Origin of the sequence: Rosistilla carotiformis (assembly GCF_007753095.1) — a bacterium.
GTDB classification, from domain to species: Bacteria; Planctomycetota; Planctomycetia; order Pirellulales; family Pirellulaceae; genus Rosistilla; species Rosistilla carotiformis.
In genome coordinates this window covers 346,029-461,371 of the sequence record NZ_CP036348.1, presented here as the reverse complement: position 1 = coordinate 461,371, position 115,343 = coordinate 346,029, and the positions used below count along the sequence as shown (strand labels likewise).

The 115,343-nt window shown below is 57.9% G+C and carries 85 protein-coding genes (2 of these 85 cut by a window edge); 41 read left to right on the top strand and 44 right to left on the bottom strand.

Annotated elements, in window-relative coordinates:
- The 3 genes from Poly24_RS01730 to Poly24_RS01720 form a co-directional block, all read left to right on the top strand.
- Positions 1 to 366: the end of a PSD1 and planctomycete cytochrome C domain-containing protein gene (locus Poly24_RS01730; RefSeq protein ID WP_145089592.1), read on the top strand. 3,108 nt of this gene lie to the left of the window's left edge; 366 of the gene's 3,474 nt are visible here — the last part of the coding sequence; its start codon lies beyond the left edge, outside the window; its stop codon occupies positions 364 to 366.
- 6 nt (positions 367 to 372) lie between these two features.
- Positions 373 to 1,800, top strand: coding sequence for a DUF1501 domain-containing protein (locus tag Poly24_RS01725; RefSeq protein ID WP_145089589.1), 1,428 nt, complete (start codon positions 373 to 375; stop codon positions 1,798 to 1,800).
- A 243-nt stretch (positions 1,801 to 2,043) separates the two neighbouring features.
- Positions 2,044 to 3,951 (top strand): dockerin type I domain-containing protein, encoded by a 1,908-nt coding sequence (locus tag Poly24_RS01720; protein ID WP_145089586.1) that lies wholly within the window; start codon positions 2,044 to 2,046, stop codon positions 3,949 to 3,951.
- A 213-nt stretch (positions 3,952 to 4,164) separates the two neighbouring features.
- On the opposite strand, the gene Poly24_RS01715 is transcribed toward Poly24_RS01720, so the two are convergent.
- Complete coding sequence (locus Poly24_RS01715; protein WP_145089583.1) at positions 4,165 to 5,496, bottom strand: carboxypeptidase-like regulatory domain-containing protein; 1,332 nt, start codon at positions 5,494 to 5,496, stop codon at positions 4,165 to 4,167.
- A gap of 226 nt (positions 5,497 to 5,722) precedes the next feature.
- Here Poly24_RS01715 and Poly24_RS01710 point away from each other — a divergent pair, with 226 nt between their 5' ends.
- The gene (locus Poly24_RS01710) at positions 5,723 to 6,571 is read left to right on the top strand and encodes a dienelactone hydrolase family protein (RefSeq protein ID WP_145089580.1); all 849 of its coding nucleotides are present in this window, start codon (positions 5,723 to 5,725) and stop codon (positions 6,569 to 6,571) included.
- A gap of 154 nt (positions 6,572 to 6,725) precedes the next feature.
- Here the strand turns inward: Poly24_RS01710 and Poly24_RS01705 are convergent, their stop codons facing one another.
- A complete protein-coding gene (locus Poly24_RS01705; protein ID WP_231753408.1) occupies positions 6,726 to 7,658 on the bottom strand; it encodes a ThuA domain-containing protein in 933 nt (310 codons plus the stop codon).
- Between the two features lie 351 nt (positions 7,659 to 8,009).
- Between Poly24_RS01705 and Poly24_RS01700 the strand changes: the two genes are divergently transcribed.
- From Poly24_RS01700 to Poly24_RS01690, 3 genes are all read left to right on the top strand, one after another.
- Positions 8,010 to 9,647, top strand: a complete 1,638-nt coding sequence (locus tag Poly24_RS01700; protein WP_197452244.1) for a DUF1254 domain-containing protein — start codon at positions 8,010 to 8,012, stop codon at positions 9,645 to 9,647.
- An 826-nt stretch (positions 9,648 to 10,473) separates the two neighbouring features.
- Positions 10,474 to 11,151, top strand: a complete 678-nt coding sequence (locus tag Poly24_RS01695; protein WP_231753407.1) for an LssY C-terminal domain-containing protein — start codon at positions 10,474 to 10,476, stop codon at positions 11,149 to 11,151.
- Positions 11,152 to 11,225: 74 nt separating this feature from the next.
- Positions 11,226 to 12,791, top strand: coding sequence for a hypothetical protein (locus Poly24_RS01690; RefSeq protein ID WP_145089574.1), 1,566 nt, complete (start codon positions 11,226 to 11,228; stop codon positions 12,789 to 12,791).
- A 74-nt stretch (positions 12,792 to 12,865) separates the two neighbouring features.
- Here the strand turns inward: Poly24_RS01690 and Poly24_RS01685 are convergent, their stop codons facing one another.
- Positions 12,866 to 13,870, bottom strand: a complete 1,005-nt coding sequence (locus Poly24_RS01685; protein WP_145089571.1) for a potassium channel family protein — start codon at positions 13,868 to 13,870, stop codon at positions 12,866 to 12,868.
- Between the two features lie 400 nt (positions 13,871 to 14,270).
- Between Poly24_RS01685 and Poly24_RS01680 the strand changes: the two genes are divergently transcribed.
- The 3 genes from Poly24_RS01680 (at position 14,271) to Poly24_RS01670 (ending at position 19,329) form a co-directional block, all read left to right on the top strand.
- Positions 14,271 to 16,643, top strand: a complete 2,373-nt coding sequence (locus tag Poly24_RS01680) for a DUF1592 domain-containing protein (protein ID WP_145089567.1) — start codon at positions 14,271 to 14,273, stop codon at positions 16,641 to 16,643.
- 20 nt (positions 16,644 to 16,663) lie between these two features.
- A complete protein-coding gene (locus Poly24_RS01675) occupies positions 16,664 to 18,040 on the top strand; it encodes a DUF1552 domain-containing protein (RefSeq protein WP_145089564.1) in 1,377 nt (458 codons plus the stop codon).
- Positions 18,041 to 18,105: 65 nt separating this feature from the next.
- Positions 18,106 to 19,329, top strand: a complete 1,224-nt coding sequence (locus tag Poly24_RS01670) for a hypothetical protein (protein WP_145089561.1) — start codon at positions 18,106 to 18,108, stop codon at positions 19,327 to 19,329.
- 193 nt (positions 19,330 to 19,522) lie between these two features.
- Here the strand turns inward: Poly24_RS01670 and Poly24_RS01665 are convergent, their stop codons facing one another.
- Positions 19,523 to 22,642: an efflux RND transporter permease subunit gene (locus Poly24_RS01665; protein ID WP_145089558.1), complete on the bottom strand. Its 3,120-nt coding sequence runs from the start codon at positions 22,640 to 22,642 to the stop codon at positions 19,523 to 19,525.
- Between the two features lie 3 nt (positions 22,643 to 22,645).
- Complete coding sequence (locus Poly24_RS01660; protein WP_197452242.1) at positions 22,646 to 24,217, bottom strand: efflux RND transporter periplasmic adaptor subunit; 1,572 nt, start codon at positions 24,215 to 24,217, stop codon at positions 22,646 to 22,648.
- Positions 24,218 to 25,563: 1,346 nt separating this feature from the next.
- On the opposite strand from Poly24_RS01660, the gene Poly24_RS01655 reads away from it, so the two are divergent.
- Positions 25,564 to 26,445, top strand: coding sequence for a DUF1559 domain-containing protein (locus tag Poly24_RS01655; protein ID WP_145089551.1), 882 nt, complete (start codon positions 25,564 to 25,566; stop codon positions 26,443 to 26,445).
- A 38-nt stretch (positions 26,446 to 26,483) separates the two neighbouring features.
- Entirely contained in the window at positions 26,484 to 26,666 is a 183-nt protein-coding gene (locus Poly24_RS01650) for a hypothetical protein (RefSeq protein ID WP_145089548.1), read from the top strand.
- Positions 26,667 to 26,860: 194 nt separating this feature from the next.
- Here the strand turns inward: Poly24_RS01650 and Poly24_RS01645 are convergent, their stop codons facing one another.
- The 4 genes from Poly24_RS01645 to Poly24_RS01630 form a co-directional block, all read right to left on the bottom strand.
- Positions 26,861 to 28,270 carry a DUF1501 domain-containing protein gene (locus Poly24_RS01645; protein WP_145089545.1) on the bottom strand — a complete coding sequence of 470 codons (1,410 nt, stop codon included), beginning with the start codon at positions 28,268 to 28,270 and terminating at the stop codon, positions 26,861 to 26,863.
- A 176-nt stretch (positions 28,271 to 28,446) separates the two neighbouring features.
- The gene (locus tag Poly24_RS01640) at positions 28,447 to 31,341 is read right to left on the bottom strand and encodes a PSD1 and planctomycete cytochrome C domain-containing protein (RefSeq protein WP_145089542.1); all 2,895 of its coding nucleotides are present in this window, start codon (positions 31,339 to 31,341) and stop codon (positions 28,447 to 28,449) included.
- 5 nt (positions 31,342 to 31,346) lie between these two features.
- On the bottom strand, positions 31,347 to 33,002 hold the full coding sequence (locus tag Poly24_RS01635; protein WP_145089539.1) for a LamG-like jellyroll fold domain-containing protein: 1,656 nt from the start codon (positions 33,000 to 33,002) through the stop codon (positions 31,347 to 31,349).
- Positions 32,999 to 33,541 (bottom strand): sigma-70 family RNA polymerase sigma factor, encoded by a 543-nt coding sequence (locus Poly24_RS01630; protein ID WP_145089536.1) that lies wholly within the window; start codon positions 33,539 to 33,541, stop codon positions 32,999 to 33,001. The genes Poly24_RS01635 and Poly24_RS01630 overlap by 4 nt, the downstream gene beginning before the upstream one ends.
- Positions 33,542 to 34,277: 736 nt before the next feature.
- Here Poly24_RS01630 and hisB point away from each other — a divergent pair.
- The 5 genes from hisB (at position 34,278) to Poly24_RS01605 (ending at position 39,520) form a co-directional block, all read left to right on the top strand.
- The gene (hisB, locus tag Poly24_RS01625; RefSeq protein WP_145089533.1) at positions 34,278 to 34,868 is read left to right on the top strand and encodes an imidazoleglycerol-phosphate dehydratase HisB; all 591 of its coding nucleotides are present in this window, start codon (positions 34,278 to 34,280) and stop codon (positions 34,866 to 34,868) included.
- A gap of 119 nt (positions 34,869 to 34,987) precedes the next feature.
- The gene (gene ruvB / locus Poly24_RS01620; protein ID WP_145089530.1) at positions 34,988 to 36,010 is read left to right on the top strand and encodes a Holliday junction branch migration DNA helicase RuvB; all 1,023 of its coding nucleotides are present in this window, start codon (positions 34,988 to 34,990) and stop codon (positions 36,008 to 36,010) included.
- A gap of 925 nt (positions 36,011 to 36,935) precedes the next feature.
- Complete coding sequence (locus tag Poly24_RS01615) at positions 36,936 to 37,916, top strand: DUF1559 domain-containing protein (protein WP_145089527.1); 981 nt, start codon at positions 36,936 to 36,938, stop codon at positions 37,914 to 37,916.
- Positions 37,913 to 38,356, top strand: coding sequence for a hypothetical protein (locus Poly24_RS01610; protein WP_145089524.1), 444 nt, complete (start codon positions 37,913 to 37,915; stop codon positions 38,354 to 38,356). The genes Poly24_RS01615 and Poly24_RS01610 overlap by 4 nt, the downstream gene beginning before the upstream one ends.
- 84 nt (positions 38,357 to 38,440) lie before the next feature.
- A complete protein-coding gene (locus Poly24_RS01605) occupies positions 38,441 to 39,520 on the top strand; it encodes a metallophosphoesterase (protein ID WP_231753406.1) in 1,080 nt (359 codons plus the stop codon).
- 242 nt (positions 39,521 to 39,762) lie between these two features.
- Here the strand turns inward: Poly24_RS01605 and Poly24_RS01600 are convergent, their stop codons facing one another.
- Entirely contained in the window at positions 39,763 to 41,127 is a 1,365-nt protein-coding gene (locus tag Poly24_RS01600; RefSeq protein ID WP_145089521.1) for a DUF1552 domain-containing protein, read from the bottom strand.
- The gene (locus tag Poly24_RS01595; protein WP_145089518.1) at positions 41,124 to 44,129 is read right to left on the bottom strand and encodes a DUF1592 domain-containing protein; all 3,006 of its coding nucleotides are present in this window, start codon (positions 44,127 to 44,129) and stop codon (positions 41,124 to 41,126) included. The genes Poly24_RS01600 and Poly24_RS01595 overlap by 4 nt, the downstream gene beginning before the upstream one ends.
- A gap of 382 nt (positions 44,130 to 44,511) precedes the next feature.
- On the opposite strand from Poly24_RS01595, the gene Poly24_RS01590 reads away from it, so the two are divergent.
- Positions 44,512 to 45,576, top strand: a complete 1,065-nt coding sequence (locus Poly24_RS01590; protein ID WP_145089515.1) for an alkaline phosphatase D family protein — start codon at positions 44,512 to 44,514, stop codon at positions 45,574 to 45,576.
- Positions 45,577 to 45,697: 121 nt separating this feature from the next.
- On the opposite strand, the gene Poly24_RS01585 is transcribed toward Poly24_RS01590, so the two are convergent.
- The 5 genes from Poly24_RS01585 to Poly24_RS01565 all read right to left on the bottom strand — a co-directional run bounded on the left by Poly24_RS01585 (position 45,698) and on the right by Poly24_RS01565 (position 50,457).
- A complete protein-coding gene (locus Poly24_RS01585) occupies positions 45,698 to 46,948 on the bottom strand; it encodes a PQQ-binding-like beta-propeller repeat protein (RefSeq protein WP_145089512.1) in 1,251 nt (416 codons plus the stop codon).
- Between the two features lie 119 nt (positions 46,949 to 47,067).
- Positions 47,068 to 48,315 (bottom strand): aldo/keto reductase, encoded by a 1,248-nt coding sequence (locus Poly24_RS01580; protein ID WP_197452241.1) that lies wholly within the window; start codon positions 48,313 to 48,315, stop codon positions 47,068 to 47,070.
- Between the two features lie 385 nt (positions 48,316 to 48,700).
- Entirely contained in the window at positions 48,701 to 49,300 is a 600-nt protein-coding gene (locus tag Poly24_RS01575) for a TetR/AcrR family transcriptional regulator (RefSeq protein WP_231753688.1), read from the bottom strand.
- Complete coding sequence (locus Poly24_RS01570) at positions 49,297 to 49,605, bottom strand: hypothetical protein (RefSeq protein WP_197452240.1); 309 nt, start codon at positions 49,603 to 49,605, stop codon at positions 49,297 to 49,299. Before Poly24_RS01570 ends, Poly24_RS01575 begins: the two co-directional genes overlap by 4 nt.
- 444 nt (positions 49,606 to 50,049) lie before the next feature.
- Complete coding sequence (locus Poly24_RS01565) at positions 50,050 to 50,457, bottom strand: hypothetical protein (protein WP_145089503.1); 408 nt, start codon at positions 50,455 to 50,457, stop codon at positions 50,050 to 50,052.
- Between the two features lie 906 nt (positions 50,458 to 51,363).
- On the opposite strand from Poly24_RS01565, the gene Poly24_RS01560 reads away from it, so the two are divergent.
- Positions 51,364 to 52,290 carry a LamG domain-containing protein gene (locus tag Poly24_RS01560; protein ID WP_145089500.1) on the top strand — a complete coding sequence of 309 codons (927 nt, stop codon included), beginning with the start codon at positions 51,364 to 51,366 and terminating at the stop codon, positions 52,288 to 52,290.
- Between the two features lie 313 nt (positions 52,291 to 52,603).
- Here the strand turns inward: Poly24_RS01560 and Poly24_RS01555 are convergent, their stop codons facing one another.
- Together Poly24_RS01555 and Poly24_RS01550 are read right to left on the bottom strand one after the other, a co-directional pair.
- On the bottom strand, positions 52,604 to 54,523 hold the full coding sequence (locus Poly24_RS01555) for an SGNH/GDSL hydrolase family protein (protein ID WP_197452239.1): 1,920 nt from the start codon (positions 54,521 to 54,523) through the stop codon (positions 52,604 to 52,606).
- A 1,043-nt stretch (positions 54,524 to 55,566) separates the two neighbouring features.
- Positions 55,567 to 57,171 (bottom strand): serine/threonine-protein kinase, encoded by a 1,605-nt coding sequence (locus tag Poly24_RS01550; protein WP_197452238.1) that lies wholly within the window; start codon positions 57,169 to 57,171, stop codon positions 55,567 to 55,569.
- A 206-nt stretch (positions 57,172 to 57,377) separates the two neighbouring features.
- Here Poly24_RS01550 and Poly24_RS01545 point away from each other — a divergent pair, with 206 nt between their 5' ends.
- The 4 genes from Poly24_RS01545 (at position 57,378) to Poly24_RS01530 (ending at position 69,777) form a co-directional block, all read left to right on the top strand.
- Positions 57,378 to 63,287 (top strand): hypothetical protein, encoded by a 5,910-nt coding sequence (locus tag Poly24_RS01545; protein ID WP_145089494.1) that lies wholly within the window; start codon positions 57,378 to 57,380, stop codon positions 63,285 to 63,287.
- A 281-nt stretch (positions 63,288 to 63,568) separates the two neighbouring features.
- Positions 63,569 to 65,206, top strand: coding sequence for an ABC transporter permease (locus tag Poly24_RS01540; RefSeq protein WP_145089491.1), 1,638 nt, complete (start codon positions 63,569 to 63,571; stop codon positions 65,204 to 65,206).
- A gap of 399 nt (positions 65,207 to 65,605) precedes the next feature.
- Positions 65,606 to 68,329: a DUF1592 domain-containing protein gene (locus tag Poly24_RS01535; protein ID WP_231753405.1), complete on the top strand. Its 2,724-nt coding sequence runs from the start codon at positions 65,606 to 65,608 to the stop codon at positions 68,327 to 68,329.
- A gap of 44 nt (positions 68,330 to 68,373) precedes the next feature.
- Complete coding sequence (locus tag Poly24_RS01530) at positions 68,374 to 69,777, top strand: DUF1552 domain-containing protein (protein ID WP_145089488.1); 1,404 nt, start codon at positions 68,374 to 68,376, stop codon at positions 69,775 to 69,777.
- A 122-nt stretch (positions 69,778 to 69,899) separates the two neighbouring features.
- On the opposite strand, the gene Poly24_RS01525 is transcribed toward Poly24_RS01530, so the two are convergent.
- The gene (locus Poly24_RS01525; RefSeq protein WP_145089485.1) at positions 69,900 to 70,412 is read right to left on the bottom strand and encodes a hypothetical protein; all 513 of its coding nucleotides are present in this window, start codon (positions 70,410 to 70,412) and stop codon (positions 69,900 to 69,902) included.
- Between the two features lie 297 nt (positions 70,413 to 70,709).
- Here Poly24_RS01525 and Poly24_RS01520 point away from each other — a divergent pair, with 297 nt between their 5' ends.
- The 3 genes from Poly24_RS01520 to Poly24_RS01510 all read left to right on the top strand — a co-directional run bounded on the left by Poly24_RS01520 (position 70,710) and on the right by Poly24_RS01510 (position 74,422).
- Positions 70,710 to 71,690: an aspartate carbamoyltransferase catalytic subunit gene (locus Poly24_RS01520; protein ID WP_145089482.1), complete on the top strand. Its 981-nt coding sequence runs from the start codon at positions 70,710 to 70,712 to the stop codon at positions 71,688 to 71,690.
- Positions 71,691 to 71,692: 2 nt separating this feature from the next.
- Positions 71,693 to 72,985, top strand: coding sequence for a dihydroorotase (locus Poly24_RS01515; RefSeq protein ID WP_145089479.1), 1,293 nt, complete (start codon positions 71,693 to 71,695; stop codon positions 72,983 to 72,985).
- A gap of 384 nt (positions 72,986 to 73,369) precedes the next feature.
- A complete protein-coding gene (locus Poly24_RS01510; RefSeq protein WP_145089476.1) occupies positions 73,370 to 74,422 on the top strand; it encodes a lipid-binding SYLF domain-containing protein in 1,053 nt (350 codons plus the stop codon).
- A gap of 46 nt (positions 74,423 to 74,468) precedes the next feature.
- Here Poly24_RS01510 and Poly24_RS01505 read toward each other — a convergent pair whose 3' ends face one another.
- Positions 74,469 to 75,428, bottom strand: a complete 960-nt coding sequence (locus Poly24_RS01505; protein WP_145089473.1) for an Rpn family recombination-promoting nuclease/putative transposase — start codon at positions 75,426 to 75,428, stop codon at positions 74,469 to 74,471.
- A 427-nt stretch (positions 75,429 to 75,855) separates the two neighbouring features.
- Here Poly24_RS01505 and Poly24_RS01495 point away from each other — a divergent pair, with 427 nt between their 5' ends.
- Positions 75,856 to 76,404, top strand: coding sequence for a hypothetical protein (locus Poly24_RS01495; protein WP_145089467.1), 549 nt, complete (start codon positions 75,856 to 75,858; stop codon positions 76,402 to 76,404).
- Positions 76,405 to 76,503: 99 nt separating this feature from the next.
- Here Poly24_RS01495 and Poly24_RS01490 read toward each other — a convergent pair whose 3' ends face one another.
- Both Poly24_RS01490 and Poly24_RS01485 read right to left on the bottom strand, forming a co-directional pair.
- Positions 76,504 to 78,183: a glycosyltransferase family 39 protein gene (locus Poly24_RS01490; RefSeq protein WP_145089464.1), complete on the bottom strand. Its 1,680-nt coding sequence runs from the start codon at positions 78,181 to 78,183 to the stop codon at positions 76,504 to 76,506.
- A complete protein-coding gene (locus tag Poly24_RS01485; RefSeq protein WP_145089463.1) occupies positions 78,180 to 79,229 on the bottom strand; it encodes a threonine aldolase family protein in 1,050 nt (349 codons plus the stop codon). Before Poly24_RS01485 ends, Poly24_RS01490 begins: the two co-directional genes overlap by 4 nt.
- Positions 79,230 to 79,483: 254 nt before the next feature.
- Between Poly24_RS01485 and Poly24_RS01480 the strand changes: the two genes are divergently transcribed.
- Positions 79,484 to 79,942: a superoxide dismutase [Ni] gene (locus tag Poly24_RS01480; protein WP_145089460.1), complete on the top strand. Its 459-nt coding sequence runs from the start codon at positions 79,484 to 79,486 to the stop codon at positions 79,940 to 79,942.
- A 54-nt stretch (positions 79,943 to 79,996) separates the two neighbouring features.
- Here the strand turns inward: Poly24_RS01480 and Poly24_RS01475 are convergent, their stop codons facing one another.
- The 8 genes from Poly24_RS01475 to Poly24_RS01440 all read right to left on the bottom strand — a co-directional run bounded on the left by Poly24_RS01475 (position 79,997) and on the right by Poly24_RS01440 (position 86,070).
- Positions 79,997 to 80,191, bottom strand: a complete 195-nt coding sequence (locus Poly24_RS01475) for a hypothetical protein (protein WP_145089458.1) — start codon at positions 80,189 to 80,191, stop codon at positions 79,997 to 79,999.
- The gene (locus Poly24_RS01470) at positions 80,188 to 80,988 is read right to left on the bottom strand and encodes an SAM hydrolase/SAM-dependent halogenase family protein (protein ID WP_145089455.1); all 801 of its coding nucleotides are present in this window, start codon (positions 80,986 to 80,988) and stop codon (positions 80,188 to 80,190) included. The genes Poly24_RS01475 and Poly24_RS01470 overlap by 4 nt, the downstream gene beginning before the upstream one ends.
- 109 nt (positions 80,989 to 81,097) lie before the next feature.
- Positions 81,098 to 82,579: an Asp-tRNA(Asn)/Glu-tRNA(Gln) amidotransferase subunit GatB gene (gene gatB, locus Poly24_RS01465; RefSeq protein WP_391556931.1), complete on the bottom strand. Its 1,482-nt coding sequence runs from the start codon at positions 82,577 to 82,579 to the stop codon at positions 81,098 to 81,100.
- 67 nt (positions 82,580 to 82,646) lie between these two features.
- Positions 82,647 to 84,128: an Asp-tRNA(Asn)/Glu-tRNA(Gln) amidotransferase subunit GatA gene (gene gatA / locus Poly24_RS01460; RefSeq protein ID WP_145089449.1), complete on the bottom strand. Its 1,482-nt coding sequence runs from the start codon at positions 84,126 to 84,128 to the stop codon at positions 82,647 to 82,649.
- Between the two features lie 130 nt (positions 84,129 to 84,258).
- On the bottom strand, positions 84,259 to 84,546 hold the full coding sequence (gatC, locus tag Poly24_RS01455) for an Asp-tRNA(Asn)/Glu-tRNA(Gln) amidotransferase subunit GatC (protein WP_145089446.1): 288 nt from the start codon (positions 84,544 to 84,546) through the stop codon (positions 84,259 to 84,261).
- An 11-nt stretch (positions 84,547 to 84,557) separates the two neighbouring features.
- Positions 84,558 to 84,830, bottom strand: a complete 273-nt coding sequence (gene rpmB / locus Poly24_RS01450) for a 50S ribosomal protein L28 (RefSeq protein WP_145089443.1) — start codon at positions 84,828 to 84,830, stop codon at positions 84,558 to 84,560.
- Positions 84,831 to 85,107: 277 nt separating this feature from the next.
- Entirely contained in the window at positions 85,108 to 85,527 is a 420-nt protein-coding gene (locus Poly24_RS01445) for a hypothetical protein (protein WP_145089440.1), read from the bottom strand.
- Positions 85,528 to 85,668: 141 nt separating this feature from the next.
- On the bottom strand, positions 85,669 to 86,070 hold the full coding sequence (locus tag Poly24_RS01440) for a hypothetical protein (RefSeq protein WP_145089437.1): 402 nt from the start codon (positions 86,068 to 86,070) through the stop codon (positions 85,669 to 85,671).
- 286 nt (positions 86,071 to 86,356) lie between these two features.
- Between Poly24_RS01440 and Poly24_RS01435 the strand changes: the two genes are divergently transcribed.
- Both Poly24_RS01435 and Poly24_RS01430 read left to right on the top strand, forming a co-directional pair.
- The gene (locus Poly24_RS01435; protein WP_145089434.1) at positions 86,357 to 86,761 is read left to right on the top strand and encodes a response regulator transcription factor; all 405 of its coding nucleotides are present in this window, start codon (positions 86,357 to 86,359) and stop codon (positions 86,759 to 86,761) included.
- 11 nt (positions 86,762 to 86,772) lie between these two features.
- Positions 86,773 to 87,189 carry a DUF423 domain-containing protein gene (locus Poly24_RS01430; protein WP_145089431.1) on the top strand — a complete coding sequence of 139 codons (417 nt, stop codon included), beginning with the start codon at positions 86,773 to 86,775 and terminating at the stop codon, positions 87,187 to 87,189.
- A 65-nt stretch (positions 87,190 to 87,254) separates the two neighbouring features.
- On the opposite strand, the gene Poly24_RS01425 is transcribed toward Poly24_RS01430, so the two are convergent.
- From Poly24_RS01425 to Poly24_RS01400, 6 genes are all read right to left on the bottom strand, one after another.
- Positions 87,255 to 87,770 carry a hypothetical protein gene (locus Poly24_RS01425; protein ID WP_145089428.1) on the bottom strand — a complete coding sequence of 172 codons (516 nt, stop codon included), beginning with the start codon at positions 87,768 to 87,770 and terminating at the stop codon, positions 87,255 to 87,257.
- Positions 87,771 to 87,847: 77 nt separating this feature from the next.
- Entirely contained in the window at positions 87,848 to 88,705 is an 858-nt protein-coding gene (locus Poly24_RS01420; protein ID WP_145089425.1) for a DUF1559 domain-containing protein, read from the bottom strand.
- 867 nt (positions 88,706 to 89,572) lie between these two features.
- Positions 89,573 to 90,949 carry an alginate O-acetyltransferase AlgX-related protein gene (locus Poly24_RS01415; RefSeq protein ID WP_231753403.1) on the bottom strand — a complete coding sequence of 459 codons (1,377 nt, stop codon included), beginning with the start codon at positions 90,947 to 90,949 and terminating at the stop codon, positions 89,573 to 89,575.
- A gap of 245 nt (positions 90,950 to 91,194) precedes the next feature.
- Positions 91,195 to 91,770, bottom strand: coding sequence for an RNA polymerase sigma factor (locus Poly24_RS01410; RefSeq protein WP_145089419.1), 576 nt, complete (start codon positions 91,768 to 91,770; stop codon positions 91,195 to 91,197).
- A 334-nt stretch (positions 91,771 to 92,104) separates the two neighbouring features.
- Entirely contained in the window at positions 92,105 to 92,407 is a 303-nt protein-coding gene (locus Poly24_RS01405) for a hypothetical protein (protein ID WP_145089415.1), read from the bottom strand.
- 437 nt (positions 92,408 to 92,844) lie between these two features.
- Complete coding sequence (locus Poly24_RS01400; RefSeq protein WP_145089412.1) at positions 92,845 to 94,155, bottom strand: M48 family metalloprotease; 1,311 nt, start codon at positions 94,153 to 94,155, stop codon at positions 92,845 to 92,847.
- A gap of 389 nt (positions 94,156 to 94,544) precedes the next feature.
- Here Poly24_RS01400 and Poly24_RS01395 point away from each other — a divergent pair, with 389 nt between their 5' ends.
- The 5 genes from Poly24_RS01395 (at position 94,545) to Poly24_RS01375 (ending at position 100,100) form a co-directional block, all read left to right on the top strand.
- Positions 94,545 to 94,784 (top strand): BON domain-containing protein, encoded by a 240-nt coding sequence (locus Poly24_RS01395; protein ID WP_145089409.1) that lies wholly within the window; start codon positions 94,545 to 94,547, stop codon positions 94,782 to 94,784.
- 186 nt (positions 94,785 to 94,970) lie between these two features.
- Positions 94,971 to 95,486, top strand: coding sequence for a thiol peroxidase (tpx, locus tag Poly24_RS01390; RefSeq protein WP_145089406.1), 516 nt, complete (start codon positions 94,971 to 94,973; stop codon positions 95,484 to 95,486).
- Between the two features lie 172 nt (positions 95,487 to 95,658).
- Entirely contained in the window at positions 95,659 to 96,420 is a 762-nt protein-coding gene (locus Poly24_RS01385; protein ID WP_231753402.1) for an FKBP-type peptidyl-prolyl cis-trans isomerase, read from the top strand.
- A gap of 327 nt (positions 96,421 to 96,747) precedes the next feature.
- Entirely contained in the window at positions 96,748 to 98,511 is a 1,764-nt protein-coding gene (locus Poly24_RS01380; RefSeq protein WP_145089403.1) for a potassium/proton antiporter, read from the top strand.
- A gap of 590 nt (positions 98,512 to 99,101) precedes the next feature.
- Entirely contained in the window at positions 99,102 to 100,100 is a 999-nt protein-coding gene (locus tag Poly24_RS01375; protein WP_145089400.1) for a hypothetical protein, read from the top strand.
- A gap of 466 nt (positions 100,101 to 100,566) precedes the next feature.
- Here Poly24_RS01375 and Poly24_RS01370 read toward each other — a convergent pair whose 3' ends face one another.
- Both Poly24_RS01370 and Poly24_RS01365 read right to left on the bottom strand, forming a co-directional pair.
- Positions 100,567 to 101,460, bottom strand: coding sequence for a hypothetical protein (locus Poly24_RS01370; protein ID WP_231753401.1), 894 nt, complete (start codon positions 101,458 to 101,460; stop codon positions 100,567 to 100,569).
- Between the two features lie 48 nt (positions 101,461 to 101,508).
- Entirely contained in the window at positions 101,509 to 102,906 is a 1,398-nt protein-coding gene (locus Poly24_RS01365; protein ID WP_145089398.1) for a glutamate decarboxylase, read from the bottom strand.
- On the opposite strand from Poly24_RS01365, the gene Poly24_RS01360 reads away from it, so the two are divergent.
- The 3 genes from Poly24_RS01360 to Poly24_RS01350 all read left to right on the top strand — a co-directional run bounded on the left by Poly24_RS01360 (position 102,900) and on the right by Poly24_RS01350 (position 104,986).
- Positions 102,900 to 103,235, top strand: a complete 336-nt coding sequence (locus tag Poly24_RS01360) for a hypothetical protein (RefSeq protein WP_145089395.1) — start codon at positions 102,900 to 102,902, stop codon at positions 103,233 to 103,235. The genes Poly24_RS01365 and Poly24_RS01360 overlap by 7 nt on opposite strands.
- A 49-nt stretch (positions 103,236 to 103,284) precedes the next feature.
- The gene (locus Poly24_RS01355; protein WP_145089391.1) at positions 103,285 to 104,040 is read left to right on the top strand and encodes a sulfite exporter TauE/SafE family protein; all 756 of its coding nucleotides are present in this window, start codon (positions 103,285 to 103,287) and stop codon (positions 104,038 to 104,040) included.
- Positions 104,041 to 104,200: 160 nt separating this feature from the next.
- Positions 104,201 to 104,986, top strand: a complete 786-nt coding sequence (locus Poly24_RS01350; RefSeq protein WP_145089388.1) for a 3-keto-disaccharide hydrolase — start codon at positions 104,201 to 104,203, stop codon at positions 104,984 to 104,986.
- 6 nt (positions 104,987 to 104,992) lie between these two features.
- Here the strand turns inward: Poly24_RS01350 and Poly24_RS01345 are convergent, their stop codons facing one another.
- The 3 genes from Poly24_RS01345 to Poly24_RS01335 form a co-directional block, all read right to left on the bottom strand.
- Positions 104,993 to 105,193, bottom strand: a complete 201-nt coding sequence (locus Poly24_RS01345; RefSeq protein WP_145089385.1) for a DUF5989 family protein — start codon at positions 105,191 to 105,193, stop codon at positions 104,993 to 104,995.
- Positions 105,194 to 105,263: 70 nt separating this feature from the next.
- The gene (locus Poly24_RS01340) at positions 105,264 to 105,674 is read right to left on the bottom strand and encodes an SxtJ family membrane protein (protein WP_145089382.1); all 411 of its coding nucleotides are present in this window, start codon (positions 105,672 to 105,674) and stop codon (positions 105,264 to 105,266) included.
- Positions 105,675 to 105,714: 40 nt separating this feature from the next.
- Entirely contained in the window at positions 105,715 to 107,541 is a 1,827-nt protein-coding gene (locus Poly24_RS01335; protein ID WP_145089379.1) for a carbamoyltransferase family protein, read from the bottom strand.
- A gap of 162 nt (positions 107,542 to 107,703) precedes the next feature.
- On the opposite strand from Poly24_RS01335, the gene Poly24_RS01330 reads away from it, so the two are divergent.
- The 3 genes from Poly24_RS01330 to Poly24_RS01320 are packed head-to-tail and all read left to right on the top strand — an operon-like array spanning position 107,704 to position 112,902.
- Complete coding sequence (locus tag Poly24_RS01330) at positions 107,704 to 108,846, top strand: endonuclease domain-containing protein (protein WP_145089376.1); 1,143 nt, start codon at positions 107,704 to 107,706, stop codon at positions 108,844 to 108,846.
- A 37-nt stretch (positions 108,847 to 108,883) separates the two neighbouring features.
- Positions 108,884 to 109,579 carry a hypothetical protein gene (locus Poly24_RS01325; protein ID WP_197452237.1) on the top strand — a complete coding sequence of 232 codons (696 nt, stop codon included), beginning with the start codon at positions 108,884 to 108,886 and terminating at the stop codon, positions 109,577 to 109,579.
- Positions 109,558 to 112,902 (top strand): ATP-binding protein, encoded by a 3,345-nt coding sequence (locus tag Poly24_RS01320; RefSeq protein ID WP_145089370.1) that lies wholly within the window; start codon positions 109,558 to 109,560, stop codon positions 112,900 to 112,902. The genes Poly24_RS01325 and Poly24_RS01320 overlap by 22 nt, the downstream gene beginning before the upstream one ends.
- A gap of 59 nt (positions 112,903 to 112,961) precedes the next feature.
- Here the strand turns inward: Poly24_RS01320 and Poly24_RS01315 are convergent, their stop codons facing one another.
- From Poly24_RS01315 to mnmG, 3 genes are all read right to left on the bottom strand, one after another.
- Entirely contained in the window at positions 112,962 to 114,179 is a 1,218-nt protein-coding gene (locus Poly24_RS01315; RefSeq protein ID WP_197452236.1) for a sensor histidine kinase, read from the bottom strand.
- 89 nt (positions 114,180 to 114,268) lie between these two features.
- Positions 114,269 to 114,856: a response regulator gene (locus Poly24_RS01310; RefSeq protein ID WP_145089364.1), complete on the bottom strand. Its 588-nt coding sequence runs from the start codon at positions 114,854 to 114,856 to the stop codon at positions 114,269 to 114,271.
- A gap of 287 nt (positions 114,857 to 115,143) precedes the next feature.
- Positions 115,144 to 115,343, bottom strand: partial view of a tRNA uridine-5-carboxymethylaminomethyl(34) synthesis enzyme MnmG gene (gene mnmG / locus Poly24_RS01305; RefSeq protein ID WP_145089361.1) — the 3' portion only. The gene runs 1,729 nt beyond the window's last position; the window shows 200 of its 1,929 coding nt (coding positions 1,730-1,929); the start codon falls outside the window, past its right edge — the gene reads right to left on this strand; its stop codon occupies positions 115,144 to 115,146.

Here is a 115,343-nt window from a genome sequence, read left to right as displayed (position 1 = left end):
ACGATCGATCATGCGGAAACTCCTGGCGACGGAATCCGATGCTGGGTGCTCGCGGGCGACAAGGTGTTGCGCCGTGAGGTCGTTCACAACACGGCGATGAACGTGGACATCCTTTCGGTCGATGTCGAGCAGGGAGAGACGATCGATTTTGTCGTCGACATCTACAAGGTCTTGCATAGCGATCAACATCAATGGTCCCAGAAGATCACGCGGATTCCGCCAGCGGAAGATGCCTCGGAGACCGCTGGCAACCCCGACTGGGCCAGCCAACGCGACTTTACTGGCCTGCACACGCGGCAACTCAACCGCTGGGAACAGCTCGCCCAAACGCTGCTCCTCTCCAACGAATTCATGTTTGTGGACTAATCCCCTATGCCATTCTCACCATCGCATCGCATCGACCGTCGGTCCCTGCTGCAGCGTTCCGGCATCGGCCTGGGAATGCTGGGGCTGAACAGCTTGTTAGCCGACCAAGAGGGGACGACGCCCAGTGCAAACGACAACCGGACCGCGTCACCGCTGGCGACCAAACAACCTCACTTTCCCGGCCGCGTGAAACGCGTGGTCCACTTCTTTCTCAACGGCGGACCATCGCATGTCGACACGTTCGATCCGAAGCCGACGCTTGAAAAGCATGCCGGACAGGCGCCGCCGATGTCGCTGGCGACCGAACGAAAAACGGGAGCCTGCATGCCGTCGCCGTTTGCGTTCAAGAAGTACGGCAAAAGCGGGATCGAAGTCAGCGAACTGTTTTCGCGAACAGCCGAACATATCGACGACATCGCCGTCATCCGTTCGATGTACGCACAGGTTCCCAACCACGAACCATCGCTGATGTTAATGAATTGTGGCGATTCGGTTTTGCCACGCCCGAGCGTCGGCGCGTGGGCTCTGTATGGCCTCGGCAGCGAAAACCAGAACCTTCCCGGTTTCATCTCGATGTGTCCCAGCGGCCTACCGGTCAAAGGAGCCGAGAACTGGCAGTCGGGTTTTCTACCGGGCAGCTACCAAGGAACCTACGTCGATCCAAAGCACAGCCGGATCGACAAACTGATCGAGAACATCCACAGCCCCCACGCCACGACGAAAGTCCAACAACGGCAACTGGATCTGCTGCGACAACTGAACGCCGAACACAAATCAACCCGCCACGATCCGCGACTGGAAACGCGGATCCAATCGTACGAACTGGCCTTTCGAATGCAGATGGAAGCTGCCGACGCATTTGATGTCGCCGACGAAACCAAAGAGACCCATGAACTGTACGGCTCGGGAGTTCACGCCCGGCAAACGATGATCGCCCGGCGGCTGTTGGAACGCGGCGTCCGCTACGTCCAATTGTGGCACGGCGCCGGCAACGTCTGGGACCACCACGCGAAGCTCGAAGAGGGGCACCGAAAGTTAGCGGGCGAAATCGATCAACCGATCTCCGCACTGCTGACCGATCTGAAACGACGTGGCATGTTCCACGACACGCTGGTGATCTGGGGGGGCGAGTTTGGCCGCACGCCCACCGTGGAACTAACCGGTGGCGGAGCCGAGACGCTCGGCCGCGACCACAACCACTACGGCTTCAGCGTCTGGATGGCGGGCGGCGGCGTCCGCGGCGGCACTGTGCATGGTGCGACCGACGAATTTGGTTTCAAAGCGACGGAGAATCCTTGCAGCGTCCACGACCTGCACGCCACGATCCTGCACTTGCTGGGATTCGACCACACCAAATTGACCTACCGCTACGCCGGCCGCGACTTCCGCCTGACCGATGTCCACGGCAACGTGATCAAAAACATCTTGGCCTGATCGCGAGGCGGCCCGACGCAAACTGCAATTCCGCTGGGAACGCCGGACGCGCGAGCCCGCTCACCGCGCGACCTCGTCTCTGCGTCGCGCTGGCGCCGCGATTTATTCGCCTAAAAACTTCAACGATCCGTGGCGCAGCGCGCTCCGATCTGCACCTATAGAGAGCACTCCCAAGCGGAATGCGAAACGGTGCTCCCAGTGCGGGCACCTCTCTTCTCGCCCTCCTCTCGATTGGTGAAAATCATGGCGCGTATCTGGGATCAATGGTTCGGTCGTCGCAAGTCCGCGGAACAAGCCAATCGCCGACGCTACAAGACGCGTCGACGATGCCGCGTCGAGATGCTGGACAAACGGCAATTGCTAGCCGCAAATATTTTTCACAACGAACTGATCCCCGAGGATGTCAACGAGGACGGAATCGTGACGGCAGTCGATGCGTTGACGATCCTCAACCAGATGAACCGCCAATCCTCCAGCGACGGCGATGGCCAAACCGCATCGGGTCCGGGCAGGAAGACCGATGTCAACAACGATGGTCAACAGAGCCCGATCGATGCGTTGATGGTGATCAATAGGTTGAACCGACGCGATGACGGCGGTAACACGTTCGATCGCCCCGACAATTCGGTCGATCAGCCGACCGATGAGACAACGACGGAGGAGGAGGAAGAAGAGGAGAGCACGCCGACATCGGATGAAAGCGGCGATGTTGTGCTGCAGTGGAACGACCTCTTCGGCGAACTGCTGGCCGACAGCGTGGAAAACCAAAATCCCGGATACGCCTCGCGCTCGATGGCGATGTTGAACCTCGGGATCTACGATGCCGTTGCGATCGGCGAAAACGGCTCCGATGCCGAGACCTTCTACGAGTACGATCTCTCGGTGGCAACGGACGCCATCACCACGGAAGTGGCGGCATCGCAAGCCGCCTACACCGTGCTCAGTTCGCTCTATCCAGACCAACAAGCGACGTTGGACGCGTTCTTGGAAACGAGCCTCGCCGGCTACAAGAACGATGCCAACTTCAGCGACAGCTTGACGGTAGGGACGGAGATCGGAAACCAGATCCTTGCCAACCGTGCCGACGACGGTTCCGACGCCGTGGTCGACTACACCTATTCGGACGAAGTCGGTTCGTTCCAAGCCGATCCGCTGAACCCCGATGTTCCCGTCTGGGGACCGGGCTGGGGCGAGGTCGACACGTTTGCCATCGATTCGACCGATGCGTTCCTCCCCGACACGACACCGGCCCTGACCAGCCAAGAGTACGCGGCCTCTTACAACGAAGTCCAAGAACTGGGCGCGTTTGACAGCACCACACGGACCGCGGAACAGACCGAGATCGGCATCTTCTGGGCTTACGACCGGGAAGGGCTGGGGACACCGCTGGCGATTTACAACGATGTGCTGCTGACAGTCGCCGCGCAAGAGGGGAACACCCTGGAGGAGAACGCAGCCCTCTTTGCACAAGCTTCGGTCGCGATGGCCGACGCAGCGATCGTCGCCTGGGACACGAAGTTCACCGAAGAGTTCTGGCGACCGGTCACCGCGATCCAAAGTGGTGATCTCGACGGCAACGCGCTCACCGAAGGAGATCCCGACTGGACCGCCCTGGGAGCTCCCGACGGTGGTGATGACGAGATCGGCTTCACGCCTCAATTCCCCACCTACATCTCCGGCCACGCCACGTTTGGCGGTGCCCTGTTCGGCACGCTACAAGATTTCTACGGAACCGATGACATCGCCTTTGAACTGACCTCCGAAGAACTTGAGATCTTGCTGGAAGATCCCGAACTGCAGGAGGCTTACGGCTTGGATCTCGACGACGCGACGCGATCGTTCAGTTCGTTCAGCGAAGCGATGGCTGAAAATGGTCGCAGCCGCGTCTACCTGGGGATCCACTTCGACTTCGACGACCTCGTCGGCCAGGACGTCGGCCAAGCGGTTGCGGCGAGCGTCGCATCCGCCTTCGACACCGACTCGGATGACGACGACGATTCGAAATGGGTCGACTACGACAAAGATTCGAGAAACAACAACCAAGGAGGTGGAAACAACAACGGTCTGTCGCGCGACGAGCAGGAACGGCAACAGTCGCGCAACAGCCGACTCGCCGCCGTCGATTCGATCTTCGCGAATAATCTGCTGTAGCAGAAGTCCTACCCCGAAAACAATGCAAAGCCCCGGAAGGGGGCGACAGCATGTAGCCCACGGCGTCAGCCGTGGGACGGGTTAAGAAACGGAACTTACACGAGCCCCGAAAGGGGCGACAGATCGCGGTCCACCTGTCGCCCCTTCCGGGGCTTTGCGTTGTTTGCTTATTGCGATCCCATGGCTGACGCCGTGGGCTACTCACGATCGCCGCTACCGCGGCTGGTCGCCACCGATAGAAAGACGTTCCCCATAACTCTGCCACGCCTTGGCGAACGCCTGATCGGGCAACCAATTGGCCGTACTCCGATCGCCTTGAAAATCGGCGTAGCTGGCGATCGTCAGTTTCTGCATCCCGCCGACGCTGCGATCGTAACGATCCCCGAGCCAGCCCGACTCGATAACCGCGGGTTGCAACGGGGCCTTGGGCCATGGCTTGCCGTCTGCGATCCTTTCGCTGTCGGCCAATCGGATGCGGAGGCATGCTTCGCAAAAGGCCAACACCACCGCATACGTGGCTTCTCGCTCGCGAGGCCAATGACCACCCTGGCCGTCGACCAATAGAGCGATCGGAGCGTTTCGCTCGGTGCGGAGCGATGCGACAGCTTCGCTTTGCCCCTGATCGAAGTAGCTGTCTTGGTTGCCATGCATCACAAGCCCCGGCACCTTTTCGACGCCCGGAAAGACCAGATGCCAACTGGCGCCCGAGTGGAACGAGATCCAACCAATGACGCGGTCGGGACGCATCGCCGCATACGCTGCAGAGAATCCGGTGCCGTTGGAATGACCAAACGTAAAGAGAGGCGCGGTGGCGATTTCGGGATGGTTTACTTCCCGAGCGATTTCACCCAGGATCGTATCCAACGCGCTGGCGGGGTAGATCCCGCGTTGGATCGGATTCCCGAGAACGCCGATCAAGGCCAAGCGATGGCGATCGGCAAAGGCGCGAACCATCGGATGTTCGATCATCGGCCCGCCCACGCCATGTTCGGAGCTCAAAAAAAGCCCGTTGAGCTTGGGGACGCCGGGCGGAAGATAGATCCGAAAGACAGCTTCTTCGGCGGGCTTCTCTCCGTATCGATCGGCCAACTCCTTAAAAAGCTCCTCGCCCAACAATCGGTTTTCGTACTTCCGAGGATCGCGGCGAATCTCCCCGACGCTGTGCGACATCGAGATCATCGTCGCGTATCGAATCAATCCCGTGTCATCGGTCTCGGCAGCGAGTGCCGCTTCGATCGGCTTGCCGGGATCGGAAACGGTCACCTGCGATGCAACATATCCCTCTTTGCTCATCTCCAAACGAAAGGGGGCGGGCGTCTGCACTGAAACCGAAAACCTCCCCTCCCCGTCGGTCATCGTCGTGGCCTTCGAATCCACAACATCAATCGAAACGCCCGGCAGGATGTTGTCGCTCGTATCGCGAACAACGCCCCGTAAAGTGACATCCTTTGCATCGGCGACCTGCCAGCCATTCGCTACCAGCAGCGCGACGAAAGTCAAACCAAGGCGAAAGGACGATAACGTGAGATAGCTTCTATTTTTCATGGTGCCGCTGAACCGAATGGGAAACCGTTTTGATTGGGGATCCGAAATCATAGCATCTCGCCACTAGACCACGGGAACCAGCCCAAGCGAGGGGCTGATACGTGTTTATGATTAGGCGGATACCACCAATGGAAACGCCCGTTCGCCCTGTTGATTTGCGGTCGCGCGGCTGCACAAAATGGGATTCCATCCTGAACGTTCCCTTCCTTCTGAGAAACTCTCCGCAATGTGTGATCAAGATCATTTTGAAGACGACCTGAAAAAGTACTCCCGCCGCGACCTTGGCTCCATGGCGGCCGCAGGTGTTGGCGCCGCGATGCTGCTGCCCCGAGCGGCCGATGCTGCAGAAGTTAGCGGTAACGACGTGACGATCAAAACTCCCGATGGCGATTGCGACGCCTACTTTGTCGCTCCGAAAACTGGCGCCCACGCGGCCGTCTTGATCTGGCCCGACATCTTTGGACTGCGTCCCGCATTCCGGCAGATGGCCCAACGGCTAGCCGAATCGGGCTACAGCGTGCTGGTCGTCAATCCGTTCTACCGCACGATGAAAGCGCCCACCGCAGAGAAGGGAGCCAACACACCGATTCCGGAAGTGCGTCCGTTGGCCCAGTCGCTTAACTCAACAACGCAGACAACCGACGCCAAAGCCTTCATCGCCTGGTTGGATGCGCAACCGCAAGTCGACAAGAGTAAGAAGATCGGCACCACCGGCTACTGCATGGGCGGACCGATCGTGATGCGCACCGCTGCGGCCGTGCCAAACCGCGTCGGTGCAGCAGCCACCTTCCACGGCGGTGGACTGGCGACCGACAGTCCCGACAGCCCTCATCGCTTGATCCCGCAGATGAAGGCTCAGTTCCTGATCGCGGTCGCGGAGAACGACGACCAACGCGATCCCGAAGCGAAGAACGTCTTGGAAAAATCGTTTGCCCAAGCAAATCTCCCCGCGGAGATCGAAGTCTATCCGGCAGGGCACGGCTGGTGCCCGCCCGACACGCGCGTCCACAACCAAGAACAAGCCGAAAAGGCTTGGAAACGGATGCTTGTTCTGTTCGACAAAGCCCTGGCGTAACAACGCCCGCTGACACCGCTAAGCCGCTTTGTGCAAATCACCACACATGCGTTAGCGAACGGTTCCTCAAGGCACCAGACGCTAACGCATTGCTGCGGTTCGATCGACAAAGGAAGGGGAAACCGTAGCGGAAAGCCCCTCTCCGCCACGGTCGCTACTTCTTCTTTCGCGGCGGCTTGGGATCGAGGTTCGCGTTCAGCTGTTCTTCGCTGACGGTCGAATCGACGCCCTCTGCTGGCACCTCCACCTTGGCGGTCCAGAGCATGGTGTTGAGTACCACCTTGCGGAAATCGTCGTTGCCCCAGTTGTCATGGAAATGGCCACCGGTGAAACCGAAGCCGCGTCCGCCATCGGGTCGCTCCACCGTCCACAGCATCGCTTCAGCGCGCCCCTTCGATGCTTGGATATGCGGGTAGGGGCCCTTGGGATGCACATAGGGACCATCGCGGACCGCATCGTTGGGACTCGCCACCAGGATCGGGACAAACTTGAGATCCTCGACGTCGCGCGATTCGTTGCCGGGAATATCAGCGACAAACCGCATGTTGAAATACCATTCGTCTTGAATCGCAAACGGCTTCACGCCGCGGGTGATCGGATGCTCGGGAAGGCTGGCAAACTGCGGCTCCCAAATCGGATTGCAAGAGAACATATTTTCATAGTGACCGCCGATCCATCGCTTAAATTCGTCGCTCGCCTGATCAGCTAAGATCTCCACGCCGTAGTGCATGAAGCCGAGTCCTACGCCCTTTTTGGCGAGGGCGTCGAGCATCTTCAAACGCCGCCCTTCCTCTTGAACCACTTCGTGCCGAGCCCCGCCATCCATATAGAAGACGATCGCATCGGCCTGATCCAAGATCGATTCATCTTGGGGCCAACCGTTCAAGACCACATCGGTCTGCAGACCGGGAACGTCTTGCAAACACTTAGCCAACAACTGCACGCCGGCATTAAATTCGTGCAACCGCGGCGGGTGCGATGGCTTGCCAGCGACCAGCACCAAACGATGGTCGTCAGCAACGGCGGAGATCGTCACCGCAGCGATCAAAAAGAGAGCCGACATGCGGCGAAACAGAGAAGCATTCACTCTTAAAATTCCTCGTCAAACAGAAACAACGCGTCCAAGTTGACCAAAGTATACTTCAACGCCCGCTTTACTTTCTCACCCAACGCCGCGGATTCGCAATCTTGGAGGGTCCCCGTCGCGCGGCAGATGAGAACTCCAACAGCCTCCCCGACTCGCCCCTTCTCAAATCGCGACGATTGCCTCCCCTACCGTCGCGGGGTACGATACCCGACATCAAAACGCGTGCAAATACGATGTCGGCTGCAACCAAACCGGGCCCGGGATCCTTTCTCAATGCCCCTGCCGGGTACTACTTGCTTCCTGGCTGCAGCGAAACTCTCTTCAATTACTAACACATTTCGAGATGATTCCATGACCCATTTGAATCGAACCGGCGTGATCACTGCGGCCTTCGCCGTTGCGGTGTGGGGCCTGATTCCCGAGGCCCGCCGCGCTGAAGCGCAACAGATGACTCCCATCCCCGCGGCCCTCAGCACTCCCGATCAAGTGGAGAGCCCGTTGGGGACGCTTGAATTCCAAGACGGAGCGCCCACCGCAGGAACCGCCAAAACAGTCAAAGACATCCTGACCTTTACCAACGCACTGTCGGCATACAACAACAGCTTCCGCGGCGCCTCGGCCTATGCGATCGCCAAAGGACTAGAGAGTATCGGCGCGGCGGACAACTCGATCGTCATCTTCTCCGAACTGATGGACGCCAGCTCGTTGTTCCTGACAGCCAACTGCGACACCGTCTATTACATGAGCGCGATCAATCTGTCGGACGGACCGATGGTGCTCGAGCAACCGCCAGCTGGACTGGGAACCATCAACGACATGTGGTTCTCGTGGATCATCGACATCGGTCGACCTGGCCCCGATCGTGGGCAAGGGGGCAAATATCTGATCGTGCCACCAGGCTACGACGGCCCGCTGCCCGAAGGTGGTTATTTCATTGCCCACTCGAAGACCAATCGCGTCCTCTACGCCGCCCGTTCGTTCCTCGTTGAGAACGACCCCAAACCTGCTGTCGAGAACATCAAGAAAAACCTGAAGCTCTACCCCTACACTCCCGGCGGTTTTGGCACCAGCATCGCCGAAGCGCTCGAGGGTGAAGTCAAGTTAGGCATGAATCCGCCGTTGCCAGAAACGAAGTTTATCGAAGCGTCGGGGAAATCGTTCAACACGATCCCACCTAGCGATTATGGCTTCTTCGAGATGATCAACGAGAACGTCCAACAAGAACCAGCCACCAGCTACGACGTCGAACTGGCGGGGCAATTGGCGGCGATTGGCATCCAGCATGGCAAGCCTTTCGCGCCCGATGCGCGGACGAAAAAGATCCTTAGCGACGCCGCTGCGATCGGCAACGCCACAGGCCGCGTCTTGAACTGGCGCTACGCAACGATCCATCCCGATTGGGCTTATTACCCCAATTCCAAGTGGGGCAACATGCTGTTTGAAGGGGGTGCCTTTTTCGAAACTCCGCCGCCAGCGTATGCCGACGGGATGTTCAAGCCGCAGCCACCAACCGGTGCGCGAACGCTCGATTCTCGCACTGCTTTCTACTACGCCTACACGCTTGATTCGCCGGGCATGATCATGCGAATCCCCGGTGTCGGTTCCCAGTACCTGATGGGGTTCCTGGATAGCGAAGGCGAAGCGTTCGACGGTGGCAAAACCTACAAGCTCACACTGCCCAAGGGGATTCCAGCCCACGCTTTCTGGTCGCTCACACTGTACGACAATCAATCGCGTTCGATGCTGCAGACGCCACAGAAATACCCACGCGCTGGCAGCCAGTCCTATCCTTCTCCGGCCGCAACAGCCGCCGACGATGGTTCGACCACGATCTACTTCGGACCGCAGCAACCCGAAGGTGTCGCGCGAGGAAACTGGATTCAGACCGCCCCCGACAAAGGTTGGTTCACGATCCTGCGTCTCTACAGCCCAATGCCGTCGTTCTTCGACAAAAGCTGGCAACCGAGCGAGATCGAATTGGCCAAATAGCCGTTCGATCACCAACACCTCAATCAACAGACGCAAAAAGATAGACAAATTGAGTCGCCCGGCAACATTGGCCGGCGATTCATTTTGTCAATTGCGTCTGCGCGACTTCTAAGGACGATTGAATCCCCCGCCCGAGTGCACCACTGTGGTTCAACACGTCGCGGTCCTCACCTTACTGCTGCGAGGCCCCTCGGAAACCGTCATCTAATTCAGCTGACACCAATCTACTCGAGCGAATTAGCCTAACACGCCAATCGATGCTGCAGGCTGATTCCCTCCAGCGTGGCGCAGCCATCCGACCTTCGGATCGCAACAAGATCCCAACGCAGACCACGACGTCCGATTCTGGCCGATCCGGCCGGCAACATCCCCATCAGCCAGAAGAGGTTCGAGGAACGCTGGCGTTTGCGTCATTCAATCCCCGGCCACACCGACTCCAGAAAGACGTCGATGTTTTACGGGATCTGTGAAACCTTGGTCAATTTAGATTCTCGGGTGAATTGCCAGGTGCAAATCCTGAGGCCGAAGACTACAACGGCACTGTCGCTCGAAGCTCCAACCCGACAGGTGAACATACAGCCACCACGCCTTCAATCGCCGCCATAAAAAGCCAACATGATGACGACGAGAACCCTTGCTAGCCAGCAGCGGAAGCGGGCAAACGCCGGTCGTCGTGAAGGCCCAATAGTCGATATCGAACATGAACCAGCCGGGCCGCACCACGCTGCGGCCTGCCGATCCGCAGCCAATCAACAGACACACGATGGACACCGAACCAGAAACGAATAAACGAAAACCACACGGCCGAACAAAGTGGCTCACAAAAGTGATTGTCGCCTCTCTATTGTTATGGCTTGCCGTCGCCTATTTGGCTGCACCTTGGGCCTGGGAACTCTACATTCGGCGACATCAAGACCTAGACGACCAACCGCGGATCACACGAACCAGCGACGGCCATCCCGGCGACCCACTGAATGTTGAACTGATCGGGAGCGAAGCTCAGCTACAGCAGATCATGAAGGCCGCCGATTGGTATTCGGCCGCCGCGTTGGGTCTGAAAAGTGACCTCAAGATCGCAGCGGACACCGTCCTGTCGCGACCCGACGATGCCGCTCCGGTCAGCAGCCTGTATCTCTTTGGCCGCAAGGAAGACCTGGCCTTCGAACAACCGGTCGGTGACAACCCACGGCATCGACATCATGTTCGATTATGGAAAACGGACGAAGTGAATCCCGAGGGTCGGCCCAAATGGCTGGGCTCGGCGGTCTATGACAAACGCGTGGGGCTGAGCCATACAACCGGTCAGATCACGCACGTCACCGCGGCCGACATCGATGCCGAACGCGACTACTTATTCCAATGCCTCGAACAGACCGGTCAACTGGCCGAGCATTCGATCGAACCCAATTTCCATCAACAACACGATGGATACAACGGCGGCGGCGATCCCTGGCATACCGACGGCAGCCTCTACATCGGCGTGATCCGAGCAACGGAACCGTAACGGGCTCCCTTCAAAGTTGCGACACACAAACCACAACGTTCCACTAAATCCTTCAATCCAACGAGTAGTCTGCGATGAAAAAATTCCTTCTCGCGTCACTAATGGTCACTGCGATGTCGCTGACTCATTCGTCCGCCAGCCATGCCCAGTTCGAAAACCTGGTCCGCCATCTCCCCAACAAGGCCAACACGCTGGTGCTGTTCAACATGGAACAGATCATGGCCAGCCCGCTGGCCGTTCAGCAGAAGTGGAAGGAGAACGAACAGGCAAAATTTGCCGCCGGCCTGATGATGGTGCCTCCCCAAGCGTTGCACTTGGCGATCGCTTCGCAAATGGACATCGAACTGATGCAACCGCGTTGGCACGCATCGGTGATGGATCTTACCGAAGAGCCGGACATGTTGACGGTCACCGAGCGCCACGGCGGCAACGTCGATACGATCAGTCGGCAAGACGCAGCGGTCCTTCCCAACAACACCTACGTGGTCAAGTTTGGCAAATCGATCGCCGGAGTGATGTACCCAGCCGATCGCCAACAAGTGGCCGTCTGGATCGATGACGTATTTTCCATGACAGACCGCAAGCCGCTGACGCCCTACCTGCGCGCGGCCGAAGACTTCGCAGACAAAAAGGATGTGCCGATCATCTTGGCGATGGATCTAAAGCACCTGCTTTCGCCACAGTTCATCCGCCACCAACTGACGCAGATGAAATCGCTGCAAGGCAAGAAGGCCGACCTGGATCAACTCGCCACCGCGCTGTCGAGCGTCCGCGGCGTGACGTTGGGGATCGAGATCAGCGACCACGTCACCGGCGGCCTGAAGATCGATTTCGACGAAGACATCTCGGCCACCAAGGACTTTGCCAAGGCGTTGATCCTGGAAACGCTTGGCAGCCACGGTGTGATGCTCAAAGAATTCAAGGACTGGCAAGTCCAGGTGGGCCCGAAGGAGATGTTGCTTAAAGGAAGTCTGCAGTCGAGCGGAATCCAGCGTGTCTTCAGCCTGTTCGATATGCCCCCAGGATTTCAACCACTGCCGAACGCTTCGTCCGCGGCGACCGCTTCCACGTCGAACGATTCGAAAAAGCCAGACCCAAAACTGATGGCACATGCGACGCAGCAGTACTTCAAATCGATCAACCTGTTGATCAACGATCTGAAGCACGAAGACCAGGAACACCAAACAACCACGCCAGGCTTGGAAGCGATCTGGTATGCGAAGTATGCAGCGAAGATCGACGCCTTGCCCATCCTGCACGTCGATCCCGAGATGGTGACCTTTGCGACTCAGGTTTCCGGTGCGCTACGTCAATCGCAAAACGCGATGCGGTCGGCTGGTGCGCGAACGGCCTCGCGGATGATGAACATGCCCGACGCACAAGTCTACAACTACAAGTACGCTGCGGCCGCCGGAGCCCATTACGGCCCCTACTACAATAGCATTGGCGGAGCCTACGCTTACCGTTACCAGTACAATCCCCGCGCGTCGCTACGCCAGGACGGTGAACAACTTGCTCAGATCCAGCAACAAGAGACAAGCAAAGGGTACGCGTCCGCTAACAAAATCATGCAAGAGATCGCAATCTCAACAGCCGACATCCGACGCAAGATGACTGAGAAGTATCAGATCGAATTCTGACCTTGGCTCGGCGAGTCTCGAGGGGCGAACGAAGCAGGATCGGCCGATGCCGATCGCTCGGAAAGGAACGGAAATCACGCGATGCCGTAGGCGTTCCGAAATCGGGCGATATCTTCGCTGTGTCCCATGATCATGATGATATCCAAGGGCTCGAAGACGTATTCGCCCTCGGGATTGAATACCAAATGCTCGTCCGTTTTTTTGACAGCAATCACCAGCAGCTTATGGCGGCGATGCGCGTCGGTTTGCTCAACGGTCATCCCCACCAAGGAGCAGCCTTCGGGAATTAAGAACTCATCGAGGTCCAACTCGACAAACGCGCTCTCTGAAACCCGTTCCATCAGATCTGCAGTCGTCGGGCGCGTGATCAGGCGGAACATCTGACGGGCTCCGACCAGCGTGGGCATCACCACCTTCGTCGCGCCAGCCTGCCGCAATTTTTTCCCCGTGCTCTGCTTCTCTGCCCGCGCGATGATCTGCAAGTCGGGATTTAGATTCCGAGCGGTCAGCGTGACAAAGACACTCTCGGCGTCGTTGGGCAAGGAAATGACCAATGTCTTTGCCCGCACGATGCCAACCGCTTCGAGCGTGGACTCCTCCGTGGCATCGCCCTGCCAACAAATCATAGGCAGTGTACTGTTTTCTTGGATCACATTAGGATCCGTATCAATAACCACCAAAGGACGCCCTTGACTGGCCAGTTCGCTAACCAAGTTTTGCCCCATGCGTCCGAAACCACAAACAATGATGTGATCGGTCATCTTATTTAGATCATACGTCATCCGCTGTCGCCCAATAGCTCGGTCCAATTCACCTGCCATCATCAATTGAAACAGGCCTCCAAACGTGTAAGCCGCCGCCGACATTCCGAACAAGATCACTACGACGGTGAACAGTTTCAATTCCGGCGGCATGTTGCTCTGTTCGCCGTACCCAACGGTCGAGATCGTGATCACGACCATCCAGATCGCCCCGATCCAGTCGTAGTCGCCCAGATAACGGAACCCCACGACGGCCAGGGCCACGATCAACACCAGAATGATCGCTCCGTAGCGAATTCGCATGAGGGGTGTTTTCATCGGGCCGACAAAATACGAGAGGAGGCGATGGCGAGCTTGGAAAGTTGTCCACAGTCTACCTCGATTCGCTCAACGCGACACGTCAGCGTACGGACAACGTAGGAACGAGTTCTGAAGGTGGATTTGCCGCTTTATTCACGAGACCGCGTGGGTGCCTTGTTTGCAAAAGGAAGCCAACAGGCCCCGAGCGCGCAGCCCCAGGGCCACGCCCCCCCAAACCGGTGCAAACTTTCGATTAAAATTGATTAGAGCAGAGTTTTTGCGTAGAATCACCCATTTCGGACACCTCCCCACCATTACCTAGCCCCCTACGGACCTGTCACCTTCCTTAGATCGCCTGCACTCTTTCATCCTCATGCTGCATCGCCCTAACTTCTCCCTGCTACTCGTCTCCTTTCTCATGACCTTGCGCGCTGCTTCGGCCGAGCCATCGCTAGAAAAGGACTTGCAGCCGTTTTTGGATGCGCACTGCATGCGATGTCACGACGCAAACGTGCAGGAAGGAGAGTTCCGTCTGGACGTGTTGTCGAAAGAGATCGGCCAGCAGGACACGCCGTTTTGGGCGGAGGTGATGGAACGGATCAATTCGGGCGAGATGCCTCCCGAAGACGAAGCGATTCGCCCCACCGCCGAAGAAAGCGCGAAGATTGTCGAATGGATCGCGGCCCGATTGAAGGAGGGGGAGGCGGCGCGAATGGCACGCCGCGACCGCGTCTCGTACAACCGACTGACACGCGATGAATATGTCAACACCGTCCGCGATCTGATCGGCGTGCAATACGATGCGACGGACCCCGGCGGATTGTTGGAAGACCCGGAATGGAACGGCTTCGAACGCCTTGGTTCCGTTCTAACATTGTCCGCCAGTCATATCGAAAAATACATGACCGCGGCGGAGGTGGTCTTGAGTGAAGCGTATCCCGATCAGAAGGTCGAGTACTTGGAGGCGAGTCACCGGGCCGTCGAATTGCGGCCCAACCAACCTCACTACGATCGTCTCGAAAAGGCGGGTCTGCTGGACAAGATCCGTTATCCGTTGACCACTTCGGGTGCGATCTTCCGCGCTTCGAATCCTTATCGCGGACCGGATCGCAAGTTCCCTGGAGCGGGCGTCTATGAAATCACCTACACCGTCTGCGGGATCATGCCGGAAAATGGCCCACCACCGCGGATGCAAGTCTATGAACACAAGCTCGATCGAGTGTTGTTCGAACAAGACATTATTGCCCCGGAGGACAACCCGACGACGGTCACCTTTCGGGTCCATTGGCCGGCGGTTCGCAATCCTGAAATCCATGTCATCAACACAGCGGCGGGGCCACGCCATCCGCGAACCAACGCGGAAAGCCGGATCCCGTTCATCACCACCGCCCACCCGCGGGCCCCTTGGCAGATGAAGATCACCGACGAACAGGGACGCCCGCGGTACCCGATCTTGATCATCGATGCGATCTCGATGCGCGGTCCGATCGTGACCGAACTGGAACAGCGTCGCCGCGACGAATACATGCCAAACGAAGCGGGAAACATGGCTCAAGTGCGCACCGGACTTGCGGCGATGGCACGGCGCGCATTTCGTCGCCCTCTGTACGACGGAGAGCTGGACAGATACGTGCAAATCGTTGAAAGCGAAATCGAGGCGGGCGAATCATTTAACGACGCCGTCAAGTCCGCGATGACGGCAATCCTCTGCTCCAAGAGCTTCCTGTTTCTTGCCGAAGGGGATGAAAACTCCGACCGTGCAACACTCAACGACTGGGAGATCGCATCGCGACTGTCGTATCTGTTGTGGAGCACGATGCCCGACGACGAATTGTTCTCGCTCGCCGAACAGGGAAAACTCCGCGATCCGATGGAACTGGACCGCCAGGTGGAACGCATGCTCGCCGATCCTCGAGGCCAAAAATTCAGCGATTCGTTTTCGGCGCAGTGGCTGCATCTACGCAAGGTCGGCATGTTTCCGCCGGACAAAAAGCTCTACCCCGAATACGATTTGCATCTCGAAAAAAGCATGGTTGGCGAGACGCAAGCCTTCTTCAAAGAAGTGCTCGACCAAGGGCTGACGCTACGCGAGTTCCTCGATTCCGACTGGACGATGGTCAACCCTCGGCTCGCGCGATTCTACGGGATCGACAATATCACCAAGGATGCGTTCCAACGCGTTTCGCTCGACCGCGACACACACCGCGGCGGACTGCTGACGCAAGCCTCGATCCTTTCGCTCACATCCGACGGCACCCGGCATCGGCCTGTCCATCGCGGGGCGTGGCTATCCGAGGCGATCCTGGGCAAGACACCACCGCCACCGCCGGCGAATATCGATCCGATCGAACCGAACCCTGTCGATTCCCCCAAAGCCACGCTGCGGATGAAGCTGGAGGCGCACAAGCACGACTCGCGTTGCGCGGCGTGCCATCGCAAGATCGACCCCCTCGGTTTTGCATTCGATCATTTTAATGCGATCGGGAAATGGCGGACTCACGAATCGGTCGAAGGGACCGGCGACGATCCGGTTGTCGATGCCAGTGGCGAATTGCCCGATGGACGCAAGTTTGAAAACTCGGACCAATTCAAACAACTGCTGCTCGACGAACTCGACACGTTTAACGAAACGTTTGTCGAAAAGCTGGCGACCTACGGACTTCGCCGAACCATGACGTTTGATGATCACGACGAATTGCGGGAAATCGCAAGAGCTGGGAAGGAGAACGATTACCGCGTGCGGGAGATCGTCAAGGCGTTTGTGCTATCCGACCTCTTTCAGAAACGGTAGGCAGAAAGGAAATCGATCCAATGAATATCCAAACCAATCGCTTGAAACTGAACCGCCGCCACGTCCTGCGTGGACTCGGTGCGACGATCGCGCTGCCGATGATGGAATGCATGCAGCCGTCGGAACTGGTCGCGGCCCAGCCGATCAAATCGCCTCCCAAACGCAGCGTCTTCCTCTACATTCCCAACGGAGTCAACACGCTCACCTGGCAAATCCAAACCGCGGGGGCGGGTTATGAACTGACCTCACCGCTAGCGTCTCTCGAGCGACATCGCAACGAGATCACGCCGATCAGCGGCCTGCATCACCCGCAGGTTCTCGGCAAGCATCACAACTGCGACAAGGTTTGGTTGACTGGAGCCAACGTTCCCAGCAATGGCGGCGCCTTCCGAAACACCGTTTCGGCCGATCAATTGATGGCCGAAGTCCAAGGGGAATTCACCCGTTTCCCTTCGCTTGAACTGGCGATCGAAGGGCATTCGCTCGCCTGGTCGCGCGACGGCATTCAGATCCCTGCCGAACGCAATGTGACCACGATCTTCAACCGCCTGTTTGTCGGTGAACAAGGTGGGACCGAGGCGGTGCGGCGACGATTGAATCGGCGGGAAAGTATCCTCGATGCGGTCCTGGACGATGCGCGGCGAGTCACGGGAAAACTTGGCGCGGCCGACCGCAACAAGCTGGACGAATATCTAACCGCCGTCCGACAGGTGGAGGTTCGAACCGAACGTGCCGATGCATGGCTGAACGTTCCCCGCCCCGACCTTCCTAAATCGGAAGCCGATCGTTACGCACGCAAAATGGACCAAACGCAGGTCCGCGAATACCACCGCCTGTTCTACGACCTGATGGTGCTCGCCCTGCGAACCGACATGACACGCGTGATCACGTGCATGATCTGCAGCGAATCCAACGGCGGTTCGATTCCCGACATCGGCATCTCGCAAACCCGACATGGACTTTCGCACCACAACGGCGACCCCGAACAGCTCCGCCGCTTAACCCAGACCGATACGTTCCTGGTCGAACAGTTCAGCTACTTCCTCGACCAATTGAAAGCTCACCAGGACGAAGAGGGGAGCCTGTTGGATACGACGCAAGTTCTCTGGGGCAGCGGCATGGCCTACGGTCACAGCCACGGCAACGCGAACCTGCCAACACTCTACGCCGGTGGGAAATCGCTCGGCGTCAAACATGGCCAACACGTCGACTTCAACCTTCCCAAGATCGGCAAGTACAACGTTGCAGAGGCCAACGAGCACTACAAGATTTGTGGCCGCCCAGTCGACAGCGACGCACGCCTGAGCAATCTGCTGTTGACCATGCTACAGCGCGTCGATGTCGAAACCGACAACTTCCAGGACAGCGTCAGCACGATCTCTGAAATCGTTGCGTAACCGATCGTCACCGGTCGCGATGCGTCGACGATAAATTCCAATAGATGAAGATGCGAAGAACAGGTATGCGAAGTATTGCCATTGTCATTGCGACGACCTGCGTCGCTGTATTCGGAAGCGTTGTGCATGCCGAGGAGAAAAGTGCATTCCGCACGGACGAAAACAGCGACGAATCGCTTCCTTGGTTTCAACCGGTTCCCGGCCAGTTTCCGCCGGAAAATTCGGCGCATTACATTTCGGGCGAACTGATCGGTGTCGACTTTCCCGAGCGAAAGCTGACGCTGCGCGTCGATCGCGACGACAGCCAACCACGTGCACTGATGGACTATCCTGTCGATGCGACGATGCTGCCTTACGGCTCGGTCTACTACAACGGCGCCCCCGCGGCGCTGCAAGACATTCCACTGGGAACCCATCTCCACGGTTGGTTCTATGAACGCCCCGAAGGAGAAGAGAAACATTGGACGCTGCGAAATGGCAAGCCACACAATGTCAACGATCAACGGGCGTCACCCGAAGTCGACTTCACGCGATGCCTACGCGTCGAAGACGATTTTTCCTACTACGCGCGACAGAATCAGGTCTGGAAAATCGACCAGGTCGACCTGGAGAAAAACAAGCTCACCGCCACGTTGCAACAGGAAGATCGATCGATCGGCGATCCGAAGCTCTTCGATTTGACCTCCAGCACGGTGGTTTATCGCGGCGACGGATTTGGAACGCTGCAGAGTATCGAACCAGGGCAAACCGTCCAACTCAATGTCACCTGGGCAACGCTTTACGGGCCCGGCCGCGTGTTCCATATCTGGTTAGACGAGGAGAGTCGAACGCTTGCATCGGAACGACAGCTGCAACGACACCGAAACCATGTTCGCGAGCGCGGCGTCCCCGGCTGGGTCGACGCCGTCGATGATAAAGAACAGATCGTGACGATCACCTTCTTCGATGGGATCGATCTCACCCTGTTTGAAGACTTTGGCATCATCGTCCCCGAACCGCTCGGCTGGCCAACGTCGGGGGGCGCGAAGGATGACCTAGCCCCCAAGGGAACGATCGCGGTAGCCCGAGAATGTTTGATGACCTACGACCCGGTCAACGATCGCAAAGGGGGCAACATTCTCGCCACCAATCGAGTTCCCATACGTCCCGGTTGCAGTGGAGTCCAGATCCAAGTCCAGTGCGGGATGCTATTAGAAGGCTATCGCCCGACAAAGATCGTTCGTTTTTTCCCCGCCAGCTGGCCCGTTATCGCGATCCCTCGCGAAGAACAATTCCATGGCCGCGAATAGCGCGACGCGTCGCCTCGCACGGTGAAAGCTTCTCGAAAACGAGAAGACCGCCACGCTTGCGCCACGCAGGCGGGTAAAACTAAAAATGGCGGGGGAAGGCTTTCGCCCACAGTTTTGTTATCGAAGGCACTCGCAACCAAACTGCCGATCCAACATCGCTGGATCGCCCCCCGCCAAGACGCTCTCTCCCAGGTCACTCGGGAGACAATTCGCTGCTCCTCGATTCCTCGCCCTGCTCTTTTGGCTCGAACCAGCGATAGATCGTTGGCAGCACCAACAAGGTCAACATGGTGGAGGTGATCAATCCGCCAATGACCACCGTTGCCAGCGGACGCTGAACCTCCGCACCCGAACTGGCGGAGATTGCCATCGGAATGAACCCCAGCGCGCCGCAGGATGCTGTCATCAACACAGGTCGCAACCGGTCCATCGCTCCATGGACGACGGCGTCGCGCTGCGAGTCTCCACTGTGTCGCAGATGCCGAATGTGTTCGATCAAGACCACACCATTCATCACCGCGATCCCAAACAACGCGATAAAGCCGACGCCGGCCGAGATCGAAAACGGCATGTCCCGCAACCATAACGCCAGGATGCCGCCGGTCGCCGCGATCGGCACGTTCAAATAAATCAGCAGAGCCAACTTGGTTGAATTGAACGTCATGTAAAGCAGCGAGAAGATCAAGAACAACGCCACCGGCACGGCGATCGCCAACCGCTTGCTCGCTTGCTGCAAGTTCTCGAACTGGCCGCCCCAACGCAGCATGTAGCCGCTGGGCAGTTTGACCTCCCGATCTACCACCGCTTGCGCTTCGGCAACGAAGCCGGCCAAGTCGCGGCCGCGAACGTTGCACTGCACCAGCAGGCGCCGGCGGATCGCATCGCGACTGATTTCCACCGGTCCATCTTCCATGATGATCTCGGCCAATTGAGCAAGCGGAATCGGTTTCCCGCTGGGGTCATCGATCCTCAACTCGGCCAAGCGTTCGGTATTGAGGCGCCACTCGGGCTGCAACCGCACCTGCAATGGAAACCGCCGCTGTCCTTCAAAGACCTGTCCGACCTGCATTCCGCCGACCGTGGCAATCGCATCCAGGACGTCCCGTCCATTGATCCCATACCGCGCCAACGCATCGCGTCGCAGCTTCACTCGCATATACGACAACCCAGCAATCTGCTGAGCCGCGACATCCGCGGAACCCGGCACCTGATTGAGCGCCTTGACGATCTCATCTCCCTTGGCTTTCAAAACATCCAAATCATCGCCATACAAACTTAGGCCGATGTCCGAACGGACACCCGCCACCAATTCTTGCACCCGCAATTCAATCGGCTGGGTGAAACTGAAAGCGTTCCCCGGCACCTCCTCCTCCAACGCCTTCTGCATCGCTTCGATCAATTGCGGCTTGGGCAGCGAATCTCCCTCGTGCGGATCGGTCCGCAAGCGAATAAACAGGTCGGTTTGATAAACACCCATTGGATCGTTAGCAATTTCCGGTCGTCCTGTTTTGGAAACCACCGTCTCGACTTGCGGGAACTTCAACAAGCAGCGTTCGATCGCCTTGGTCATTTCGATCGACGTCTCCAACGAAACGCTCGGCAAACGAGTCGCTTGAATCGCGATGTCCCCTTCGTCCAACTTGGGCACAAATTCGACGCCGAACCCCGATGCCAAAACCACGCTGATCGCAAACGCGACCACCGATCCACCCATCATCAACGCAGGCCTTCGCATCGCAAACGCCAGCATCGGTTGGTACGCCTGTTTGATCCAGCGAACCAAAAACGTCTCCCCTGCCTTCACGCGGCGAGCCAAAAACAGCGATGCCAGAACGGGCATCACCGTTACCGACAAGACCAACGCCGCCGAGAGTGCGGTCATAAAAGTGAATGCCATCGGCCGGAACATCTTCCCTTCCATCCCCTGCAGACTGAGGATTGGAATGAACACGATGATCACGATGATGCCTGCAAACAAAATCGGCTTGGCGACCTCTTTCGCCGATTCGCGAAACACGCTTTCGGGCACGCGATCGCCACCATGTTTCTTTTGGTACTGCATCGCCCGGCGGACGCAGTTTTCAATCATTACCACCGCCCCGTCGACGATCACGCCAAAATCGACCGCTCCCAAACTCATCAGGTTGGCCGAAACGCCGGCGTAACGCATGGCGATCAACGCGCACATCGCCGACAACGGAATCGCAGCGGCCACGATCAATCCCGCGCGGACATCGCCCAGCAGAATGAACAGCATCATGATTACCAGGAACACGCCCACACCAATGTTCTCCGCGACGGTATGGATCGTCTTGGCGACCAATTCGGTGCGGTCGTAAAACGTATCGATCGTCACCCCCGGCGGAAGCGTCTTTTTGATCTCCGCGATCTTTTCCTTGACGTCGGCCACGACTTGGCGCGAGTTGCCCCCCATCAACATCATCACCATTCCGATGACAGCTTCCCGGTCGCCGTCGCGGGTGACCGCCCCTTGCCGCAACATCGGCGCGAAATCCACCTTGGCAACGTCGGAGATACGAATCGGCACGCCATCGCGACTGTCCAACACGATCAACCGGATATCGTCCAGCGATTGAATTAAACCCTCGCCGCGGATCAACCGCTGCTCCGCATCGTGCGCGATATATCCGCCCCCCGAATTCCCATTGTTCTCCTCCAAGGCGGTGAACACGTCGCTCAACGAAACGCCATAGTTCTTCAGCTTGTCGGGATCGATTTGCACTTCATAAGTTTTCAGCTCGCCGCCAAACGTATTGACTTCGATCACCCCCGGTACGCTCCGCAATTGAAACGCAATCTGCCAATCGAGGATCGTTCGCAGATCCGACAGACTCTGTTCGCTGCCTGGATCGGCACGAACTTCGAATTGGTAGATCTCGCTCATCCCCGTCGCGATCGGGCCCAGCGAAGGCGTCCCCATCCCCGGCGGTATGTTTTCGCGCGCCTGCAGCAAGCGTTCGTTGATCAGATTCCGAGCCCAATAGATGTCCGTGCCATCTTCAAAGGCGACCGTGACGGCGGACAATCCGAATCGGCTGATCGAACGAATCTCGGTGATCCGCGGGATCCCACTCATCGCATTCTCGACCGGGAACGTGATGAATTGCTCGACCTCCACCGGCCCCAGGGCAGGCGAATTCGTTAGCACTTGGACCTGCACATTGGTGAGATCGGGAACCGCGTCCAACGGGATCGTCATCGCCGCGAATGCCCCCATCCCCAGGATGACCAACGACAACAGCATGACGATAAAGCGGTTATTCAACGAAGCATCAATGATGGAATTTAACATCGCTTATTCTTCTCCCATCAGATCTGCCAACATCTGCGACTTCAAAATGAAGCCCCCCTGCACGACGACCGATTCATCAGGTTCCAAACCCTGCTTGATCGTGATCGATCTCTCGTTGGCCGTCCCCACGCGGACATTGCGTCGTTCGAACTGGGCCTCGCCGCGGTGAATGAAGACGAATTTCTGCCCTTCGTGTTCTTGGATCGCCGTCAGCGGAACCTGCAGCACATCCTGTTGCGTGACCGCCGACAGATCGACGGTGACAAACATCCCCGGTTTTAAAAGATGTTCCGCATTGTCGGCGATCGCGCGCATGCTGATCGTCCGCGTCGATTCATCCATCGTTTCGCCAGCGAAAAACACTTCGGCTTCGAAAGTCTGGTCGGGCCAAGATTCGCTGTGCAGATGAATCGTCTGCCCCGCCAACGACGCCAGCAACGGAATGTGCTCCTGATACAAATCGGTCAAAATCCAAACCGTCGACAGGTCGGCAATGCTCAACAACATCACATCGGGACGCACCTGTTCGCTGAGCACCACGTCTTTGGTCAGCACCGTTCCATCGAACGGCGCTCGCAGCAAATAGTGAGAAATGCCTTCTCCCTGCTCGGCGGGATCAATTTTCTTGAGCTCTTCGTCGCGGACTCCCAAGATATGCAGCGTCGTCTCCGCCACAGCCGCCTGCGTTTCGGTTTCCTTCAGCAATTGGGAAGAGAGCAACGACGACATTCGCAGCCCGTGCTCCACCTCTTCCAACCGCGACTGAAAAGTTGCCTGGTCCGCATTTCGATTGGCTTCTGCACTCAGCAGCGTCTTCCCCGACACGGCTCCCGAATTGGCAATACCTTGCAATCGCGAGACATCCGCCTGCGACTTGGTGTAGCTGGAATAAGCGGTTAGAAGACGTTCGCGATACTCCCCCATCGGTCGACTGCGGAATGCGACCTCAATTTGTTCGATCGGCATCCGCTCTCGCAACGCCTTGACCAGATCCCTCACATTGTTCGCGATCTCCGTCTGCATCTCGTGTTTCGCCGTGGCCATTTCCAACTGCAACCGCGATTGAAACAGCTTCAGTTTCGCTTCACCAATCTCGCGACTATGAATCGTCGCCAACAACTGCCCCGCTTTGACCTGCTGCCCCAGGCCAACGGAAACAGATTCGACAATCCCTTCGACCATCGGATAGATGTGGGCAACGCGATCTTGATTCAGCGACACTTTTCCGGTCAACCGCACGGTCGTCTCAAAAGCCCCACGCTCCACCGGGCGCAGCTGGATCCCCGACACCTCCCATCGCGACTCGGGCAGTTCCAACAACTCCGTCCGATCAGCGTTTCCCGCGTCGGTTGCACCTGCTGACGTCACATCATCGGCTTCAAAATTTGCCAATTGAATCGGGGTCGCATCGGCCTGCTGCGTCCCCACTGCATGATCGTGTGACTCGCCACGACGATTGATAAACATCGCCGCAATCAACAGGAAGAGGAGGAGGCACAGGACGGACAGCGCGATGCCTCGCGCGGATAACGTCGGTTGGTGCGCAGGCCGTTGAGAAGTTTCGGTGGGGTTCATGGAATGACTCATAATTGGCAGGATGGCAGAGGGAAGCAGCAGACGCGCTGATGACACGGAAATCCGATACCGAGAAGCAACCGACGCGATCAAACCCTTGGTGACGCAAGCGATTTGGCGTCAACATGCGTTTCCCGATTCAGCAAAGCTGAAAGCAGCAGCGACTCGGAGAACCCGAGACGGTTAACAGCGCATGACCGACGAGCAAGTCGGCATAGAGATGCGGCTCAAAGCCTGGCCGCTGAACCAATTGGAGCTCGACAAAGTCCTATCCACTTCGGTGCCGGATCGACCACGAAACGAATCGACAGGATTCGCCGCCAGCAAGTCTCCGAGGGACAAATCCACCGGAGCGTTCGACGACATGGAATAGCATGGCAGCGATTGCACCACCGACGCTTCGCCGTTGAGTCCCGCGTAACCGACCCCACGCATCAACCAATGCAGATGCCAGTCGGAACCATTGTTTTGGTTGAATCCATCGCGATGGTGTCGCTGCAGATGCTGGACTAATTCAACATCCCCCATCCTCGAATCGATCGCACTGGCATGCGAATGGACGATCGGGGTGGGTCCAACCCACAACGACGACACCAGCAAGCAAAGCTGGAGGCAGATGCGATAGTTCGTCGGGGGAAGGATGGAATTCATCAACGAATTTAAAAGTCCGAGCGTGTTAACTCATCGTTTTGGAAAGCGAGCGGCTTCGACCAGGCTGGCATGGCGAGGCTGGATATCCGCTCCCCTCTCACGCGATCCACTGTAGATCTCACCAAACAAGTTGTCAAGAATTAGCGCACTTGCCACGATCTTGGGGAGGGCAAGTGCTCGGTAACGTTGAATTCCAAAACGGCATGACCACCTCATTCGTCGCGTCCCCGACATCCGCAGCGACGATTCAGGGCGCGCGTTCCACATTCCGCCTGCCTCTCGTTCGCGGTGCCAATGAACGACATGGAACACGTCCGAACGATCCCTTGCCACCTCGGCTCGGCCACGCCGTCCCCTATCCTCGGCAAGCGATCTCAAGCGAAAACCGTTGCCTCCCCTCGCCTTGGCCTCATAAACACGCCTAACCAACCAGACAAGTTCACGCTTAGGACGCACAAAATTCCCGACAAATTCACTTGGAGATGCGATCCGAGTGACATCTATGAAGAGCCGATGAATTTGGGTTTGATCGCCTAGACGAAGCCTTCCTAACCGTCGAAGCATGGGGTTATCCTGCTGCCGCAATTTACTGACTGTCACAAAACATTATTTCCAGTCACACAAGCGACCTGCCCCACCCCATTCTCAGGGCGACTCGTTTGTCATCTTCACCTTCACTTCAAAAAGGCCTCACCATGCGACATCCTAGAAAAAAACGCCGCGGCTTCACCCTCGTGGAACTACTTGTTGTGATCGCCATCATCGGCATCCTAGTTGGCCTGTTGTTGCCAGCCGTCCAAGCCGCTCGCGAAGCTGCCCGCCGTATGCAATGCAGCAACAACCTGAAACAAATTGGCCTCGCCACCCACAACTTCCACGACACGTTTGGCCACCTACCGACCGGCGGATCCGATGGACCGTTTGCGACATGCTGCAGTTCGACCGTCCGTGAAGGTTGGAGCTGGTTGTACCAATTGACTCCATTCATCGAACAGAACAACGTCCATGAATTGCCCACCAACGCCGACGTCTACTCTTCGCTGATCCCATCCTACGCCTGCCCTTCCCGCCGCACCGCTCAACTTTGGAACGGAACCTTTCGCGCCGATTACGCAGGCAACGGCGGCATCACAACCCAAACCTGGCAAGGACCTTTCGTTCGCCAATGGAAAACCCTACCGTTACCCACGGGCACAACCAACCTCAAGCCGGACCAAACACGTCGTCTGGAGGATATCAAAGACGGTACCTCCAACACGCTGCTGGTCGCTGAAAAGCAGGTCCACTGGTCGACCTTCGGTACTGCTGGCGGAGACAACGAAGTTTGGGCCAACGCTGGCTGGGACCAAGACATCGTCCGCTACGGCAACTTCTTGCCCGAACCCGACAACGACCATCCCGACAGCACCCAGCCGGCGCACTGGTCGAATCGCTTCGGCGGCTCGCACGTTGGCGGTGTCCAAGGTGTTCGCGCCGATGGGTCGGTCGTGATGGTTCCCTACACCATCGACGCCGTCAACTTCCAGAACTTCTGCACCATCCGCGATGGCGCACCCATCGATGAAGATCTCTTCTAATCCAATAATCCCACCCTCTATCGACAGAACTTAGCATCATGAATTATCGATCGATTACCCTGCTGATGTTGATTGCCCTCCCACTGCTGGGATGCAATTCCGAACAGCCCACCATGACCGATCCGACGGATATCGAAGCCTTCGAGCAACAGGTGGTCAACGACGAAATGGCCCATCAACAACAGATGGCCGAAGAAGCCAAAGCTGCGAACAAGAAGTAGCAACAACGATCACAAACGATTCCGCTGCGAAGCAGTCCTCCCTTGAACCTCACAGCGGCGAGCGACCCATCATGTCGCTCGCTGCTGTAGTATTTTGGCTGAAGCCTCGGACTCCAGCGTCGAGATCCGTCGGCTGAAGCCTCGGACTCCAACGCGGGGATCTGATCGGCTAAAGCCTCTGACTCCAACAATTTCTAAGCGATCAGTTCTTTGATCGCTTCGCCGCCGAATTGGCTCAGCTGTTTATAGCGACCTGCGTGCAGGTAGGTCAGTTTGTTGTCGTCGAGTCCCAACAGGTGCATCAGCGTTACGTGCAGATCGCGGATCGGATGCACGCACTCGACGGCGGATGATCCAAGTTCGTCGGTCCCACCAACGATGGCACCTCGCTTGACTCCACCTCCGGCCATCAGCATCGTCATCGCGTTGTTGTTGTGACCGCGGCCCAACGAATAGACGCCGCCACGCTTGTTGTTGTCGGGCGTGCGACCAAATTCGCCGGTCCAGATGATCAACGTATCCTCTAACATTCCCCGTTGCTTCAGGTCGCGGATCAACGCCGCCATCGGTTGATCGACGCTCTTGATTCGCGAGGTGTGCCCACGTTCCAAGTAATCGTGGCTGTCCCAACCGCCGCTGAAGATCTGCACAAACCGGACACCGCTTTCGACCAACCGTCGAGCCATCAGACACTGCCGACCAAACGTCTCGGTCTCCGGGGCGTTCAGCCCATACATGTCCAGCGTTTGCTGAGTCTCCTTCGATAGATCGATCACTCCCGGCACTTCGGTCTGCATCCGAAACGCTAACTCATAACTCTCCATCCGCGCCCGCAACCGTTGGTCGTCGGCCCCCAACGATTCGAGATGCGATTGGTTCAATCGCGCCAGCTCATCGAGCGCGCGGCGTTGGTGTTCCCGCGACTTGAACTCTTGCGACGCGAGGTCCAAGATCGGCGACCCCGTTGGTCGCAGCCGCGTTCCCTGGTAATAGGGAGGCAAAAAACCGTTGGTCCAGTTCCCCGCGCCTCCCTGCGGCAACGCCAACTCCGTCATCACGACGTAGCCCGGCAGATTCTCATTCTCCGACCCCAAACCGTACGTCGCCCAAGCGCCCAACCCCGGATCGCCTCCCAGCCGACTTCCAGTGTTCATGTGGAACAGCGCTTCGGGATGGTTCAGCGATTCGGCTTGGCAACCGCGATAATTGCACAACTCATCGGCCACGTAGGGATCGGCCAGATGCTTCCACTGGTCGCACATCTCGATCCCCGATTGCCCGACCTTCTGAAAACCAAACGGGCTTCCGACGAAGAACTTGAAACCCGACTCCTGTCCCGCTTTCAGCTTCGATTCCTTTTTATGCATCCGCGTCAATTCCGGCTTGGGATCAAAGGTGTCCATGTGTCCGGGCCCCCCTTCCATAAACAACATGATCACGTTTTTCGCTTTGGCCGGCATCATCGGCGGCTTGGGCGACAACGGTCCCGTGGCCGCAGCCGCTTCGCTAGCCAATAGATTCGTCAGTGCGACCGAACCGAGCGAAGCTCCCAGTTGATACAGGAAGGATCGCCGTGAGTCGTTGATTTGAGGATGAACGTTCATCGATTCGCTCGCAGGAAAAAGTGGACGGAAAGTCAGAGTTAACGATTCACCACAGCCGTAGTGGATCTTGTTAAAGATCCTTCGAGAAATGGGATTTATTTAAAACGGGATCTTTAACAAGACCCGGTGTCGACGGGGGAGGGATCTTTAACAAGATCCACTACCGAAGGGGATGGTCATTCCACATACATAAATTCATTGGTGTTGAATAAAAGCAAACAGGCGTCGGCCAAGGCTCGCGTCGCGGCCGACACGTCGTTTGCTTTGGCATCGGGAACGTACTGCTCGAAGACCGGCAAGATCTCTTGATATTCAAACACCTCTCCCGAAAACTCCTCGACCAACGAACGCGTGATCTCGGTCGGATAACGAACCGCTGCGGGAGCCTTTCCTTCGTGATACGCTTGCATATCGCGAACGTACTGCGTCAGTCGTTGCGATTCATTTGATGTTGGCTCGCGCCCCAAGACCAAACGAAACGCATAAGCGATCTGATCCGCAACCGTCTGCTGCTCGCGTTGCAGTCGCAGCGCCAACGCGATGCTGCGATCGGTGATCACGTCGCTGTTGAGCAAACCAAAAACCTGAGGCGTAACGGCCGCCGATTCACGAACCTCACACGTCTCGTTCGAATTCGGTTGATTAAATAGCTCGGTGAATGGATCGGATTGGCCGCGAACATGGTAGGCATAGATCGTGCGGCGATTCCGCAATTCGGGAGTCGGCGACGGTTGGTAGGCCGGCGCCAACGAGAACTGGATCATCCGCGGCTGCAGCGCCACCTCCATATTGATCTCCGGCATCACCGGCAGCCCTCCGCGCGTCGATTGCAGTTCGCCGGTGATCTGCAGCAGCCCATCGCGCAGCTCTTCGGCACTCAACCGTCGCCGTGGAAAATGGGACAACAACCGGTTCCCTGGATCGGCCTTGGCAATGTGTTGCGGATCGACCGGCACGGTGCTGCGGCGATAGGCTTGCGATTGCATGATCGCCCGATGCAGCCGCTTCAGCGTCCAACCGTTCTCGACAAAATCAACCGTCAGAAAATCCAACAGCTCCGGATGCGAAGGCTTCGCCCCTTTGACGCCAAAGTTGATCGAGTTGGCAGCCAATCCGATTCCAAAGTGATATTGCCAAACCCGATTGACGATCGAACGCGTCGACAAGCCGTTGTCGCGACTGGCGATCCAACGCGCCAGCCCCAACCGCCGGCCATCGATATCGGCAGGCAACAGGAAAGGATCTTTTGCCGCCGGATCGACAGGCAACGAGACGGCACTCAGCACGCCCGGCATCACCGCTTCGCCCAACGCCGTCAATGCGCCCCCCAACAAAATGTGATTCGTCAGCGGACTGCTCTTCTTCAACCGCTGGATCCTCAACTTGCGAGCCCCATTCCAAGCCAGCCTGCCCGCCTCGGCGTTAAACACGCTTTGAGCCATCGGCTGATACCGCTCCAACCGCCGATTCCAAATCCACTCATCCTGCTCACGAACCTTCAACTCCCCCTGCTCAGGAATCGATAAACCAACGTGCCGCGCCGGCTTCTCCTCGTCGGGCAGCCCCTTGCGTTCGGCTTCGTTTTTATAAGGCAGGTCGTGTTCTTCAAACCACGCCCGCGCGGCGGCCTCTCGTTTGTCGACGAGCTTCTTTTTTTGAGCGACAGCAAAATCGAGCATCCGCCGCACGTGAGCTCGCCCCGCATCAAACCCCTCGCGACTCTCGTCTTCCAGATAGGGAACGGTCCGTTCGGCCATCCGCGTCGTCGCAAAAGCTGCATACATACGGTAGTAGTCGCGCGTCGGCAGCGGATCGAATTTGTGATCGTGGCACTTGAAGCACCGCATCGTCGTCGAAAGAAACGCCTGGCCGGTGATGTTCACCAAATCATCGAGATAGATCTGCCGCGCCTCTTCGGCTTCGATCATCGCGTTGTCCCAGGGGCCCACCCGCAGGAAGCCGGTCGCCACGATCCACTCTGCTTCCTCGGGCGTATAATCGCCATCGAGCTGCACTTGATGAACCGACTTGATGTCGCCGCCGGTCCGCTGGCGAACCGACAGATCGGCCAACTCGTCACCAGCCAACTGCTCCACAACAAACTGATCGTACGGCTTGTCGTCATTGAACGACCGCACGACATAGTCGCGATAACGCCACATGTTGGATCGTTCAAAATCGTTTGCCATCCCACCGGTGTCGGCGTAACGCGTCACATCTAACCAGTGCCGCCCCCAATGCTCGCCGTATTCGGGACTGGCCAACAAGCGATCGATCAGCGCCGTCCAAGCCGCTTCGCGATCCTGCTGCCAAGCGATCTCGAACGCGTCGTATTGAGCGGGCGATGGAGGCAGGCCGGTCAGATCCAACGTCGCCCGCCGCAGCAGCGCCGCCGGCGTCGCTTCGCCACTCCCCTGCAAATCCGCCTCTTTCAATTGACGATCGATATACAGATCGATCGCCGCCGGCACAGCCAGGCCATTGGCGGCCAACGATTTCTTCGCAGGCAGCGGAGCGTAGGCCCACAGATCGTCGGCGGCGTACCGGCGATGGGTCCAGTCCTCCGAAAGCCCTCCGCTGGTCGAGACGATGATCCCGTCGGCCGTCGATTTTTTCTGACTCTCCAAATCGCGATAGTGTTGCTGCGTCGCCTCATCGGGCCACGGCGCACCATGTTCGATCCAACGCGAGATCTCCACGATCTGCTTTTCGGTAAGCCGATCGTTTTCTTTGGGAGGCATCTCCATGCTCTCCCAACGGATTGCCGCAAGCATCGTCCCCGCGCCGGGCTCTCCCGGCACAACCGTCGGATCGCCCGATTCGCCGCCGCGCAGCAAAGCCTCGCGATCGACAACGCTCAAGTCACCCTTGATGTCATCGGCGTCGCCGCCGTGGCAGCCCAAACACTTGCTGCGCAGCACCGGCAACACGTTCAGCGTGAAGTCTCGCTCGATCGCCTGCTCTTTTTCATCAGCCTTGCCACCGGCCGTTTCTTCGGCCCCGGCGACCGAACCAGCCAGCGACGCCAGCAACAACAGGCAGCCAATCGCGTGATGGGTTTTCTGATTCATGACATTCACCGAGCGGGGTTTCCCAAGCGATACAGTTCAGCGATTTCCGAGCCGGAAAGAGCTGACGAATACAAGACAAATTCATCGAGGCTGCCGTTCAAGTTGCGAACGACAAACTGCGGGTCGGTGCGATACATCGGTTCGCTCCAATTGCCGATCGACGCCGGGCCGATCGTTACCCGAGGGACCAGATAATCGGCGGGGATCGCTTCGCTGCCGATCTCCTCACCGTTGAAGTAATGCGAGACGCGGCGAGCCTGGACATCGTAGGTCGTTGCCAACATGATCCACTGTCCGCTGAGCGATGCATCCCAGAACGGCGGCGAATAAAAGTTGTATTTGTCGGGACGGCGACGCTTCCCTTCGGCCCCATCGAACTTCTTCACCGAGAAGAACAACCGGCCATCGTTCATGATCTGCCAGTGCGGTTCTTGAAGCTCATGCCCGTCGGTCAGGAACAAGGAATTGTACAGGCGATCCAAACTGTAAATCTTCACCCAACACATCATCGTCAAACTGCCAAACTCTCCCGGCACGTCGACGCGGATCCGGCTGCCCGTGCGGCTCAAATCGAGCGCACCGCCCGCCTGTCCCCAACGATCGCTCGATGGCTGACATGCGACGATCGCCGCGGCCCCCGCCGACTGCGAATCGCTCTGGGCAAGATTCGGCAACTGCCGCCCATCGGCCGACGTCTGTTGAGTTTGATACCAGGCGATTAAACGATCGTCCTCTCGCATCGACGCGACACGCTGCTGCCACCGCCGCCGTTGATCGACTTGCTGCGACGACAACTGACGCTCAAACGCATCGGGGCCGAGCACCTGCAACGAATCCGAATCCGATCGCTCGGAAACGCCCGCATCAGACAACTGCCACGCGGCTCCTTCGAGCACGCGCTGTCGCGCGGCACCTTGTCCGTGCAGCTCGACTTCGCCAGTCAATACCTCGACGCGAGCCGCTTCGTCACCGGCGTCGATCGCAAATTCAGTACCCAGATCGATCAAGTCGCCATGCCGCGTCTGAACTCGGAACCCGCGAGCCGCTTCGGGAACTTGAGCCCTCGCGCGACCGCGATCCAGTTGAACTAGCATCGCCGACTGGACGACAAACTGCGCGTCCCCCTCGATCACCATCCGCACGCCGCTGAACAATTCGATCTGCGCCACCCCCGACAGCAGCCGCAGCGGGCCACTTGGCACCAGCGAACCGGTCGCCAACGGATCGCCTTCCCAAACCGCATCGGATTGCCCCTGCAAGATCGCAAACCCGGCGGCTGTCGGTTCCAACTTGCCCGCCAATCCGGCGGGCGATCCTAAACGACTCGAATCCGGATTCCAGACCGACCAGGCAACAAATCCCAAAACCGTCGCCGCCAACACAGCGAAGATTCCCGTCAAACGACGTTGCAGAATATTTACAGACGCGACCGGCGGGATCGCCGCCGAAGGCGCAACCGCCTGCGCCACATCAGAACCGGAATCATCAACGGATCCGCTCGCCTCGCGCTGCAGCAACAAATCTAATTTCAAGCGATTGTAATAGAGGGCCCGGACCTCGGGATCGACCGACAGTTCCGCTTCGATCCGCAGAAAATCGGCTTCGTCGATCTCGCCATCGATCAAACTGTCGATCAGTTGTTCGCGTTCTTCAGGGGTCATCGCGCGGCTCCCGTTGCGAGGCGTCGTTCGATGCAATCGGCCAGCGTCGCGCGGATGCGATGCAGCGAAACCTTCAAGCCACCGGCGGAACGACCGATGCGGCGAGCAAAATCAGCCAGCGATTCGGTCGTCTCGTAGCGATCCATCAACAGCGTTCGAGCCTCCGGCTTCAGCCCGTCGAGACACTTTCGCAGCGCCTCCTGACGCGACAACAGATCGTCGTCGATCTGCTGCAATTCGCTAGCGATCGTCTGCTCCAGGTCCTCGGAAAACGTCAGCCGCGAATCGCGAGCCTGCCGCTTGCGGTAGTTCAAAACCTCGAAGCGGGCGATGGCAAACGACCAAGCCAAAAAGTTGGTCCCCAACGCGAAATCGGCTCGCTTTTCCCAGATCTTCGCGTTGGCCTGCTGAGCGACATCGCTGGCATCCGCTTCGCCAGGCAGCAAGCTGCGGACATAGAGAAGCAGCGACAGCTGACTCTGGGTCAACAGGCCAACAAATTCGGCATCGCTGGGCGGATTGGGAAGCTCGGGTTGCATGGTTGCAAATGCCTCGAAAACGAAAAGGGTTAGCGTTTAAATTCGCAAAAAACGAGAAATAGCGGCGGACCTCCGATCCCAACGCCCCTTCTATATTAAGGAACACGGCACGAGAGCACGCGAAGAATCCCAGCCCACCGCCCTGCCCTGCCCTGCTGCGGGGACCGCGCTGCTGTCGAACCAACTCCACCCGCCCGGCGCAGCCAAGGTAGGGTCGGAAAACCGCCCTGCCCTACCCCAGCGATTGCGCTGCTGTCGAACCAACTTCACCCTCCCGGCGCAGCCAACGGAGGGTCGGGAAACGAGCGTTTAGCGACGTTTTCCGGGGAGGGACGACCGCGCATCGTCGAGGCGCGACACATGCAGACGCCCCTCCCCGAACTTCGCTTCGCTCGTTCGACCCTCCCCCGCAAAACTGCGTTTTGGGGAGGGTGAAGCGCTGCCCAACTCCACCCGCCCGGCGCAGCCAAGGGAGGGTCGGTAAACGAGCGTTTAGCGAGTTTCCCGGGGAGGGCCGGCGCGACTGAACAAGCGACGCTTCGTCTCCCGCAACCGATGCACGTATCCAGAATGGGCTTGCTACGTTAAATTGAAAAGTTGGCGGACCTGCCCCAACGGTTCCGTCATCGGCGGCCTTCGGGCCGAATGATCGCAGCGGCGATTCCTCCGCTTCCCAGGCAATCTCCATCGACTTTGGGGCCAGTCGATCGATGAGCAACAAAAAATCGAGAATCCCATGACACGCGCCGCATCGATTCAACGCAAAACGGGCGAAACCGACATCAGCCTTTCGATCGACCTCGACGGCCAAGGGACTGGCACGCGAACGACCGGCGTCGGGTTCCTCGATCACATGTTGGACCTTTTCGCCCGTCATGGGTTGATCGATTTGACGGTCGACGCCAGCGGCGATTTGGAAGTCGACGACCACCACACGACCGAAGATGTCGGGATCTGCTTGGGCCAAGCGATCGACAAAGCCCTCGGCGATCGATCCGGCATCCGCCGCTACGGCCACTTCACCCTGCCGATGGACGAAACCCTGGTCACCGTCGCGATCGACTTCAGCGGCCGCTATGCCTTTGAATACCGAGCCCCGATCGCGAATCCGAAGCTGGGAAGTTTTGATTCCGAGCTGATCGAACACTTTTGGCAAAGCTTCGCCGCCAACACGCACTGCAATCTGCACGTGCTGATGCACTACGGTCGCAACAGCCACCATATCGCCGAAGCTGTCTTTAAAGCGACAGCGCGGGCCGTCCGGATGGCTGTCGAAGTCGACCCACGTGTTGAAGGCGTGATGAGCACCAAAGGAAGCCTTAGCTAGCATGTTTCGCTATCTTTGGCGATTCGCCTAATTTTGGTAGCCTACGCTTGGTTCCCTCGTGGGCAAGGTGAGACCGCCAGACAGTTCCCGCCCCCCATCCCGCCAACCACGGATCGGAAATGGCACGCGAAGCGATTTATCAACAGTCCAGTGTCGACGAAGAACAAGACCAACAAGATCGCCAGCTGCGTCCGCAGCGGATGGCCGATATGGTCGGCCAACGCGATGTGATCGAACGACTGCAGATCGCGATCGATGCCGCCCGCGGGCGATCCGATCCGCTGGGACATATCCTCTTCGACGGACCTCCCGGCCTGGGCAAGACAACGTTTGCGACGGTGATCGGCAACGAACTGAAGACCGCCGTCCAGATCGCCAACGGCGCCGGACTCAAGGCTCCCAAGGACCTGATCCCCTACCTGACAAACGTCTCGGAAAATTCGGTCCTCTTCATCGACGAGATCCACCGCATCCCGCGGACGGTGGAAGAGTACCTTTACACGGCGATGGAAGACTTCCGAATCGACATCGTGCTGGGCGAAGGAGTCAACGCGCGGACACTGAACCTGGACCTGCAGCCGTTCACCTTGATCGGGGCGACGACGCGGGCCGGAATGCTCAGCGCTCCGCTCCGCGACCGGTTCCAGATCCGCGAGCACCTGGATTTCTACGACCTCGACGACCTGGCTGAGATCGTGCGACGCAACGCCAAGAAACTGGACGTCCCGGTCGATGAAGAAGCTGCGATGGAGATCGGTCGCCGCAGTCGCAGCACGCCGCGGATCGCCAACAATCGGTTATTATGGGTCCGAGATTATGCGCAGAGTCGCAGCGACGGCAAAGCGACTTACCAGACAGCGATCGATGCGATGAAGATGACCGGGATCGACGCCCTAGGACTCGACAAACAGGACCGCAATTATCTCGACACATTGATCCGGCTGTTCGGTGGCGGACCAGCGGGAATCGAGGCGATCGGGCACACGATGAACGTCAGCATCGACACGATCGAAGACGAAGTCGAACCGTTTCTGCTGCGGTACGAACTGATCGTCCGCACCCGTCGCGGCCGCATGGCAACTCCCAAAGCCTACCAACACCTCGGTCGCGAATTCACCGGCAACAGCGAGGACCTGCTGTAAAGAACGCTCCCCTGCCCCATCCCAGCACTAGCTGCCCATTTGTCGGCCTGCAGCTCGCTGTTGGCATGGGCAGACTTCCGGGCGAGTCTATCCTGCCGAATCGGCCGGAGCGGCATTCACGACCTGGCACGGAGACCAGCCGAGATCGCTTCCGCGACTCACATCAAAACGCTCCGGCGACACGCGGGCGGGTTTCCAAACGCACAGGCGCAGTGAACGCCTAGTTTTCTGAATCGCCAAGTTAAACGCAACTTCGCTGCAGACCCTGGCCCCTTTGCATCGCAATTCAACCCCCGAACCCCATCGGGAGTGCGCCCCGTGGTATTCGCCGAATAGATCCTCACGGCCTCGGCCCCATCAAGGATACGAGTCCGAAGTGGACACGATCGCCAGTGGCGTTTCCGGGAATATCTTCGAATCCGTGACCGCATCCCGATCTCAACGTGACTCGGGAATTAGTCACGACGCGCGGGCCTCCGCTCTCTAGCCGCCACGAAAACGCGCTGCGACGGAGTCGCAACCTGCCTTGCCTGCCGAAAACCATCCCGGGACTTGCGAAGGTGCTCTGCTGTGAATATCGCTGCGACGACACATCGCACTCCACGTCGCGGATATCCAGCCCCATCCTCAATTCACACCAAGAGGATCAACCCTACCTATGCAACGAACACAGCACCTCAGCCTAGCCAACTCAACCCAAGAGCAACCAGCACCTTCGGTTAGCCACCACCCTCCACAAGCACTATCCTTTATAAGAAAAACAGCACAATCCAGAATCCAAACTTGTTCTTAACGCCTGCTTCACATGCATTTTCGTAGGATCCCGTGAGTTGTGCCAACCCAAAGAGTGTCATTCAACCTGCACGACATGATTCACGTACACGAAGAAACTTCTTAGAACCAGAGCTTCAAAATTAGCAACACAATGCAAACAAGAAAAAATCAGACACAGGGCTTTACGCTTGTCGAATTGTTAGTCGTAATTGCGATCATTGGCATCTTGGTCGGACTGCTATTGCCAGCAGTTCAGCAAGCCCGTGAAGCCGCCCGCCGAATCCAATGCACCAACCAAACCAAACAGATCGGCTTGGCACTGCATAACTATCACGATACGCACCGCAGCTTTCCGCCAGGCGGCATAGTCGCTGAAAAGGTCACCAAAGGTGTGGGTGACACATGGTGCAACGCCGGTGCTGCCACGCAAGGCGCACCATGGACCGTTTTGATCCTGCCCTTTATGGAAGAAGGCGCGCGTTACGATCAATACGACTTCGACCTTCCTTTGTCGGCCTCGTTCACGAGCCAGGTCTCCAGTTCGTCGCCAAACCGCCCATTGTGGTTCGAACAGAACGCGAGCTACCAATGCCCATCGGATCCTTCCTCCGGTGGCGGCGTGAACAACCTTAGCTACTTCGGCGTCCAAGGGGGCGGTGATTCAACCACCGTCAACTGCTGGGGCGGAAACTCCAACGTCTTCTTCGTCAACGGCATCCTGTACGCGAATTCGAACAGCAAGTTTCGCGACATCACCGATGGAACGACCAATACCTTTTTGGTTGGCGAAACCAAGTACCACCTGACCGAAGCGGGCACCACGTCGACGTTCTACCTCAGCTGGGCCTCTTCGATTCGTCTGGGCACCGGCGGCACGATGCCACACCCCGTCACCATGGCCGGAACCTACGAACCGATCAATTCACGCATTCCAACCGGCAGCGTCCCGATGGGCAGCACCGACTCACGAACAGGATACTCGCGTCTGTTCGGCAGCTTCCATCCCGGCGGTTGCAACATGCTGATGGGGGATGCATCGGTGAATTTCGTTAGCGAAACGATGGACCTAAACATCTATCGCCAACTCGGTATCCGCAACGATTCCCTGCCGATTGGAGGATTGCCACAATGATCCAATTCCCAACTTCAATCGCTAACTGCTCCGCCGCGATACTGTTGCTTGTTCCTTCGCTGACCGCATTGGTCGGATGCGACTCGAGTAGCGCCGGACCCGGCAAATATAGTGTGACAGGCAATGTGACATTCCAAGGGCAACCCTTGCCCGAAGGTGAGATCATTTTTGCACCCGATACGACATCGGGTAACAAAGGTCCCGCGAGTGTTGCTTATGTGAAAGATGGCAAATTTGCGACACAGCCTGGTATGGGCTTGGTCGGAGGTGCCTACAACCTTGAGGTCACCGGTTTTCAAACCAAAGCCGAGATGGACCAAGATGGCGAACCGATCGTCGAACCACTGTTTGACACATTCGTCACCAAACATGAATTTGAACACCAGGATTCCACCTACGATTTCGCGGTAGAACCCTCAGAGAAAAAGAAGAAGCGATAATCCACTCGCTATATTAGAACGGCAGCGCAGCTTGAAAACGATCAAGCTGCCTGCCGTCTTTTCATAGACACCCAAACCTATCCAATGAGTAACCAACCGTTGTCCACCTCGCCGCGCCACAAGCTCCCCTTCCCTCTGCTGTTCCTCGCCTTGACATTCCACCTAGGAAGTCTCACCTCCCCAGCCAATGCTCAGAAACGAACACTCCCCGCCGCCAGCGCGGATTCGTTTTCGATTGTCGTGATCCCTGATACGCAAACGTATCGTCTCCAAAACGGCGAACTAACGAATGCAATATTCACGCGACACATCGACTGGACGCTCGCAAACCTGGAGAAACAAAACATTGTTTTCGTCAGCCATGTTGGCGATATCATCGATAAAAACATCGATGAACAATGGACCGTCGCTCAACAGTGCATGAACCGCCTGCATGACAAAGTTCCCTACGGTATCTCGGTCGGCAATCACGACATGACCAGGGCGGGCGATTCGACCCTGTTCCAAAAGTACTTCCCGACGGAACGATTTGCCAATTACCCGTGGTACGGTGGATGTTACACACCGAAGACGCATGGCGTCGAGGTTTCAGGCAACAACGCCAACAGCTTCCAACTGTTTTCAACCGCTGGCATCGACTTTGTCTTCCTGCACCTGGAATGCAACGCGCCGGACGAAGTCTTGGCGTGGGCCGATGAAGTCTTAGCGCAGCACAGCGATCGGCGAGCGATCATCACGACGCACATGTGCCTAGGACCCCAGCAACACCCCAAGGCACCCAACGATTACATGGATGCCCCCAAGGGACGAATGCAATGGAAAAAGGTTCATGGCGAGCTTGGAAATACTCCAGAACAGATGTGGCAGAAATGCTTTCGCAAGCATGCCAACCTCTCGATGATTTGCTGTGGCGATCAAAGCCGAAGCCACTCGCTTCACGAAGTTGCCCTCGGTGACCATGGCAATCAGGTTCATCAAGTTCTTTCCGACTACAGCACCGGTTGGCTACGACTCTACCGTTTCCACCCCGCCCAAAATCGCGTTGAAGCCTGGACGTTCCACCCCAACAACGAAGTGTTGTGCGAGGGAACCAAATTTGTTCCAGGTGCCGAAGGCCACCAATTCGAGTTTGCATTTCCGCTGACCGAGAGCGAGTTGCCGTAGGGACGCCGCAGAGAAATTGCGACCGCGTCGAGCGCAGCGGGCTCAGCAAACGTAATCTATGCGAAAAAGTGCTTCCTGACTTCCTCACTGCAACCGGTCCAGAAAGGGGAGCACGCCGACACCCTGGGCGTCAACGATACGATCGACCGAAGACCACAAGTGACGCGATGTTTCCTTGCGGCTAGTGACTTGCATCCAGTCGGGATGCGCCGGGAAATCAATCAGGCAAATTGCGGTTCCATCTATAACCTGGCGAGTTGTTTTTCGGCGTCGCCGAATTGGTCTAACTTCACGCCCATCCGGTTCATGATCGTTAGATACATACCGCAAAGCTTGCGATCGTCATCTCCCTTGTCCAGATAGTCCAGCACTCGACCTGTCTCCATCTGCCCGGACAAACCACCGGTTAACAAGACGGGCAATTTCGTCGAATCGTGAGAACTGCCCGAATACATGCTCGAGATGAACAAGAGACAAGAATGATCCAGAACGGTCCCATCCCCTTCGGGCATCGCATCCAACTTGTTCGCCAGGTAGGCGTACTGCGAGCAGTAGTAGCGTGAGATCCGTTCGTATTCGTCGGAGCGGTCGTCATGAGATGCCGAGTGATGTGTTTTGGTGACATCCAAAAACGGATAGAACAATCCCGACAGGTCGCGATTCAGCAGCAGCGTTGCCACGCGTGACTTGTCGGTCTGAAAACCGATCGCGATGATGTCGCACATCAATTGCATATGCTCGCGGATGTCTTCGGGCAATCCGTCGTCGGGACGCTTCATCGCAGCGATCGGTTGACCGCGATGATGGGCTCGCTCGGTCGCCTTCGCGTGAACGGTACGCATCGCTTCGGCTCGCTTCTCGACTTCCCGAACGCTGCTCAGGTACTCGTCCAATTTAGTGCGGTCCGACTGGCTGATCTTACGATTCAGCGAAGCGGTCTCTTCGCGCACCCGGTCGAGAATACTCTCCATCCGCCGGCTGCCGTGATTGTCAAACAGCGAATCGAAGGCAAGCGAAGGATAGACTTCCATCGGCACCGGCGAGGTCGCATTTTGCCAAGAGATATGGGAACTGTAGGCCATCGAAAAATTTGTTTCGTGGTACCCCGTCGTCGGTTGCTCACAACCAAGCACCAAGCTTGGAGCAACCGTTTCCTCGGCAAAGTGATTGGCAAGCACCTGATCCATGCTGATGTCGCCACGCAACTCCGATCCCTTCTTCAGCGACGCACCGGAAAGAATGTTGCCGGTCTGCCCTGGGTGGATGCCGACACCGTTGGCATTTTCGTTATACAGCCCGGTGATGAAATTCATCTTGTGCTTGATCGGTTCCATCGGCGCAAGACTCTTCCCAAGCTCCATCTCGGTGCCACTTCCCTTGGCCCACCAATGATCGCGGTTGATACCGCAGCCCATGAACAACGCGGCAAAGCGTTGCGGCGAGGCGGTGACCTGATCGTCGGTAAGCTTTTCGCTTCCCCAGACCGGAATCGATTCCAGCCACGGCAGCGCCATCGCCACACCTGTGCCTCGCAGCAGCGTTCGTCGAGAAACGGCGCGGTCCGCACGGTTGGATTTCGAGCTTGCAAGCTTTTTTTGATTGCTCATGGAATTGTCACCGTTTCGTCGAGAGAAATGCGAATACGTTTGTTCAAAAATGCGGGACTCGTCACGATCGCATCGATCATCGAACTGAATCGATAATCATTGCCAGCGAGCCTATGTTTCATGTCGGTAATAATCGACTCGTCCGATAGCTGCAGTGTCCGCCCGAGCCCAAAGGCCAACAGTTTTCTACACAGATTGTCGACGAAATCCTCTTGCCGGGCATCGCGAATGTATTGGAGCACGCCCGCTAGCCCGTTGCCTTTGTCTTGATTGGGGAAGACCGCCGAGTCATCGATCGCGCGGCCGCCCAAGTCGAGATCGCGAAGTTCGCCGATTGGACCGTACCCCTCGAAGACCAGCCCCATCGAATCGATGCGGTTGTGGCATCCGGCACAGGCAACATCTTGGCGATGGCGTGCGAGCGCTTCACGCAGCGTCAGATCACCGAGCTTGGATTCATCGCTTGGCAGATCGGGGACCGTCGCTGGCGGCGCGGGGACCTTTTCACCAAGTATCCGCTGGACCAACCAATTACCGCGCTGAACCGGACTCGTTCGAAGGCCCGACGAATTGTGTGTCAAGAAAACAGCCATCGGCAGCAAGCCACCGCGCTGGTGCTGCCCCGCTTGATCCCACCGACTCCAGGACTCGTTCGCATCGCCCGATGAATCGACGTCAGCGCCATAATGCTCGGCCAAAACGGGGTTCACAAACGTGTGCTTGGCATACAGAAAATCCAACACCGATCCGTCGCGTTCGATCAGATCACGGCAGAACCGAAGCGGTTCCTCAGCCATCGCCTGACGCAGTTCATCGGTGAACACGGGAAACCGCTGGCGGTCGACGCCGTTGTGCTCAGAGAATCGGCGGAAGTCTAACCAATTGCCGGTGAACTCGACGACAAATCCTTCGACTCGATCGTCCTTCAGCATCCGACGCGACTGCTCGATCAACACCTCCGGTTGATGCAACCGTCCCTTGCTGGCAAGTTCCAGCAGTTCGCGATCGGGTTGGCTCGACCACAGGAAGTAGCTCAGCCGACTGGCCAGCGAATAATCGCTCAACGGCACAATGGCGGGAACCTCCGCGTCCGCTGCCTCCAATCCGGCCACAGCATCGTTTGGCAAATCCATCCGGTAACAGAAATGAGGCGACATCAAAACGGCGACCACTCCATCGCGAATCGCCTGTTCGTGGCTGAGCCTTTCCTCGTTCCGCAGAGAATCATAAAACGACCGAATCGACGCAATTTCATCGCTCGATAAAGGGCGTCGGTAGGCGTGCTGAGCAAATTCGATCAACGCATCGAGCTGCCGAGGCTGCGAATCGATGCTGAGTTTTTCGAGTCGCCGGAAGGTCGCATTCATATCGTCAAAGTAGAACCGAATGACCTCCAACGCCTGCTCGCTCCCCCCCAACCGTTCGGCTTTCTCGCAGTATGCGTCGGCCAGCCCAGCCACTTTCTCTGCCGAAGTGCTGTCTTTGTCCTCCGCCCGATAACGATCGAAAACACGATCTCGCATGAACTGTGAATCCGTCCGATCGAACCAGATGAAGCCCGCATACTGACGCATCGGAGCCGAAGTCACAAAATCCAATTCCAACCACAGACGGTCGAGTTCCTTTTGCTGAGCGTCATCGAGCATCAAGTCGTACAGCGGCGCGTCGTCGCGAAAGTATCCCATCTGGCTGTGGAACCCGGCACTCAGAAAGCGCCCCTTCAACTTTTGCTCTTTCTTCGGATCTAGATACACCCGGGCCCGCTCGGAAACAAAAAACGTGTCGGGGAACACATCGCAGAACACGCCCAACGCCTGCTTGTACGGGGCCGCGTCCGCTTCGCCGGGCACCTGCATCAACTCCGCCGCCTTCGAATCATCGGGCAATCCAAAACTGCCATCGGGGAGCGTATCGCCGACATAACGACGTCGATTGGCGGCGAACTGACGATTCTTCCAAAGCACCAATGGCTGCGAACCGTTGTGCACCCCGGGAGAGGTCAAGTTTGCAATTTCCGGCACAAGCGATGATCGCAGGGTCGAGACAAACGATGCCATCGCCTGGCAACCCTTCACCGCAGCCGCCACGTTTTCAGGCGTCGACGCATCGGGCAGTTCACTCATCAATTGCCTGAGGGCTGCGATCGGCCCGATCTCCCCGCCGTTGTCGCTTTCGTCGGGCTCGCACAAAAGTTGATACAGCGTTCGGCTGTACCGCTGACTCAGACCGCTCTGATCGGCTAATTGCTCAAGCCTCCGACCCGCCATTCCGAGCGTCTCGCGATTTTGATATCGCCACAGCAACTCAAAGAAGTCGGCGTAATCGGTCCGCTGTTTCCGATAGAAATCGATGATGCGGTTAACACAAAACTTATCGCGATCGGTGGGAGTGATGACCGGATGTGGTGCAAACTCAAATCCACCGGGCGTCAGCGCCAAATGTTCGGAGACGATCGTTGCCGCAGCGAGGTACTTTTTCAGCAGAGCAGGCGACATGCTGAGCGATTCACCCGAGTTATCGAAGCCCGCTTCGTTGGCGGGATCGACGGGAAACGAGGCTGCCGGTTGGATGTCCACACCCGTCAGATCGCGGATCGTGTAGTTGTATTCATTGCTACTGAGCCGATGCGGCAACACGATGCCAGGGTCCCCCTGAGTCCGCTCCGCTTCGACCGTCCTGACCTGTTGGATCCACGCGATCACCGCGGCTCGCTCGGCCGTTGTCGGTTGGTGATCCGCATCTTCGGGCGGCATGTCGCCAGCTTCCAAACGCTCCAGAACAATCGACCAACGCCGGTAGTTCTTCACGACCGATGCGAGATCGGTATCGGCACTCAAATCGAGATCGCCCTCGGTCGTCTCCTGGTTGTGGCACTCCAGGCAATTGGCTTGCACAACGGGCAGCACGGCTTCTTTGAACGTGGACTGCAGCGATTCCGCCCCCGCGACCATGCCGCAAGCTAGCAGGAACAAGCAGAATGTGAATCGACGTATCGCGAGCATCACATGTTTCGATTGAGCGGAATGTGGGGCAGGAAACGGCCGGATCGAACCGGCGGCGAGAGCTTCCCATCCTACCCGACTCCAAAATGGCAAGCCACCTGGAAATCACTGAAAACCAACGCAACTCACGGTTTCAACCGGAAGTATCAGCTAGCACGAGCTAGCGTCCGGCTTCCCTGGACAACGCCGAACTAGCGAGTGCCAGCTAATCTGCCGAATCACAAACACTCCACAGACCTGCGGCGATTAACCTGCGCAGGTACAAAACCAATTCGCGTTGCACTAAAATCTGCCATCGGCACACGCAGGCAGGATGCCAACGCGATGTCGGTTTCTTCTTAGCTTCACAGATTTCTCACATCTTGTCCGATCGGCAAAACATATGATGTCGCGTATTTGGAATCCATGTTTCATTGGTTTGCTGATCCTTGCCCCGCTGGTTGTTTCAGCCGAGCAACCCGCTGATAAGGCGTCGACCGATACGGCAATTCGCCGTGTCTTGTTTGGATCTTGTATCAAGCAGGATGATCCGACGCCGATCTTCCCCGTCATGTTGCGAACCCAGCCCGAACTGTTGCTGTTCCTGGGTGACAACATTTACGCCGACACATCGGACATGGATGTGATGCGAGCGAAGTACGCCAAGCTGGCAAGCAACGATGGGTTCAAGGCTTTGACGTCGGAATGCCAAGTGATGGCAACATGGGACGATCACGATTACGGGGTAAACGATGGCGGTGCGACCTACCCACAGCGCGTTGCCGCCCAACAAGCGTTTCTCGATTTCTGGGGCGAACCGGCCGATTCACCGAAACGCCAGCGACCCGGCATTTACGAAGCGAAACGATTTGGGCCGCCGGGAAAACGATTGCAGGTGATCATGCTGGACACGCGGTACTTTCGCTCGCCGCTGAAGACAGGGCCTCGCCAACTGGGCGGCCCCTATGTTCCGGACAACGATCCGGAGAAGACGATCTTGGGCGAAGCGCAGTGGAAGTGGCTGGAAGAACAGCTTCGCATGCCAGCGGACTTGCGCGTGATTGCGTCGGGGATGCAAGTGGTTGCCGAATCCGCTGGCCAAGAAACCTGGGCCAATATGCCGCACGAACAAACGCGTCTGTTTGATCTCGTGCAAAGCACTGCCGCCAGCGGTGTGATCTTTGTCAGTGGCGACCGACACTGGGCCGAGATGTCGATCGCAAACGACGGCGTCGCGTACCCGCTGTTGGACGCAACTTCCAGCAGCTTCAACCAGAAGCACCCACGCGGAACGCCAACTCGCAACCGCTTTCGGGCGATCAAGCAAACCTATCACGAAGAAAACTTTGGTGTCATCAACATCGACTGGGACGCAGCCGATCCAACCGTGACGATCGAGGTCCGCGATCTCGCCGGGAAAGCCCAGCTAGAAAAAACACTCCGGCTGAGCGAACTGCAACCGAAATGAGCGTAAAGTGGGACAGGCATCCTGTCTGATAAATCAGCTGCTGATCGCGACAGGCCAGCAGCTTGCCCCCCCGCATCGAATTCAGTCCGCGACCGGGAGGACGCGAGCCTCGAAGATCGAACTACTCAAACGACCATCGCGTCAGGCTCTGCTGGTCCTTGATCAGGAGACCGGTGCCCAACAGCACAGGTGGTGCCCAAGTCTCGCTATCAGCGACCCGATAGCTGGCGACTTCTTCAAGCCCCTTGCCGGTCGCCTTGATCACCTGCAATCGCCCACCGTCAAACAACGCGATAACGTGATCCGGAATCGAAAGAAATGCCACGTTGGCTCCCGTTCGCCCCGGCCCCCGCCACAAAACTTCGCCGGTCTCCGTATCCAAACAGAACAGTTGCCCAGCCTTATAGTGCGAGAATCCAAACAATAGGTCTCCATTGATCACGGCGGTGCTCATGTCCAAAGCAACATCTTTTTGGAACCAGCGTTCCTTCACCGCCCATTTGCCCTCATGCAACTCCGGCTCAAGTCCATAGATGCCGCGATTTTCACCACCTAAGAGGATTCGCCCGTTGTGAAACGTGGGCGTCGGCATGTTTTGATTACTGGTGAATTGCGGAAGCGGAAACTCCCACAACGCCTCTCCCGAGCGACTGTCCACACCTACAAGGGCGCGATGGTTCCAGTCGACGATCTGGCGAACACCGTGAATTTCGACAACCAGAGGTGATGAATAGGCAGCTCCATCGTTCCCCTGACTCCAGACTTCCTCACCCGTCTTGGCGTCTAACGCAATCAATGCCCCTTCATCGTCATTCCCGAAGTGGGCGACCACGTGATCCCCATCGATAACCGGCGAAGTCGAGGCGCCCCAGTTTGGGTGATTTTGCGAGAAACGTTTTCCGTAGTCACTGCGCCATAGAAGCTCCCCCGTCTCCGCATCCCAAGCCGAAATATCACCAAGGCTGCTCATCGTGAAGATTCGGCCGTCCGCAAGAATCGGTGTCGACTTCGGGCCGTTCCCATGCCTCTCACCGCCCGAGGAGGCCTTAAAGGGAACCGCGTGCGTCTGCTTCCAGACCTCCTTCCCCGTAGCTAGGTCAACACACCGCAACACTTCGTCCATCCCCTGCCGCGCGTGCTGGTAGACACGATTGTTGTCGACCAATGGAGACCCGTATCCCGTCCCGACTTCGATTTGCCAGACCTTGCTCAGCGACTTCGGCCACGCAGCGGGCGGCTGAAAATGACTCACCCAGCCATCCCGTTTTGGACCGAGAAAACCTGGCCAGACGACATCGCTAGCCGACAGTAACGAACAGCTGAATCCCACAGCAAGCAGAACAAGGCGTGGACCTTGGAGGAACAGTTTCATGGAAGGAATCCTTTTGCGTCATCGGACATTCGAAAAAATTGCCCCCAGGCACCGCCGACCCAAGAACGCGAAGCGCAACGGGGAAATCAAAAGCAAGCAGCCCCATTACACCATCAAATTCAAGAGCCTGTTGGAGCATTCTGAGCGATAAGATTCTTGGTCTTCAATTCACTCCAAAATGCTTCTGGGATTCCAACCTTCATCGAGGCGATGTTTTCGTTCACCTGCTGAGCTGTTCGCGCACCGGGGATAATCGCCGAGACGGTGGATGGTGCCTCTGCAAATTGAAGTGCAGCTGTTTTGATATCGATTCCATACTTCCCTGCGACATCGTTTATCGCTGCAAATTTCGTTTTCATCTCTTCGGGAATGAAGCTCGAATAATTAAACCGATCTCGTCCCGCCAGGAACCCGCCATTGAGTGGCGCACCAACAACGACCGAAATGTCGCGTTCATCTAACAGAGGAAAGGTTTTGTCCAATGCCTCTTGATGGTCCAAGATGGAATACTGGAGCGCCAGTATAAAGATATCTGGATCTGCAACATCCAGCGTTTTGCTGACCGCATGGGATGTGTTGATCCCCAGCCCCCACGCTTTGATCATCCCCTCTTCCCGCATCTTCGTCAGCTCTGGCATCGCGCCGTTGACAGCTTCGTCAAAATACTTAAGCCAGTCGTCACCGAAGTCGCTGTTCTGAGGAGAAAGATCGTGAATGAAGACGATGTCGAGCGATGACACACCGATGCGATGCAGCGTGTCCTCCACCGATCGACGCGTTCCCGCGGCAGAATAGTCGTACCTGTAATGAAAGGGAGAGTGGTTTGCCCAGTGCCATCGTTTTGGCAAAGGCTCTGCCGAAGGTGTAAGAAGTCGTCCTACCTTCGACGACAAGACATAGTCGTCGCGGTTCTTATTTCGCAACAAATCTCCGAACCGTCGCTCGCTGAGACTCAAACCATAAAACGGAGCGGTGTCGAAGTAACGGACTCCCGAATCCCAGGCTGCATTCAGCATTTGCAGGATTTCTTCATCGCTTGAAATCGTGTTGAACCCATTCCCCGCAGCAAGTCCCCCGAGTCCCATCCTAGAACTGGGCCGATAGCGTTTGCCGTTGCCAGTTTCGTTCATTGGCAACGCCGCATCGCGATCAATATTGCCTTTCGTTTTCATGAATTCGCCGGTCGAATTCTGAACCTTTAAAGCTTGTGCAGAAGCGGCACCACCGACAACAGCCCCCATCCCCAAGGCCGCTCCAGCTTGCATCAAATTTCTTCGTGTCATCATGCAATCATTCCCTTTGGTAGACAGTGCGTAAACGCGACTTCGAATGGAAGTCTCAAACGAGAGCGGAGGCAATAGAAACAAGACCAACCGCCTTCACGACTCCGCCATGACGAGGAACCGGCATCCCAACTTGCCGAAGCGACGGGCAAGATCGAACAACGCGTGGGATTCGCAAGTCAATCGATAGACTCTAGTGGTGCGTCAAATACACCAATCCGCAACGCTATTGCTGAGGTCTTTGCGACAAGGCTGAAAGCACCATCGCAACAGATCCCTCGCATCAAAGAAAAGAAACATTGAGCGAAGGCTGGTGGGTATCGTTTTCATGTTCGTTCTCCGAGGATTCGGAATTGCGGCAACAAGACAACGCGACGCTCATTGCGACTCGAGCAACGAAAGCTCCTAACAACAGCGACTCACCCGAAAGTAACCGAGCGGTCTACTTCGGTCAACCCAACAATCCGACTCAAGCCTTGCGGCGGACTCGTTTTTTCGACTTGGGACGCTTCGCATCAGCGATAACCTGCGACGCCAATTCTTTGGCAAACCCCACCACGTCGGCATCTCCTGACGCCATCGCGGTTACTTGAGCGCCGCGCCGCAACACGCCGATCTGAATCGCGACCAACTCAGGGTTTTCCAAGCCAGCCTCGGTCGCCAATTCGACCAATCGTCGATGGGAATAGCGAACGTTTTCATCGATGATCGAGCCGATTTCGGGACATGCGTCGGGGAACTCGATGGCGGCATTGAAGAAGATACAGCCGCGGTATTTTGGGGTGCGAACCGCCCGCCCGGTCGCATCGAACAACTCCATGATGGCGTCTTCAGGCCCATTTGCCGCACCGATCGTTCGCTCCACCGATTCAACCCATGCAACGTGCCTCCACCGAAGAACCTCCGCGATCAACAGATCTTTGCTCGGAAAGTGGTTGTAGAGGCTCTTCTTGGCAACATTGCACTCTTTGGCGATCGCATCGACGCCAGTTGCACGGAAACCATCGCGATAGAAGATCGTTGTCGCCGTTTCAACCAGATACTCTCTCAGCACGTTCCCACGCATCACAATCCCCAAGTAGACCGTTCCGTTTCGCCATTCAGGTAAATCCTACCACGCCAGGACGCAAGCAAAAATTGCAAACATGAAGAATCCATGAATTCGCCGACCGCGATCGGGCAGACCGACCGCAAGTTCCTCCGCAGCAACAACAACCAAAAGAGAACACAACGCAAAGAGCCCTCACCTGCCAGCACCCAAATACCCAGCACCCAAATACCCAGCACCCAAATACCCAGCACCCAAATACCCAGCACCCAAATACCCAGCACCCAAATACCCAGCACCCAAATACCCAGCACCCAAATACCCAATACCCAAAACTCTTTGCACGCAAGAGAAACTCACCGGAGTCGCAAAGCGACAACGAGACCGAGCGAGGGCCTCAAGATTGGGCCTTCAGGCGATTTACGAGATACCGAAGCGATCACGGAAGGAGTGGCAGTTTGGACCAACCGTAGGATCCCCGCATATCGCTCCGACTCCGCAGAGTAAAGATGAGCCTCATTCAGCCGCCTTGCAAGGTCCAGCCAGCCCCCTTAACTCCCAGCACGCATCCCAATCGACCTCTTCAGCGCTGCAGCAAACGTTGCGCAGGATGGCTGCCCTCGATGCCGTTTGCTCGCTTCGCGATCGTCCCCCTCCCAACACGCTTTACAAACGGTGAAGTTCGTTACACACAGGAAGACATGTGAGCGCGGTCGCAGCCGAGAGTTGCCTAGTCTGGCAGAGGAACCGCAATGATGGCGATGCACTAATCAGTTGGCTGGCGGTTCGATGATCACCGATTCAACTTCGGCCGGACTAACCTCGAGCACTTTGTATTGCCCCTGCGTAGCGCTGCGGGGACCTACCTGCAAGGCTTCCCATGGCTTGGGATAATAGTACTTCTTAATCGTCGGCCCGGCGTGATTTCGGTAGTTTCCGTTGTGGACGTTCTCGTGCCACGACATCGCCCCTTGGCTGCTTGGCGCGATGTAAAACGCGATCTTACCGCCAACGTAGCGCGGCCGATTGTAACGAGCTCGATACGACAGCGGCTCGATGCGTTCGACCCAATCGAACAGCTCGACCCGCGGCAAGTCGAGACTTCCGTAGGGATGATCCGCCAAAGCGGGCAAGGCACTCAGCGCGAGCAACGAGAGACAGGCAATTCTTGTTAACACGGCGCGATCCTCGCGAGGTCGTTGGTTCGATTGACGGACGATGTGTTGTTATGAATCGACCGATTCGAACGCTTGCATGAAGCAAGCCCGCTCGACGCGACCAACCCGCAAAACCGGAACAATGCAATCCCGCAGAACCTTGGCTCCGCCCAAAGAACAACGCCGAAGGAACCGAAAAAAACTTACCAACAAGCGTTCTCCTACCCCAGACCAAGCAAACCGAGCTCTGCAAGCGGAGTCTTCGGCCTGGGTAACGCGTGCCGACGGTCACCCCAAGACGAAACCGCGGCAGTGGGGTCCGCGTAAAGCCTACCGGCGCATCTGCGGTTCAAAACCGCGTGGCTCCGAGGGGCGAAGCTCCGATCCTTTGCATAGCCCAGGCCAAACGAAGCGAGCCCCGCGAGCGAAGTGCAGGCCTGGGTAACGCGTGCCGACGGTCAAACCTATTCGAAGCCGCGGTAGTGGCGTCCACGTAAAGCCTACGGCGCATCTGCGGCTCAAAACCGCGTGGTTCCGAGGGGCGAAGCTCCAATCCTTTGCATAGCCCAGGCCAAACGAGGCGAGCCCCGCGAGCGAAGTGCAGGCCTGGGTAACGTGTCCGCAACAAAGAACCGAAGGACCAACGGTCCGCCAATTTGTCGATGAACCGCCCGCCCCAATCCCTGCTCGATGGGGCCAATGGCAGCCGGTCCGGAGCATAATCCCGTCCATAGCAGACTGCAACGGATGCATCCCTCCTGTGACGGTAGCCATTGATCGCCGTTGCGAAGGCGCACGATCGAGGCTTGCCAGATTCCGTGACAAGAGCAAGTGCAGGGAATATGATTTCAAGTCGTCCTACGAAAAGATTCCTTCAAGGTCATCCTCCCGCCTCCCACCATCAAATCACTCAAGAGAGCCCACCCGATGAGTAGCCCCGCCCTGTATTTGATTCGACGAACCGTTCCAATCCTCAGCATTGCCGTCGCCATCGCGATGCTAACCTCCGCCGCATTGGCCGAACACGAAGCCAAAGTCCAAACACCGATCCCATCGAACAGCAAACTCGCTTCCGCTCTGACACTGCACGCTTCATTCGACAAGGGCTTGGACGCGGACTTCTCGACCGGCGACAAAATTTGTTACGTCCGGCGAAGCGGAAAGTTGCTTCGCGCCGAAGCGAACGACGACGCAAAGCTTCGTCCTGAGGCTGGACGATTTGGAGGTGCGTTGCATTTCCCAAAGAAGAGCGGTTTTCAGCCAACATTTAAAGACGGTGGTGTCCTTGGTTACAACGACGATAATTGGAGCACCACCGTTTCGGTCTGGTTGAAATTGAATCCAGACTTGGACCTCGAGCCCGGCTACTGCGATCCAATCCAGATCGTTGGCGACAACGGGAAAAAGGGGTTCATCTTCCTTGAGTTCTCAAAAGATGAAACGCCACGTTATTTCCGTTATGCCATTCGCCCGCTGTTCCATATCTGGAATCCTGACAATGTATCCTGGGCGGATATCCCATTTAACAAACGCCCGATGGTGCAAGTCGATCGTCCTCCGTTCACACGTGAGGAATGGACGCACGTTGTATTCACGCTCGAGAACGTCAACGACAAGAGCAAACCACAAGCGGGTCGTTTGTATATCAACGGCGAACTGCAAGGAGCGATCGAGAACTGGGACCTGACCTTCGGCTGGGATCCGTCGCAGGTGTTACTCGTTCTGGGTGCATCTTACGTCGGATACATGGACGACCTGGGCGTATTCAACCGCGTTCTGGACCAGGACGAAGTGAAGCAGCTCTACAGCCTGAAAAACGGCATCCGAGATCTGCATCCGCCAGCGACAAAGTGAACCGAAATTTTCTAGGTCAACCGCGAGGGCATCGCCCCGCGCTTCCTGGGTCGCGCGGCCCGAGGGGCTCGCGGTTAAACGCAATACCGTTCAACGAAGGAGTCTCGGAGCGTCGAAAGAATGAGCGGCGGGATGTAGAGGACGAGGATACGATTCCCAGCGATTTAGTCTGATGCAAAAGGACTCGCAACCTCGTCCACTACGCTTCGTTAAACGGTATTGCGGTTAAACGAAAAAACAGAATGCGACCTGCTTAGCAGGTTATTGATGGAGTATTTCAACGCCCCGCTAGCCACTTGTTTTTCATCGATGTTTACTTCGCAAACTGCTGCAGCCACTGAAGCAGAATTTCCTCCGCAGTGGCTGTACTGCCAGCGGGGCGGTCGATCAGTGACAGGTCCTGGGCATTAACCAATCGGCGAACCAAATCGTCGCGTTGGGTAAGCTCCGAAGTCAGATCAGTCACCGCAGGATGCGCGACGACAACATCCCAGGTCGGTGAACCGAAGTTCAACGACCAGTTCATGATCCATGCGTAAGACTCGGCAAACGCTTCGTCGCTGTCAGACGCTGCGCTGCGAGGTACGGAGATCAGGACAAGGTCGGGCTTTAGCGATCTGACGCGTCCCTTGGCCGAAGCTTCAATTTCGGCAAGCGTAAGTTTTTCGGTCGGCCACGCATCGACTGTGATTTCAGCGTCGGGATAGAACGTCCGAAGTGCCGGGGCAATCGATTTGTCGAAGGGAGGCATGGCGAGGATTCGAACCGGCTTCCCTTCGCTCAGCGACTCTAGAGTTCTATCAACAGGATTCGCCGGAGCAGGAACATCGTCGAGCGACTGACGCTGCCGAGTGATCGACTGAGCAAGACAGGTAGCGATCCGCTTGTGCCCCGCCATGTTCGGGTGAATGGGGTCGCTCATCAACAGTCGCCATTCGAACGCCGCATCTTCCCGAACCGCGTCCAACTCTCGATACACATCGCAGACGTGAACGTTCAATTCGCTGCCAACGTGACGAATGACGTCGCAATACTGAATCAACTTTTCCGTCGGGCGATCGGCGGTGGTAATGACATTATTTGGAGTGGCCAGAACCACTTCGCTGCCGGCAGCCTGGCACTTCTGGACGATCGCCTTCAGATTCTCGCGGTACTTCTCCAGTGGCACTCGCGTCATATCGTTCAGGCCGAACATCACAGTGACCAGATCGGGTTGGTGAGCGATGACATCGCGATCGATGCGAGCTAACGCATTTTCGGTGGTGTGGCCGCTGATCCCTGCGTTTATCATTTCGATATTCGCCTGGGGCGCAGCTTGCCGCAGAGCGATCCCCAGCATGTCGGTATACGCCCGGCGGCTGCCGGTGTGATAATAAACCCCGGTTACGCTGTCGCCAAAACAGACAACGCGTACGTTTTTTCCTGCGGCCAGTTTCTGGCGAGTCTTCAGTTCGGGCCCCACCGCCTGCTGCAGTACCGGCAACATCAAATCCGCAAGTTCCTGGTGCCCTGTCGGATTCGGATGACAGCCATCGGTGGTCCATTGGTGCAGATTGGTACCAGCGTCGCCGGCCTCGGTCCAGGCGGCAAAATGATCGATCAACGGAACCCGCCACTTGGCCGCCGTTTCACGACAGGCAACCACAAATGGCTCCAGACGAACATTTGGATTCTCACCAACACCATTGACCGACGCTTTTTCGGACCAACGCGGTTCCGTCATCAAGACAGGAAGAATGCCACGCCGAAGCAGCTCAACAACCATCGTCTGCAAGTTGTCGCGATACGCATCCACAGTGATCCGACTGGTCGCCTTCCCCTTATCCACATAACTATCGTTGGTGCCGTACATGATCGTCACGATATCGGGCTGCATGGTGGAGTTCGCGGCAAGTGAGTTCGTTTCCGCCGGAAGTTCGACAATCCGATCCAGCCGTTTCAGCGCCTGATCGGTTCGCTCGCCACCGATTCCGACATTAACAACGCGTGCCTTAACCCCATTTTGCAGCAGCCCCTTCTCGACCAGTGCGGCAAACGTCTGCTCCGCCGTCACTCCCGATCGCACCCCTTTCGTAATCGAATCGCCTAACGTGACGATCGTGACGGAATCGTCTCCAACCTGGTCAGCACTCAAATCATCGGCAGCGGCCACCATCCAGCCGGTCGTAAACAGCAGCACGCAGCACATGCCAACAAGTTGCCGAAGGTTGTATTTTGTAAAAGGTTTAAGCATGTGTCGTACTCGCTTATTGACTTGGTGCCGCGGCTGGTGATTTTTAAAGGAAGGTCTATTCTGTCGTAAAAGATCCTCGACACAAGCCAAAACGAGTTAGCGATCGCGGCTCAAAACCACGTGGTTCAGAAGGACGAAGCTCCGATCCTTTGCATAGCCGAGGTCAAACGAAGCGAGCTACGCGAGCGAAGTGCCGGCATCGGCATCGCTGCCGACATGTCAAAAAACAGAGTTTCTCACGGAGGCACTAAGGCACGGAGCCGAGCGAAGAAGGGCTTTCATTGTTTCCACACGGAGTCGACCGCTTGCCACACAACTTGCCCCTGACCTTCGTGCCTTGGTGTCGCTGTGTGAACAAAACGGAAACTGTAACTGCCCCCAATTTGCTCCAACAAAGGGTTTCTCACGGAGGCACCAAGGCACGGAGCCGGGGAAGAAGGACTTTCATTGTTTCGAAGTGGAGTCGACCGCTGGCCACGCAATTTGGCCCTGACCTCCGTGCCTTGGTGTCTCTGTGTGAACAAAACGGAAACTGTAACTGCCCCCAATTTGCTCCAACAAAGGGTTTCTCACGGAGGCACCAAGGCACAGAACCGGGGAAGAAGGGCTTTCATTGTTTCCAAGTGGAGTTGAACGGCGGCAACGCAATTTGCCCCTGACCTCCGTGCCTTGGTGTCTCTGTGTGAACAAAACGGAAACTGTAACTGCCCCCAATTTGCTCCAACAAAGGGTTTCTCACGGAGGCACCAAGGCACGGAGCCGGGGAAGAAGGACTTTCATTGTTTCGAAGTGGAGTCGACCGCTGGCCACGCAATTTGGCCCTGACCTCCGTGCCTTAGTGTCTCTGTGTGAACAAACCGAAAACCTTGACTGTCCCCTACTTACTTCCCCCGTTGGTGCCGTGTTGAAATAGAGTTGAATTCGCCATGCCCAGGGAATGAGCGTCCGCGTTGACGACAAGCCATCCTGCGACTCGCGCTGCAGGCTTCATGCGATCGCCGCGCCCGCGGCTTGCAATCGATCCCTACACCGCCCCCACCGTTTTACGATGGTGCATCTTTGCGGTAGCGATACGCCAACACCGCTAGGGCCAGCTGCCAGCAGGCCCCGAAGGACAAGATCGCCCATTGCCCGATGAAGACCGAAACCAGCGCGTTGACGACAAACAGGCCGCCCAATAAATAGCTGCCGCCCCAGACGTGGCCTCCCAATGCGACGAAGCCAAACGCGGCCAAGGTCGATGCAAACGGAAAGACCTCGACTTGGCTGGTCCCGCGCAGCGTCAGGATCGCATTCATCGTTCCCAAGGCGACAAGGTACCCCATCCAAATCGACCAGATCGGTCGCTCGGCAACGCTCCGCGCCCGCAACGTCCCGCTGCGGTAATAATAGATAACGGCCGTCAGCGCGACCGCCATGTAGCAGCGTGGCGTCCAGTAGGCGGCCCAATCGGAATGGCCGCGGCGAACCAACACGAAGATCGCCACGTGAGCCAGAAAGATACTCAGCCCCATCAAGACCAACGCCTTACCCCAATTGCGGAAGTGTTCGTAATGCTGGTCGCGTCGCAGCGTGCGAGCCAACTCCAAGAACATCCCCGAATGGCCGGCGGAGATCGAATCGCCGTTGAGATAGCGATCGAGGTCGTCGGCTAATTCCGCCGCCGTGGCGTAGCGTTCCTTCGGATCATGGTTCAAACACTCCATGCAGATCCGCTGCAGATCGGACGAGACCTCGCGATTTAGTTCGCGCGGCGGAACCGGTTCGCAACCCAACACCTTGGTCAAAATCTCGACAGTCGATTCGCCACAATGAGGAGGCTGGCCGGTCAACAGCGAATAGAGGACAGCTCCCAACGCATAGATGTCCGCCGACGGGCCGATCTTCGTCGAACCGCTCGCCTGCTCGGGACTCATGTAGTTCGGCGTCCCCAAGATCTGGCCGGTCTGCGTCAGCGCCGATCCGTCGCGATGCCACTTGGCCAATCCGAAATCGGTCAGCATCGGCTTCCCCTCGCCATCGACCAAGATGTTCGCCGGCTTCAGATCGCGATGCACGATCCCGCGGCGATGTGCATAGCTGACCGCGCGGGCGATCTCGCGAACCGCTACTACTGCTTGTTGGATCGTGCATCGCCGCGACGCGACCCAGTCCTGCAGCGATTCCCCTTCGATCAAGGTCATCGAAAAATAGGTCTGCCCGCGCCAGCTGCCGACGTCGTAGATCGGCACGATATTCGGATGATGTAACTGAGCCGCCGCTTCGGCTTCCTGGCGAAATCGTCGCAGTTCTTCCGGCGACGCCATCGCGCCGCTGCTGATCAACTTCACCGCCACCTCGCGGTTGAGTTCCGTTTGCAGTGCGCGATAGACGACTCCCATCCCACCGCGAGCGATCTCCTCGATCAATCGATACGGGCCGACCTCGCAACCGACAAACGACGCGGCGACCATCGGCTCGGAATCGCCGGCAAGCGTTTCGGCCAACGCAGGCGCGGCGAACCAAGCCTGATTGCGAAAGAACTCGGTCAATTCGTCGGCAAACTGCGGATAACGCTGGAGATACTCTTCGGGCGAAGGAGCTGAACCGGCTTCGATCCTTTCAAAGATCTCCCCCAGCAATTCGTCAAATTCAGCGTCGTCGGACAACAGCGTTCTCGGTACATGCAGAGGCGAAAAAGGGCGATCGGCGTGCGATCCATTGTCCACCGATTGCCACAACGGGTCAATCGACACCTGGGTGCGCAACGTTCGTCCGTCGCTGGGCTCTATTGCGTAAGCCATACTTACAAGCGGGAGCTGCCGCACGCCGCCAGCTGCTCAAAACCAAACAACCGTTACAACGTGATGTCGCCATGGAACCGCTCTTTTTCTTCCTGCTGATCATGACGATTGTGACCCTCGTCGGACATGGCATCTGGGTTGTCGCGGCCTTCGTGATTCGCAAGATTTTCGACGACCCGCAAAAAAACTCGCATAAAACCCCCGACCGCAACGAAGACCTGCTCTCGTTCAGTCGCATCCTCGCGTCGATGTATTGGCAGGGAAAGCTGACCGAAACAGAGCATCGACGCCTGCGAGAGCTAGCCGGCTTGGCGACGCCAGCGACCGCGGAACCCGAATCAACCGAAGAGCTCGGCGGCTCTTCGACCGCTGCCGATCTCGAACCGATCATCGCCGAAATCGTTCCCCCGCAATCGCTCACGCCACCGCGGATCGATTCGCGCGAACCAGCTGAGCCGTCTGCAGATGCGCCAGCAGCCGTGGAACGACATCCACTGGACCGATCGCCCGAAGAGGAACCAGAATTCGTCGCGGCGGCGACAGCTGTTCCGAACAAACCGCGGCGGGCGATGGGAGCCGTACTGCAAAGCTTCCTGGCATCGAACAACATCCGCTGGGGCGAACTGCTGGCGGGACTGCTGATCGTGATCTGTAGCGTCGGATTGGTGATCAGTTTATGGAGCACGATGCAGCAGACGCACCGCTTGCTGCCATCGTTGGTCTTCTTGTTGGGAACCGCGGGAGTGGAAGCGGCGGGACTGTACACGCTGCGAAAGTGGAATCTGAAAGAGACCAGCCGCGCGGTGCTGGTGATCGTCACGCTGCTGATTCCGCTGAACGTCGTCGCGGGGATCGCGTTGGCCACCGGCGACGGCGGATCGGTCCAGTTGACGCAGCCGCTGACTCTGGCCGTGATCGCGATCGCAACGATCGCTTACAGCGTGATGTTGTGGCTGGCCGGGCGAGCGATTTTCGGACGCGACCGCTGGCAGATGAGCCTCGCCGTTGGCGGCCCTTCGTTTTTGATGCCCTTCATTCCGGCCGCTGTCCGACACTGGAATATCGATGCAGCTTGGTTGAACCTGCTGCCGTCGGCGGTGATTGGCACAGCGATCGTCGCCGCATTGATCCGCAAACGCGACCGACCGATGTCGACGCCAGCCGGCTGGCGATTTGGACTGCTGGTCGGAATGGCGATCTACACGCTGGCGGTGGTCAGCGGTTTTTTTGCCTTCCACCTGCCGCGAGGGCTGACATCGATCGTGCCGCTGACCTTTGGCATGTTGCCTGCCGTGCTGGCACTGATGGCCTGCGGCGGCGTCTTGCGAAACCGATTCACGCGTGATTCGAGCAGCGTGCTGAGATTGATGGCGACCGCCACGATCATGATCGCCGGAGTGATCGTCGCGGCGTTGTTCCCCGCAACGCTCGGTTCGCAAACGCACCTGATCGCCTGGGCCGCTCTTTGCGCCGGCCTTTCGATCGCACTTGCAATCGCTCTTCGCGTGCCGACGATGTTGTATGTCGCCAGTGCCACCGCGGCGATCGGCCTGCTGTTGATCGCGGGCAATGCGATCATGGGAACCGGCTGGGATCCGGGCTTCCCATTGTGGCGACGACTGGTCTCGGGGGAGAGTGCGATTCTGTTGCCATTGATCGCGGCCGGCTTCGCAGCCATTGCGGCAACGCTCCGCAAACAAACCGATTGGATGCAGCCACCGGCAATCGTCGGCGGCATCGCTGCGGTGTTGGGCCTCGCCGTCACCGCCGCTGTTGCGATCGGTCCGGTCGCTTGGAGCGGATCGATCTCGGCGACCGTCATCCTGGCGATCCTGATGATCCAGTCGCTTGCGATCGGCCTGGCGGGAGCCTGGAACCAACCTGCCGCGATCCACTTGAGCGGCCTTGGCTTGGCTGCCTTCAGCATCGCTGCATGCCGCCCCGAAACGCAATGGCTCAACTCGCTGGAGACGCTGCTCCATGCCGCCTCCAGCGCGGCCAGCCTCCTGCTGATCGGCATGTTTGCCCTCGCATTGGTCTGGCGTTTCTTGCCTCGCATTTCGAACATTGCTCCGAGCGAACAACGGTTACAAAATTGCGACCGCTGGCTACAAGGAACGGGTCTACTAGCGATAGGCTTTGCCGTTTTGATCGTCCCCTTTGAACCAATCCGCGGCGCCGCGATGGTCTCCGCCGCCGCGATCGTCTGGATCCTCGCTGCCACCCGCGGGGCGCAGCGAACATGGTTCGCCTGTGGTCAAGCGATTGGATTGCTCGGGCTGACGCTGGGTCTGCACGCCTACCAGCCGACGGTGTTTACCACGGGACTTCACTGGATCGACGGCACCGTGTTGTGGATGCTGGTCGCGGTCGCCGGTGGCTACGCCCTGCTCTGGCACGCGATCCAATTCGTAGCCCGAACCGCTTGGCCTAACGCAGAAGATCATCCGATCGGCCTCCATCGGCAGCTTGGATTTGCCGGCAGCTTGTCCAGCATCCTCCTCGCATCGATCACCGCTCTGACCGCGATCGGGTTGTACATCGCGCCGACCGACTCGGCAGTCGAGCCGGCAACTTGGATCGTCGGCTGGCAACGATTCGGAATCACTCCTCTCGCAGCGCTCCTGTTTGCCGCGGCAACGACGACAATCGGAGTGCTCTATCGCGGCCGACTTCGCTTTGCCGATACGCTTCTCAGCGCGGCGGTCATGCTGCTGTGGCTCTCTTATGCGGCGATCGGATGGCTGGCAGCAACGCTCTCTCCATCCGCGTCCCAAGTCCCGACGTTGGCTGCGGCGACGCTGGCGTTTGCCATCGCGATCGGCATCTCGATCCGAACGGCAACGATCCGGAAAACGATCTTCGCCAGCTCGATCGAAAACGGCCTGATGGCGAGCCAGAGGACGTCCGCCGCTTTGTGGGCAGGCATTCCCACGACGGCCCTGCTGGTCTTTGGCATCTGGCAACCGCTGATCTCTGGCGGCACGATCGATCCGATCGCCGCTTGGGTCGCCTCCGCGATCGCGCTGCTGGGTTCGGTCTGGTTCGCGGTGCAGGCGACCTGGTATCGGCGAGCCGATTTTTCGTTGGCTGCAGCGGCCGTTGGCATCATCGGATTCATGACCGCTGGGATCGCAGCGATCGGCGAACCGACAGGAGTCGCCGTAAACAGCCTGCACCTGCTGGGACTCAGCTGTTTTGCTCTCGCTGCGTTTCAACGGAGCGCCGAACAAACCGGAGTCATCCGCTGGCTGCAACGCTGGCAACAGGAAGCCCCCAGCGTCATGCCGCCCCTTTCGCTACCGGTCCTCCGGATCTGGCCCGATGCTTGGCCAACAGCGACATCTCAACTTGCCTCGATCGGAATCGCGGCCAACCTGATCTCGGGGGTCGTGACGGCGAGCGAGATCGCCTGGAATGTACAAGGCGTCCCGGCATTGCTCGTATCGACGATCGGCAACGCGATGGGGCTCGCCCTTGTGATCGCAGCGGGAGCGTTTTGGTTTATCGCCAGCCGACGGCAGCGAGGCCTCGTCGACGTGGCGGGTTGGATGACGCTGGCAGGACCGACGGTGGCTATCGCCTGGACCGCGTGGCGTTCCGAAGATGCGGCGGTCGCGTGGGGAGTGATGCTATCGATCTGGTCGGCCGCCACGATTCTTGCCGCCGTGATCAGCGTTGCGAATGCGACGCCAAGCCGCCGCGCCATCGCGATCCCGTTGGTCGGATCGGGGCTGTTGATTGCCAGCGGCCTTTTGAGTGTTGCATTGGACGCGCCACGAGCCAACTTCTGGCTGATCCCATGGGCGATCGGCACGCTGGTCGGACTGGCGGTCACGCTGCATCGCGGATCGCGTCGCGGCATCCGGCTGCTCAGTGGAGTGCCGATCGTTTCGGGAATCCTGCTGACCGGGGCGGTCGACGAATATGCGTCGAACGCTTGGCAGATGATCGTTGGCAGCCGGTATTTCTTCGCAACGATCCTGATCGCCATCGTCTGGCTACTGTTCTGCGGCGTGCTCTGGCGGTTGCGGTTTGTCTTTTACAAACGATCGGTGCCGACCAGCGAACTGCTGAAGTTCAAGATCGACACGGTGCTTCTGTTTGTTGGGACGATGCTATTGGCGATCCTAACGCCAGCGATCGCATCGAACTGCTTTGAACTTGGCATCCACGCGATCGAACGGATGGGAAACACCGCGATCCTGTTGTTGCCGGTTGGTCTGTTGGCCATCGTGGCGTCGACGATCCGCTGGGACAGCCGCGGGCAAGTGACCGTTGCTTACCTGATCACAGCCTGCCTATCGACCGCGACCGTGATGCTCGTCGCGTCGCATTGGCAGCACGACTCGCGAGCGTTCTCCCCGATCGCGGGACTAACGCTTGGCATGCTTGCAGCAATTGCCGCGTGGTTGTGGCCGCTGCATCGGATGCTCAGTCGCTTCCTTGCCGATCGACAAATCCCCTGGCGAACCGACAGTGAAACGGGGATGCGGCGAGAGTTGAGCAGCCTGTTGATCGCGACGCTACTGTTCGCAATGCTTGGAACCGCAGGCGCAATCTTGGGCCATGGCGAGCCGCTGTGGTGTTGGGTTTGGATCGGATCGATCATCGCCTGTGCGATCGCGATCGGCCGAATCGGCAGCAACAGTGCCTCGCACACGCTGCGAACCATAGCAGTCGGCTCGCTGTGCATCGCGGCGATGTTTGGTTCGGTCGCCGATGTGCGTGGTGTCGACCTCGGCCAAGCGCGAGCCCTCGCCCAAACAATGCGTCTGTTTATCGCATCGGTGTGGTTGATCCCGCTGGTCGCCTGGGTCGCCCCGCGCATACTGGCACTCGATCCCGAACGTTGGAGCACCCCGATCCGGCGATCTGCGATCTTTTCTGCGAGCGTTGCGACGATCGCATTGTTCGGCCTGCTGGCGATGGAAGTTGTCCTGCGAACCGATGGCGTCGGGATCCCTCAGATTCCAACGATCCTGGTCGTGGGAACCTCTTTGGTGATCGCGTTGTTCAGTTTGCTCGCGTTGCTGATCGCGATCGCTCCTGGAAAGTTCCTGGCCTCCGCCGCCGAACGGTTAACGATTCCCCATCGCCAAGGACTCGTCTACGCCGCTCAAGTCTTGATGCTGTTGGCCGTGGCGAACAAACTCGCCTGCCAGCCCGACACGCTGGGACTGCGGGAATATTGGCCTTACATCGTGATGGCACTGGCCTTTGTCAGCGCCGGCCTATCGACATGGGCTCAGCGACGCGAGGACGCCGTGTTGCTGGGACCGCTGCGTAATTCAGCCCTCTTCCTGCCGCTGATTCCGCTGGTCGGATTCTGGCTGACCGGACGCGGACAGGACTGGATCTTTGCCGATAGCGAGATTCAGTACAACGTGGTCCTGTTGCTGGCGGCGGTCTTCTATCTCGCCTTGTCGGCACTTTGGCCGGGAGACCGGATCACGCGAGTCGCCGGGATCATCGCAGCCAACGCCGCGCTGTGGGTCACTCTGACTCAGAATCCCGGTTGGGGATTTTTGCAGCATCCGCAATTGTGGCTGATTCCTCCGGCGGCCTGTGTCTTGGCCGCAGTGCATGCCGAACGCAAACGCCTGCAACCGCAAATCGTCACGGCGGTTCGCTACGCGGCGACGCTGACGATCTATATCAGTAGCACCGCCGACATGATCGTCCAGCAGATTGGATCGAGCATCTGGGGGCCGATCGTGCTGATCTTGCTGGCTTTTGCCGGGATCGCGATCGGCGTGGTGATGCATGTGCGGGCGTTCCTCTACCTCGGCACCGGCTTTGTCGTCGTCGGGCTGATCAGTATGGTCTGGCACGCGGGGCGAGCGATCGATCAAGTTTGGCCGTGGTGGGCGTTTGGAATCACGATGGGACTGATGTTGCTGGCCGGGCTGATGGCGATCGAGAAGCATAAAGAGACGCTGCGGCGGATCGCGACGCGGATGAACCAATGGGAAGCGTGAGGCGGTGTCACGCGGGCGAACCGGCAAAGTCGGCGATGGCAGCGTGCGAGGGTCGCGGTTTGCGACTATAACAAACGCTTCGCCATTGCCATCTCCGACCGGCGCTACGTCTCCAGGCCGATCTAAACGTAGTGGATCTTGTTAAAGATCCTTGTTGCGAAGAACCTTTTAGACGTAGTGGACCTTGTTAAAGACCCTCTGCGCTGACGGATCTTTTAACAAGATCCACTACGATACGATGCACTTTTCATTCCCACTGCTTGCGTCTACGGATCGATCCCGTGTTTGTGTTTGAAAATCCCGTCCTGCAACGCGAACTGCTCGTCAACCTCCGCACGCATCGGGCTTTTTTCCTGCTGGCACTCTACCAAGTCCTATTGGCCGCGGTCGTGCTGGTCGCTTGGCCGACCGACGAGAAGTTGGACCTGACGCAGAATCCGCCGAGCGCTCGCAAGCTGGTCGATCTCTTTTTCTTAGGCCAATACGTGCTGGCGTCGCTGATGGCTCCCAGCTTTGCAGCCGGCACGATCACCGGCGAAAAAGAACGCAAGACATACGAGATGCTGCTTGCCAGCCCGCTGCGGCCGACCGCGATCGTGTTCGGCAAGATGGTCGCTTCGTTGACCCATCTGGGCATGTTGATCGTCGCTTCGCTACCGATCATCGTGTTGTGCCTGCCGCTGGGAGGCGTGAGTATCTACGAAGTGCTAGCCGCCTATCTCGGGCTGATCGTGTCGGTCGTTTGTTTTGGTGCGATCGGCGTCGCATGCAGCAGCTACTTCGGCCGCACGTCGGCATCGCTGGTCGTCAGCTATCTCGTGATCCTGCCGCTGGTGATGTTAGGCGTTCTCTTCTGGACCAGTTTGGAACAGGAAGGGGCGCTGCGATTGAACCTCGCCATAACCGTGATCCCAGCTTTCGGAATCGCCTTGGTTTTGCTGCTGTGCGCCAACGCGGCGGCCCGGATGTTGTATCCGCCCGACATGGGTAGTGAAGGAAAAGAGGTGGTCGATCTGGACCGCGAAGCCGAAACGGCAGTCGGCCTTGTCATCCAACGGGACCAGTTCCCCGACAAACTGTTCGCTCCGCCGCGTCGCCGCGAATTGATGGCTGACGGCGCCAACCCGGTCTACGACAAAGAGATCCACAGCGAGATCTTCAGCCAAGGAACGCTGATGCTGCGACTGGTGATCCAGATCAGCATGCTGTTGGCGATCCCGTTGATGGCGTTGTTATTGTTCGCCCGCTCGCACCTGTGTGCCTTCTACACCGTGTATGTCGTCGTCTTCAACATGCTTGTCGGCCCGGTCTTTTCTGCCGGCAGCGTGACGGGAGAACGGGAACGCCAAACCTTGGACCTGTTGCTGACGACCACGATCACCCCTTGGAAGATCCTGTGGGGCAAACTGGTCGCCGGTTTTCGAATCTCCGCCGTCCTGACCTCCTTCCTGCTGTGGCCGCTGCTGCTAGCGACGCTGATGGTCCCGCAATACTGGACTAACTGGCTGGCGGTATTGTCGTTCTTCGCAATCGTGCTGATGGTCTGTTTAGTCGATTCGGTCGTGGCGTTGTTCTGTTCGACCGTCTTCCACAAGACCTCGACCAGCCTGATGGCAACCTATCTGAGCCTGTTGATTTTATATGTCGCTCCCGTGGCGGCGGTGCTGTTGATGGGGATCCTCAACTTCTCGCCCGAGACGATCGACGCCTCGCGTTGGTGGGGCGTGGCGAGTCCGTTTGTGGCGGCCATTTCGGTGCCGCTCAACGCCGACCTGAGCCTCGACGGCAGCGAGATCGCCAACGTCGGCGACCTATCGCTTCTGGCCGCCTACTTCGGCGTCTCGATCTGCCTGCTAGCGAGCATGATGGGGATCATGATCTGGTTATTCCGAGCCCGCTGGCGCGTCAGCGGCGATTGAGATCGCCCTGCCCTCCCCTACCCCGCAGCACAAAAACGCTATGAAGTGACGGTTTTGATATCAGCCGACAATCGCTGGCGACCAATACCGTTCAACGAAGCGTAGTGGACGAGGTTACGAGTCCTTTTGCATCAGACCAAATCGCTGGGACTCGTAACCTCGTCCACTACATCCCGCCGCTAAATCTTTCCACTGTCCGAGGCTCTTCGTTGAACCGTATTGCGCTGGCGCCGAAAACAGGTGTCGGCGAGGTTAGCGATCTCCTATTTCCGCGTGATTTCTTGACCTGTTTGCGATATGCTAAAGCTGTGAGCCCACCGGCTTCGCACTCCCCCACTGCCCGCCAAATTTGGCCCACCACCCTGCCCTTCTGCTGCGTTTTCGGCGCAGCCTTCACGCATGAATGACGTAAACACTCGATACTCTCTGCGCGACAACAAAGGCTTCCTGCCGCTGATCGCTTGGCTTTTGCTGGCGATGTGCACTGCCACATTGCATACGTCGGTGGCCGACGAGCGGCCGAGCCTTGAAGAATTGAAAGCCGTTGGCGCACAGAAGTCACGATTCAAGAACGTGCAGCCGAGCGCGGAACCTCCGGCTCATCCGGAGCCGGATCTGGCGGAGTTCCGCGAGACGATTGGGCCGATCTTGCAACAGGCCTGTGTCGATTGCCACGGCCCCGGTGCGCAAGAGGGGAACGTGCGGATCGATACGCTCGATCCCGATCTCTTGTCGGGGGAGGATGTCGATTGGTGGACCGAAGTCTTTGCAGCGATCAGCAAAGGCGAAATGCCACCGCCCGACGAAGGTGAACTAACGGACGAGGATCGCGAAAAGGTCGTCAACTGGCTGGCCAATGAAATGCAAGTCGCGTCGACGGTGCGGCGTCGATCGGGCGGCCACTCTGCGTTCCGAAGAATGACACGTTACGAATACAATTACGCATTGCAAGACTTGCTAGGTCTGCCTTGGGACTTTGCCAAAGACCTGCCGCCGGAATCGCATTCGGAGGACGGTTTTCAGAACAGCTCCGAACTGCTGCACATGTCGGTCTCGCAGTTTGAAACCTATCATCGGATCGCCCGAACAGCACTCGCTCGCGCCACGGTTCGCGGCCAGCGGCCTGCCGTGCGGCACTGGGGCGTGTCGATGAAAGATGTGGCTAACTTCGAATGGCCCAAACAAGCAAAAGAGATCGAAAAGGTAACCAAACAGTTCAAGGACGATCCCGCCAAGCAGCAGGAGGAACTGGACAAACTGGATGCGAAGTTTAAGCAATCGCATCGCGGAGCCTACTTTCGCGAACTGTCGACCGGTCGCACCGCAGAGGCCACTTGGCGTTACCAGGGAGCCAAATACGCGTTCGCCCCGACCGACTCGCCGGCCGAGTTCCCCGAGTCGTTCGATACAGTTGCCGTCCTGCCAGCCAACCGTGGCACCAAGCTGATCGTGGAACTTGGGAACCAAGTCCCCGACGAGGGAACGATGCGAGTTCGCGTTCGCGCCTCGCGGACCACCAGCGACGATTCCCCCGCCCCGAGCATGCAGATGCTGTTCGGTTGGCAAGCGAGCAACGAGGGGCGAGCACTGATCCGGGTCAGCGAACAAGACACGCTGATCACCGCCGGGCCCGACGAACCGGCGATCTATCAATGGGATTTCCCGCTGGGCGAGATCTACCCTCGCAACTCCGTGCGGAAGACGTCGCCGATGGGCGTGACGCCCAGTCCGTCGGAATACATCCGCTTGGCCAACAGCACGGCCTCTCAAGGAGACATTCAAGTCGACTATGTCGAGATCTCCGCGCCGGTCTACGACCAATGGCCGCCGGCGTCTCACAAGAAGATCTTTTTCGACAGCAAAAACGCTGACGATGAGCCGGCTTGCGCGAGAGAGATCATCGCCGCGTTCATGCACCGCGCATGGCGCCGCACGATCAGCGAGGACGAACTCGACCGGAAACTTAAGCTGTTCGACACCCTGCGACCTCAATGCAACAGCTTTGAAGAAGCGGTCACCGAAGTCCTGGCAACGATCCTTTCGTCGCCTCACTTTCTGTACATCGCACAGAACCAGGCGGATGAAACTCCGGAGACTCCACCGGAACGGCAACCGCTCTCACCACACGAACTGGCGACACGATTGTCAATGTTCCTGTGGTGCAGTCTGCCCGATGAAGAGCTATTGAAACTGGCTGACAGTGGGCAACTGGCCGATTCGCAAACGCTGACCGAACAGGTCCAGCGAATGCTGGCGGATCCTCGCACGGAGCGATTTGCGAAGCAGTTTGTCCACCAGTGGCTGGACCTGCAATTGCTCGATTTCCTGAACATCAAACAAAACGTCCGCGGCTTTGATCCGCTGCTGAAAGAAGCGATGCAGCACGAACCGATCGCGTTGTTTCACGAGGTGCTGAAGCACGACGAAAGCGTCCTGAATTTCATTCACACCGATTTCGCGATGGCCAATGAACGACTCGCCCGGCACTATGGATTGAAGGGGGTTCGCGGGAACCATTTCCGCCGCGTAGCGTTAGACGGCGACTTCAAACTTGGCGGTATCCTGACTCAAGCTGGCCTGTTGGCGATGAATTCCGACTGGCCCGATTCCCATCCACTGAAGCGCGGCGTCTGGCTGTTGGAAAGCATCCTCAACGATCCGCCACCGCCGCCGCCTCCCGCGGTTCCGCAAATCGATCTCGCCGATCCGGAGATCGCGAAGATGACGCTGAAGGAACGGATCGAAGACCACCGCAATCACGCGGCCTGCATGTCGTGCCACGTGAAGATCGATCCCTGGGGAATCGCATTTGAAAACTACGACGCCTTAGGGCGATGGCGAAACGAGATCGACGGGAAACCAGTCTCTGCGTCGAGCGAACTTTTCAACCGCGAGACGCTCGACGGGATGGAGGGCTTGAAGCGGTTCCTGTTAGAAAACCGGCAAGACCAATTTGTCGGGGCGATGGTCCACAAGCTGACCACCTACGCGCTCGGGCGACCGCTGACGTTCGCCGATCGAGCCGATGTCGACACGATCACCGCGGAAGTGCGAACCCGTGGCGACGGACTCGCCACGATGATCCAAACGATCATTGCCAGCGAATTGTTTCAAACCCAATAGACGCAACCAAACTTCACCGCCACCAACCGCAGCGGAGCAACGCTATGAAATTGAACATGAACCGCATCGATCGCCGACGATTCCTGCGAGGAACGGGCCTCGCGTTGGCTCTGCCAATGTTTGGATCTCTCGCCACTCCGGTAGCGCGGGGCGCGGCAGCCCGCGCGAATCCAAAACGCCTGGGATGCTTCTACTTTCCCGACGGCGTTCCGATGCCGCTGGCAGAAGACCCCGCCTACCAGGACTGGGCTTGGTTCCCCCATCGCAACGGCGACGATTTCACTTTCACCAAGTGCATGCAACCACTGGAACCGCTGCGCGATGAAATAACCGTCTTATCGGGATTCTCGCACCCGAAGAGCCGCAATTCGCATGGCCACAACAACGCCGACCAGTTCCTGACCGGTGCTGCCACCGGCGGCGGCGATATGGAATACGCAAACACGATTTCGTTGGACCAAGAGTACGTGAAGGTTGTGGGGGACCAAACGCGATTTGCATCGTTGGTGATGTCGACCGACGGAGGCACCGGGACCGCTCGCGGCGCTCACACGATCTCGTTCGATCGCAACGGCCGGGCGATCCCCGCCGAACACCGCCCGAAACAGATCTTCGACATGTTGTTCGTCAAGAGCGACGGCGATTCAGCTCGACGGTTGGCACTCAGCCGCAGCGCACTGGACGACATGCTGGTCGATGCGCGTTCGCTTCGTAAGACGCTCTCGTCGGCCGACCAACAGAACCTGGACGAATACCTCGACTCAGTCCGCCAGGCGGAGATCAAAGTCGAAAAGGCGAAACGCTGGATCAACGCTCCGCTGCCAAAGATCGATGGCGATCACCTGAACCTGGAACTGACGACCGACGAACCTCGCGAGTACCTACAAACGATGTTCGAGTTGATCTACCTAGCGTTCAAGACCGATTCGACTCGCGTCGCCACCTATCAGATCGGCCGCGAAAACGGTGTCGGCCGAAGCGATCACCTGGCTCGCGCCGTTGGATTCAACCTGGCACATTCGTTGTCGCACGAGACCAAAAACCCTGGCGGCTGGAAGAACTTTGCCATCTATTGCCAGTTCCTCAACGAAGAATACGGGCGATTCATCGGCAAGCTGAAACAGACTCCCGAACCGGCCGGCACCGGAACGATGCTGGACAACACGCTGCTACTGTTTGGATCGGCATCGAGCGCCTTCCATTTGTCCCGCAACTACCCGTTGATTCTGGCCGGGGGCAAACAGATGGGCTTCAAGCATGGCCAATACATCGACCATGCAGGCAGCAACCCACAGGGCGGTGCTTGGGACGGAGGGCAAGAGCCCTGGCAGAAGAAAGTCACGCACGAGGACACGCCGCTGTCGAACCTGTTCGCCACGATGCTGCAGCGACTCGGATCGCCAACTCAATCATTCGCCGACAGCACCGGAACAATCGAAAACGTCTAGTTCCACCGCAACTTCATTCGGTCGACTGAAGCCTCGAACCTTAGCGAGGTGGCTGACGAATAGGCTTCAACCGATGCGAGTCTCAGCGACGAGTGGCGAAAGCCTGCGATCCAAACAACGCGTTAGCTTTGAGCCACTGGTGGGACGAGGCCATCCAAGACGTTTTGGATCGTTGAGTTCAGCACCTTACGAACGGTAACGCGGTCGCCAGGGCGGAGCGCGTAGTCGGTGCCGGTGCTAACGCGGCCCGTTTTCGTGTCGAACGTGACAGCCATCTTCACGCCATCCATTTCCCCGGTAGCGGTGCGAAACAGGACGATGTCCAGCCCGCTGTATTTCGTTTTCAAGCCGGCCTGGCGAAGCAGGTCGTTCACGAACACCGTCTTCCCATCGGCGGGAAGTGGGATCACTCGCATCGGCTTGTCGGCACCTTCGACTTGCAAGACGATCGAATTGGTTTGTCGCGCGGTTTGGATGGCTCGAAACATCGCTGCCTGAGGCGATTCGCTTAACGTACTTTCCTTCGAAGCGTCGTTATCGGTGCTCGGAAAAAGCGTCAAGCTGGCACATCCGGTGTTCAGCAGGCAGAAAGCCAGCAAGGCAGCGACCAAGCAAGTCGAGTGGCGAGGTGACATGATGAGGTTTCCCAATCGCGGGTAGATACGGATTTGCGAGCAGCAATTCGCTGCGTCGTCGAACAATTCGCTGAGCCCCCCGGCTGGGAAACGAGCGGCCCGGAACCCCGGCAATACGCTTCCACTTTGATTCCCGATCGGCTGCCACACACGGCCGACTTTAACGATTATGCCGGTTACCGAATAATTGTTTGCTAGCAGCCCTCTGACACTTTCGCCGAGATTTCGGTAGAATCTCCGCCAATTTGATTCGATGCGACCGACAGCCATTCCGCCACCTCACGACAGCTGAGCCCCATGTCCCAAACCTTGCCGGAACCACCGTCGAGCTGGAACCGCCGCCACTTGCTCGGATTGCAAGACCTTTCAGTCGATGAGCTGCGGACACTCTTAGATACCGCTCAACAATTGAAGGAAGCGACCAACAACTGTCGCGAAAAACTGTCGCTACTAGCGGGCAAGACCTGTGCCAACCTGTTCTTCGAGAACAGTACTCGCACGCGGAACAGCTTCTCATTGGCTGCGAAACGCCTGGGAGCCGATACCGTTGAGTTCTCCTCCTCCGGCAGCAGTGTCGCCAAAGGGGAAACGTTCATCGATACCGCCAAGACGATCGAAGCGATGGGAGTCGATTGGGTCGTGACGCGGCACCAAACGCCCGGCACGCCCCACTTGTTAGCTCGCGAACTCTCCTGCTCGGTCCTCAACGCTGGCGACGGGCCTCACGAACACCCCACTCAAGGCCTGCTGGACATCCTGACGATCCGCCAACATCGCGGCAACATCGATGGTCTGACGGTCGCGTTGGTCGGCGACATCGCGCACAGCCGAACCGCCCGATCGAACATCTGGGGACTAAAGAAGCTCGGCGCGCACGTGATCCTGTGCGGCCCTTCGACCCTCGTTTCCCATCGCTGGCGCGAACTGGATGTCGAAGTCGCCTACAACCTCGACGAGATCCTGCCGCGCTGCGACGTACTGAACCTGTTGCGAATTCAGTTTGAACGACAGACGACACGTCCCTTCCCATCGGTTCACGAATACGCGAACCTGTACGCGATGAACACCGACCGAATGCGGCGCAGCAAATCGGACATCCTGATCATGGCACCAGGCCCGATCAATCGTGGCGTCGAGATCACCCCGGAAGTTGCCGACGGCCCGCACTCGGTGATCCTGGAACAGGTAACCAACGGGATCGCGGTCCGGATGGCAGCCCTTTGGCTTCTGGCAAACGCCCCCCACAACTCTTCCACCAGCGAACCGATCGTCCACTGACCATGACACCACTGCTGATCGAAAACGGCCGCCTCGTCGACCCCTCGCAATCGATCGATCGCGTGGCCCGCGTGCTTGTCACCGGCGGGCTGATCGCGGCGATCAACCCCGACGATGGCGATCTGCCGCCCAACGTCCGACGCATTGATGCTCGCGGCCGAATCGTCGCCCCAGGCCTGATCGACCTGGGAACCGAACTTCGTGAACCGGGTCGCGAAGAGGATGAGACGATCGAAACTGGCGGCAATGCGGCGCTTGCCGGCGGATTTACGACGATCCTGTGCGCAGCGAACACCTACCCGCCGATCGACTCTCCTGGCGCTGTCGAGTTTGTTCGCCAAAAGGCGCAGCGGGCCCGCACCTGCCGAATCCACGTGATCGCTTGCCTGAGCCGCGGTCGCGAGGGAGTCGACATGGCGGAACTGAGCCTGCTAGCTGAAGCTGGCGCGGTCGGCTTCAGCGACGCCCCGCGGCCGACGTCCAACAGCGCCCTGCTGAAGAAGGCGCTCGAATATTGCCACATGTTGGACCTGCCAATCTACGACCTGCCGCTGGTCCCGGAACTGACAGGCACCGGCGTGATGCACGAAGGACGCGTTTCGACGATCCTTGGCCTGCAGGGACTGCCGACCGAAGCGGAAGATCTGGCGGTGACCCGCGACCTACGACTGGCCGAAGCGACCGGCGGGCGACTGCATATCGGCCCGATCAGCACACTGCAAGGTGTCGAGCTGATCAAGCGAGCGAAGCAGCGTGGGATCAACATCTCCGCTAGCGTCTGGCCGCAAACTCTTTCGTCGATGACCGACAAGGAACTCGAATCGTTCGACGCTCGGTTTAAAGTTCGGCCGCCGCTGCGAAACGAGCGACATATCGAAGTCTGCCGCGAAGCGTTAATCGATGGCACGATCGACTGTATCTCCACGGGGCACACACCGCGGGCTCGCGAGAAGAAAGTCAACGACCTCGACCTCGCTCCGTTTGGCATGGTCAGTCTGGAGACAACGCTCGCGTCGATCAACACCGACATGATCCGCCCAGGCCTGCTCTCGTGGCCCGACGCGATCACCCGGCTATCGACTCGCCCTGCCGAGATCGCGGGCGTCCCCGGCGGCAGCTTAAAGCCTGGCTCTCCAGCGGATATCGTAATCATCGATCCCGACATCGCCTGGACCGTTCGCGGTGACGCATTCCAATCCCGCAGCAATAGCACGCCCTGGGAAGGAAAACAACTGTTCGGCCAAGCGACCCATGCTATCGTTGGCGGCGAAGTTCGCTTCGAACGCCACGCTTAGGCCCCATAAGAGCGCTCAAGAGCAACCAACCCCTGATTCCCCTCGGGGAACTCCGCCACGCGGGGTGATAGGTCGCGGCCCCCTGACGAACCAGACGCTAGCGGCTTGTCGGTTTAGTCACAACGAGCTTCCTTGCATTAGCCGTTTGGGCGTTAGCCCCGGTTTAGTGGCAGCGGAACCGGGGCTAACGCCCAAACGGCTGACTAAACCGACAAGCCGCTAGCCCATCGCGGCGGATACTACATCCGCAGCAAGGCATCCCAAAACAGCCTAGAGTCGCTGTTCTGCCGCCGCAGGGAATCTACTACAATCGGAAGATCGTGTTGAGCAACCGCTTCAACGACAATCGAATCCCATTGAACAAATCCCTTGAGGTACGCACGGATGGCTCGCTACATTATCTGCTTTTTGCTGCTGGCGTTGGCAATCCCACCGCAATCGGCGTCCGCCCAAAGTGCTGAAGAGGGTATTGTCATCGCTGCCTCGGCGGTGCTCAGCCAAGCGATGACGACGTCGCTAAACCAGATCCCGCAATCGATGCTCACCGACGCGCATGGCGTAGCGCTCATCCCCAATGTGATCAAAGGGGGCTTCATCGTCGGAGCTCGTCACGGCCGCGGACTGCTGTTCGTTCGCGAGCCCAACGGGATTTGGCACGCTCCCGTTTTCATCACCTTGACCGGCGGTAACATCGGCTGGCAAGCGGGACTGCAATCGTCCGACATCGTATTGGTCTTCAAGACAGCCAAAAGCGTTGAAGGCATCCTGTCAGGCACGCTGACGATCGGTGCCGATGCAGCCGCAGCGGCCGGCCCCGTCGGACTCCAAGGCGCCGTGGCGACCGACGGACGACTTCAGGCAGAGATTTACTCCTACTCGCGCAGCCGCGGCCTGTTCGCGGGCGTTGCGATCGACGGCTCGGTCTTGCAGATCGACCAACTATCCACCGGAACCTACTACCGCAGCCCGGCGCCGGGACAACCTGTTGTCATACCGCCATCGGCACAAGAGCTGACGCAGCGGATCGCCAACTACGCCGCTGGAGTCGCTCCGGCCGAAGGGACGTCGACAAGCCAGATGCCACCGTTGGCCCAACGCTACACGGCACAAGAATCAGACGTGCTCCGCGGCCAGCTTCTGCAGATCGCTCCCAAACTGTTCGCCTTGCTCGACGAACAATGGAAGACCTACCTCGCTCTCCCCTTCTCGGCGACAGCAGGTGGCGCGCACCCCACGCCGCAACAAGTCCAACAAACCCTCGCCCACTTCCAATCGGTGGCGACCAATCCGCAGTTCCAACAACTGGCCGCGCGTCCGGAATTCCAGTCGGTCTACGGACTGTTGCAACACTACCAGCAATCGCTCACGCCAAACGCCCAAGCCTTGCAACTGCCTCCACCGCCAGCAACGTCGCCCACAGCAGCACCGGCGAGATAGCGAGCTACACCGCTCCCAAACGACGATGTTCTCCTGAAGAGCTGCTCTAACGACGCAGCTTTTGAAACTCCGCCTGCAATTGCTCAAACAGCGCACGCAACTCGTCCGCCCCCATCGCCAACAACGCCTCTTCACCGGAAGTCGGCCGCCCAAGGAATTGCTGATAGGCTAAGACCTGACCAATCATTGCTCCCTCCTGACGTCCTTCCTGGCGACCCTCTTCTTTCCATTCTTCTGCGATTGTTGGCATAGCCGATGCTCCTTTGGATTGCATCACGCGAGTAAACACAGTCACCAACTCCTGCCGCGAGACGCGGTCGGTGCCGACCACGAGATAGCGGAGAATTGTTTCGATACTCTCAAGCGCCGTCGCTGGCGGCAGCAAGCGGTGAAATAGCGACAGGATCTCGGGCAAACGCTCCGGCAGCTCATCCCGCCGTATATATTTTAGCAGCGTCATGTAGGCGAGGAAGACCGATTCTCGCCGCAACTCCGCGTCGCTGCAGCCGCTCAAATCGAGCAGCGGCATATCGAAGTCGGGAATATAACCGCGAAAAGCCGCGGGTGCATGAATCAGTTCAGGCAACCGCCGCGGAGCATCCCACGACCGCACACCGTGATACAAAATCAAGGGAATCACGCAACAAAGCGGCTGACCGTTGCGTTGACGCTGCTCGTTGATCGCGACCATATAACGGAGCACTTGAAACACCGCCTGCTCGTCGACAACCGATTTGTGCTCGAACAACAGCATCACAAACGCATCCCCTCCGCCTGCCAACTCCACTTGAAAAACCAAATCCGAGAGCCCACCCCGTAACGTTTTATCGACAAACGTCTCCTTAGCCGGCACAAGCGTTTCAAGATCCAACTCTGCAACCACCTCCGCCGGCAACTGCCACCGCACCAACTCGCGGACATGATCGGTGTCGCCCAACAACCGCCGCACAAACCGATCGTGCGGGTTCTTCAGCCGATCGTCACTCTCCTCCGGATCCTCATCCATCGACAAACGCCTCCGCGGGAACCACCTGCGACACTCGGCATCCTAACACCGCGACAAGCCGGGCGTCGACACTCACACCCTACCAGCGGGACCTACTATCCCGTCGCCCCCGCCACCCCTTACTTCTTGTTGACAACTGTCAACAGGAGATCTATCATTAACGAGATGCCCCGCCCTCGACACCCCAACAAGCACATCGAAAATGCGATCCAATACGCTGAATCGCTGGGCTGGCGTGTCGAATTGTCGGGAGGACACGCTTGGGGTCGACTTTATTGCCCACAGAGCAGCCAGTCAGGCTGCATCGTCAGCGTTTGGTCGACTCCCCGAAATCCGGAAAACCACGCACGACACATCTGGCGAGAAGTGGACCGATGCCCGCACGTTGACACGATGACCGCCATCGACAAGGAACCGGAACAAGAAAATGACTGAGCGCGAACCCGAATTCGACTTCACCCTGCTGCTCGATGGAGTTGACACGATAACTCCCAGCTTAGAAGACTCACTTTTCCAGGCGGGCTGCGACGATGCCACGATCAGCTTGCGGTTCGGTCGCATCTACTTAACGTTTTCGCGTTCCGCACCCTCACTGAAAGACGCGATCTTAAGCGCGATCAAAAGTGTCCGCGACTCAGGCATCCCCGCGACGGTACTCCGCGTTGATTCGTGCGAACTGGTAACTCAAGCGGATATCGCTCGCCGAATCGATCGCAGCCGCCAGCTTGTAAACCAATACATCAACGGATCGCGAGGACCAGGCGGTTTCCCAGCCCCCGCATGCAACATCACCGACGGTGCTTTACTGTGGAATTGGTGCGAAGTCGCCCACTGGCTCTGGGAAAACAACTTCATCAAAAAATCCGACCTCAAAGACGCCCAAGATCTCACCATCATCAACAGCGTCCTCGAACTCGAACACCAACGTCAGCGATCCCCAGACCTAACCAAAGAAATCATCACAGCGTTGTGCTAATCGCATCGCAGCCCAGCCACCCGCTTCCCAAAACGGCAACAATAGAACTGATGCTTCGCCGACGAAGCGGCTACCCAACGACTGCGAACAACGGGCGTGTCACTCGACTCGCCATTGGATCACGAGCACGCCGCCGAAGCTGTGCGTGGTGAACTCGAAGCGTTTGCCGCCGGCGGCGCGGTCTGCTTGACGCGAGGCAAACGCTTGCAGCAGTTCAGCGACCGCTTCGTGACGCCGCTGCGGAACGCGAGCGATGATCCATAGCATCTCGCGATCGGAGGAATTCCGATCGGCCGACTGCTGCCGGAAGCGAAGCAGCTCCTCTTCACTGACGCCAGCCAGCGGAACGACTTCGCGCAGCGGATAGATATTGTTCACGGGACAACACAGATACTGAAGGAACATCGCGGATTCGGCACCACGTCCCTCACTTCGGTCCCGCTTCCATCGCTTCGCTTCGATCAAGCCTGCATCGACGGCGACCGGTTGCCCCGCAATGCGAAGCTCGTCGATTGCAGCGACCGCAGACCGCCAGTCCTCGCCGCGATGCACCAGGTGCAGATCGCGACGCAGTAGGTTTTCCAACGTTCCCTGCCAGAAGAGCAATACGACAACGGGAACCACCGCTGCGGCCAGCATCGCCACCGGCGAAGATACCAACCGACCAGAAAGTCGCCACCGTCGCAGCGACGCAAAAATCCCACGGATCGCGGTGAGCCAGAGTCCTGCCGATCCCCACGCCAAGACCGGCAGCAAACCGACGATGTAGCGACGATGCCAAACAGCGGAGACCTTCAGCGTCGCCAAACCGTACGCAACCAAAGTCACCAACACGACCGCTGCGACAAACGGAAGCCATCGCCGCACTTCAAACCGAGCCCCAGCCAAACGGGCGAGCACCAGCAGGGCCAACGGAACCAAAAACGCTGGAACCCAAGGCCACATCGCCCCAATGTCGCCGGCGAAGACTGAAAGGTTCTGGCCCAGCGAATCCGCTGCGTTCAAAGGTCGCGGGACAGCAAACGCTTCCCACTCCCCTCGCCTGCCCCACAACTGAACGATCGCGCGGTACTCCACAGCCGCTGCAATGCCGACAGCACTCCAGACCAGCAACGCGTCGACAGCAACACTCGCTATCGAAGCGCTGCCCCATCGCTGCCGGAAGATTTGATTCAACGCAAACGCAACCAACACTCCCGCCGCGACTAACATCGCGGTGTAGTGCGTCCAGAACAAGGCGGCGACGATAACGACCAACGCGATTGCTCGCCAACACCTGCGACGATCGAGAGCACCAGCACAGACCAGCACCAACAGCGTCGACAACAGAATTACCGCAGCATAGGGACGCAGTTCGGTGCCAAAGAAGATGCTGTTCCGATCGACTGCCAACAGCCCACCAGCCAACAGCCCAAGCAATAGATCGCGATGCAGTCGATAGACACCAACGACCAGCAAGAGACAGCTGCACGCCACCAACAAGACCGAACTAAGACGCAATGCGACCTCAGCATCCCCAACGACCTGATGCCACAACCACATCACCGCGAAGTAGACGGGAGACTGATTTCCCAACCGAGCTCGCGACGGAACATCGCTGAAGTCGCTCCAGATCGTCCACGCCGTGTGGAGCTCGTCTACCCACAGGCTATCGAAGCAGGAAGGAAGTCGCAGAACCAACGCGACCAAAAACACAGCACTCGCCGCCAGCGCAAGCTGCCACGGAGCAACCCGCCCTGTGTGCAACCCTTGCGATTCCGAGCCTGCCGTTCCGATCAAGTGGCCACGCTCGTGCGGTTCTTCTGGGCGACAGTGCGAATCGCTTGGCAAGCCCGATCGATCTGCGCCTGATCGACATCCCGATGCGTTACGAACCGGACAGCTTGCGGACCAAAGGCCATCACCGACACCCCCGCCGCCGCCAACTGATCCCGAAACTCGGCCGCCGTTCCCCAAGCGGGATCGACCGATGCGATCACGATGTTTGTGTCGACTGTGGGCGTCGGCAAATCGATGCCGGGCGAATCGCGAACCGCCTCGGCTAACAATTGAGCATGCGTGTGATCGTCCACCAAACAAGCGCGGTGATGCTCGATCGCATACAGCGCACCGGCGGCAATGATGCCAGCCTGTCGCATCCCGCCGCCGAATAGCTTCCGAGCTCGCCGAGCTTCCTGAATAAATTCGCGACTGCCAACCAACGCCGATCCGACAGGGGCCCCCAAGCCTTTGCTGAAACAGACGCTGACCGAATCAAATTCAGCGGCCCAAGTCGCTTCGTCGATCCCCGTCGCAGCGACGGCATTCCACAATCGCGCGCCGTCCAGATGCCGCGTCAAACCTTGCTGCTTGGCCCAATCGCATATCCCTTTCACGTTTTCAAACGGCTGCACGCGACCACCGCCGCGATTGTGAGTGTTCTCCAGCGTGATCATTCGCGTTCGCACCGAATGATCGTTATCAGGGCGGACCGTCCCGCGAACCTGATCCAGTCGCAACACGCCCGAATCGCCCTGAATCGTCCGCGCGACCAAACCGCTGAGCGACGCAAACGCTCCCTGCTCGTAGTTGTAGACGTGGCAATCGGCTTCGCATAGAAACTCCTCCCCACGGCCGCAATGCACACGAATCGCGATCTGATTGGTCATCGAACCGCTGGGCATATAGATTGCCGCCTCTTTGCCAAGCAGTTCCGCCGTCCGCTGTTCCAATCGCTGAACCGTGGGATCGACATCGATCACGTCGTCGCCCACCTCGGCATCCGCCATCGCCTGACGCATCGCAGCGGTTGGCCGAGTCACGGTATCACTTCGCAAATCGATCATAAAAGGACTGTTTTTGCTGGAAAGAAGGGGCGGAAACACGTGAAGCCCGCGGGAATCCATTTTACGCCAAATGCGATATCAGAGCACCGGGGTGAGCCGCCGAAACGAATTGCCGCCATTGTTCGCAAAAATGGTTTACATAGCGTAGACTGCGGTGTCGCGGGTCGCCCACCGGGCACTCGCCGGATCCAACAATCCGGGCATCCTCCGATGCCAAGCACACCATGAGTCACCAAGGAAAGAGAGACCATTTGATGCGTAACACAATCTATTTGGCGATGGCAATGTTGCTGGCGTTCACCGCGAAATCGGCCAGCGCTCACTGCGAGGTTCCCTGCGGTATCTACGACGACGAACGACGTTTCGTTTCGATGATCGAAGACCACTCGACCATCGAAAAGGCGATCGCTCAGATCGACGAACTCGCTGGCAAGCACGACGCTCAAGACCTGAACCAATTGGTTCGCTGGGTCACGACGAAAGAAGATCACGCGACGCGAATCCAACAAACGATCGCCCAATACTTCATGACGCAACGCCTGAAAGCCGACGGCGAAAACTACACCAAGAAGCTGACCACCGCACACGCGGTGATGGTCGCCGCAATGAAGTGCAAGCAAACGGCTGCCCCCGAATCCGCCGTGGCACTCAAGAAAGCGATCCACGACTTCTACCGCGCCTACGAAGGCAAAGAACCTCACCTGCATCCCTAAGCCGCCGCACGCCGGACCGACTTAGTTCTTACAAACGCATTAAGGCGAACGCGATCAAAAATCGCGTTCGCCTTTTTCTTCGCCATCGCCCCGCGATTCAAATCCCACACAGACCAGTGTCGGCTGCGGCGGATACTTTGCAAATTGATCGCTCGCCAAACCATGGCGACACATCAAGAATCGCGAGCCTTTGCCCGAGACGATCTCACGGACATGAGCACATCGCTCGCACAAACTGCTGGCGCTCATTGCGAGTCCCCGACCCGCTGCGTCTCGCCCACCAAGTCGACCTCTACCGAAGCCCCCTGCCCTGCCCCGAACTGCACCGCAGCATTGCCATCGACGACAGCAAACTCCAGCCGCCCCGACGATCCGATCAGCGCAACCAACTGCCCGGCGGTGCGATCGGAATAGCTGCGGACCAAGCCGTTGACAACGCGATCGCCGATCCGAAAGACATCGTCGCCATGCACATCGTCGGCAGAGACGTTGGTGATCAGATTGCCAAACGAATCGACGTAGATCACTTCGCCCTGAATCGACTTTGACATCACGCGCGGACGCGGGATGTGAACTCGATGCCAATCGTCGACCGATTCCCCAAGTTCTTCCAACGGAACACCACGGGCGATTGCGGCGGCGACCGGCGCCATCACGTCGCGTCCATGGAACGTATTGCTAACCGGAGAGAGCCAGAATTCAGGGCGATCCAAAGCGACGACGCTTTTGACTGCGAAGCGGTCGGCCAACGGCGAGATCAGCCCGTTGTCGGGCAAGACAAAATACCAGTCGCCGACATGAGCCGCCAAGATGCGACGGTCGCTGCCGACGCCGGGGTCGACGACCGCGACATGGACCGCTCCGGCCGGAAACCAGGGAGCGAGATCATCCAACGTGATCGCTGCGGCTTGGACATTCTGCGGCGGGACCGAATGGGTCAGATCGATCACGCGGGACTCGGGCTGGCGAGTCGCCAGAACGCCTTTGATCTGAGCCACATAGGGGCTCGAGACGCCAAAGTCGGTTAACAAAGTGATGATCGACATACCAACGCCCTCGCTTCGACGCGACCGCGACGCCACTTCCGAGGCGCCGCATCGCAGAGAACAACCCACGGCGAATTCCCGCCGCCGGGCGACAACAAAACTGGACGACTTACCCGGCCGATTGAATCAGCTGCAAACAGATCTCGCGGAACTGCTTCGGGTTCACGTTGGGATTCTTCTTTTTGGCTTGACCGATCAACGAACCAATGGCTTGCATTTTGCCGCCTCGCACATCCTCCACGACCTGCGGATTCGCGTCGAGCAACTCCTGGCAAAGCGATTCGATTTCGCCCGCGTCGACCGATTCGATCCCCAACGCCTTGATCGCTTCGGCAACGCTTCCCCCCTTCTCTAATAGATGCTGAAAAACGTCGCGGGCTCGCGCGTTATCCAGTTTTCCGGCGGAAACCTGCCCAAGTAATTCAGCTAGCGTGTCGGCAGAGACGGCAAAATCGCCAATCCCCACCCCCTGCTCCTTCATCGTTCGCAGCACATCCTGCTGGATCCACGAACTGGCACGCCGCGCGTCGCCGCTCCCCTTGGCAACCGCTTCGAAATACTCCACCACACCGCGGCCCTGATTAACGATCACGTCGGCATCGTAGGCCTTGATCTCGTAATCGGCCTGCAAACGCTGGCGAGCGACCGCCGGGAATTCCGCCAACGCGGCTCGCGTCGCTTCGACCGTCTCCGTCGACAAACAGATCGGCAGCAGATCTGGATCGGGCAAATAGCGATAATCAGCCGCCTCCTCCTTCTCGCGCTGCGGGACCGTTCGCTCCGCAGCATCGTCCCAGCCGAAGGTCCGCTTGGTGCGATCCTTGATCGTCAGCCCGGTCTCTTCCCATTCGTGGTACTGACGCTGCGCCTCGTGAGCGATCGCGCGCTCGACGGCGCGAAAGCTGTTCATATTTTTGATCTCGACGATCGGCGTGGCGATCGTATCGCCAGCTTTCTCGATCTTCAGATTCACGTTCGCATCGACCCGCAGACTTCCCTCCTGCATCTCGCAATCGGAGACATCCAGATAAGTCAGCAACAACTTCAGTTCGGTCAGAAACGCTTTGGCCTCAGCCGCGCTGCGCATGTCGGGCTGGCTAACAATTTCCAACAACGGAGTGCCACAGCGGTTCAGATCGATCCGACTGTCAGCCCGCCCATTGGCCTCGTCGTGCATGCTCTTGCCAGCATCCTCTTCCAAGTGGGCGCGGATCAGCCGAATCGTGCGGGTCTGCGATTCATCGGCTGGATCGGCAATCGCCAAGTGACCACCATCGCAGATCGGCAGATCGAATTGGCTGATCTGGTAGCCCTTGGGCAGATCGGGATAAAAGTACTGCTTGCGGTCCCACTTGGTCATCGGCGGGATCGTGCTGCCAAGAGCCAGACCGGTCTGCAACGCCAACTGAACCGCATGCTCGTTAATCACCGGCAATGCGCCAGGCATCCCCAAGCAGACCGGGCAGACGTTCGTGTTCGGCGGCGCACCGAACTGAGTCGCACAGCGGCAGAACAACTTGGTCGTTGTCCTCAGCTGAACATGCACCTCCAAACCGATCACGATTTCGTAAGGCTGGTCCACGGAAAGAATCTCCAGAAAGGTTGCGGCAGTCGGACGATGGGTCCAGACCGATCACAGGTCCAACGACCTGCACCGGTTACAAAGGACGCTTAGTATGCCAATCGGTGGCGCGTTGGAATGCGGCGGCAGCTTGCAGCAGCTTAGCCTCTTGCAGCGGCGGAGCCTGCAACTGGATCCCGATCGGCAGGTTGTTGCTAGTCAGTCCGCCGGGCATCGAAAGGGCGGGGATGCCAGCCAAATTCGCACCGACAGTGAACAGGTCGCACAGATACATCTGCAACGGATCGTCGATCTTCTCTCCCATCGCAAACGGCGGCGTGGGAGTCACAGGGCCCAATAACAGGTCGACGTTTTGGAAAGCGGCATCGAAGTCCTGGCTGATCAGACGGCGAACCTGCAGAGCTTTCATATAATACTTGTCGCCATAACCGGCGCTTAACGCATACATCCCGATCATGATCCGCCGCTTGACCTCTGCGCCAAACGCTTCGCCGCGACTGCGGCAATAGGTGGCTACCAATGGACCGCGATCCCCCGCGTCGCTCGCCGCAACCGGGCTGCGGTGGCCGTAATGGGCGCCGTCGTAGCGGGAAAGATTGCTACTTGCTTCGCTCGGCGCGATCACGTAGTAGGTCGGCACCCAGTAATCCGAATGCGGCAACTCCACTTCGACGATCTTCGCTCCCGCATCGCGGAAGACCTCGATCGCATCGTCGACGGCCTGGCGGACCTCCGGATCGAGCCCTTCAGCTTCCAAGTGATGCTTGACGATACCGATCCGCAGTTCGCCCTCGATGCGATCCAACCCGGCGGTGAAGTCGGGCGTTTCGACCGGCAGCGAAGTACTGTCGCTGGCGTCGGATCCAGCGATCGCATTCAGAAGCGTCGCACAATCGACAGCATCAAACGCCATCGGGCCGACTTGATCCAGACTGCTGGCGAAAGCGATCAGCCCGTAGCGACTGACACGCCCGTAAGTCGGCTTCAGCCCAGTGATACCACAAAACGCAGCGGGTTGGCGAATCGAACCGCCGGTGTCGCTACCCAGAGAGAGCGGAACATCCCCCGCGGCGACACAAGCCGCAGCGCCGCCGCTGCTGCCGCCGGGCGTGAGGCTTGGGTTCCAGGGGTTGGTGGTTTTGCCAAACGCACTCGTTTCCGTGCTGGCTCCCATCGCAAATTCGTCCATGTTCGTCTTACCGACGATCACCGCATCGGCAGCACGCAACCGCGCGACAACCGTTGCGTCGTAAGGCGACATGTGATTTTCCAACATCCGCGACGAACAGGTCGTCGGCATGTCGGTCGTGCACAACACATCCTTCACGGCGATCGGGACGCCTGCGAGAGCTCCCAAAGGCTGGCCGTCGCGTCGTCGCTGATCGATGGAATCGGCAGCAGCCAACGCCGCTTCGGTGTTGACGAAAGTGAAGGCGCCGACTTCGGGATCGGTCGCCGCGATCCGATCCAACGACGCCTGAGTCGCCTGGCGCGCGGTGAGCTCACCAGATGCCAACAGCCCCAGCAACTTGGCGGCAGAATCGAGCGGGATAGTCATTGTCTTGGGACTTTTCGCGAGAGGGAACTGACACCCCACGAAGACTGACGCCTCGCCGAAACAAATGTTGACTCAGCGTGTCCGTACAGCGGGGTCGAGGAAGCGGTTCTTGCTTGGAGAGCGGGAGTGTTTAACCCAAGACCGGCGGCACAAGAAAACATTCCTCGTCGTGATTCGGAGCATTAGCCAAGGCCTGCTCGCGCGACAGACTATCGCCCAACTGGTCCGGTACCCAGCGGTTGACGGTTTCGACAGCATGCACCATCGGCTCGATCCCATCGGTATCGAGCTCCATCAGCTTGTCCACAAACGCAACGATATCTTCCAACTGGGGCGTGATCGTACCAAGCTCGTCATCGGACAGCTCAAGACGAGCCATCAGCGCGAGTTTGCGGACCTGATCGAGTGAAATAGCCAATCGAGCGATTCCTATTTCTTGGTCTTGCTCTCAAGCTCAAACGGCTTCACTTTGACAACCTTGCGGATCGAGCCGCTGCGGATGCACTGGGTGCAGCAGCGGATCGACTTGTTTTCGCCGGTCGTCAACGAAACTTTGACGCGTTGCAGGTTGGGAACAAATTTGCGACGCGAGATACCAGTGATCTTGGTACCAACGCCTCCCAAATACTTTGCCTTACCGCGGGTTTCAATGCGGTTGCCCATTTGGACCCGCTTGCCACAAACTTCACACTGGCGTGCCATTGATCTACGCTCTTTGTTCTAAATATCCAATATATTGACAGGCCAAACGCCTGAATCCGATCGATCGAAGTCCAGCAGTATAGCGGAGTTATCGACAGCATCAACGCCAAAAAGTAGCCGGCGCTAGGCAGAACCGATTTTCGTGCCAAACGGGTTATCGAGCGGCAAACGTTCGGCGATCGGAGATCCAACGCATGCAACAGCTGCAATATGCAGCGCAACGCACTGAAACCAAACGACTTAAGCGCCGCCCTGCCCTTCGCGGGCGAAGACAACATCAGTCGCGACCTGGATTTCTTCGGCAATCATCGACCGCGTACGCTTCTATTTCAAACGGATTGTCGCGATAAGCGTCTTTCCCTCGCCACCAGAGCCAGCCCGAAGCCCCCAAATAGGCGAGCCCCATCAAAAATCCCCAGCGTTCAAACTGGCGGACGTGAACCCGTTCGTGCCGCCGCGTCAGATCCAAAGCGGCTTGCGTCTGCCCTAAAACCGAATGCCCCAAGGTGATAGCCAGCGCCGAGACCGGCAACCGCTGCAAAACCCAAGCGACGCCCGGACCATAGATTTCGATCACGCCGTCGACCAATTTCGGCCGGCCCAGCAGGACCAAACCGACAATCACCCCCAGCAGTGTGTAGGGGAAAGCCCACAGCCGAACGAGAGTGCCAATCGAAACGCTTGCCAGAGTTCGCATCGATCCATCTTAGCGAGATTCCCCCATTAACGACAAAACCTGCCAGAAGAACGAATCTCCAGGGCAGGTTTTGTTTTTGGGAGGCAGAGCAATTCGCCCGGCCACAGGGTGACGGGCAGAAACCACCCGTCGGGTTTTGGCTTAGTCTTCGTCGCCGAGATCCGCGAATTCATCGTCGTCGCTATCCTGGCCGTACGAATCTTCTTCGCAATCGAATTCCTCGGTCTGCAACATCGCAGCCTGTTCGTCGGTCAGTTGGACGTAACCGAGACCGCGGATCACTTCCAGAACTTCGCTGCAGGTTGGGAACATGCGACCGGCGTTTCGCTTGTATTCGTCCAAAGCGTGCATGAATTCGATCTCTTTGTCGCTGTAGTCCCGCTCGCAGGTGGTGGGATCGATCTGGCGGCGACGTTGCTTCTTGCGTTGAGTTGGCTTTGCTGCTGCCTCGGCAACCACTTGGTCTGCATCGGTGCGACGGTCTTCACGACGACGATCGATAGTTGTTACTTGGCTTTCAACGGTTGCAGATGAATTGGTCACTCTAGACTTCCCCAATGTGGCGGTGCTGAATCGGAACAAGAAAACGTACCACGCAAACTGTGACGAGTACAAAGAGATTGATCGTCAGGGGAGGCTGAAAAAAGTTAACGACTAGGCAAAATGACGCTTTATTCGGATCGTTCCGATTGCGCGGCCGCCGAAGTAAGATAAAACGATTGGCGGAATCATTTCGCCAACCTTCGCTGCGGTCTGTCGCCAACGTTTAGCGTCCTTTAAGATGACAGACCGTCCACCCCGCCCTCCCCTCGAACCCGGATTCCCACGTATGACTGATCCTGCTGCCGAAACTCAGTCGCAAGCCGATGCTCCAAAGATCCTGATCGTCGATGACGACAATGAGATCGTCGATTCGATCCGGTACGCTCTGGAAGCCAACGGGTACCAGGTGGTAGTGGCACGAGACGGCAACCAGGGACTCGCGTTGGCCGAGCGAGAGAATCCGCAGCTGATGATCCTGGACATGATGATGCCCAAGCGCAGCGGATTCCTGGTTCTGGAAAAGCTCCGCCGCGTCCGCGAAGAACCGCTACCGGTCGTCATGATCACTGGCAACGAGGGAAGCCGACACAAGGCGTACGCCGAACTGCTGGGCGTGAGCGATTACATCCGCAAGCCGTTTGCGATGGACAAATTAATCGCCAGCGTCGCGAAACTGCTGGCCCAAACCTAACGGCGAACACGATGCACGCAAACCAAGCCTCTGGAACCGCAGTCCGCCGCGTTTTGATGATCGCCGGTTTCCTGGGAGCCAGCGGAATCATGGCCGGCGCTTTCACCGCCCACGGACTGGAGACCTGGCTGATCGAGCAGGGCTATGAAGAAGTCGCCACCAAGCGAGTCGGTCAAGCCGACGTGGGCGTGCGATACCATCTGCTGCACGCCGTCGCGTTGGTCGGCATGGCAGCGGTCGCCGGGCACTACAACCGCGGCAAATATCTGACGATCATCACGCTGATGACGCTTGGCACCCTGCTCTTCAGCGGCAGCCTGTACCTTCTGGTCGCGCTCAACCTTCCCGTGATGGGAGCGATCACGCCGCTGGGCGGACTCGCCTGGATCGCCGCTTGGATCCTAGTCGCCCTGCCCCGCAAGTTGTAACGCCCCCCCTGCGCCCGCCACAATCACAGGGCATGCGACCCGCCCAAGGTGTTTGTTAGACAAAATCAAACGCCGCCACCGCGCTGCATGCCCTGGGGCTTCTGCACTACGACCTCAAAATCTTCGGAACCGCCTCCGCTGGCAATCTCCACGTCGGTTCGATACTCAGGAAACAACGGTGCACCATTGGGTAATTCTTCCGCAGGCTTGGCAACCCCATCGAAGCCGTTAATCACGACCGTTTGCTTGCCCCCGACGGTTCCTTTACCACCCAATGCCGCAGTATCGTATTTACCATCTCGGATCTGTGCGTATCCGGCAGGCCCATTTTCAGGAATGAATCGAATGTCTCCGAAGGCTACCGGCGCACCTTTGAACGACACACTCCCCTGAACATGATTTGAACGCGGGTCATTTACGGCGGAACCACATCCTAAAATCGACACGACAGCACATACCGAAGCAACCTGAACCATCCCGTTGAGCGAAAACATGCGAGCAAATCCCCAATTATCAAAGCAATAAACCGTTAAATCCACCAACAAGACAATGACGCGGTCACCGGAAAAACAGAATGGCAACGACGTCTACGTGCAGCGTCCTCCAGACTCAGAGAACGCTGCATTGTTTAAACATGACCACAAAAAAGTGGGCGGGATCAGTCGAGTTTCGCGACCTCGCCACCGTCCATGCTCGCGACAGAAAGATACGTGTTGAAATCGACGGTCTCACCAATGAAACGCACCGACCCATCGCACACCCCGACTTGAATACCACCTGGATGATTGCTACCAAAGCTCATGTCATTAAAATTGGCGGTGTAGTCGGAGTTGATGGGGTGCGCAACGTTTTTGGCAGAACCCCAGTGCGAATCGATCGTGCCACCTCGCGTGTACGCACGGTAACGAGTCGACAAACCGTTTCGATCGGTCCAAGAAATCTCACCAAACGCAAGCGTATTGGAAGTGCCGTCAAGGATATCGGAGAACGCTCGATAGCGACGCTGAAAGAAGAGCCCTTGTTCCGAACTGCCGCCATGCCCCCCGTTGGTCCGCTCCTTGTACGCCGTTCCCGAATTTGGGTTGATGCCGGTCGGACCAAGCACGCCGTAATAGTGCGTTGTGTAGTCGGCTGAGGTATCGTCAGCGACCTTTTCCGTTGCACTCGGGCAGATGAATGCTGCATTAATAGTTTGAGTCAACGGTCGGTTGTTAGTCGAACTGAACGCTTCATTCAAAATGAACTGATCGAACAGGTTCTGCTGCTCGATATACGGCATGAGCGAGACATGCAGACTCAGCCCCTCCGTGTATGGCATCGCAACTGCGGGAAATGCCAGATGGGTGTCGTGGTAGTTGTGCAACGCCAAACCGAGCTGCTTGAGATTGTTGCTGCACTGCATCCGCCGCGCTGCCTCGCGTGCCGCTTGGACTGCCGGCAATAGCAACCCCACTAGAATGCCAATAATGGCAATTACGACAAGCAGTTCGACCAGAGTAAAGCCTTGACGCTTCATCTTCAAAAGTCCTTATAGAAAAAGCATAGAAAAGAACGCCCCAGAAGAGCCCGCAGACACGAGGGTGCCGAACCGGCCAATACAGCCGCAACAACGGGGGGCAAGATCAACTTATCAAGGTAAAAACATCGGTGCAAGCAGAATCACGCGATACAAAAAGTATTCTTGCCTTGAAATATCGCGAATATTTTCAGCAAAAGATTGCTGTCATAGAGAGAGAAGAGGGGAACGAGACGGCGCTTGATTCACACCTCTCCTGCGTTTTTTTGGCCGAGCAGCCTTGCTGCCCCATCGCATGATCACGATAAAAACATCACGACCCGACAATAGAAGAAGCACTTACAAGGACGAGGGGGAAACTCGACGGAGCGAGGGATTGCCACGGCATCCACGCCACGCCCTCCAGCGATTCAAATACGCTTGCGAACGGTCGCCAAGAACACTGGCTTGACTCCAATCCGCCCTCTACCCCAACAACTCGATGCGCAACCGCACACCAAGTTCATCACGCAACACTAAAACGCAAAACACGAACTAAGAAGACAACACGAATTCGATCCCCGATTAGCAGCAGTCACACGTTGAAGCCTGAACAACAAATCCAACGCGAGGCGACCAATCACATCGGCGTTTGGTTATTCCGCCGAAGAACTACTGTCCTAGCCAGCCGAAACGAACACGGGCGTGTCGCCGTGCGTCCCCACTGGCAACGGTTAGCCTTCGCGCGGGCAAAGTCGCTGTCGACCTGAGATGCGGCGTTATCGACCAGCACTCCAGCGGCAGCCAAGTTCAGCCTGCTGTCAGCCGGCGGCGTCCAATGCTGCAGCATCGGACACATCGAACGAGTCCGCCAGAAGCGAAGACAACCTAACTCTCCCCAGCCCCTCGCACGCGTTTCTCAAGGGCTTCAACAACCGTCTGGTGATAAAAACCAATCCCCGTTTGCTTCAGCCAATGTTCGTTCGCAACCACCTGGTTTGAAAGCGTCGCCTGGCGCCCCGCTTCGGTTTGCTCCGAGAGGATTTTTTGGATGAGCGCGGGGATGCAATAGTTCAGCTTCGGAACCCGCACGATGAATCGAGCGTTCGTCTGTCCAACGACATAATCAGGCTTCAGCTTCGATATCAGTTGTGGATCGAGATTCGCTGCCGTGTGAGCCAACACGACGCGATGAAAAATTCGACTGCTGTATTTCAACATCGGATAGCTGGACGATGATCCGAAAACCAAGCAGGTCTTTTTCAACAAAGCATCGCGATTCTCCGTGACGACGATGCGACCAAAAAATGGCAGCCCATTGTCATAGACAACCACCTTGCGGTAATCGTACGACTCCAGCACTTGCGTCGACGACGTTTGCACCGGAGAGAGCTTTCTGCCCAGATCACCGACAATTTCCTCCGGCCGATACCTGTCATTTGCGAACAGCGAAACCACATCCGCCAAAGGCAAACGAAGCGTCCTCGCCACCTCGACGGTTGCCACCATCGCCCCGCGGTCGCTGAAGTGCGTGTCGGCAGTCAAATAGGATTCGTCACCAATCGCCGAAAGTGGCGTCACGGGATGGACCAGCATCTCATCAGGAATTACCGCCCCAAGTTGCTCCTGGAGAGTCTGCTGGCCTACAGCATGAGGATAGTACTTCGGTAAAACACTCTCCTTCGTTGGCGACAACAAAAGAGCGACCGGAGCCCCAACCCTACTCCCCATTTGCTGCAGTCGCCGCGAGTACCTCCGCCAACTCCGCAGTCCTTTGCGTGTCAATCTCAGCGTTCCATCGTGCTGACAGGCACTGTTGTTGGTGTCGTTTCTAAGAAACAACCAACCCGCTTTCCCATGCAACACCTTCGATGCGAGATCGCGTTCCGACTCCACCCCCGTCGCTGCGACTTCAGCCAACGCCCACTGCCGTCCATCCAACCGCAGGGACAACTTCACAGGTTCAACCTGCGGGGCTACGACGAATCGGAAGCCACACCGAAGCTGAGGGTGATCTGCGGCAGCTCCGGAAAAGAAACCTGCGATCACATCGGGTCGCAACTGATCCAGCGGCCGGACGATTTCAACATGAGCATCCAGCGACGCAGCGACTTCGGGAACTTCGCCCCAAGCGAACCGGTTAGGCTGAATCAACACCCAGCCCTTGATAGTCACCGCTGTCCCTGCAGCCGACTGAGCACACTCGTCCAAGCCCCATTGAAAAACGGGGGACTGCCGGCGGATCACCTGACGAGCGGACTTCAACAACCCCCGAGCAGCTGGCACCCCCCGCGAGGCAGTTGATCGAAACATGGTCCGCTTTCGCGCCTAAACTCTGGAAAAATCACCGCTGAACCGCAACTCCCAAGGGGCAAACGCCGACGGGAGCTGCAGTTAACGTTACGCGGGTGATGTTACCAAAGGGTGCGATGCCGAACTGCCCCCCAAGCGATTAACGACAGGCAGCCCCAGACACCACCGAGCCAGTTTGGAACGAAATTCCACGCGATTCAAACCGCCTGCAAAACGTCCAACTCCTTAGCCAGTCGCTTGCGAGCGACGTGCAGACGTCGCTTGATCGTACCGACCGGCGCGTCGAAAGCATCGCTCATCTCGATCAAGCTCTGCCCGTCGAGATAAAACGCTTCGAGCGTCTGCCGATCCATGTCGCCAAGTCGCCCCAGGCCCTCGTGGATGTAGGCGGCGTTCTCGCGATCGATCGCCACATCCTCGGGAGTTCCCGAATCGAAGCAAGTTGCATCGAGCGTCACCGGATCGCACGCGACGGCGCGAGGCCGCCGAGTGAACCGGTTGATCGCCATCCGATGTACGATCTGACGAACCCAGCCGCCAAAGGCTTCCGGGACACGCAACTGATCGATCTTTTGCATCGCTTGCACAAACACATCCTGTGCCAACTCTTCAGCCTCGTCGACGCTACCCAAGCGACGAATCGCCAACCCGATGACCTGAGGCCGGTAGCGGTCGAACAATTCACCAAATGCGAGCCGATCGCCTGCTTGAGCGGCGGTTACCAATTCGGCAACGGTCTGATTTCGCAGATCCGAAAGAAATGCCGTAGACATACTAATGTTTTCCTTTTCCCGAAGCGTCTTGCTCCACGCAGCGCTCTGGGGGCCTAGCCACACCCGGCGTTGAATGGAAATCGATTGAAACAATTCCGTCTCAAGAACACGCTGCACACATCCACCGAAGGTGCGAGCGAAGTTCCGCGGTGGCTCCCAATCAACGCATCGCCAGCCCCTTGCAGGTACGACAACACAGATCAAAGAAACCCGATTCTTGGGCAGTCAGTGGAAACGCCGATCGAACGCAAACACCCCGCAGGGATCGTGCACGAGCGAACTTTCACAGACGAAAGCCCTAGTAATCACCAGATTTGTACGAGCGGCCTGAAGTTCAGGCGTTTCGCGATCCGGCCATTGCTGGCATCAATGCCAGCCCGCTCGATGACAGCCCTTGCGTGCCACCGGACATCAGCATCGCTGACGTCGTCTCCGTACAGACCCGCCAACAGCGGGTCATCGGATACGGCATGCCCGTAGGCATGCCGCAACTGGCAAAGGCTTTCGCGTAACTTAGAAGCTGCTGTTTTAGGCGCAGATGGAGGCGGCGCACTACGACCAAGCAGCCAATAACGACCACGCGATCTTCACGATCGACGACGTTAACAACAGCATTGGTAATAATTTCGTTACGCACTTGAGGCCTCCTTCGCGATAGCAACGCGAATAGAGAAGTTCAGAAAATGTAGGGCTAGTTAACAACAACCAGCCCCGGAAAACAAACATTGAAACCAGGACCTTTACCGCAAAGGGCAACGGTCCCTAACAAGATCATCGCCAATACGATGGACTCTTGTCAATCATTTATCGGCCCAAATCGGTAACAGTTTCCGACTCAGCCGCCAATAAATACGACCTGCTTCGCCCACTTAGACGCCTGCGATCGCGACGGGTTCGCGTTTTTCTGAGATTTCCAGAAAATACGATTCCGCCGGGAAAACATAGGCCTCACGGCACAACAGCTGGAGTGAAGCCTTTAGGCGACTTACGCGGCACCCGAATTTGACAAGCTGAATTCGCCTCGCCAAAATCGCCTGAAGGCTCCACTCCAGCGACCGGTCTCGCCGTCTAATGTCAGACCTGCTGCAGCGACGATTGCTGCGAGACAGCGGGATTGGCGACCCGGTGCAGTCGATCGACGCGAGTCGCCAGGCTCGGGTGCATCCAACTGGCTCGGCAAGCCTTGGGATTGTCGCTGCAGACATCGACCAACGCCGATGCGAGCACGTAAGCGGCATCGACCTCCGACGCCGGAACCGCTCCCTGCAAGCGATTCCCCGAATCCGCCGCCGCGATCCGGGCAGCCAGCGAGCAGGCGTAACGATCGGCATCCAGTTCGGTCGCGTGAGAAACCCAACGCAGCGCTAACAGCGTCAGTAGCAAGCCCGCCGCGACGACAGCCCCCTGCTGCAGCGGAGCCCCTGCAAAATGAGAACCGATGAAACCGACAATCCCCCAGGTTGGAACCAGCGTCAACATCCGCAGCGCGATGTGCCAGCGGCGGACATGTGCCAATTCGTGCAGCACCACCATCGTCGTCGATTTGCGATCCAGTCGGTCCAAGAGGGCGTCGCTGAGCAACAACATCCGGAAACCGGGAATGAATCCGGCGACCAAAGCGCTGCAGATCCGGCCTTCGGTTTCCCACCGGCGGATTCGAAAATGCCGCAAGCCCGACGCGCGAACGACATCGACTAACCAAGCCGATTGCGGATCGTGTTCGCACCGCCGCGTGTTCCAAATGAAACGGATCAGCATCGGCAAAAAGAAGGGCAAGCAGAGTAAACCGGCCGCGCCGCCGACCCAACGATGCTGCGAATCGGCGCCGACAAACCCGAAATTCACCACATCGATCACGGCAAACACAAACAAGACCGGCAACAAGATCCACGCCGCTTGCAACCGCAGCGATTCCATCACCGCGTGCAGCGTCGGGAACCGCGACGGCGAATCGCCCGCGTTTTGAACCGGCTCCGCTTCGCCGACCCAATCGGAAAACTGTCGCTCGGCCAGCCAAGTCGACGCCACGGCAGCCAGGCTAGGAATCAACATCCCCATCGCCCCCAACGCCATCGATGCACCGATCGGCGAATCCTCGACAGCTTGCGAAAAACCACAGGCCGTCAGCCCAACGGCTCCCAGCGGCAGCCACAACCAACGCAAGCAATTCAGCTGACGCGAGAGCTTACGAGCCGCCTGATCAAAGCTCGCCTTCTGTCGCAACACCTTCTGTGCATTCAGGATCGCAAACCCTTTGGCCATGACACCCCACAACATCACCATCCCAAACGCGGTCACAAACGGACTCGGAAGCGCCAGCAAGCGGTCAGCGGAAGCGGCCGACAGCAGAACCGAAATCAGCAGGGCAAACCAATACACGGGCATAAATCAGCTCGATCAAAGAACGTGACAATCACTGCATAAAATCCAACAAGATATCTCCTCCACCGTAATCACCCCCCGTCGGCGAAACTGCCCGCCGACAACGGGCCCGGCAACAATTCCCTGGTGGTGACCGCAATTCAGAGCGCGTGCTCCGGTTATAACGCCGCGCAACCGCCTGCGGCAAACCGACGTAAAAGTGACTGCAAAGCACCTGATACGACCAAATCGCCGCCCCTTCGCCGTCAGATTCGATTCAACCGTCACCGACACCGCTGCCGTTACATTTTCCAGGCGTGAACCCCAAATAATTCTAAGGGTGCTAGCAATAACTTGCCGAATTCTTCTATGGCGAACGCCAATCCTCCCCACAACCCAACGGCAGAACCCTGATGATTACAGAAACCTTTGCGACCCAAATCGACAACGAACCTCTACAAATCCGCGTCGACAGCGTGATCCGGCAACACCCGCACCTACGCGGGATGGGCATCCGACCCCATGCCGAAGGACAAAACGTAGTCCTTAGCGGCACGGTTCGCAGTTATTTCATCAAACAGATGGCCCAGGAAGCGGTTCGAAGCGTTCCCGGCGCCGACCGCGTGGACAATCAAATCGAAGTCCACTGGTAAGCGAAGCTCTTGCCACTAGGATCGCCTGGTCATTAGCGGGCGATCCCAAACCGCATCCAGGGCGGCTGGAACACACGCCCTTTGCCGCACCATCGATCTTCGCCATACTTCATTGAACGCATTCGCGGCACCCATACGAATGCAATGCGATGAAGTTAATCCAACCCATATAGCGGAGATACGAAGATGGCACGCAGCGGAGTGATCACATTTAAAGGCAACCCGATGACGTTGCAAGGCGAAGCATTGTCCGTGGGCAGCCCTGCCCCCGACTTCAAATTGCACTATTACAAAGACGGAATGCAAACGTTGACCCTCGCCGACCTCAAGGGGAAGCCAGCCCTTTTGAGCATCGTCCCTTCGTTGGACACCGGCGTCTGCGCGATTCAAACGAAGAAGTTCAACGAATCGCTGGGCGCTCTGGGCGATTCGATCAACGCTGTCACGATCAGCCGCGACCTTCCGTTCGCGCAAGCTCGCTTTTGCGGCGCCGAAAACGTCTCGATGCAAACCGCTAGCGACTACCAGACCGGGGAATTTGGCGCAACTTACGGCATGACGATCGATGAACTGAAGCTGTTGACCCGCGCGGTCGTCGTGCTCGATTCCAAGGGGACCGTCCTCTACGCCGAAACCGTTGGCGAAGTGACCAGCGAACCGAACTACGACGCGGCGCTGGAAGTTCTGAAAAACGCCAGCTAACACAATGGCCCTTGATTCCATTGGAACCCACCACGCAGGCGGGCGAAGCGGCCCGACCTGCGGCGGTCGATCGGCGTGGTTCGCCACGACGGGATCAGCCTGCTATCCTGAACCCAACCAGCCGCAGCCCTCTTTGAATCGCGGCAACCTTTCCACCCTTAGGAACATCTCCATGAAACGCTTGCTATTTTGCGGGCTGCTTTGCTCCTGCCTCTCCACCCTGCCAATCCAAGACGCTATGTCCCAAGATTCGATCCCCGCCCCCGCATCGGGCGTAAAAGACGTAAACAGCTACGCCCTGGGCCTCGAAATGGGCAGCCAGTTGCGCCGCCAAGGTTTCGAAGCGGGCGATCTCGACACCGCCTCGGTCGCTTTGGGCATCTTCGACGCGATCAGCAAGGCGAATCCGAAGATCACCACCGAACAGATCCAAGCGGCCTTCCAAGCGATTGACGCCCAACTGCAACAGCGCGCTGAAGCCCGCGTTCGCGAACAAAAAGAGAAGATGGAAGCGATCGCTGGCCCCAACAAAGAAAAAGCGGATGCTTTCCTGGCCGCAAACGGCAAGAAACCAGGCGTCGTGACGCTCCCGAGTGGCTTGCAATACCAAGTCATCAAAGAGGGAACCGGCGCATCGCCGACGGCACAAAGCACCGTCAGCGTCCACTACACCGGCAAACTGATCAACGGGGAAGTCTTCGACAGTTCGGTCGAACGTGGCCAACCCGCTCGATTTGGCGTCGGCCAAGTCATCCGCGGCTGGACCGAAGGACTGCAGAAGATGAAAGTTGGCGACAAGTGGATGCTCTACATCCCACCCGACCTCGGATACGGCATTAATGGATCCCCCTCGCGAGATCCAAGCGAACCGCCAACGATTGGCCCAAATGAAGCGTTGATCTTCGAAGTCGAATTGCTCGACATCCTCGACTGATCCGAAAGATACGCGAGCAAGTGATTCCAGGTTCCGGCCTGGAAGCACTTGCTTCAAAGCAATACGTTCCCGCAATCCATCGTTGAATTCATCGTTCAAACCTTTAGGAATCCAACCGATATTGCGTCCTTCCCTCTCCGACGGTTGATTCGGCACCGTCGCGTAGCCGGCTCGGCGGCCGCTCCCTTCTCCCTTCGGCCCCCGCTACCGCATGCGCAACGCGAACTCACGGCGTTGCCGCATCGGCAATTCGCGACAGAAACACCTTGGCGGTGACTTAGCGACGAACAGGGAACATCACCGTCCTGCCCTCGCTTCCATCGAATCATGCTGAGCATTGAAACCCTGATCCTGATCATCGGCATCCTGCTGCTGCTGGGCATCGCGTCGAACAAGTTTTCGGCGCGGGCCGGTGTGCCGGTGCTGTTTGTCTTCTTGATCGTCGGCATGCTGGCCGGTTCCGAGGGGATCGGCGGGATCGAGTTCGAAGACTATTCATTAGCCTACGGGATCGGAACGGTCGCGTTGTGTCTGATCCTGTTCGACGGCGGCATCCGAACGCCCTATTCGTCGATCCGGTCGGCCTGGAAGCCGGCGGGCGTCTTGGCGACCATTGGCGTCTTTATCACGGCATTGATCACCGGTGCGGCGGCCGCTTGGGTTTTGGAGATTTCGATCTGGCAGGGGATGTTGTTGGGCAGCATCGTCGGTTCGACCGATGCGTCGGTCGTCTTTTCGGTGCTCCGTGGAGGAGGCGTTAACATCCGCCCCAAGCTGGCCAATACGCTGGAGGTGGAGAGCGGGTCGAACGATCCGATGGCGATCTTCTTGACGATCGGTTTGATCCAAGTGCTCAGCGGCGAAGTCCCTTTTGGCTTCGGCTTGATCACGTTGTTTCTAAACCAGATCGTGCTTGGCTCGGTCGTGGGGATCGGAATCGGTTGGGGCGGAGCGTGGATGCTCAGCCACGTGCGACTCGAAGCCGCCGGGCTGTATCCCGTGATGGCATCGGCGCTGGCCCTGTTTTCGTTTGGGCTAGCTGCCGCGTTTGGTGGCAGCGGATTTTTGGCCGTCTACCTAACGGGAATCGTGATCGGCAACCGGCGTCCCGTCTTCTATCGCGGGATCTTGCTGTTTCATGATGCGGTCGCCTGGATCTGCCAGATATTAATGTTTACCGCGTTGGGGATCCTTTCGTTTCCGAGCCGGTTGGTCGGAGTGGCGGTTCCCGCATTGCTGATCTCGTTTGTGTTGATCTTCATCGCCCGCCCGATCGCTGTCTTCCTGTGCGCCTCGCCGTTTAAATTCTCGTTTCGAGAGCTGACCTTCCTGTCCTGGGTGGGACTGAAGGGAGCGATCCCGATCACGCTGGCCACCTTCCCGATGCTCGCGGGACTGCCGAGTGCCTCGTTGATGTTCGACACCGTTTTCTTTGTCGTCTTGACCTCGGCCTTGGTGCAAGGCTGGACGCTGCCTCATATCGCTCGCTACTTGAAGCTGGAGGTGCCGACCCGCTTGCCGCCACCGGTCACTCTCGAGATCAGTTCATTGACCAACGTCGACGGCGACATCGTCGACTACTTTGTCGACGAGTCCTGCCAGGCGACGGGGCGGATGATCAAAGACCTGGCCTTGCCCGAGGGCGTTGTGATTGCGCTGTTGGTTCGCGACGAGCAGATCATTCCACCGCAAGGGCGTTCGGTGCTGCACAGCGAAGACCATGTGATCGTCGTCCTGCGACCGCGCGTTCGAGCGCTGGTCGACCGGATCTTCGCGCGCCGCGAACAACTGGAGAGTCCGATCCCGGCGGAGCTGGAGTTTCCGCTGCGAGGGTCGATCAAGGTCGGAGAGATCGAACAGTTCTATGGACTATCGATCGACACCGACAACGATGCGACGCTCGATGAATTGGTGCGGAAGCGACTGGATCCAGCCGACGTCAAAGTTGGCGCGACGGTCCGGTGCGAACAGCTCGCGTTTCGTATCCGAGAGCTGTCGTCCGGCGGAAGCGTCGAATACGTCGGCATGACGATCTTGCCGCAAACCGAATCGAACAGTAGCGGCGAAGCGAAGACCGAGGCTCCCCAATAACCTGTTCAACAACACGGAACACCTGCACGGAAGGGAAGCAATTCCCGGACACCCTCCCCGGAGAAAACCTCCGTGCCTTAGTGCCTCCGTGAGATTCTTTTAATTCCCGGGCGTGAGGTCTCTCACAAAGGCACGAAGGCACAGAGTGAAGAAGTTGTGTTGGTCGCAAGCGTTTAATTGAATTCTCCTCCAAGCAAACTCCGTGCCTTGGTGCCTCCGTGAGATTCATTCGATACCTGGGCTGAGGCCTCTCACGGAGGCACCAAGGCACGGAGCGAAGCGATTGAGTCTTCCCCGAACACTCATATAAACACAGCACAACCAAGCTCGTCAGCCATGGACTCGATGCGGCCTGCAGTTCGTTGCGGTGGTCGCTTGATTTCGCTCCGCTAGGTCCTAGGATGGAGCGTTCGATCGATCAACACTGTTGCGGAAACGGCTTCCGCCGGTGGGACGACAAGCCGCAGACAACTTGTTGCCTGCGAGTGCATAAAGAGCTGCTATTGGCTAGACTGTTCTGCTGAATCAACGCATTGATTGGGAACACGTTCCATCGACTCCACTGAGCCCCGAACCATCGGATTTACAAAATGAAATTTCAACTTGCGATCACGCTTGGATTGTTTTCTTGCCTTCTTCCTGGATCCGCCTTCGCTGAAGACGTGAAGGTTGAAACCGTACTCCGCGGATTGCAGAATCCTTCCAGCGTTAGCTTTAGCCCCAACGGCGAACTGACGGTTTGCGATTCTCGCGGCCTCGTCGTGATGCTGAAGGAGGGTAAGCCCGTCAACTACGTCACCGGGTTCGATACCGAGTTTTGGAAGAGCGACGACACCGGAAAGAAGTGGTACGCCGTTGGACCTCTATCGGCGATTTGGGTCGGTGACACGTTAGTCGTCAGCGATTCGGGCAAAGGGGATGGCGAAGAGACGTTGCTGATGTTCAGCGCTGGCGGCAAAGCGTCGACCGGCGTGGCAACCAATCCCGTTGGTCCAACCAGCGACGACGCTGCCGACAAGGGGGAAGGAAATTTGACTGGCCTGAGTGCGACGGCTGACGGCAAGCAGATCTTTGTTGCTGGACAAGGCTTTGACGGGAAGTCGTGGGTCCTTTCGGCTGATCCGCAATCCAAGGAAATGCAACCCTTGCTGTCGGCTGACGACAACGGTATCGCGACCAATTCGCCGATGCAAACCTTGGTCGGCCCCGACAACACGCTCTACGTCCTGTACTCGGGCAAAGGCGGCGCAGCGGATGGCTTGATCGTTCAGTGGGATCTGGCAACCAAGAAGCCAGTCGCACAGTGGAAACTTGACGGCGTTATCAATCCAATGGGAATGGCTCATATCGATGGGACCAAGTTCGCCGTCGTCGAAAACAATTGGGCGCTGAACAACGTGAACGAAGGCCGCGTCGTGACCGTCGACCTGGGCGCAGAGGGGAAAGCTGAAGTCGCCGAGACCGGTGTGAAGTTGCACGGCCCGGTCGCCTGTGCCTTCGGTCCTGACAAGCGTCTGTATGTCACGCAGATTGGCGAAAAGATGGACGCCGCCGAAGGTAGCGTCGTCGCCATCAGCGGCCTGAAGTAAGCCTCTCGCAGCAATTCCGGCAAGCGAGCCAAAGCGTCTCGCTTGCCGTCTCTTTCGAATTGCAGGCATGAGGTCTCTCACAAAGGCACGTAGGCACAGAGTAAAGAAGCAGTTTCTGTAAAAACACTCATTCCGATGACGCCTAAACCTCCGTGCCTTAGTGCCTCCGTGAGAGTCATTCTGATTCCTAGACGTGAGGTCTCTCACAAAGGCACTGAGGGAAGAAGTTGTGTCTGTAAAAACACTCATTCCCATGACGCCTGAACCTCCGCGCCTTAGTGCCTCCGTGAGAGCCCTCGGATTCTCGGCATAAGGTCTCTCACAAAGGCACGAAGGCACAGAGTGAAGCAATGGTGTCTGTCCGGAAATGCCTCTTCCTGCTTCCCCTCTACAGCCGTGAAACGGCGATAGCGTATAGCTTGCGGGTGTGAGCCCGCAGATCACTTGTGCCGAAGCGTCAGGCACTTCACGCGGTGGTCGCGTCAGCGGTGTCTGGTTCGCTGGTCGATTGCTCGGCTTCGGGGAGCATTAGTAGGGCTCCGATCAGGAAGCAGATCGCGCCGGCGAGGGTGAAGGCGACGGAGATCGTTGGCCAGTCTTCCGGAGTTGTTGGTAGCGAGATACCCCAGAAGGCGGAGAGTAGGAAGCTGATGCAGCCGAGTAGGTTGATGGCGACGATCCACCAGGCGATTTCGCGTGGTTGGAACGACCAGTGAGCGTGGCAGGTTTCGATCCAGGCGAGATAGCCCGAGGCGAAGAAGAGTAGCGAGCCGAGGATGTTGGGCGTCCAGACCGCTAGGTCGGATTGGAACCAGTTTAATCCCGGGATCATCCCGTCGAAGGTGTTGAAGTTAAAGAGGATCGTCCCGGCGAACTGCAGGGCGCAACTGAGCCAGCCGACGTCGTGGGGCCGCCAGCCGAACAGTTTCCGCGATTGGTTCGGCGATCGCCCGGCGTTGGCGGCTTGAAACAACTGCAGCCAAGCCGCGGTGGTGAAGGGGATCGAGCCGGCGAAAAAGATCGCGTTGATGTTGGCTTCGAGTCCCGACGCTTTAGCCAACTCGGGCAAAAGCGTCAGCAAGCTACCGGCGGCGAACAGCGACGAACCAATGGCAAAGATGCAACCGATCCACCAGTTAAGGCTTTGTGGATTGAAGACCCAGGTCGCCAGAGAGCTTGCCGCGCGGCGAGGGCCCAGCGACTTGCGATGCTGACGCGACGTCCAGATCGATTCCACTTCGCCGGCAAGTTTGTAGACTCGCCGGGAAACAAAAGGCCACGCACCCGCCGCAGCGACGCAGACGCGGTCGTCTGCAGGGCTGATCGCGTCGCCGCCGTCGTTGATCTGAATGCTCGTCACGTGCTGTGTCTGCTGCTCGGATGTCGTGGGTGCGTCGGGCCAATTCGATCAGTGATGGAAACCCGAGGCTTCTTCTGACGTGATCTGCGACTGGACCGGGTGCTTCTTAAAGTAATCGATCGAGCGTTTGAGGTCCTCGATCAACAGAGCTCCCAGGTCGCGGCTGACACCATGCCGAACCAGGATCCGCTGGATCGCAAGGTCTTGGCGGTTCGCGGGCAATGCGTACGCGGGGACTTGCCAACCGCGACTGCGCAGCCGATCGGCGAGGTCGTAAAGACTGAATCCCGGGTCGACGCCCTCCTTGATCTTCCAGCAGAGTGCCGGGATGCCCGACTCCATGTCGCCGTCGTAGATCACATCGAAATAGTCCAGCTTTTCCAGCTCGCGTGCCACGAACTTCGCCGTCTCGTAACAAGCTGTGTGGATCTTGCGGTAACCCTCTTTGCCCAGCCGCAGGAAGTTGTAGTACTGGCAGACGACGGGACCGCCGGGACGCGAGAAGTTCAGCGCGATGTCGCGCATGTTTCCGCCCAGGTAATTGACCCAGAAGATCTCTTCTTGCGGCAGGTCCTGTTCCTCGCGCCAGATCACCCAGCCGACGCCCAGCGGCGACAGGCCGAACTTGTGCCCCGAGGTATTGATCGATTTGACGCGAGGTAGGCGGAAATCCCAGACCAGATCGGGAGCACAAAACGGAGCCAAGAAGCCGCCGCTGGCTCCGTCGACGTGTATCCGGATGTCAAGGCCGGTCTCTTTTTCCAGTTGGTCCAGGGCGTCGGAGACCTGTTGGACCGGTTCGTATTGGCAGGTGAAGGTGACGCCCAGAGTTGGCACGACGCCGATCGTGTTTTCATCGCAGCGTTTGATCACTTCTTCGGGAGTCATGATCAGGCGATCGTTCTCCATCGGGATCTCGCGCAGTTCGACGTCCCAGTAGCGGGCGAACTTGTGCCAGCAGACTTGGACCGGGCCGGTGATCAGGTTCGGTTTGTCGTAAGGTTTTCCAGCAGCCTTGCGCTTCGCCTCCCAGGCTCGCTTCATCGCCATCCCACCCAGCATCGCCGCTTCGCTCGATCCGGTCGTCGAACAGCCGATCGTGTTGGCGGCGGCCGGGGAATTCCAGAGGTCGGCAAGCATGTGCACGCAACGCGCTTCGATCTCCGCGGTCTGCGGATATTCATCCTTGTCGATCATGTTCTTGTCCATGCACTCGTCCATCAACTTATGCACTTCGGGCTCGGCCCAGGTCTGGCAGAAGGTAGCCAGGTTCTGACGCGAGTTGCCGTCGAGCATCAGTTCGTCGTGGACCAGCGAATAGACGTGCCGCGGATCGTGCTCTTCGCCTGGGAACTTGTATTTCGGCAACTGACCCGCAAGGTCGGCCGATCCGTAAACGTCGTCGTCGAGTAGTTCGCGAATCGAATCTTTATCGTGCAGTGGCATTTATTATTTCCTTGGGAAACGCTTCGTTCGGCGTGGCGAACCGCGAGATGATTTTACGTCGGTTAAAAACGACCGAGTCGCAAACGGATTGTCCTTCGTTCAAGGTGCTGTACGGGACAGGGGTGAACCTACCAACTGACGACGAGACTTGCCACCGCGATCCCCTGGGCAACGGCGCGGTTGCCGAGGGCTCCGATGACTGGGGGATGCTGTCGCCGTTGGATCACATGGGATCGAGGGGCAGATCACGCATAGCCGTGGTTTATCGTTGGCGTCATACTGGGCCGATGTTTGGTCTGCTGGCGTCGGTTTGTTCTCGCCTGCAATGAAGTTCACAGCCGCCAGGCGATGCGTCGCCTCGAAGGAATCGATTAGGAAATGCAGGAGCTGGCTTGGTACGTCGTTTTGATCGTCGCGGGTTTCATTGCGGGGATTATCAATACGATCGCGGGTGGTGGATCGTTCTTAACGCTGCCAGCGCTGATGCTGTTTGGCCTGGACCCCCAGGTTGCCAACGGAACCAATCGCGTGGCTGTCTTGTTTTCCAGCGCGTCGGCGGTCGCGACGTTTAACAAACACGGGTTCCTGAATCGGCGTTTGGCCTTCGAGCTGACGATCCCAACGCTGGCCGGAGTGCCCGCTGGCGGATTGCTGGCGATCTATCTGCCGTCGGGAATTTTCGAGGCGATCTTTGGCGTGATTTTCTTATGCATGGCGGTGTTGATCGCGATGAACCCCAAGCGGCTAATCGAAGCCCGCCAGGCGAGCGATCGATCGCGGTGGGTGACGGCTCCGCTGTTCTTTGCGATCGGCGTCTATGTCGGTTTCATCCAAGCGGGGATGGGAATTTTACTGTTGATGGCGATGAGCCTGTTGAACACCGGCGATCTGTTGGCCTCCAACGCGATTAAAAACCTGATCGGTTTTTTAGTCACTCTGGCTGCCGTCGCCTTGTTTGCTTTCTACGGCTACATCGAATGGCTGCCTGGATTAACGATGGCCCTGGGGAACGCGATCGGCGGCGTGGTGGGAGCGAAGCTGGCAATCAAAAAGGGGAACCGCTTGATCTTTGTCTTCTTGATCGTCGTCATGACCGCATCGGGCGTGAAGATGATTTGGTCGAGCCTCGCCTGATCTCATGAGAGGCTTGGGCATTTTTCCTGGGGCTGCGGAGGATCCCGTTACGATTGCGTTGCGGAGACCGATTTCACATTGAGAAGCTCCATCGAACAGAGGTTTTGTTTACAATGTCTCGAAAACGATTCGCTTCTAATTTTGGATAGGTCACCGTCGCATGAAAGCTTCTGTCGTCGCGTTTGCACTCGTTTCGCTGTTTGTTTCAACCGCTGCCACCGCGGACGAAGCGTTCCCCAAAGGGCAATGGGTTTCGCTGTTTAACGGCAAGGATCTCGACGGCTGGACCCCCAAGATCAAGGGCTACGATCTGGGCGACAACTATGGCAACACGTTCCGCGTCGAAGATGGCGTGATGAAGGTTGGCTACGAAGCCTACGATTCGTTTGATAAACGCTTCGGGCATCTGTTTTATAAGCAGCCGTTTTCGAACTACCGCTTTCGCGTCGAGTACCGTTTTGTCGGCGAGCAATGCAAGGGGGGCGAGGGCTGGGCGCTTCGCAATAGTGGCGTGATGCTGCATGGCGAGTCGCCCGAAGAGATGACCAAGGACCAAGACTTTCCGACCTCGATCGAAGTTCAGTTGCTCGGTGGCGATGGCAAACGTCCGCGGACCAACGCCAATCTTTGCACCCCCGGAACAAACGTCGTGAAGGAGGGCAAGCTGTTCACGCCGCACTGCACCAGTTCGTCATCGAAGACCTATCACGGCGACCAGTGGGTGACGGTCGAGATCGAGGTTCGCGGGAACGATGTGATCCGCCACTTGATCGATGGCGAGGTGGTTCTGGAATACACCAAGCCGCAGTTGGATGAACGCGACGCCCACGCCGCCAAGTTGATTGAAAAGGCGGGGACGAAGATGCTGTCCGGTGGATCGATCTCGCTGCAATCCGAGAGCCATCCGATCGAGTTCCGTAAGGTCGAGATCATGCTGTTGGATTGAGGCAGCTCAAAACAGCGTATAGATGAAAGGGGCTGCTGCGGTTCCCGACAGCAGCAACAGTGCACCGAGCAGCAGTAGCGCGACCAGGATCGGGGCGAGCCACCACTTTTTGTTGAACCTCAAGAATTCAACCAGCTCGCTCAGGAACGATTGCTCGTGGGAAGCGTTGGCGATTTCGGCGAATTTGTCGTCGTCTTGATCTTCCATTGTCCATGCTCGGATTGATTGGAGGCTTGCCCGCGACCTGCTGCATCGATGTTGGGGCTTCCCGTTTTGCTCAGTATTGTTTCAGGTATCGCTCGGCTGCGACCTCTGGCTCCGCCGCGATCCAGTGGCTGGGCCGCCTCGATTTCCTGCGCCCCAGCGGATCGTGCCCCGCGATTCGCAGGATCAGCCCCAGCGGCGTGATGATCCCATAATAAATGATCGCTAAGATCATGTGAGAGACCAGCCAGCGGATTGGAAAGACGGCGATCATCCACCCGACAAACAGTGGCTTCAGCATCCCCGGAACCACCGCACCGATCGCGGCGCTGGCGACGGCAGCGGCGATCATTGTCCCAGCTAGGTTCGTCGAACCAGCGTGCCAACGGAAGCCAGCGGCGATGACGAGGATCAGTCCCAGTAGGAAGCCGAACTGGCGGAGCGTCTTGTCGTCGGGAGCGGTGGTGATGTCGGAAGTTTTCATGGATGCTGGGGCATGCGTTGGAATGCGAGCTGATCGTCGATTATTGATCCGAGTTCTCGGATTTGATCACGATGCAATTTTCTAAAACCAAGACGTCGATCTCGGTCTGCGCGAAGCAGCGGTAGGCGTCTTCGGGAGTGCATACGATCGGTTCGCCGCGAACGTTGAAGCTTGTGTTGACCAGGACCGGACATTGAGTCTGTTGGTAGAAGTCGGTCAGTAGTTGATGCAGTCGCGGGTTGCGGACGCGATCGACGGTTTGCAGTCGCGCCGAATCGTCGACATGGGTGACCGCGGGAACGCGGCTGCGCGGCGGCCCGTTGAGCCTGCGCGATAATGCATCGGGCTGCGTTCCCCGATCGGAGGGAAGGCTGGTTGGATCGTCTTGGGGTGGCGTTCGTTTCGATTTCGCAACGGTGGTGACAAGGGACATGTACGGGCTGTCGTGCTGCGGAGCGATGTCGAACCACTCCGAAGCCAAGTCTTGAAGTACGATCGGTGCAAACGGCCGAAAGCTCTCGCGGCGTTTCACTTTGTTGTTCAGGATCGACTGCATTTGTGGAGCACGCGCGTCGGCCAGGATGCTGCGAGCGCCGAGCGCTCGCGGACCAAACTCCATCCGGCCGTGAAACCAGCCGACGACCTTCCCTTCAGCCAGCAGTTCCGCCACGCGGCGCGTAAGTTCTCGATCGTCATCGATTTGCGTGTAGCGAGCCGCTTGTCGATCCAGGAACTGCGAAATCGCGGCGTTGGTGTAGCTGGGGCCCAACAGGCTGCCGGCTTGCGAATCTTGGTCCGGTTGAACAGTGCGTTGTTTATTCAGCAGTTGATGCCAAGCAAACAGTGCTCCGCCGAGTGCGCCGCCTGCATCTCCGGCAGCCGGTTGAACCCAGATGCGCTCAAACGGGCCCTCTAGCAACAGCCGCCCGTTGGCGACGCAATTCAACGCGACGCCTCCGGCAAGAACCAGGTTTTTGCAGTCGGATTGTCGATGGATGTGTCGAGCCATCGCCAGCACGATCTCTTCGGTGACCGCTTGAACGCTGGCTGCCATGTCGAAATGTCGCTGCTGGAATTCCGATTCGGGCTGGCGCGGCGCGATCTGGAATAGGTCGCTGAACCGACGATTCGTCATCGTCAGTCCGCGGCAGTATTGGAAGTAACGCATGTCCATCCAAAAGCTGCCGTCGTCGCGGATGTCGATCAAATGCTCGCGGATCTTGTCGGCGTAGATCGGCGATCCGTAGGGTGCCAGTCCCATCAGCTTGTATTCGCCGCTGTTGACTGTAAATCCACAGTGATAGGTGAACGCGGAATAGAGCAGCCCCAGCGAGTGCGGGAAATTGATTTGGTGATCGGTTTGGAGTTTGTTTCCGCGTCCGACGCCCCAAGTTGTCGTGGCCCACTGGCCAACGCCATCGAGCGTTAAGAAGGCCGCTTCTTCGAACGGGCTGGGGAAGAAGGCGCTCGCCGCGTGGCTCTGATGATGCCCGGTGAAGATCAGCTTGGCTTTGGGCGCGTCGGCGAGTTCTCGCCGCAATCTGCGTTTGATGAACAACTTGTCCTTTAACCAGACCGGCATCGCGGCGGCAAAGCTGCGGAAGCCCGCGGGAGCGACCGCCAGATAGGTCTCCAGCAGTCGTTCGAACTTCACAAACGGCTTTTCGTAGAAGACGACGTAGTCGAGATCGTTGCGACAGAGCCCGGCTTGTTCCAGGCAAAAAGCGATCGCATGTTCAGGGAAACTTGCGTCGTGCTTGCACCGCGTAAAACGCTCTTCCTGCGCCGCCGCAACAATCACTCCGTCGACGATAAGTGCTGCCGCGCTGTCGTGATAAAAAGCGGAGATTCCCAGGATCGCGGTCAACTGTTGGGTGCTTTGTATAAACGGAGTCGGGAAATGAGAACGATTATATGGCGTTTGAGATCGCTGTGGTTGCGGTTCAAAATTTGTTGAGAGCACGCTGCTGCTGTGCTAGATTCGCTTGCGGTTTAAAGGCGGCGACGATGCACGTAATTGGATTGCCACATGGATGATAGCCGATTGGAATGGTTGCCGGATCTGTCTGCGGGGCTCATGGGGCTGGCGGTCGATGACGTGATGTCGACCTGTGATTCGGTCAGTAATCTGTTGCTCCAACGAAATCCCGAGGGCTGCATCGTGCGTTATGCGATGCGTTCGGTCCCCGAAAGCTCGCATTGGATGCATGCGTTCACTAAAACGTTTGCCGAGGCGGCATTGCAATATTGGCCGAATTGGTATCGCCAAACATTTTCATTCGAACATGCGGCTGAAGCGGGCCGCGGCCAAGATGCTTCTTTCGACGAGATCGTCGATGCGATGGTTGCCGGTTGCCGTTCCGAGCTTCAGCACGCTGTCGATCCGCGATGGTTGCGGTTGGCGATCAGATGTGTCGCCAGGAATCAAGTGCCGTTTGTTCCCCAGTATTCGCTGACGCAGCAGCTGCGGCAACTGGCAGCGGCATTGACGGGATCACCGTTAGTGGTTTTGATTTCTGCCACTTGGAACGAAGCGTGTGATGATCCGCGAATGATGGGATTGGCGGCGGGGTGTGAATGGGTAGCGGAGCAAACAGGTGGAGCGGTTTATCTGGTGACCGACCCTGCGATCGCACGCCATCGGATGCTGGAGAAGGTGCCGTTTGTGCATCGTTCTGGAGACGAGAATGCGCAATGGCAGTCGGGAGCTACAGCAACGTCGCCGGAAGCGAATGCCGTTGCGGAGGCAGCAAGGCCGGGGGCGGATCGGGTAGCCGGAAGGCAAAACCAGGAAGAGCGGAAGCTGGTCTTTCCGATCCTTGGTCGCCCGCATCCTGGTAGTCCAGGGGAGCAGTTTCTTGCCCGAGCGCTTGCCAACGATCGATCGCTGGCGGGGATGTTTGAATTCAATGTACGTGTTTTGGGTGTGCGTGGATCGTCGCATGTGGTGGATTTGCTGTGGCGAATTGGTAAAGTAGTCGTGGAAGTCGATGGCTTTCGATTCCACAGCAGGGAGGAAGAGTTTCGCAAGGATCGTTTCCGCGACTACGAATTGCTGATCAGCGGTTATCTGGTGTTACGGTTGCCGCATGACGAAGTGATCGCCGACCCGTTGTTGGCGATCGAGAAAATTCGTGACGTCGTTAATTTCCGGATTGCTGAAAATCAGTAGGTTGAGGTGACGCGTGAATTCGACTGAATTGAGTCCAATGCAACGACTGTTCTTGTGGTCGCTTGCGGTCAGTCCCGGGGGCGGGCTGTATCTGAAAGAGGCGAAGGTGAAGCCGACTCCCGCCGGCAACCGCAAGCTGTTGGAGAAGCAAGGCTTGACGAAAGAGAGCGGCCGGCCGACCTATGTCGAATTGACCGATGAAGGTTGGTTGTGGGTGCAAGAGCATCTGAACGAACCGATCGACACGCGGAGCCCACGGATTAAAGACGTTTTCGCCGGTTTGACGCAGCTGTTGGCCAGTTATTTTGCCAGCCAAGATCAAACGCTGTCGATCGGTCAGATGATTCATCAAGCTCAGGATTATCAGCGTCGTGTGGCGGAGGAAACTGCAGAAACCGTTCGACAAGAGTCTGCCGCGGAGCCTGGGCTGCAGGATCCAAACGGTCTCCCGGAGGCGATTCAACAAGCCTGCTTGCTGTTGACCGAAGGACAATTCAAGCAACGCGTGCGACTGGCGGAGCTGCGACCGCTGCTAGACTCTTACGCACGCAACGATGTCGACGATGCGCTGTTGGCGATGCAGCGTCGGGGAGAGTTATCGATGATGCGGCTGGAGAACCCACTGGAGATCGGTGCGGCCGATCGCGATGCGGCATTAACAACGATCAGCGGACAGGAAACTCACATTTTGTATTTGCAAGGAGCAAGCCCATGCCAACCTCAACTGCAGTAGATATCGCCGTCGACGCAATGCGCCGCGTGACTTTTGATTGCGCGGTCCGGCTGCAAGATGTGTGGGTCGATAACCCAACGGATGTCCGCAAGCTCCACGAGCCGCTGAGGATCGAATTTGCGAATCGGTTGGCGGAGATTCGTCAGAATCCGCAGGCAGGGATTATGGGCTGGCCGATCGTCGGTCCCGGTGGAGCGGGGAAGACGCATTTGTTGGGCGATTTCCGCCGGTCGGCGATCGCAGCGGACGCGGCGTTTGTTTTGGTCGACATGACCGACGTTCGCGACTTTTGGGAAACGTTGTTGCAGGGGGTGATCGATTCATTGCAACAGGATGTCGACGAAGGCCGGACGCAGCAGGAACTGTTGATGCGTCGCTTCGTTAAGTTATTGTGTCCCCAGAGGCCGGTGCATGAGGTGCTCGTGACACTGACACAAAACCGTCCGCAAACTTTGAAGCGGAACATCGACAAGATCCTTGGTTACCTGCAGAGGTACAACGGGGGACGCCATCAGACCAATACGCTTAAGCATCAGGATGCGATTCGGGCGATCTGTTGCTTGAATTCTGAGGACATCGAAACCCAAAGCGTCGGTTACGCGTGGTTGCAGGGGCAGCAGTTGGAGTCTCAGGCTTCGCAGGGATTCGGATTCGTTCGCGATGTTGCACTGCCGCGCGAGATCATCAAGGGAATCATTTGGTACATGAGTCTTAACGGGCCGACCGTGGTCGCGTTTGACCAGTTGGATCCGATTGTGCATCAAGTCGGGCAGCGTCAGTTTCGCGATGTCGCCGAACAGGAGCAGGCTGCGTCGGACCAAATCGTCCAGCAGATCGGTGCCGGGCTGGCGTCGATGCGCGAACTCGAATGGACGTTGCCGATCGTTGCATGCATTGAGTCGACATGGCACATTTTGCCCGAGATCTGCTTGGCCAGCCAATTGGATCGGTTTCATGAACCGAGCGTGCTGCAGCCGACCTCCGATGGATCGATCGCTGAAATGATCGGCAAACGGCTCTCCGATGGCTATCGGAAAGCTGGATTCGAGCCTCCTTATCCCACTTGGCCGTTCACCTCCGATGCGCTGGCGCAACTGTCCGACAATACGCCTCGACATGCCTTAAAGGTCTGCGACCAGTACCGCCGCAAATTCTTGACGCAGCAAGCTGTCGAGGAGGTTTCTTCGATCGAGGCAAAGCCCAATGGAGCTAGGCCGGACAGGTCGGAGTCGAGTCGTCTCGATGACCGATTCCAAGAGTTGCGGGAAGGTGTGGATGCGGAGACGCTCCTGGATGAGAAGGCAGAGGACGAGCGGTTGGCGCCGCTGTATGACGCGGCGATGCGTTGCCTGATGATCGAGCATCAGGACCGAGTCCCCGCTGATGTCGATGTCATTGTCGAACGTGAATTTGCCGGCGGGGCAAACGCGAAACCGTTACATGCTCGGGTGCGATTTGTCTTCCACAACGAGCGAGGTCGGGAGCTGCACTTCTGCGTGCGCGGGCTGGAATGGAAGAATGCCCGCGCGTTCCAAAGTCGCTTGCGTTCGGCGATGACGCAATCCGGAATCGATCGTGATCTTTCCTATCGGCATCTCACCATCGTTCGCCACAAGCCATTGCCGGGAGGTGCGCTGACCCAACAGTTGGTCGACACGCTGCGGAAGCAGGGAGGGCAGCTGGTTCCGTTAAGCATCGACCAATTGAAGACGCTGGCGGCGTTGAACACTCTGTTGCACGAGGACGATCCCGATTTAAATCGCTGGCTTCAAACGCGGACTCCAATTAGTGCGATGTCCGATCTGGCAGATGCTCTTGTGCCACAGTACGTCTTCGATTCCTTATCGCCAAGGACGCCGCAAGATCCCGAAGCCGAGGCGTTCCAAAGTCAGTTTGATTCGACAACGCCCGGTGATGTTGAGACGGCTGAGGAGCAAGTTCCTGTTGACGCTGCAAGCGCGTCGGAACGCAACAACTTGGATGAGGCGACACCCGATCCGTCGCCGAGGAATGGTTCCAAATCGAAGGCAAGTACGTCGCCCGAAATCCGATCGGACCGTTTGCCACTGGGAATGCGCGTTCAAGCGTTTGGCGAATCAACGCTCGTCGAACTGCCGGTTCCAACGCTGGCCAAACATTCGTTGGTGCTCGGTGGTGCGGGATCGGGGAAGACAGTGACGGTTCGACGGATCGTTGAACAAGCGGCTTTGGCAGGGATCCCTTCGCTGATCGTCGATTGTGCCCAAGACATGTGCACGTTCGACGAGCGGCGAGATCTGCCTTCGGAACACTGGGGGCCTGGTGATGCCGAGGCCGCGGCGCAATTCGCACAGCGCGTCGAGCAGGTCGTTTGGACACCTGGGCGCGAGGATGGCAACCCGCTGTGTTTGGAGCCGATCCCCGACTTCAAGGCGCTGCGCAGCGATCCGGCTGAGCTGGATCAAGCGGTGAAAATGGTCGAGGGTTCGCTGCGCGAAATCGTTGGGGCAACGCAGTCGTCTCAGCGCGCTCGTTCCAAGGCGGGGATCCTGTCCCGTTCCCTTTCGTTTTTTGCAGCGCACGCCACGACCTGCTCGCTGCCTGCATACGCCCAAATGCTCGATGAATTGCCCTCGGGGGCGACGGTAGGGGTGCAGAATGAGCAGAAGTTGGCGAGGGAGATCGCAGACAGTTTGAAGGTTGCAATTGTCCAAAATCCTCTGTTGGGCAGTCGCGGGATGAAACTCGATCCGGCGGTACTGTTTGGCGACGAACGAGCCAGCGAGAGGTTGCGGCTGTCGATCATCAGTCTGATCGGATTACCGGGGAAGTCGGCTCAATGCGACTTCATCAATCAATTGGCGATGACTTTGTTCTCGTGGATCAAGAAGAATCCGACACCGCCGGGCGGCCGCGATTTGCGTGGGCTGGTGGTGATCGACGAGGCTCGCGACTTTGTTCCCAGTCAGGGAAGTTCATCGTGTCTGGCAAGTATGCGGCAGTTAGCGGCGCAGGCTCGGAAGTACAAGCTGGGAATTATCTTTGCTACCCAGCATCCCAAAGACATCGACACCAAAATCGTTGGGAACTGTGCAACGCATTTTTATGGGCGGGCCAACTCTCCCGCGTCGTTGCAAACCTTGACGGAGCTGATGTCGGGAAAAGGTTCGCAAGCCAATGACTTTCCCAGGCTCAAAACCGGGGAGTTTTATGTTTCGTTCCCTGATGGTGAATTTGCGGTGCCGGCAAAGATCCAGCTCCCCGATTCGCTGACTGCGGGGCGGTTGTTGGACGAAGCCCAGATCCTGGAGAAAGCAAAAGCGTCGCGGAACCTGGTGCAGTGACTGCCGTGACGCAACATCGACGTTGCTTGTTGCGTCACACCGCCGGAGCCACGATTTCGCTACGTGGCCGCCGGGATCTGCACGGTGACGATGCAACCGGTGGGGCTGCTGTCGATGGCGATCTGGCCGTCGGCTAGTTCGATCACGCGTTGGGCTTTGCAGAGGCCGAGGCCAAGTCCTCGGCCCGCTTCGCGTCCGCTGAAGAATGGATCGAAGGCGTGCCGTCGTTCGCGCTCGTTCAATCCCGGACCGCTGTCGGTGATCCTTAGTCGTAGCATTTTTTTGGAGTGAACCAGGTCGACGGCGATCTGGCCGGGAGGGTGGATCGCTTCGCAGGCGTTTCGCAGCAGGGAACGGATCGCGTCGGCAATCTGTCCGCGATCGATCGTGGCTTGGCAGTCGGGGGCGATCTGCGAGGAGATCGCGATGCCGTCGATCGCGCTGCTGTCGGTGAATTCGGCGACGATCTGGCGGACTAATTCCGAGACGTCTTCGGGGACGCCGGCGCCGGCGATCTTCGGCTGTGGCGGATTGGCGAAGAACATCGCGTCGGCGATCATCTCGTACGCACGCATCGCCTGGTTGACGATCGCCACGAGCATTCGCTTGCGATCGGGAGAGCTTTCGTCGCGGGCGAGACTCTGCGCGCGAGTCGAGATGTTGGCCAGCGGGTTGTTGATCTCGTGGCTGAGCCCGTAAGCAAACTCCTTTAGCGCCGCGAGCTTTTCCGTGTTCAGCGCGTTGTCGAAGTGAGCGTTCGCCGCTGATGCGCGATCAGTGGTTTGCAATAGCCGCGCGAGGTCGAGCTTGTTGCCGCCGAAATCGGGGCATGTCTTGGGGAGGTTGGGGGCGTCGACCAATCGAGGCCAAGCCTGTTGCCAAGCCGATGGGACCTTGGGACCGGTGACCTGCAGCCATCGCTCGGGAGAATCCCACGCGGTGGCGTCGCGGTGCAGTTCGCACCACTGGGGATGGAAGCTTTGTAGATCGCTGGGCGAATCGCTTTGGCGGTCGCTGTCGCGGAACGCAGTTGCTAGCGCAGCGGTAGCCTGGTTGGCTAGGTTGCTGAGCGTAAGGCGAGCCGCGTTATTGGAAGCTGCAGATTCCAACAACATCCAGATCCGCAGTGACGGATCGGATTCCAACAGCGCTCGAAGCGCGTCGGGGTTGGGTTGCAGGAACTGTTGAGCCAGTTGGTTGGCGGTGGCGGTCGACAGCGGCAGCCACCAGCGAGAGCCATTCCACGAGATCGACGGCAGCAGCCCGGTTTGGTTCATGGGGATTCCGCATCGGGCCGGCATCCAGTCGGGCATCGGTTGCGAGACTGGGGGATCGCCGATTTCACTAGCTTACAGTTCGATAACGACTAGTGTTCCGCTTTGCGCTCGATCTCCAGCAGGTCGCAGCCGCGTGCGATCAGATCTTCGATCGCAAAAGGCTTCTGCATGAAGTCGTTGGCACCGGCATCGCGCAGCGATTGAACTTTATCTTGTTCGATCATGCCCGAGATACAGATGATTTGCACGCTATCCATGGCAGGATCGCTGCGGACACGTTGGCAGACTTCCTTGCCATTGATATCGGGAAGCATGACATCGAGAATCACCAGGTCGGGGCGAAACTCTTTGACTTGCATGCCCGCGTCGAAGCCGTTGTTGGCAGTGCGGAGATCGAAGCGACCATCACGCTCCAGTCCTTCGACGATCAGTTCGACCAAATCGACATCGTCGTCAACAACCAGGATCTTCTTCTTGCCGCTCTCGAGGGCATCGGTGGGAATCCCGTTGTCCTTCATGAACGCGTAGAGAAGATCGCGTGGGATCCGACGGAATCGGCTGCCCGGCACGCGGAAGCCCTTGAGCGTCCCGTTGTCGAAACAACGAATGATCGTTTGTTGGCTGACCTTGCAGATCTTGGCAGCCTCGCCCGTGGTAAAGACCGTTTTCGTGGTCATGGAATTCATCCTCCCTGCATGAGCCTGAGTTTGCCAGGCAATCCGTCGCTCCAGTCCGTAAGAACGACCGGCTAAGTGGGACAGTCTGACAGCTTTCAGGATAGCCTAACGCTTCAGATCTGACCCGTCGGCAAAAGCCTGATGCCACATTACCTACCTGCGGCAGGGGCAGCCCACAAGCCGCAATCAACAAGAGCATCCGGCTCTTCCTGAATTGCCAGGTTTACCAACACTGGGAATTATACCTAAAACGCGTGACCGGTCAAGATGAATTCGTTTGGGGCAAGCTACGGCTTTTCAATAGCTTGCGACGACTGGCGGGCTTCTTCGGATGGATCGACGGAGTGAGTGGAGTGAACCTGCGGACGCGATGGTCGCTGGCCGCTTTTTCCCATACCCTGCGACTCCAGATGCGCCAGAAGCAGGGCGATATCCGCTGGCGTGATTCCGCTGATTCGACGCGCTTGGGCGATGGTGATCGGTTGGA

What these genes read in the sequence shown, in the direction of transcription:
- Poly24_RS01725 (WP_145089589.1), top strand. Translation starts at nt 373, where the DNA reads ATGCCATTCTCACCATCGCATCGCATCGACCGTCGGTCCCTGCTGCAG.
- Poly24_RS01720 (WP_145089586.1), top strand. Translation starts at nt 2,044, where the DNA reads ATGGCGCGTATCTGGGATCAATGGTTCGGTCGTCGCAAGTCCGCGGAA.
- Poly24_RS01715 (WP_145089583.1), bottom strand. Translation starts at nt 5,496, where the DNA reads ATGAAAAATAGAAGCTATCTCACGTTATCGTCCTTTCGCCTTGGTTTG.
- Poly24_RS01710 (WP_145089580.1), top strand. Translation starts at nt 5,723, where the DNA reads ATGTGTGATCAAGATCATTTTGAAGACGACCTGAAAAAGTACTCCCGC.
- Poly24_RS01700 (WP_197452244.1), top strand. Translation starts at nt 8,010, where the DNA reads ATGACCCATTTGAATCGAACCGGCGTGATCACTGCGGCCTTCGCCGTT.
- Poly24_RS01690 (WP_145089574.1), top strand. Translation starts at nt 11,226, where the DNA reads ATGAAAAAATTCCTTCTCGCGTCACTAATGGTCACTGCGATGTCGCTG.
- Poly24_RS01685 (WP_145089571.1), bottom strand. Translation starts at nt 13,870, where the DNA reads ATGAAAACACCCCTCATGCGAATTCGCTACGGAGCGATCATTCTGGTG.
- Poly24_RS01680 (WP_145089567.1), top strand. Translation starts at nt 14,271, where the DNA reads ATGACCTTGCGCGCTGCTTCGGCCGAGCCATCGCTAGAAAAGGACTTG.
- Poly24_RS01675 (WP_145089564.1), top strand. Translation starts at nt 16,664, where the DNA reads ATGAATATCCAAACCAATCGCTTGAAACTGAACCGCCGCCACGTCCTG.
- Poly24_RS01670 (WP_145089561.1), top strand. Translation starts at nt 18,106, where the DNA reads ATGCGAAGTATTGCCATTGTCATTGCGACGACCTGCGTCGCTGTATTC.
- Poly24_RS01665 (WP_145089558.1), bottom strand. Translation starts at nt 22,642, where the DNA reads ATGTTAAATTCCATCATTGATGCTTCGTTGAATAACCGCTTTATCGTC.
- Poly24_RS01660 (WP_197452242.1), bottom strand. Translation starts at nt 24,217, where the DNA reads ATGAACCCCACCGAAACTTCTCAACGGCCTGCGCACCAACCGACGTTA.
- Poly24_RS01655 (WP_145089551.1), top strand. Translation starts at nt 25,564, where the DNA reads ATGCGACATCCTAGAAAAAAACGCCGCGGCTTCACCCTCGTGGAACTA.
- Poly24_RS01650 (WP_145089548.1), top strand. Translation starts at nt 26,484, where the DNA reads ATGAATTATCGATCGATTACCCTGCTGATGTTGATTGCCCTCCCACTG.
- Poly24_RS01645 (WP_145089545.1), bottom strand. Translation starts at nt 28,270, where the DNA reads ATGAACGTTCATCCTCAAATCAACGACTCACGGCGATCCTTCCTGTAT.
- Poly24_RS01640 (WP_145089542.1), bottom strand. Translation starts at nt 31,341, where the DNA reads ATGAATCAGAAAACCCATCACGCGATTGGCTGCCTGTTGTTGCTGGCG.
- Poly24_RS01635 (WP_145089539.1), bottom strand. Translation starts at nt 33,002, where the DNA reads ATGACCCCTGAAGAACGCGAACAACTGATCGACAGTTTGATCGATGGC.
- Poly24_RS01630 (WP_145089536.1), bottom strand. Translation starts at nt 33,541, where the DNA reads ATGCAACCCGAGCTTCCCAATCCGCCCAGCGATGCCGAATTTGTTGGC.
- hisB (WP_145089533.1), top strand. Translation starts at nt 34,278, where the DNA reads ATGACACGCGCCGCATCGATTCAACGCAAAACGGGCGAAACCGACATC.
- ruvB (WP_145089530.1), top strand. Translation starts at nt 34,988, where the DNA reads ATGGCACGCGAAGCGATTTATCAACAGTCCAGTGTCGACGAAGAACAA.
- Poly24_RS01615 (WP_145089527.1), top strand. Translation starts at nt 36,936, where the DNA reads ATGCAAACAAGAAAAAATCAGACACAGGGCTTTACGCTTGTCGAATTG.
- Poly24_RS01610 (WP_145089524.1), top strand. Translation starts at nt 37,913, where the DNA reads ATGATCCAATTCCCAACTTCAATCGCTAACTGCTCCGCCGCGATACTG.
- Poly24_RS01605 (WP_231753406.1), top strand. Translation starts at nt 38,441, where the DNA reads ATGAGTAACCAACCGTTGTCCACCTCGCCGCGCCACAAGCTCCCCTTC.
- Poly24_RS01600 (WP_145089521.1), bottom strand. Translation starts at nt 41,127, where the DNA reads ATGAGCAATCAAAAAAAGCTTGCAAGCTCGAAATCCAACCGTGCGGAC.
- Poly24_RS01595 (WP_145089518.1), bottom strand. Translation starts at nt 44,129, where the DNA reads ATGCTCGCGATACGTCGATTCACATTCTGCTTGTTCCTGCTAGCTTGC.
- Poly24_RS01590 (WP_145089515.1), top strand. Translation starts at nt 44,512, where the DNA reads ATGATGTCGCGTATTTGGAATCCATGTTTCATTGGTTTGCTGATCCTT.
- Poly24_RS01585 (WP_145089512.1), bottom strand. Translation starts at nt 46,948, where the DNA reads ATGAAACTGTTCCTCCAAGGTCCACGCCTTGTTCTGCTTGCTGTGGGA.
- Poly24_RS01560 (WP_145089500.1), top strand. Translation starts at nt 51,364, where the DNA reads ATGAGTAGCCCCGCCCTGTATTTGATTCGACGAACCGTTCCAATCCTC.
- Poly24_RS01555 (WP_197452239.1), bottom strand. Translation starts at nt 54,523, where the DNA reads ATGCTTAAACCTTTTACAAAATACAACCTTCGGCAACTTGTTGGCATG.
- Poly24_RS01545 (WP_145089494.1), top strand. Translation starts at nt 57,378, where the DNA reads ATGGAACCGCTCTTTTTCTTCCTGCTGATCATGACGATTGTGACCCTC.
- Poly24_RS01535 (WP_231753405.1), top strand. Translation starts at nt 65,606, where the DNA reads ATGAATGACGTAAACACTCGATACTCTCTGCGCGACAACAAAGGCTTC.
- Poly24_RS01530 (WP_145089488.1), top strand. Translation starts at nt 68,374, where the DNA reads ATGAAATTGAACATGAACCGCATCGATCGCCGACGATTCCTGCGAGGA.
- Poly24_RS01525 (WP_145089485.1), bottom strand. Translation starts at nt 70,412, where the DNA reads ATGTCACCTCGCCACTCGACTTGCTTGGTCGCTGCCTTGCTGGCTTTC.
- Poly24_RS01520 (WP_145089482.1), top strand. Translation starts at nt 70,710, where the DNA reads ATGTCCCAAACCTTGCCGGAACCACCGTCGAGCTGGAACCGCCGCCAC.
- Poly24_RS01515 (WP_145089479.1), top strand. Translation starts at nt 71,693, where the DNA reads ATGACACCACTGCTGATCGAAAACGGCCGCCTCGTCGACCCCTCGCAA.
- Poly24_RS01510 (WP_145089476.1), top strand. Translation starts at nt 73,370, where the DNA reads ATGGCTCGCTACATTATCTGCTTTTTGCTGCTGGCGTTGGCAATCCCA.
- Poly24_RS01505 (WP_145089473.1), bottom strand. Translation starts at nt 75,428, where the DNA reads ATGGATGAGGATCCGGAGGAGAGTGACGATCGGCTGAAGAACCCGCAC.
- Poly24_RS01495 (WP_145089467.1), top strand. Translation starts at nt 75,856, where the DNA reads ATGACTGAGCGCGAACCCGAATTCGACTTCACCCTGCTGCTCGATGGA.
- Poly24_RS01485 (WP_145089463.1), bottom strand. Translation starts at nt 79,229, where the DNA reads ATGATCGATTTGCGAAGTGATACCGTGACTCGGCCAACCGCTGCGATG.
- Poly24_RS01480 (WP_145089460.1), top strand. Translation starts at nt 79,484, where the DNA reads ATGCGTAACACAATCTATTTGGCGATGGCAATGTTGCTGGCGTTCACC.
- Poly24_RS01475 (WP_145089458.1), bottom strand. Translation starts at nt 80,191, where the DNA reads ATGAGCGCCAGCAGTTTGTGCGAGCGATGTGCTCATGTCCGTGAGATC.
- Poly24_RS01470 (WP_145089455.1), bottom strand. Translation starts at nt 80,988, where the DNA reads ATGTCGATCATCACTTTGTTAACCGACTTTGGCGTCTCGAGCCCCTAT.
- gatA (WP_145089449.1), bottom strand. Translation starts at nt 84,128, where the DNA reads ATGACTATCCCGCTCGATTCTGCCGCCAAGTTGCTGGGGCTGTTGGCA.
- rpmB (WP_145089443.1), bottom strand. Translation starts at nt 84,830, where the DNA reads ATGGCACGCCAGTGTGAAGTTTGTGGCAAGCGGGTCCAAATGGGCAAC.
- Poly24_RS01445 (WP_145089440.1), bottom strand. Translation starts at nt 85,527, where the DNA reads ATGCGAACTCTGGCAAGCGTTTCGATTGGCACTCTCGTTCGGCTGTGG.
- Poly24_RS01435 (WP_145089434.1), top strand. Translation starts at nt 86,357, where the DNA reads ATGACTGATCCTGCTGCCGAAACTCAGTCGCAAGCCGATGCTCCAAAG.
- Poly24_RS01430 (WP_145089431.1), top strand. Translation starts at nt 86,773, where the DNA reads ATGCACGCAAACCAAGCCTCTGGAACCGCAGTCCGCCGCGTTTTGATG.
- Poly24_RS01420 (WP_145089425.1), bottom strand. Translation starts at nt 88,705, where the DNA reads ATGAAGCGTCAAGGCTTTACTCTGGTCGAACTGCTTGTCGTAATTGCC.
- Poly24_RS01410 (WP_145089419.1), bottom strand. Translation starts at nt 91,770, where the DNA reads ATGTCTACGGCATTTCTTTCGGATCTGCGAAATCAGACCGTTGCCGAA.
- Poly24_RS01400 (WP_145089412.1), bottom strand. Translation starts at nt 94,155, where the DNA reads ATGCCCGTGTATTGGTTTGCCCTGCTGATTTCGGTTCTGCTGTCGGCC.
- Poly24_RS01395 (WP_145089409.1), top strand. Translation starts at nt 94,545, where the DNA reads ATGATTACAGAAACCTTTGCGACCCAAATCGACAACGAACCTCTACAA.
- tpx (WP_145089406.1), top strand. Translation starts at nt 94,971, where the DNA reads ATGGCACGCAGCGGAGTGATCACATTTAAAGGCAACCCGATGACGTTG.
- Poly24_RS01385 (WP_231753402.1), top strand. Translation starts at nt 95,659, where the DNA reads ATGAAACGCTTGCTATTTTGCGGGCTGCTTTGCTCCTGCCTCTCCACC.
- Poly24_RS01380 (WP_145089403.1), top strand. Translation starts at nt 96,748, where the DNA reads ATGCTGAGCATTGAAACCCTGATCCTGATCATCGGCATCCTGCTGCTG.
- Poly24_RS01375 (WP_145089400.1), top strand. Translation starts at nt 99,102, where the DNA reads ATGAAATTTCAACTTGCGATCACGCTTGGATTGTTTTCTTGCCTTCTT.
- Poly24_RS01365 (WP_145089398.1), bottom strand. Translation starts at nt 102,906, where the DNA reads ATGCCACTGCACGATAAAGATTCGATTCGCGAACTACTCGACGACGAC.
- Poly24_RS01355 (WP_145089391.1), top strand. Translation starts at nt 103,285, where the DNA reads ATGCAGGAGCTGGCTTGGTACGTCGTTTTGATCGTCGCGGGTTTCATT.
- Poly24_RS01350 (WP_145089388.1), top strand. Translation starts at nt 104,201, where the DNA reads ATGAAAGCTTCTGTCGTCGCGTTTGCACTCGTTTCGCTGTTTGTTTCA.
- Poly24_RS01345 (WP_145089385.1), bottom strand. Translation starts at nt 105,193, where the DNA reads ATGGAAGATCAAGACGACGACAAATTCGCCGAAATCGCCAACGCTTCC.
- Poly24_RS01340 (WP_145089382.1), bottom strand. Translation starts at nt 105,674, where the DNA reads ATGAAAACTTCCGACATCACCACCGCTCCCGACGACAAGACGCTCCGC.
- Poly24_RS01330 (WP_145089376.1), top strand. Translation starts at nt 107,704, where the DNA reads ATGGATGATAGCCGATTGGAATGGTTGCCGGATCTGTCTGCGGGGCTC.
- Poly24_RS01325 (WP_197452237.1), top strand. Translation starts at nt 108,884, where the DNA reads ATGCAACGACTGTTCTTGTGGTCGCTTGCGGTCAGTCCCGGGGGCGGG.
- Poly24_RS01320 (WP_145089370.1), top strand. Translation starts at nt 109,558, where the DNA reads ATGCCAACCTCAACTGCAGTAGATATCGCCGTCGACGCAATGCGCCGC.
- Poly24_RS01315 (WP_197452236.1), bottom strand. Translation starts at nt 114,179, where the DNA reads ATGAACCAAACCGGGCTGCTGCCGTCGATCTCGTGGAATGGCTCTCGC.
- Poly24_RS01310 (WP_145089364.1), bottom strand. Translation starts at nt 114,856, where the DNA reads ATGACCACGAAAACGGTCTTTACCACGGGCGAGGCTGCCAAGATCTGC.